The organism is Streptomyces sp. NPDC053069, from assembly GCF_044546895.1.
Taxonomy (GTDB): domain Bacteria; phylum Actinomycetota; class Actinomycetes; order Streptomycetales; family Streptomycetaceae; genus Streptomyces.
Genome location: NZ_JBITZN010000004.1, coordinates 55,494 through 168,959, shown reverse-complemented (window position 1 = coordinate 168,959; position 113,466 = coordinate 55,494). Strand labels below are relative to the sequence as shown.

At 71.1% G+C, this 113,466-nt stretch carries 101 protein-coding genes, 1 tRNA gene, 2 pseudogenes and 1 riboswitch (2 of these 105 running past the window's edge); of the genes and pseudogenes, 57 read left to right on the top strand and 47 right to left on the bottom strand.

The genetic code is table 11. From position 1 onward, the window contains the following. From ACIGXP_RS10615 to ACIGXP_RS10605, 3 genes are all read left to right on the top strand, one after another. Window positions 1–739 carry the 3' portion of a pirin family protein gene (locus ACIGXP_RS10615; protein WP_363219262.1) on the top strand. It extends 233 nt beyond the left edge of the window, so only the last 739 of its 972 coding nucleotides appear in the window; its start codon lies off the left edge, out of view; its stop codon occupies window positions 737–739. A 245-nt stretch (window positions 740–984) separates the two neighbouring features. Then, window positions 985–1,338, top strand: coding sequence for a hypothetical protein (locus ACIGXP_RS10610; protein WP_399766496.1), 354 nt, complete (start codon window positions 985–987; stop codon window positions 1,336–1,338). A gap of 198 nt (window positions 1,339–1,536) precedes the next feature. Then, the gene (locus ACIGXP_RS10605; protein WP_399766494.1) at window positions 1,537–2,655 is read left to right on the top strand and encodes an AI-2E family transporter; all 1,119 of its coding nucleotides are present in this window, start codon (window positions 1,537–1,539) and stop codon (window positions 2,653–2,655) included. Here the strand turns inward: ACIGXP_RS10605 and ACIGXP_RS10600 are convergent. Beyond that, on the bottom strand, window positions 2,553–4,742 hold the full coding sequence (locus tag ACIGXP_RS10600) for a SpoIIE family protein phosphatase (RefSeq protein ID WP_399766491.1): 2,190 nt from the start codon (window positions 4,740–4,742) through the stop codon (window positions 2,553–2,555). The two genes, ACIGXP_RS10605 and ACIGXP_RS10600, sit on opposite strands and share 103 nt — an antisense overlap. A gap of 234 nt (window positions 4,743–4,976) precedes the next feature. Here ACIGXP_RS10600 and aspS point away from each other — a divergent pair, with 234 nt between their 5' ends. Continuing rightward, window positions 4,977–6,740: an aspartate--tRNA ligase gene (gene aspS, locus ACIGXP_RS10595; protein ID WP_399766488.1), complete on the top strand. Its 1,764-nt coding sequence runs from the start codon at window positions 4,977–4,979 to the stop codon at window positions 6,738–6,740. A gap of 14 nt (window positions 6,741–6,754) precedes the next feature. Here aspS and ACIGXP_RS10590 read toward each other — a convergent pair whose 3' ends face one another. After that, complete coding sequence (locus tag ACIGXP_RS10590; protein ID WP_399766486.1) at window positions 6,755–7,462, bottom strand: nucleotidyl transferase AbiEii/AbiGii toxin family protein; 708 nt, start codon at window positions 7,460–7,462, stop codon at window positions 6,755–6,757. A 93-nt stretch (window positions 7,463–7,555) separates the two neighbouring features. Between ACIGXP_RS10590 and ACIGXP_RS10585 the strand changes: the two genes are divergently transcribed. Both ACIGXP_RS10585 and ACIGXP_RS10580 read left to right on the top strand, forming a co-directional pair. Next, a complete protein-coding gene (locus tag ACIGXP_RS10585) occupies window positions 7,556–7,903 on the top strand; it encodes a DoxX family protein (protein WP_399766483.1) in 348 nt (115 codons plus the stop codon). Between the two features lie 262 nt (window positions 7,904–8,165). Beyond that, window positions 8,166–9,527 carry an FG-GAP and VCBS repeat-containing protein gene (locus ACIGXP_RS10580; RefSeq protein WP_399766480.1) on the top strand — a complete coding sequence of 454 codons (1,362 nt, stop codon included), beginning with the start codon at window positions 8,166–8,168 and terminating at the stop codon, window positions 9,525–9,527. A gap of 74 nt (window positions 9,528–9,601) precedes the next feature. Here ACIGXP_RS10580 and metG read toward each other — a convergent pair whose 3' ends face one another. From metG to ACIGXP_RS10550, 6 genes are all read right to left on the bottom strand, one after another. Next, window positions 9,602–11,314 (bottom strand): methionine--tRNA ligase, encoded by a 1,713-nt coding sequence (gene metG, locus ACIGXP_RS10575; protein WP_399766477.1) that lies wholly within the window; start codon window positions 11,312–11,314, stop codon window positions 9,602–9,604. A gap of 132 nt (window positions 11,315–11,446) precedes the next feature. Further along, the gene (locus tag ACIGXP_RS10570) at window positions 11,447–13,198 is read right to left on the bottom strand and encodes a VWA domain-containing protein (RefSeq protein ID WP_399766474.1); all 1,752 of its coding nucleotides are present in this window, start codon (window positions 13,196–13,198) and stop codon (window positions 11,447–11,449) included. Window positions 13,199–13,269: 71 nt separating this feature from the next. Then, window positions 13,270–15,213: an FUSC family protein gene (locus ACIGXP_RS10565; protein WP_363218195.1), complete on the bottom strand. Its 1,944-nt coding sequence runs from the start codon at window positions 15,211–15,213 to the stop codon at window positions 13,270–13,272. 37 nt (window positions 15,214–15,250) lie between these two features. Next, the gene (locus tag ACIGXP_RS10560) at window positions 15,251–16,207 is read right to left on the bottom strand and encodes an endonuclease/exonuclease/phosphatase family protein (protein WP_399766472.1); all 957 of its coding nucleotides are present in this window, start codon (window positions 16,205–16,207) and stop codon (window positions 15,251–15,253) included. Between the two features lie 123 nt (window positions 16,208–16,330). Next, on the bottom strand, window positions 16,331–17,269 hold the full coding sequence (locus ACIGXP_RS10555) for a hypothetical protein (RefSeq protein WP_399766469.1): 939 nt from the start codon (window positions 17,267–17,269) through the stop codon (window positions 16,331–16,333). A 251-nt stretch (window positions 17,270–17,520) separates the two neighbouring features. Next, the gene (locus ACIGXP_RS10550) at window positions 17,521–18,000 is read right to left on the bottom strand and encodes a hypothetical protein (protein ID WP_399766467.1); all 480 of its coding nucleotides are present in this window, start codon (window positions 17,998–18,000) and stop codon (window positions 17,521–17,523) included. Between ACIGXP_RS10550 and ACIGXP_RS10545 the strand changes: the two are divergent. Further along, window positions 17,992–18,957, top strand: a pseudogene (locus tag ACIGXP_RS10545) (PP2C family protein-serine/threonine phosphatase). The gene ACIGXP_RS10550 and the pseudogene ACIGXP_RS10545 sit on opposite strands and share 9 nt — an antisense overlap. Window positions 18,958–19,054: 97 nt before the next feature. Further along, window positions 19,055–20,281 (top strand): hypothetical protein, encoded by a 1,227-nt coding sequence (locus ACIGXP_RS10540; protein WP_399766465.1) that lies wholly within the window; start codon window positions 19,055–19,057, stop codon window positions 20,279–20,281. Window positions 20,282–20,347: 66 nt separating this feature from the next. Here ACIGXP_RS10540 and ACIGXP_RS10535 read toward each other — a convergent pair whose 3' ends face one another. Further along, window positions 20,348–21,589 carry an amidohydrolase gene (locus tag ACIGXP_RS10535; protein WP_399766462.1) on the bottom strand — a complete coding sequence of 414 codons (1,242 nt, stop codon included), beginning with the start codon at window positions 21,587–21,589 and terminating at the stop codon, window positions 20,348–20,350. A gap of 820 nt (window positions 21,590–22,409) precedes the next feature. On the opposite strand from ACIGXP_RS10535, the gene ACIGXP_RS10530 reads away from it, so the two are divergent. Continuing rightward, the gene (locus ACIGXP_RS10530) at window positions 22,410–23,753 is read left to right on the top strand and encodes a tetratricopeptide repeat protein (protein ID WP_399766459.1); all 1,344 of its coding nucleotides are present in this window, start codon (window positions 22,410–22,412) and stop codon (window positions 23,751–23,753) included. A gap of 17 nt (window positions 23,754–23,770) precedes the next feature. Here ACIGXP_RS10530 and ACIGXP_RS10525 read toward each other — a convergent pair whose 3' ends face one another. Both ACIGXP_RS10525 and ACIGXP_RS10520 read right to left on the bottom strand, forming a co-directional pair. After that, complete coding sequence (locus tag ACIGXP_RS10525) at window positions 23,771–25,423, bottom strand: hypothetical protein (RefSeq protein ID WP_399766456.1); 1,653 nt, start codon at window positions 25,421–25,423, stop codon at window positions 23,771–23,773. Between the two features lie 268 nt (window positions 25,424–25,691). After that, the gene (locus ACIGXP_RS10520) at window positions 25,692–26,474 is read right to left on the bottom strand and encodes a hypothetical protein (protein WP_399766453.1); all 783 of its coding nucleotides are present in this window, start codon (window positions 26,472–26,474) and stop codon (window positions 25,692–25,694) included. 326 nt (window positions 26,475–26,800) lie between these two features. On the opposite strand from ACIGXP_RS10520, the gene thrS reads away from it, so the two are divergent. Further along, entirely contained in the window at window positions 26,801–28,015 is a 1,215-nt protein-coding gene (gene thrS / locus ACIGXP_RS10515) for a threonine--tRNA ligase (RefSeq protein WP_399767234.1), read from the top strand. Window positions 28,016–28,097: 82 nt separating this feature from the next. After that, window positions 28,098–29,108, top strand: coding sequence for a nucleoside hydrolase (locus ACIGXP_RS10510; RefSeq protein WP_399766450.1), 1,011 nt, complete (start codon window positions 28,098–28,100; stop codon window positions 29,106–29,108). On the opposite strand, the gene ACIGXP_RS10505 is transcribed toward ACIGXP_RS10510, so the two are convergent. Continuing rightward, window positions 29,105–30,184, bottom strand: a complete 1,080-nt coding sequence (locus tag ACIGXP_RS10505) for a HoxN/HupN/NixA family nickel/cobalt transporter (RefSeq protein WP_399766447.1) — start codon at window positions 30,182–30,184, stop codon at window positions 29,105–29,107. The genes ACIGXP_RS10510 and ACIGXP_RS10505 overlap by 4 nt on opposite strands. A gap of 28 nt (window positions 30,185–30,212) precedes the next feature. Continuing rightward, window positions 30,213–30,403: riboswitch (cobalamin riboswitch) on the bottom strand. Window positions 30,404–30,481: 78 nt separating this feature from the next. On the opposite strand from ACIGXP_RS10505, the gene ACIGXP_RS10500 reads away from it, so the two are divergent. Both ACIGXP_RS10500 and ACIGXP_RS10495 read left to right on the top strand, forming a co-directional pair. Beyond that, window positions 30,482–30,826: an ArsR/SmtB family transcription factor gene (locus tag ACIGXP_RS10500; RefSeq protein WP_399766444.1), complete on the top strand. Its 345-nt coding sequence runs from the start codon at window positions 30,482–30,484 to the stop codon at window positions 30,824–30,826. 93 nt (window positions 30,827–30,919) lie between these two features. Next, complete coding sequence (locus ACIGXP_RS10495) at window positions 30,920–32,587, top strand: glycoside hydrolase family 13 protein (protein ID WP_399766441.1); 1,668 nt, start codon at window positions 30,920–30,922, stop codon at window positions 32,585–32,587. On the opposite strand, the gene ACIGXP_RS10490 is transcribed toward ACIGXP_RS10495, so the two are convergent. Beyond that, on the bottom strand, window positions 32,584–33,300 hold the full coding sequence (locus ACIGXP_RS10490; RefSeq protein ID WP_399767231.1) for a DUF4142 domain-containing protein: 717 nt from the start codon (window positions 33,298–33,300) through the stop codon (window positions 32,584–32,586). The two genes, ACIGXP_RS10495 and ACIGXP_RS10490, sit on opposite strands and share 4 nt — an antisense overlap. A gap of 276 nt (window positions 33,301–33,576) precedes the next feature. Here ACIGXP_RS10490 and ACIGXP_RS10485 point away from each other — a divergent pair, with 276 nt between their 5' ends. After that, entirely contained in the window at window positions 33,577–34,272 is a 696-nt protein-coding gene (locus tag ACIGXP_RS10485) for a DUF6445 family protein (RefSeq protein WP_399766438.1), read from the top strand. 133 nt (window positions 34,273–34,405) lie between these two features. Then, a complete protein-coding gene (locus ACIGXP_RS10480) occupies window positions 34,406–35,083 on the top strand; it encodes an HNH endonuclease family protein (RefSeq protein ID WP_399766436.1) in 678 nt (225 codons plus the stop codon). 109 nt (window positions 35,084–35,192) lie between these two features. Here the strand turns inward: ACIGXP_RS10480 and ACIGXP_RS10475 are convergent, their stop codons facing one another. Beyond that, on the bottom strand, window positions 35,193–35,537 hold the full coding sequence (locus ACIGXP_RS10475) for a cytochrome C oxidase subunit I (RefSeq protein WP_399766433.1): 345 nt from the start codon (window positions 35,535–35,537) through the stop codon (window positions 35,193–35,195). Further along, the gene (gene ctaD / locus ACIGXP_RS10470; protein ID WP_399766431.1) at window positions 35,534–37,249 is read right to left on the bottom strand and encodes a cytochrome c oxidase subunit I; all 1,716 of its coding nucleotides are present in this window, start codon (window positions 37,247–37,249) and stop codon (window positions 35,534–35,536) included. Before ctaD ends, ACIGXP_RS10475 begins: the two co-directional genes overlap by 4 nt. A gap of 308 nt (window positions 37,250–37,557) precedes the next feature. On the opposite strand from ctaD, the gene ACIGXP_RS10465 reads away from it, so the two are divergent. Together ACIGXP_RS10465 and ACIGXP_RS10460 are read left to right on the top strand one after the other, a co-directional pair. Next, window positions 37,558–38,223: an SDR family NAD(P)-dependent oxidoreductase gene (locus tag ACIGXP_RS10465; protein WP_363215177.1), complete on the top strand. Its 666-nt coding sequence runs from the start codon at window positions 37,558–37,560 to the stop codon at window positions 38,221–38,223. An 83-nt stretch (window positions 38,224–38,306) separates the two neighbouring features. Then, on the top strand, window positions 38,307–39,254 hold the full coding sequence (locus ACIGXP_RS10460; protein ID WP_363215176.1) for an MIP family channel protein: 948 nt from the start codon (window positions 38,307–38,309) through the stop codon (window positions 39,252–39,254). Between the two features lie 7 nt (window positions 39,255–39,261). Here the strand turns inward: ACIGXP_RS10460 and ACIGXP_RS10455 are convergent, their stop codons facing one another. Together ACIGXP_RS10455 and ACIGXP_RS10450 are read right to left on the bottom strand one after the other, a co-directional pair. Then, window positions 39,262–39,609 carry a winged helix-turn-helix domain-containing protein gene (locus tag ACIGXP_RS10455; RefSeq protein WP_399766426.1) on the bottom strand — a complete coding sequence of 116 codons (348 nt, stop codon included), beginning with the start codon at window positions 39,607–39,609 and terminating at the stop codon, window positions 39,262–39,264. Continuing rightward, entirely contained in the window at window positions 39,606–40,070 is a 465-nt protein-coding gene (locus tag ACIGXP_RS10450) for a hypothetical protein (RefSeq protein ID WP_363215174.1), read from the bottom strand. The genes ACIGXP_RS10455 and ACIGXP_RS10450 overlap by 4 nt, the downstream gene beginning before the upstream one ends. A gap of 197 nt (window positions 40,071–40,267) precedes the next feature. Here ACIGXP_RS10450 and ACIGXP_RS10445 point away from each other — a divergent pair, with 197 nt between their 5' ends. Beyond that, window positions 40,268–41,134: a GyrI-like domain-containing protein gene (locus ACIGXP_RS10445; RefSeq protein WP_399766423.1), complete on the top strand. Its 867-nt coding sequence runs from the start codon at window positions 40,268–40,270 to the stop codon at window positions 41,132–41,134. A gap of 12 nt (window positions 41,135–41,146) precedes the next feature. Here ACIGXP_RS10445 and ACIGXP_RS10440 read toward each other — a convergent pair whose 3' ends face one another. After that, the gene (locus ACIGXP_RS10440) at window positions 41,147–42,238 is read right to left on the bottom strand and encodes a PucR family transcriptional regulator (protein WP_399766420.1); all 1,092 of its coding nucleotides are present in this window, start codon (window positions 42,236–42,238) and stop codon (window positions 41,147–41,149) included. A 256-nt stretch (window positions 42,239–42,494) separates the two neighbouring features. On the opposite strand from ACIGXP_RS10440, the gene ACIGXP_RS10435 reads away from it, so the two are divergent. Continuing rightward, window positions 42,495–44,651, top strand: coding sequence for a flotillin family protein (locus tag ACIGXP_RS10435; RefSeq protein WP_399766417.1), 2,157 nt, complete (start codon window positions 42,495–42,497; stop codon window positions 44,649–44,651). Between the two features lie 98 nt (window positions 44,652–44,749). Continuing rightward, the gene (locus ACIGXP_RS10430) at window positions 44,750–49,564 is read left to right on the top strand and encodes a DNA repair ATPase (protein WP_399766415.1); all 4,815 of its coding nucleotides are present in this window, start codon (window positions 44,750–44,752) and stop codon (window positions 49,562–49,564) included. A gap of 122 nt (window positions 49,565–49,686) precedes the next feature. Here the strand turns inward: ACIGXP_RS10430 and ACIGXP_RS10425 are convergent, their stop codons facing one another. After that, complete coding sequence (locus tag ACIGXP_RS10425) at window positions 49,687–50,049, bottom strand: hypothetical protein (protein WP_399766412.1); 363 nt, start codon at window positions 50,047–50,049, stop codon at window positions 49,687–49,689. Window positions 50,050–50,204: 155 nt separating this feature from the next. Between ACIGXP_RS10425 and ACIGXP_RS10420 the strand changes: the two genes are divergently transcribed. The 3 genes from ACIGXP_RS10420 to ACIGXP_RS10410 are packed head-to-tail and all read left to right on the top strand — an operon-like array spanning window position 50,205 to window position 56,318. Continuing rightward, window positions 50,205–55,358: a caspase family protein gene (locus tag ACIGXP_RS10420; RefSeq protein ID WP_399766409.1), complete on the top strand. Its 5,154-nt coding sequence runs from the start codon at window positions 50,205–50,207 to the stop codon at window positions 55,356–55,358. A 1-nt stretch (window position 55,359) separates the two neighbouring features. Continuing rightward, on the top strand, window positions 55,360–55,680 hold the full coding sequence (locus tag ACIGXP_RS10415; RefSeq protein ID WP_363215167.1) for a hypothetical protein: 321 nt from the start codon (window positions 55,360–55,362) through the stop codon (window positions 55,678–55,680). Next, window positions 55,677–56,318 carry a hypothetical protein gene (locus ACIGXP_RS10410; protein ID WP_399766407.1) on the top strand — a complete coding sequence of 214 codons (642 nt, stop codon included), beginning with the start codon at window positions 55,677–55,679 and terminating at the stop codon, window positions 56,316–56,318. Before ACIGXP_RS10415 ends, ACIGXP_RS10410 begins: the two co-directional genes overlap by 4 nt. Window positions 56,319–56,340: 22 nt before the next feature. Here ACIGXP_RS10410 and ACIGXP_RS10405 read toward each other — a convergent pair whose 3' ends face one another. Together ACIGXP_RS10405 and ACIGXP_RS10400 are read right to left on the bottom strand one after the other, a co-directional pair. Next, window positions 56,341–56,757: a hypothetical protein gene (locus ACIGXP_RS10405; RefSeq protein ID WP_399766404.1), complete on the bottom strand. Its 417-nt coding sequence runs from the start codon at window positions 56,755–56,757 to the stop codon at window positions 56,341–56,343. A 59-nt stretch (window positions 56,758–56,816) separates the two neighbouring features. After that, a complete protein-coding gene (locus tag ACIGXP_RS10400; protein WP_399766402.1) occupies window positions 56,817–57,953 on the bottom strand; it encodes a hypothetical protein in 1,137 nt (378 codons plus the stop codon). A 147-nt stretch (window positions 57,954–58,100) separates the two neighbouring features. Between ACIGXP_RS10400 and ACIGXP_RS10395 the strand changes: the two genes are divergently transcribed. The 3 genes from ACIGXP_RS10395 to ACIGXP_RS10385 all read left to right on the top strand — a co-directional run bounded on the left by ACIGXP_RS10395 (window position 58,101) and on the right by ACIGXP_RS10385 (window position 61,033). Next, the gene (locus ACIGXP_RS10395; RefSeq protein WP_399766399.1) at window positions 58,101–58,874 is read left to right on the top strand and encodes a VOC family protein; all 774 of its coding nucleotides are present in this window, start codon (window positions 58,101–58,103) and stop codon (window positions 58,872–58,874) included. A 148-nt stretch (window positions 58,875–59,022) separates the two neighbouring features. Beyond that, entirely contained in the window at window positions 59,023–59,781 is a 759-nt protein-coding gene (locus tag ACIGXP_RS10390; RefSeq protein WP_399766396.1) for a GntR family transcriptional regulator, read from the top strand. Between the two features lie 4 nt (window positions 59,782–59,785). Then, on the top strand, window positions 59,786–61,033 hold the full coding sequence (locus ACIGXP_RS10385; RefSeq protein WP_399766393.1) for an MFS transporter: 1,248 nt from the start codon (window positions 59,786–59,788) through the stop codon (window positions 61,031–61,033). Window positions 61,034–61,044: 11 nt separating this feature from the next. Here ACIGXP_RS10385 and ACIGXP_RS10380 read toward each other — a convergent pair whose 3' ends face one another. Beyond that, the gene (locus ACIGXP_RS10380; RefSeq protein ID WP_399767228.1) at window positions 61,045–62,142 is read right to left on the bottom strand and encodes a hypothetical protein; all 1,098 of its coding nucleotides are present in this window, start codon (window positions 62,140–62,142) and stop codon (window positions 61,045–61,047) included. 174 nt (window positions 62,143–62,316) lie between these two features. Here ACIGXP_RS10380 and ACIGXP_RS10375 point away from each other — a divergent pair, with 174 nt between their 5' ends. The 3 genes from ACIGXP_RS10375 to ACIGXP_RS10365 all read left to right on the top strand — a co-directional run bounded on the left by ACIGXP_RS10375 (window position 62,317) and on the right by ACIGXP_RS10365 (window position 65,099). Beyond that, window positions 62,317–62,604, top strand: coding sequence for a hypothetical protein (locus ACIGXP_RS10375; RefSeq protein ID WP_399766390.1), 288 nt, complete (start codon window positions 62,317–62,319; stop codon window positions 62,602–62,604). Window positions 62,605–62,808: 204 nt separating this feature from the next. Continuing rightward, a complete protein-coding gene (gene sigJ / locus ACIGXP_RS10370) occupies window positions 62,809–63,753 on the top strand; it encodes an RNA polymerase sigma factor SigJ (protein WP_363215160.1) in 945 nt (314 codons plus the stop codon). A gap of 143 nt (window positions 63,754–63,896) precedes the next feature. Beyond that, entirely contained in the window at window positions 63,897–65,099 is a 1,203-nt protein-coding gene (locus tag ACIGXP_RS10365; protein WP_399766386.1) for an NAD(P)/FAD-dependent oxidoreductase, read from the top strand. 178 nt (window positions 65,100–65,277) lie between these two features. Here ACIGXP_RS10365 and ACIGXP_RS10360 read toward each other — a convergent pair whose 3' ends face one another. The 3 genes from ACIGXP_RS10360 to ACIGXP_RS10350 form a co-directional block, all read right to left on the bottom strand. Continuing rightward, window positions 65,278–66,141, bottom strand: a complete 864-nt coding sequence (locus ACIGXP_RS10360) for a hypothetical protein (RefSeq protein WP_399766384.1) — start codon at window positions 66,139–66,141, stop codon at window positions 65,278–65,280. A gap of 105 nt (window positions 66,142–66,246) precedes the next feature. Further along, window positions 66,247–66,879, bottom strand: a complete 633-nt coding sequence (locus tag ACIGXP_RS10355) for an RNA polymerase sigma factor (protein ID WP_363215180.1) — start codon at window positions 66,877–66,879, stop codon at window positions 66,247–66,249. A gap of 183 nt (window positions 66,880–67,062) precedes the next feature. Next, complete coding sequence (locus ACIGXP_RS10350; protein ID WP_399766381.1) at window positions 67,063–68,268, bottom strand: S8 family serine peptidase; 1,206 nt, start codon at window positions 68,266–68,268, stop codon at window positions 67,063–67,065. A gap of 301 nt (window positions 68,269–68,569) precedes the next feature. On the opposite strand from ACIGXP_RS10350, the gene ACIGXP_RS10345 reads away from it, so the two are divergent. Together ACIGXP_RS10345 and ACIGXP_RS10340 are read left to right on the top strand one after the other, a co-directional pair. Beyond that, entirely contained in the window at window positions 68,570–69,385 is an 816-nt protein-coding gene (locus ACIGXP_RS10345) for a helix-turn-helix domain-containing protein (RefSeq protein ID WP_363215156.1), read from the top strand. Window positions 69,386–69,525: 140 nt separating this feature from the next. Then, window positions 69,526–69,747 carry a hypothetical protein gene (locus ACIGXP_RS10340; RefSeq protein WP_363215155.1) on the top strand — a complete coding sequence of 74 codons (222 nt, stop codon included), beginning with the start codon at window positions 69,526–69,528 and terminating at the stop codon, window positions 69,745–69,747. Between the two features lie 208 nt (window positions 69,748–69,955). On the opposite strand, the gene ACIGXP_RS10335 is transcribed toward ACIGXP_RS10340, so the two are convergent. The 6 genes from ACIGXP_RS10335 to ACIGXP_RS10310 form a co-directional block, all read right to left on the bottom strand. Then, window positions 69,956–70,354 (bottom strand): hypothetical protein, encoded by a 399-nt coding sequence (locus ACIGXP_RS10335; protein WP_399766377.1) that lies wholly within the window; start codon window positions 70,352–70,354, stop codon window positions 69,956–69,958. A gap of 208 nt (window positions 70,355–70,562) precedes the next feature. Continuing rightward, window positions 70,563–70,859 carry an SCO5918 family protein gene (locus ACIGXP_RS10330; RefSeq protein ID WP_399766374.1) on the bottom strand — a complete coding sequence of 99 codons (297 nt, stop codon included), beginning with the start codon at window positions 70,857–70,859 and terminating at the stop codon, window positions 70,563–70,565. Between the two features lie 99 nt (window positions 70,860–70,958). Next, window positions 70,959–72,530, bottom strand: coding sequence for a DEAD/DEAH box helicase (locus tag ACIGXP_RS10325; RefSeq protein WP_399766371.1), 1,572 nt, complete (start codon window positions 72,528–72,530; stop codon window positions 70,959–70,961). A gap of 242 nt (window positions 72,531–72,772) precedes the next feature. Continuing rightward, complete coding sequence (locus tag ACIGXP_RS10320; RefSeq protein WP_007383480.1) at window positions 72,773–72,976, bottom strand: cold-shock protein; 204 nt, start codon at window positions 72,974–72,976, stop codon at window positions 72,773–72,775. A 230-nt stretch (window positions 72,977–73,206) separates the two neighbouring features. Then, entirely contained in the window at window positions 73,207–73,545 is a 339-nt protein-coding gene (locus ACIGXP_RS10315; RefSeq protein ID WP_363215151.1) for a MerR family transcriptional regulator, read from the bottom strand. 158 nt (window positions 73,546–73,703) lie between these two features. Beyond that, window positions 73,704–74,357 carry a TetR/AcrR family transcriptional regulator gene (locus ACIGXP_RS10310; protein ID WP_399766367.1) on the bottom strand — a complete coding sequence of 218 codons (654 nt, stop codon included), beginning with the start codon at window positions 74,355–74,357 and terminating at the stop codon, window positions 73,704–73,706. Between the two features lie 138 nt (window positions 74,358–74,495). On the opposite strand from ACIGXP_RS10310, the gene ACIGXP_RS10305 reads away from it, so the two are divergent. After that, window positions 74,496–75,068, top strand: a complete 573-nt coding sequence (locus ACIGXP_RS10305; RefSeq protein ID WP_399766364.1) for a dihydrofolate reductase family protein — start codon at window positions 74,496–74,498, stop codon at window positions 75,066–75,068. Between the two features lie 42 nt (window positions 75,069–75,110). Here the strand turns inward: ACIGXP_RS10305 and ACIGXP_RS10300 are convergent, their stop codons facing one another. The 3 genes from ACIGXP_RS10300 to ACIGXP_RS10290 all read right to left on the bottom strand — a co-directional run bounded on the left by ACIGXP_RS10300 (window position 75,111) and on the right by ACIGXP_RS10290 (window position 76,572). Next, entirely contained in the window at window positions 75,111–75,311 is a 201-nt protein-coding gene (locus ACIGXP_RS10300; protein WP_399766361.1) for a hypothetical protein, read from the bottom strand. Window positions 75,312–75,359: 48 nt separating this feature from the next. After that, the gene (locus tag ACIGXP_RS10295) at window positions 75,360–75,581 is read right to left on the bottom strand and encodes a hypothetical protein (RefSeq protein ID WP_363215149.1); all 222 of its coding nucleotides are present in this window, start codon (window positions 75,579–75,581) and stop codon (window positions 75,360–75,362) included. 148 nt (window positions 75,582–75,729) lie between these two features. Beyond that, complete coding sequence (locus tag ACIGXP_RS10290; protein ID WP_399766357.1) at window positions 75,730–76,572, bottom strand: helix-turn-helix domain-containing protein; 843 nt, start codon at window positions 76,570–76,572, stop codon at window positions 75,730–75,732. Window positions 76,573–76,771: 199 nt separating this feature from the next. On the opposite strand from ACIGXP_RS10290, the gene ACIGXP_RS10285 reads away from it, so the two are divergent. Further along, the gene (locus ACIGXP_RS10285) at window positions 76,772–77,011 is read left to right on the top strand and encodes a hypothetical protein (protein ID WP_363215147.1); all 240 of its coding nucleotides are present in this window, start codon (window positions 76,772–76,774) and stop codon (window positions 77,009–77,011) included. Window positions 77,012–77,025: 14 nt separating this feature from the next. On the opposite strand, the gene ACIGXP_RS10280 is transcribed toward ACIGXP_RS10285, so the two are convergent. Next, on the bottom strand, window positions 77,026–77,454 hold the full coding sequence (locus ACIGXP_RS10280) for a VOC family protein (protein ID WP_399766353.1): 429 nt from the start codon (window positions 77,452–77,454) through the stop codon (window positions 77,026–77,028). A 251-nt stretch (window positions 77,455–77,705) separates the two neighbouring features. On the opposite strand from ACIGXP_RS10280, the gene ACIGXP_RS10275 reads away from it, so the two are divergent. The 7 genes from ACIGXP_RS10275 (at window position 77,706) to ACIGXP_RS10245 (ending at window position 86,425) form a co-directional block, all read left to right on the top strand. Then, on the top strand, window positions 77,706–78,932 hold the full coding sequence (locus tag ACIGXP_RS10275) for a hypothetical protein (RefSeq protein ID WP_399766350.1): 1,227 nt from the start codon (window positions 77,706–77,708) through the stop codon (window positions 78,930–78,932). 67 nt (window positions 78,933–78,999) lie between these two features. Then, window positions 79,000–79,806 carry a calcium-binding protein gene (locus ACIGXP_RS10270; protein ID WP_399766347.1) on the top strand — a complete coding sequence of 269 codons (807 nt, stop codon included), beginning with the start codon at window positions 79,000–79,002 and terminating at the stop codon, window positions 79,804–79,806. 470 nt (window positions 79,807–80,276) lie between these two features. Next, window positions 80,277–80,726 carry a hypothetical protein gene (locus ACIGXP_RS10265; RefSeq protein ID WP_363215142.1) on the top strand — a complete coding sequence of 150 codons (450 nt, stop codon included), beginning with the start codon at window positions 80,277–80,279 and terminating at the stop codon, window positions 80,724–80,726. Then, window positions 80,726–82,792: a hypothetical protein gene (locus tag ACIGXP_RS10260; RefSeq protein WP_399766343.1), complete on the top strand. Its 2,067-nt coding sequence runs from the start codon at window positions 80,726–80,728 to the stop codon at window positions 82,790–82,792. Before ACIGXP_RS10265 ends, ACIGXP_RS10260 begins: the two co-directional genes overlap by 1 nt. Beyond that, entirely contained in the window at window positions 82,789–83,367 is a 579-nt protein-coding gene (locus ACIGXP_RS10255) for a hypothetical protein (protein WP_399766340.1), read from the top strand. The genes ACIGXP_RS10260 and ACIGXP_RS10255 overlap by 4 nt, the downstream gene beginning before the upstream one ends. A 162-nt stretch (window positions 83,368–83,529) precedes the next feature. Further along, the gene (locus tag ACIGXP_RS10250) at window positions 83,530–85,041 is read left to right on the top strand and encodes an SDR family oxidoreductase (protein ID WP_399766337.1); all 1,512 of its coding nucleotides are present in this window, start codon (window positions 83,530–83,532) and stop codon (window positions 85,039–85,041) included. A 16-nt stretch (window positions 85,042–85,057) separates the two neighbouring features. Continuing rightward, entirely contained in the window at window positions 85,058–86,425 is a 1,368-nt protein-coding gene (locus ACIGXP_RS10245) for a cryptochrome/photolyase family protein (RefSeq protein WP_399766334.1), read from the top strand. Window positions 86,426–86,470: 45 nt separating this feature from the next. On the opposite strand, the gene ACIGXP_RS10240 is transcribed toward ACIGXP_RS10245, so the two are convergent. From ACIGXP_RS10240 to ACIGXP_RS10230, 3 genes are all read right to left on the bottom strand, one after another. Next, a complete protein-coding gene (locus ACIGXP_RS10240; RefSeq protein ID WP_399766331.1) occupies window positions 86,471–87,166 on the bottom strand; it encodes a hypothetical protein in 696 nt (231 codons plus the stop codon). A 136-nt stretch (window positions 87,167–87,302) separates the two neighbouring features. Next, window positions 87,303–87,860, bottom strand: coding sequence for a hypothetical protein (locus ACIGXP_RS10235; RefSeq protein ID WP_399766328.1), 558 nt, complete (start codon window positions 87,858–87,860; stop codon window positions 87,303–87,305). A 250-nt stretch (window positions 87,861–88,110) separates the two neighbouring features. Next, window positions 88,111–88,656 (bottom strand): RNA polymerase sigma factor, encoded by a 546-nt coding sequence (locus ACIGXP_RS10230; RefSeq protein ID WP_399766325.1) that lies wholly within the window; start codon window positions 88,654–88,656, stop codon window positions 88,111–88,113. A 109-nt stretch (window positions 88,657–88,765) separates the two neighbouring features. Here ACIGXP_RS10230 and ACIGXP_RS10225 point away from each other — a divergent pair, with 109 nt between their 5' ends. Beyond that, on the top strand, window positions 88,766–89,677 hold the full coding sequence (locus tag ACIGXP_RS10225; RefSeq protein WP_399766322.1) for a serine/threonine-protein kinase: 912 nt from the start codon (window positions 88,766–88,768) through the stop codon (window positions 89,675–89,677). Between the two features lie 367 nt (window positions 89,678–90,044). On the opposite strand, the pseudogene ACIGXP_RS10220 reads toward ACIGXP_RS10225, so the two are convergent. Next, window positions 90,045–90,309: pseudogene (locus ACIGXP_RS10220) on the bottom strand (YibE/F family protein); the annotation flags it as partial. A 14-nt stretch (window positions 90,310–90,323) separates the two neighbouring features. On the opposite strand from ACIGXP_RS10220, the gene ACIGXP_RS10215 reads away from it, so the two are divergent. The 4 genes from ACIGXP_RS10215 (at window position 90,324) to ACIGXP_RS10200 (ending at window position 94,551) form a co-directional block, all read left to right on the top strand. Beyond that, the gene (locus ACIGXP_RS10215) at window positions 90,324–90,521 is read left to right on the top strand and encodes a hypothetical protein (protein ID WP_399767253.1); all 198 of its coding nucleotides are present in this window, start codon (window positions 90,324–90,326) and stop codon (window positions 90,519–90,521) included. 138 nt (window positions 90,522–90,659) lie between these two features. Beyond that, window positions 90,660–91,190 carry a SigE family RNA polymerase sigma factor gene (locus ACIGXP_RS10210; RefSeq protein WP_399766319.1) on the top strand — a complete coding sequence of 177 codons (531 nt, stop codon included), beginning with the start codon at window positions 90,660–90,662 and terminating at the stop codon, window positions 91,188–91,190. Next, a complete protein-coding gene (locus ACIGXP_RS10205) occupies window positions 91,187–91,972 on the top strand; it encodes a hypothetical protein (protein WP_399766316.1) in 786 nt (261 codons plus the stop codon). Before ACIGXP_RS10210 ends, ACIGXP_RS10205 begins: the two co-directional genes overlap by 4 nt. 143 nt (window positions 91,973–92,115) lie before the next feature. Next, the gene (locus ACIGXP_RS10200; RefSeq protein WP_399766313.1) at window positions 92,116–94,551 is read left to right on the top strand and encodes a non-reducing end alpha-L-arabinofuranosidase family hydrolase; all 2,436 of its coding nucleotides are present in this window, start codon (window positions 92,116–92,118) and stop codon (window positions 94,549–94,551) included. Window positions 94,552–94,632: 81 nt separating this feature from the next. Here ACIGXP_RS10200 and ACIGXP_RS10195 read toward each other — a convergent pair whose 3' ends face one another. The 4 genes from ACIGXP_RS10195 to ACIGXP_RS10180 form a co-directional block, all read right to left on the bottom strand. Beyond that, entirely contained in the window at window positions 94,633–96,291 is a 1,659-nt protein-coding gene (locus ACIGXP_RS10195) for an RICIN domain-containing protein (protein ID WP_399766310.1), read from the bottom strand. 602 nt (window positions 96,292–96,893) lie between these two features. Next, entirely contained in the window at window positions 96,894–97,316 is a 423-nt protein-coding gene (locus ACIGXP_RS10190; RefSeq protein ID WP_399766307.1) for a PIN domain nuclease, read from the bottom strand. Further along, on the bottom strand, window positions 97,313–97,528 hold the full coding sequence (locus ACIGXP_RS10185) for a type II toxin-antitoxin system VapB family antitoxin (protein WP_351239434.1): 216 nt from the start codon (window positions 97,526–97,528) through the stop codon (window positions 97,313–97,315). Before ACIGXP_RS10185 ends, ACIGXP_RS10190 begins: the two co-directional genes overlap by 4 nt. 108 nt (window positions 97,529–97,636) lie before the next feature. After that, entirely contained in the window at window positions 97,637–98,290 is a 654-nt protein-coding gene (locus tag ACIGXP_RS10180) for a MerR family transcriptional regulator (RefSeq protein ID WP_399766302.1), read from the bottom strand. Between the two features lie 220 nt (window positions 98,291–98,510). Between ACIGXP_RS10180 and ACIGXP_RS10175 the strand changes: the two genes are divergently transcribed. From ACIGXP_RS10175 to ACIGXP_RS10165, 3 genes are all read left to right on the top strand, one after another. Beyond that, a complete protein-coding gene (locus ACIGXP_RS10175) occupies window positions 98,511–99,428 on the top strand; it encodes a hypothetical protein (RefSeq protein ID WP_399767224.1) in 918 nt (305 codons plus the stop codon). Next, a complete protein-coding gene (locus ACIGXP_RS10170; RefSeq protein WP_399766299.1) occupies window positions 99,425–99,889 on the top strand; it encodes an ABA4-like family protein in 465 nt (154 codons plus the stop codon). The genes ACIGXP_RS10175 and ACIGXP_RS10170 overlap by 4 nt, the downstream gene beginning before the upstream one ends. A 735-nt stretch (window positions 99,890–100,624) precedes the next feature. Beyond that, a complete protein-coding gene (locus ACIGXP_RS10165; protein WP_399766296.1) occupies window positions 100,625–100,783 on the top strand; it encodes a hypothetical protein in 159 nt (52 codons plus the stop codon). Window positions 100,784–100,803: 20 nt separating this feature from the next. On the opposite strand, the gene ACIGXP_RS10160 is transcribed toward ACIGXP_RS10165, so the two are convergent. Next, window positions 100,804–101,745, bottom strand: coding sequence for an NADP-dependent oxidoreductase (locus ACIGXP_RS10160; protein ID WP_399766293.1), 942 nt, complete (start codon window positions 101,743–101,745; stop codon window positions 100,804–100,806). 100 nt (window positions 101,746–101,845) lie between these two features. Here ACIGXP_RS10160 and ACIGXP_RS10155 point away from each other — a divergent pair, with 100 nt between their 5' ends. Continuing rightward, the gene (locus ACIGXP_RS10155) at window positions 101,846–102,259 is read left to right on the top strand and encodes a winged helix-turn-helix transcriptional regulator (RefSeq protein ID WP_399766290.1); all 414 of its coding nucleotides are present in this window, start codon (window positions 101,846–101,848) and stop codon (window positions 102,257–102,259) included. A 161-nt stretch (window positions 102,260–102,420) separates the two neighbouring features. Here the strand turns inward: ACIGXP_RS10155 and ACIGXP_RS10150 are convergent. Then, window positions 102,421–102,494: transfer RNA gene (locus tag ACIGXP_RS10150), tRNA-Gly, on the bottom strand. Between the two features lie 575 nt (window positions 102,495–103,069). Between ACIGXP_RS10150 and dcd the strand changes: the two genes are divergently transcribed. Continuing rightward, on the top strand, window positions 103,070–103,645 hold the full coding sequence (gene dcd, locus ACIGXP_RS10145; RefSeq protein WP_351243622.1) for a dCTP deaminase: 576 nt from the start codon (window positions 103,070–103,072) through the stop codon (window positions 103,643–103,645). Between the two features lie 14 nt (window positions 103,646–103,659). Beyond that, the gene (locus ACIGXP_RS10140; protein ID WP_363215129.1) at window positions 103,660–104,157 is read left to right on the top strand and encodes a phosphoribosyltransferase; all 498 of its coding nucleotides are present in this window, start codon (window positions 103,660–103,662) and stop codon (window positions 104,155–104,157) included. A 66-nt stretch (window positions 104,158–104,223) separates the two neighbouring features. Here ACIGXP_RS10140 and ACIGXP_RS10135 read toward each other — a convergent pair whose 3' ends face one another. Next, window positions 104,224–105,297, bottom strand: a complete 1,074-nt coding sequence (locus ACIGXP_RS10135) for a YIP1 family protein (RefSeq protein WP_399766285.1) — start codon at window positions 105,295–105,297, stop codon at window positions 104,224–104,226. A gap of 105 nt (window positions 105,298–105,402) precedes the next feature. Between ACIGXP_RS10135 and ACIGXP_RS10130 the strand changes: the two genes are divergently transcribed. Next, window positions 105,403–105,726, top strand: coding sequence for an antibiotic biosynthesis monooxygenase (locus tag ACIGXP_RS10130; RefSeq protein WP_363215127.1), 324 nt, complete (start codon window positions 105,403–105,405; stop codon window positions 105,724–105,726). Between the two features lie 293 nt (window positions 105,727–106,019). Here the strand turns inward: ACIGXP_RS10130 and ACIGXP_RS10125 are convergent, their stop codons facing one another. Then, a complete protein-coding gene (locus ACIGXP_RS10125) occupies window positions 106,020–108,287 on the bottom strand; it encodes a (Fe-S)-binding protein (protein WP_399766282.1) in 2,268 nt (755 codons plus the stop codon). A 200-nt stretch (window positions 108,288–108,487) separates the two neighbouring features. On the opposite strand from ACIGXP_RS10125, the gene ACIGXP_RS10120 reads away from it, so the two are divergent. From ACIGXP_RS10120 to ACIGXP_RS10100, 5 genes are all read left to right on the top strand, one after another. Continuing rightward, window positions 108,488–109,507 carry an MraY family glycosyltransferase gene (locus ACIGXP_RS10120; protein ID WP_363215124.1) on the top strand — a complete coding sequence of 340 codons (1,020 nt, stop codon included), beginning with the start codon at window positions 108,488–108,490 and terminating at the stop codon, window positions 109,505–109,507. A 94-nt stretch (window positions 109,508–109,601) separates the two neighbouring features. Continuing rightward, window positions 109,602–111,449 carry a molecular chaperone DnaK gene (dnaK, locus tag ACIGXP_RS10115; RefSeq protein ID WP_363215123.1) on the top strand — a complete coding sequence of 616 codons (1,848 nt, stop codon included), beginning with the start codon at window positions 109,602–109,604 and terminating at the stop codon, window positions 111,447–111,449. Next, window positions 111,446–112,117, top strand: coding sequence for a nucleotide exchange factor GrpE (gene grpE / locus ACIGXP_RS10110; protein WP_363215122.1), 672 nt, complete (start codon window positions 111,446–111,448; stop codon window positions 112,115–112,117). The genes dnaK and grpE overlap by 4 nt, the downstream gene beginning before the upstream one ends. A 36-nt stretch (window positions 112,118–112,153) precedes the next feature. Then, window positions 112,154–113,326, top strand: a complete 1,173-nt coding sequence (gene dnaJ, locus ACIGXP_RS10105) for a molecular chaperone DnaJ (protein ID WP_363215121.1) — start codon at window positions 112,154–112,156, stop codon at window positions 113,324–113,326. 5 nt (window positions 113,327–113,331) lie between these two features. After that, a protein-coding gene (locus ACIGXP_RS10100) for a heat shock protein transcriptional repressor HspR (protein WP_363215120.1) crosses the window boundary here: on the top strand, window positions 113,332–113,466 show its beginning. It continues 318 nt past the right edge of the window; the window shows 135 of its 453 coding nt (coding positions 1–135); it begins with the start codon at window positions 113,332–113,334; its stop codon lies beyond the right edge, outside the window.

Below are 113,466 nucleotides of genomic sequence, written 5' to 3'. Positions count from 1 at the left end.
CTGGCACCCGCACCGCGGCTTCGAGACCGTCACCTACATCATCGACGGAGTCTTCGACCACCAGGACTCCAACGGCGGCGGCGGCACCATCACCAATGGGGACACCCAGTGGATGACGGCCGGCTCGGGGCTTCTGCACATCGAGGCGCCGCCGGAGCACCTGGTCATGTCCGGCGGTCTCTTCCACGGCCTCCAGCTGTGGGTGAACCTGCCGGCCAAGGACAAGATGATGCCGCCGCGCTACCAGGACATCCGCGGTGGCAACGTCCAGCTGCTCACCTCCCCGGACGGCGGCGCGCTGCTGCGGGTCATCGCCGGTGAGCTGGACGGCCACGCCGGTCCCGGTATCACGCACACGCCGATCACGATGATCCACGCGACGCTCGCACCCGGTGCGGAGATCACGTTGCCGTGGCGGGAGGACTTCAACGCCCTCGCGTACGTCCTTGCCGGGCGGGGATCCGTGGGCGCGGACCGTCGGCCGGTGCACATGGGGCAGACGGCCGTGTTCGGTACGGGCTCGTCGCTGACGGTGCGGGCCGACGAGAAGCAGGACTCCCACACGCCCGACCTGGAGGTGGTCCTCCTCGGCGGACAGCCGATCCGTGAGCCGATGGCGCACTACGGTCCGTTCGTCATGAACACCAGGGACGAGCTGATGCAGGCCTTCGAGGACTTCCAGAAGGGCCGCCTTGGCACCGTCCCGGCGGTGCACGGCATGACCGAGGGCGGGCTGTAGGCCACGCCGGCCGGCTGAGAGGAAGCCCCGTCCGGATGTCCGGACGGGGCTCTTTCGTGTGCGCGGCGGGAGCTTTTCCGCGCGCAGCGCAAGGAGGCGCGCCGACCCGGATGGGCTAGTTCCGGAAGGCGTTGCGCCGAGCGGGCCCCTAGCGTCGCAACTGCGCGCCTCGTTCCACAGCGCGCACGAGTGGTCGCGCCTGGTGGCCGACACCACGCACACACACCCCAGTTCAGGAGTCACATATGAGCAGCATCCGCAGCGCCCTGGCGTGCACCGCGGCAAGCGTCCTCCTCACCGTCGGCGGGGTCGCGCTGGCCGCCCCCGCCCAGGCCCGGACGGGCCTCGCCCCGCAGAGCACGTCGGTCACGATCCTTGCCGACGACGACACCGGAACCGCCACGAGCACCGACACCAGTACCGCCACGAGCAGCGACACCGGAACCGCCACGAGCAGCGACACCGGCACTGCCACGGACACCGGTACCGGCAACGACAACGGCAATGGCAACGGGAACGGGAACGGGAACGGCAACAACTGCGGTCTCCTCGGCCTCGGTTGCCTCCTCCAGGGTCTCCTCGGTGGTCTCCTCGGCTGAGAACGCTCCCGCAGCACCCGGCCAGCCACCACGTGAGCGGCCGCCCCAAAAGAGGCGGCCGCTCACGTCGTTGGGTCCGCCGGTCCGGCACCTCGACGTCGGCCGACGGCTCGGACGTGTGGGACACCGGTGCCGTCCGCCTCACCCGCCCGGACCGTGCCGCAGGACACCGGCCGGCGGCCGTGGTCCGCTGGAGGCGTGCCGCTGTTGCCCGATCCCGTGCGCCGTCTCGCCGCCTGGTGTGCCGTGCTGCTGCTCGTCGCCGGGGTCGTCTGGGTGGCGGTGCGGTTGTGCGGGGAGTTCCGTACGGCCGTCACACCGGTGCTGCTCGCCCTGCTCGGGACCGCGCTGCTCGGCCCGCTGTACCGGCGGCTCGTGCGGGCCGGGGTGCAGGCGTCGGTGGCGGCCGGGCTCACCTGTGTCGCCGTGGTGGCCGTCGTCGGCGGTGCCGTGTACATCGTCGTCGCCGCGCTCATCGACACCGGCGACCAGATCATCGACTCGCTCAGGAACGCCGCCAAGGGTGTCTCGCAGCGCTTCGGGGCCGCCGGTACCGGGCTCGACGACCTCGCCGTCAACGCGCGCACGCTGCTGCGCAGGTTCGGCGGCACGGCCGCGTCCAACGTCATCAGCGGGGTCAGCGTCGTCGGCGAGAGCATCGCGATGGCCGTGCTCGCCCTGCTGCTCGTCTTTTTCTTCCTGCGCGACTCCCACCGCGCCGTCGTCACCCTCCGGTCCGTCGCGCCCGGCGGCACGGCCGACACGCTGGAGGCCATGGCCCGGCGCGCCTTCGAGGCGGTGGAGGGCTTCATGCGCGGTACGACCGTCATCGCGCTCATCGACGCCCTGTGCATCACCGTCGGCCTGCTGATCCTCCAGGTGCCCGGCGCGCTCGGGCTGGGCGCGCTGGTGTTCGTCGGCGCCTACATCCCCTACCTCGGTGCCTTCATCTCCGGTGCGGTCGCCGTCCTGGTCGCCCTCGCCGACCGCGGGTTCGTCATCGCGTTGTGGGTGCTCGGTGTCGTCCTCGCCGTGCAGGTGCTGGAGGGACATGTGCTGCAGCCGGTCATCCAGAGCCGGACCGTGCAGATGCATCCGGCCGTGGTGATGCTCGCGATCACTGCCGGGGCGTCCGTCGCGGGGATCCTCGGGATGCTGCTCGCGGTCCCGCTGACCGCGGCCGCCTTCGGGGTCGTACAGGAGCTGCGGACGCGTTACGCGGCACCCTCCGACACGTCGTCCTCCGGCCCGTCGTCCTCCGGCGCCTCACCCGAGCCGTCCGCCGACACGTCCCCCGACGCCTCCGCCGACTCGTAGAGCTCGAACCAGATGCTCTTGCCCTCGCCCCGCGGGTCCACGCCCCAGGCGTCCGCGAGGAGTTCGATCAGCATCAGGCCGCGCCCGGAGGAGGCCAGCTCGCCGGGCCGGCGCTTGTGCGGCAGGTCGTCGCCCGCGTCGGTGACCTGCACCCGCAGCCGCCGCGCAGCCGCATCGCCGGTCACCTCGGCGAGCAGCAGCGCGTCGGCGTCGGTGTGGACGAGAACGTTGGTGACCATCTCCGAGACCAGCAGCACCGCCGAGTCGACCTGGTCCGCGCCGGCCCAGTCGTGCAGCAGCTCACGCAGGTGCCGGCGGGCCTCGGCGATCCGGTCCGGCTCGTCCTGCGCCACCGACAGCAGCGTGCGCCGGACCGCGGGCCGTGCCGTCTCCTTGAGCGGCCGGCTCAGCAGCACCAGCGCGATGTCGTCCTCGCGGCGGTCGGCCAGGGGGCCGGTGGTGTGGTGCGAGGACGGCCCGTGCACGCCCTGCACCAGAGCGTCGGCCAGCGATTCCAGCTCGGGCCCGTCGGCCCCCCGGTGGTCCTCCATGATCGTGCGCAGCCGGCGCCAGCCGCTCTCCATGTCGTGCCCACCGGTCTCGATCAGACCGTCGGTGCAGAGCATCAGCGTCTCGCCCGGCTCCAGGGTGAACCGGGTCGTCGGATAGTCCGCGTCCGGGTCGATGCCCAGCGGCAGTCCGCCCGCCGTCGGCCGCATCATCACCGTGCCGTCGGCCATCCGGATCGCCGGATGCGGATGCCCGGCACGGGCGATCTCCAGCGTCCCGCTCGCCGGGTCGGCCTCCACGTACACGCAGGTCGCGAAGCGCAGGTCGGCCATCTGGTGGTCGTCGTGCGTGATGCCGTGCAGGAACCGGGACGCCCGGGAGAGCACGGCGTCCGGGCGGTGGCCCTCGGAGGCGTAGGCCCGCAGGGCGATGCGCAGCTGGCCCATGAGACCCGCGGCCCGTACGTCATGGCCCTGGACGTCGCCCATGGCCAGCGCGAAGCGGCCCGAGGGCAGCGGGATCAGGTCGTACCAGTCGCCGCCGACCTGGAGTCCGCCGCCGGTCGGGATGTACCGGGCGGCCACCTGCATCCCGGGGATCTCCGGGCCGAGCGAGGGCAGCATGGAGCGCTGCAGGCCCTCCGTCAGCTCCCGCTCGGACTCCTCGGCGCCGGCCCGGGACAGCGCCTGGGCGAGCATCCGGGCCACCGTCGTCAGAACCGCGCGTTCGTCGGGTGTGAACGCCACCGGATAGGCGAAGGCCGCCATCCAGGCGCCCATCGTGCGTCCGGCCACCGTCAGCGGGAGGAAGGCCCAGGAGCGACGGCCGAAGGGCTGGGCGAGCGGCCAGGTCGCCGGGTAGCGCTCCTTGTACTCCTCGGGCGAGGACAGATACACCGCGCGGCCGGTCCGGACGACCTGGGCCGCCGGATAGTCGGTGGTCAGCGCCATATGCGAGAAGGGGCCCATGTCGCCGGGCTGGTGCCCGTGCTGGCCGATGATCGTCAGCCGGTCGCCCTCCGCCCCGAACACCACGAGCCCGTCCGGCGAGAAGCCCGGCATCGACAGGCCGCCGACCACCCGCAGCACCTCCGCCGTGGACCGCGCCTCCGCCAGCGCCCGGCCCGCGTCCAGCAGAAATGCCTCGCGTGAGCGCCGCCAGTCCCCGGTGACCGCGCTGCGGGCCGCCGCCGTGCCCGGGGTCGGCTCGGTGACCTCCTGGAGGGTGCCGATCAGCTCGTACGCCCGCCGCTCGGCATCGAAGGAGGGTTTCGACCGGCTGCGGACGACCCGCAGGATGTTCCCCTGCTCGTCCATGATCCGGATGCGCACTTCCGCGAGCGTGCCCTCGTCGACCGCCAGCGGGACCACGCCGGTGATCTCGTTCCAGTCCTCCGGGTGCAGTCGCGCCCGGGTCTGGGCCTCGGTGAGGGTGGTCGCCTCCGCGGGCAGTCCGAGCAGCCGCGCCGCCTCCGCGTCGACGGTGACCAGTCCGGCGGCCGTGTCCCACTGCCACAGCCCGGTCGCGAGGGCGGCGAGGACATCCCCGACGGACGGGAGAGGCTCGCCAGTGCGCATTGCCCTACTTTAGGGAGATCTGATCGAGGGGTGCCACTGTAAGAAGGCCCGATCGGCGGGCGTCACGGTTGGAGGTGCCGCCTAAGTCCGGGAGCCGCCGCCGGGTGGCGGACGGTAATGGTGGGGAGCCGATCTTGGGGTGCCCGGTACCCTTGATGGGTCCGGGCCCCGTGCCCGTTCTCGCGGGGGAGAGCACGCCCCGCAGACCTCACACACGAAGGACGATGAACGACGATGCATCGGTACAGGTCCCACACCTGCGGCCAGCTCCGCGCCTCTGACGTCGGCACCGACGTCCGGCTGAGTGGCTGGCTGCACAATCGGCGCGACCTGGGTGGCATCCTCTTCATCGATCTGCGCGACCACTACGGCATCACGCAGCTGGTCGCCCGCCCCGGCACGCCCGCCTACGAGGCCCTGGACAAGATCTCCAAGGAGTCCACGGTCCGCATCGACGGCCGCGTTGTTTCACGTGGAACCGAGAACGTGAACCCCGATCTGCCGACCGGTGAGATCGAGGTCGAGGTGGCCGAGGTCGAGCTGCTCGGCGCCGCCGCGCCGCTGCCGTTCACCATCAACGCCGAGGACGGGGTCAACGAGGAGCGGCGCCTGGAGTACCGCTTCCTGGACCTGCGCCGCGAGCGCATGCACCGCAACATCATGCTGCGTACGCAGGTCATCTCGGCGATCCGGCACAAGATGGCCGCGATGGGCTTCAACGAGATGGCGACGCCGATCCTGTCGGCCACGTCCCCCGAGGGCGCGCGCGACTTCGTGGTCCCCTCCCGCCTCCACCCCGGCAAGTTCTACGCGCTGCCGCAGGCCCCGCAGCAGTTCAAGCAGCTGCTGATGATCTCCGGCTTCGACCGCTACTTCCAGATCGCGCCCTGCTTCCGCGACGAGGACGCCCGCGCCGACCGCTCGCCCGGCGAGTTCTACCAGCTCGACGTCGAGATGAGCTTCGTCGAGCAGGAGGACGTCTTCCAGCCGATCGAGAAGCTCATGACCGAGCTGTTCGAGGAGTTCGGCGGCGGCCGGCATGTCACCTCCCCCTTCCCGCGGATCCCGTTCCGCGAGGCGATGCTCAAGTACGGCTCCGACAAGCCGGACCTGCGCGCCAAGCTGGAGCTGGTGGACATCACCGACGTCTTCGAGGGCTCGGAGTTCAAGGCCTTCGCCGGCAAGCACGTGCGTGCGCTGCCGGTGCCGGCCGTGCAGGACCAGCCGCGCAAGTTCTTCGACCAGCTCGGCGAGTTCGCGATCTCGCTCGGCGCGAAGGGCCTGGCGTGGGTCCGTGTCGGGGAGGACGGTTCCCTCTCCGGCCCGATCGCGAAGTTCCTCACCGAGGAGAACGTCGCCGAGCTGACCAAGCGCCTGTCGCTGGCCCCCGGCCACGCGGTCTTCTTCGGCGCGGGCGAGTTCGACGAGGTCTCGAAGATCATGGGCGCGGTCCGCGTCGAGGCCGCCAAGCGCGTCGGCCACTTCGAGGAGGGCGTCTTCCGCTTCTGCTGGATCGTCGACTTCCCGATGTACGAGAAGGACGAGGAGACCGGCGCGATCGACTTCTCGCACAACCCCTTCTCCATGCCGCAGGGCGGCCTGGAGGCCCTGGAGACCCAGGACCCGCTGGACATCCTGGGCTGGCAGTACGACATCGTCTGCAACGGTGTCGAGCTGTCCTCCGGCGCGATCCGGAACCACGAGCCGGAGATCATGCTCAAGGCCTTCGAGATCGCGGGCTACGACCGCGAGACCGTCGAGGAGAAGTTCGCCGGCATGCTCCGCGCCTTCCGCTTCGGCGCCCCGCCGCACGGCGGCATCGCCCCGGGCGTGGACCGTATCGTGATGCTCCTCGCGGACGAGCCCAACATCCGCGAGACGATCGCCTTCCCGCTCAACGGCAACGCCCAGGACCTGATGATGGGCGCCCCCACCGAGCTGGAGGAGGCCCGCCTGCGCGAGCTGCACCTGAACATCAGGAAGCCGCAGCCGAAGTAGTACGGCGCCGTTCGTCAGTCCCCCGCATCGGGGCCGGACTCCGTGTCCGGCTCGATGTCGGGGGACGCGCCGTCTTCCAGGAGGCGCTCGGCGATGTCGTCGGACCAGCGCTGGGCCCAGACGCGCAGGGCCACGACCTGTTCCTCCGTCAGCCCGTACCGGAGGAAGTCCACGTCGGAATAGAAGTCCGTGCCCGTCAGCCGGGACTGCAGGGTCGGCAGGTCGAACGGGTCATGGGCGTGCCGGCGGCCCAGTGCCTCCAGGCCGGGCAGCGAGAACCGGGCCGCGGCGGCCCGCGCGTCGATCAGATCGACCGCCGCGCCCCGGTCGTACAGCGCCCGGATCTTCGTACCCACGGCGTCCTCCAGGGAGAGGGCCGGGCCGTACTCGGTCAGCTCCGGCGGCTGCCAGAAGGCCTCCTTGTGCAGGGCCAGGGCGCAGGGTTCGCCGGTCGGCGGGTCGGTGACGGTCAGCTGCGCGGTGAGCGCGGCGACGGCACCCGCCCGCACCTGCCGGCCGCGGGCCTCCAGGGTGGCGCCGACGGCGGCGGCGATCCGGTCCATGCCCTCGGAACTCTCCGTGGCGAAGTCGAGATTGCCGTGCGGACGCCGCACCAGGCCGTGCGCCTGCAGGGCGTATCCACCGGCGAGCACCAGTCCGTACGGGCCGCTCGCGGTGACGACGTCGGCGAGGAGCCGGTGGTGGGGTTCGGGGACGTTCAAGATTTTTCCGGGTTTCTGTCACACGGGTGCGGGCTGGGGGTTCAGAGAGGTGTCCGGAGTTTTCGACCGCTCGATGCTCGATGGGAGCCTCTCATGCGTACCGCCCAGATCATCGTCACCCTGCTCGCCGCGCTGATGGCCGGTTTCTCCGGTGCGGTGCTGCTGCTGCGGGCCCAGTGGATCGTGAAGGCGCTCACCGACTACGCGGTGCCGCAGAGCTGGTGGACCCTGCTCGGCGTGGCCAAGACCGCCGGGGCCGTCGGGCTGGTGGCCGGGCTGTTCGTGCCGGTGATCGGCGTGGCGGCCGGGATCGGGCTGGTGCTCTACTTCCTCGGGGCCGTCGTCACCGTGGCCCGCGCCCGCTGGTACTCCCACATCCCGTTCCCCCTCGTCTACGCGGCCCCCGTCGTCGGCGCGCTCGTCCTCGGGCGCGCCGCCTGAAGAATCCGGGAGGAGTCGTAAGCAGGTTCAGCACCCCCTGAGGACTCCTCCGTGGCAGCTCCCTCCCACTGCCGGTCACTCCGCAAGCGCCGCACCCTCGTCGTGGCCGCCGCCGTCGTGGCCGCCGGCGTCGGTGCCGGTGCGCTCGTGATGAACGCGAACGCCGGGACGACAGGCGACCTGTACAACCGTGCGGGTCTCTGGGGAGTCTCCTCGACGCAGCGATGTGATCAAGAAGAACAGCAGGGGAACGGACGTTTACATGCGCAGAGTTCGTACAGTCGCGGCGCTCGCCACCGCCACGCTCGTCTCGGCGGGCAGTGTGGTGCTCGGCGCCGGCGGCCCCGCCGTCGCGGCCGGCTCCACGGCCACGACGGCCTCCGCCGCGGGGAAGACGGCGGACTTCAACAAGGACGGGTACGGCGACCTGGCCGTGTCCGCGCACGGCTGCGTCGTGGTGATGTACGGCACCGCGACCGGTCTCACCGCCTCCCGGCACCAGACCGTCGGCCACTGCACCGGCCCGAACGAGCCCTGGGGCTTCGGCCTCTCGATGACCACGGGGGACCTGGACGGCGACGGCTACGACGACCTCGTGGCCTTCGATGACGCGACCTCGGCCGTGACGGTCGACTGGGGCGGCCCCACCGGCCTGTCCTCCCGCACACAGCTCGCGGTCAAGGCGAACGTGCCGATCCCGATGGTCGCGGCCGACTTCGACGGCGACGGCAAGGACGACCTGGTCGTCAGCGACTCCTATTGGCACACCGAGCTGCTCCGGGGACCCTTCACCCGGGACGGCGCGAACGCCTCGACCAGCCCCGTCGACAACAAGATCAACTCCGGCCGCCTGGTCGCCGGGGACGTGAACGGTGACCACGTGGCCGATCTGCTGTCCGTGGGCAGGAACGGCGGCGACTCCGCCGACGCCAGCCTGGTGCTCGGCTCCAAGAGCGGCTTCGGCCCCGCCAAGGTCTTCTCCACCAAGGTCAACTCCGGCTCCATCGCCGACGTCGACGGCGACGGATACGGGGACGTGGTTCTCGGTGCCGGGCTGGAGGGCTACCAGCCGGCGGGCGTCGTGGGCGGCTCCATCGTCGTCCGGTACGGCAGCGCCGGCGGGATCAGCACCACCCGCCCTGCGGTGCGCATCAGCCAGGACACCACGGGCGTGCCCGGAGCCGGCGAGAAGTACGACCGGTTCGGCTTCAACGTCGACACCGGGGACGTCAACGGCGACGGCTACGCCGATGTGGCGATCGGTGTGGAGCAGGAGAGCATCTCGGGAGTCAGCACCACGGGTGCGGTGACCGTGCTGCGCGGCTCCGCCAAGGGCCTGACCGCCACCGGCGCGGTGTCCTGGCACCAGAACACCGCCGGTGTGGCGGGTGTCGACGAGGCGTACGACAGGTGGGGGCAGCAGGTCTCCCTCGCCGACATGAACGGCGACGGCCGCAGCGAACTCGTCGTCGGCACGGACTCCGAGAACATCTACGAGGGCAACCTCTGGTACTTCAAGTCGGGCAGCGCCGGCCTGACGACCAGCGGCTCCGTCTCCGTCGGCCCCCGGACGTTCGGGCTCACGCCCGAGCAGCAGTACTTCGCGCGGACCGTGGCCAAGTGAGCGGACGGTAGCGGCACGGGCAAGGCCCCGGCGCACCGTGCGCCGGGGCCTTGCCCGTGTTGTCCGTGCGGGGCTCAGGCGCCCTCGCCGCCGAAGCGCTCCTTGTACGCCGCCAGGTCCTCGTCCGTGAGCTTGGCGAACAGCACCGGCGGGACCGTGAAGGGGGTGCCGGCGGGGACGGCGGTGAGGGACTTCGCCTCGTCGGGGGTGACCCAGACGGCGGTGTCCTGCTGGAGGGAGAAGGCCTGGCGCATGGCGGCGGACGTGGCCGGGATCAGCGGCTCCGAGACCACCGCGTACAGGTGGATCAGGTTCATCGCCGTGCGCAGGGTGAGGGCCGCGGCGTCCTTGTCGGTCTTGATCTGCAGCCAGGGGGCCTTCTCCTCCAGGTAGGAGTTGCCGGCCGACCACAGGGCGCGCAGGGCCGCGGCGGCCTTGCGGAACTGCAGCGCCTCCATGTGCTCCTCGTACTCGGCGAGCAGCCGGGCGATCTCCTCGCCGAGGCGGTTCTCCGCCTCGCCCGCCTCGCCGCCGGCCGGGACCTCGTCGCCGAAGCGCTTCTTCGAGAAGGACAGCACACGGTTGACGAAGTTGCCGAGCGTGTCGGCGAGGTCCTTGTTGACCGTGGCGGTGAAGTGCTCCCAGGTGAAGGACGAGTCGTCCGACTCCGGGGCGTTGGCGATCAGGAAGTAGCGCCAGTAGTCGGCGGGCAGGATGTCCAGGGCCTGGTCGGTGAAGACGCCCCGCTTCTGCGAGGTGGAGAACTTCCCGCCGTAGTACGTCAGCCAGTTGAAGGCCTTGACGTAGTCGACCATCTTCCAGGGCTCGCGGATGCCGAGTTCCGTCGCCGGGAACATCACCGTGTGGAAGGGGACGTTGTCCTTGGCCATGAACTCGGTGTACCGGACGTCGTCCGCCTCGTACCACCAGGACTTCCAGTCCCGGTTCTCCGGGTCCTGGTCGGCCCACTCCTTCGTCGCGCCGATGTACTCGATCGGGGCGTCGAACCAGACGTAGAACACCTTGCCCTCGGCCGCCAGCTCCGGCCAGGTGTCGGCCGGGACCGGGACACCCCAGTCCAGGTCACGGGTGATCGCACGGTCGTGCAGGCCCTCGGTCAGCCACTTGTGGGCGATGGAGGAGGCCAGCTGCGGCCAGTCCTTGTCGTGCCGGGCGACCCACTCGCGGACCTCGTTCTCCAGCTTCGACTGGAGCAGGAAGAGGTGCTTGGTCTCCCTCACTTCGAGATCCGTGCTGCCCGAGATCGCCGAGCGGGGGTTGATCAGATCCGTCGGGTCCAGGACGCGGGTGCAGTTCTCGCACTGGTCGCCGCGGGCCTTGTCGTAGCCGCAGTGCGGGCAGGTGCCCTCGACGTAGCGGTCCGGGAGGAAACGGCCGTCGGTGGGGCTGTACACCTGACGGATGGCCCGCTCCTCGATGAAGCCGTTCTCGTTCAGCTTGCGGGCGAAGTGCTGGGTGATCTCGCGGTTCTCGGGGCTGGAGCTGCGGCCGAAGTAGTCGAACGCGAGCGCGAAGCCGTCGTAGACCGCCTTCTGCGCGTCGTGCGCCTGGGCGCAGAACTCGTCGACCGGCAGGCCCTGCTCCTTGGCGGCCAGCTCGGCCGGGGTGCCGTGCTCGTCGGTCGCGCAGATGTACAGGACGTCGTGGCCGCGCTGGCGGAGGTACCGGGCGTACACGTCGGCCGGGAGCATGGACCCCACCATGTTGCCCAGGTGCTTGATCCCGTTGATGTACGGAAGGGCGCTGGTGATGAGGTGTCGAGCCATCGTGGCTGCTCCCAGGTCGCGTTTTCTGCGGTTTCGAACCTTGAAATCGTAGCCGACAGGGGTGGGCCGCCCGCTTCCCGTTTTGCAGGGCGGGAAGGGGCGGCCCGAGGGGTTGCACGCGGTGACCGTCCGTTACGGGCGCCAGGTGGCGAGTACGCCCTCGTACAGTTCCGTGTCCGTCAGCTCACGGGGGGTGGGGCCCGCGTGGAAGAAGGACGTGTTGCCGGTCTTCAGCTTGCGGGCGTAGTCGAAGGCCTTGTTGTCGTGGTCTCCGAAGGCGACGAAGGAGAAGAAGACGGCGGGGTGTGTCTGCGCCGCCTCGGTGAGGGCCTGGGTCGCGGGGGTCTTCGCGTCCGGGGCGCCGTCGGTCTGGAAGACGACGAGGGCGGGGGTGCCGCTCTCGTGGTTCTTCGTGTAGTGGGTGAGTACGGCTTCCACGGCGGCGTGGTAGCTGGTACGGCCCATGCGGCCGAGGCCGGCGTGGACGTCGTCGATCTTGGTCTCGTGGTCCGGGGTGAGGGTGAGGTCGGTGGTGCCGTCGACCTCCGTGGAGAAGAAGACGACGTGGACCGTGGCCTCGGGGTCCAGGTGGGCGGCGAGGGCGAGCGTCTGGTCGGCGAGGGCCTGGGCGGAACCGTCCTTGTAGTACGGGCGCATGCTCGCGGAGCGGTCCAGCACGAGGTAGAGCTTCGCTCGGGTGCCGGTGAGGTCGGTCTTCCTGAGGGTGGCTGTGGCGGCCCTGTAGGCGGTGGTGAGGGAGGGGGTGCGGGACTTGACCTTGGTGAGGGGGGTGGCGGGGGTCTTCTTGCCGGCCTCGGCGGGTGTGTCCTCCGCCTCGGCTTCGCCTTCGGCGGGGCTGTCGTTCCCACCCGCACCACCCGTGCGGCTCTCGTCGTCGGCTGCCGGTGGCCCCTGTGGGGCACCCTCGCCGTCGGCGGCCCGCGGTTCACCCACCTCCTCGGCCTCTGCCCCGGTACGGCCCTCGGCCTCCGGTCCGCCATCGTGCTCGGCCTGCGGCGCCGCCTGATCCTCAGAGGCCGCGTGCTCCTCCGGCTCCGCCTGGTTCTCCGGCGCGGTCTGCTCCTCAGGGGCCGGCTGGTCCTCAGGGGCCGGCTGGGCCTCAGGCTCGGCCTGCTCCGCGAGCGGCTGCTCGGTCTCGGTCCGCTCCTCGGCCTTCGGTTCGGCGCTGTCCTCGGTCGACTGACCGACCTGCGGCGCAGCCGCCTCCTCAGCGTCCGGCGTCGCGTCGGCCGGCGTCGCGGTCTCGGCCGTCTTCGTGGTCTCCGGCTCGGTGCTTTCCCCGGCGGGGGCCTCCTGGACCGGTGCCTCGGCCCGAGCCTTCTCGTCGGCCTGAGCCGTCTCGTCGGCCGGCGTCGCGGTCTCGGCCGTCTTCGTGGTCTCCCGCTCGGCGCCTTCCTCGGTGGCCGCCTCTTGGACCGGCTGAGCCGGTGCCTCGGCCTTGGCCTCCGCCTTCTCCTCCAGGTCGGCGTTCTCCTCGGCCCCCGCCTTCTCCTCGGCCTCCGCCTTTTGCTCCGTCGGCGTCCCGGTCTCGGGCGTGTGTCCGGGCTCCGGCTCGGTGCTGGGCTCGGTGGGCTGCTGTGCGAGGGGCTGCTCGGGGTTTGCCGGTTCTGAGGGGTGGGGGACCTGGATGCGGTCGAAGGCGGCCGACACCAGGTCGTGTTCGTCGGAGGGCGAGCGGCGGGGCTCGGGGACGGTGGGCGTCGGCTCGTGCCGCTCGGGGGTCGGTGTGGTGGGGGCGGCCTGCGAGGTCGGTGCGGGGGGCGTGGGCTGTTGGGACGGCAGGCGGTCCGCACCCTCTGCCTCGGCGGCGCGTGCCTTGCGTGAGCGGCCGAATGCGTTCCGCAGGAGAGTGAGAATGCCCATGTGCGCAACCCTTCATGAGGTGATGCCCGTCGATCCCTGGCCAGGACGGACACGTAAGGTTAGCGAAGCGGTCAACGGGGGGAAGCGAGCGACCGGGCCGCCGCAACCTCCTGCCGGAGGGGTTCCAGGACACTGTCCGCCGGCCCGGTGAGGTCCGTGCGGACCGGTGTCAGGGTTTCCGCGTCCCGTACCCCCTCGGACAGCTCCCGCAACTGCAGGGAGATCTGGGCGATCTCGGCCGCGGACGGGGGCGGCGCCCCGTGCCTGACGCGGACGCGGGCCGCTGTGGTCGCGTCGACGATACGTTCCACGGCCACGACCAGCGGCCACCACGCGGCGGCGCGTCGGCCGGTCGGCGGCGGTTCCGTCAGGGCCCGCTGGAACTCCGTACGGATCACCGACAGGTCGCGGTAGAGGCGACGGCGCATACGGGCCCTGGCGGAGGGGTCGTCGGCCGGGGCGAAGGCCGCCTCCAGATACGCCGCCGTGTCCGCCACCGCGTCGGCCAGGCGGTCGCCGACCCGCGTGCGCCAGCTCTCCGGCCAGAGCAGGTAGCCGGCGGTCAGGGCGATGGCGCAGCCCAGCAGCGAGTCCGTCAGGCGGGGCAGCAGCAGCGCCGTGCCCTGGTGGTTCAGGATGTCCGACAGGAGGAGGATCACCGGGGTGATCGCCATCGTCTGGTGGCCGTAGCCGCGCGGGGTCAGCGCCGGGATCAGCGGGGCCAGGAGCAGCATCGCCGGGACGTCCCACCAGCCGAGCGGGACCTCGGCCAGCACCACCGCCGCGATCACCAGGCCCGCCACCGTGCCGAGGGCGCGCAGCAGGGCGCGGGAGAAGACCGAGCCGAAGTCGGGCTTCAGGACGAAGGTGATCGTCAGGGCCACCCAGTAGGAGCGGGGCACGGGGATCAACGACACCAGGGCCTGGGCGATGCCGATGCAGACCGCGAGGCGCAGGCCGTAGCGCCAGGAGTTGGCCGACAGTACGACGTTGCGGGCTGCTCTCGCCGTGCGGATGCCCAGCGCCGCGGGGCGGCCCAGGCGGTCGTCGATGCCCCGGGGGTCGACGTCGGGGGCCGTCACCACCTCGGCCGCGTGGCGCAGGGCGTGGTCCACCGCGCGTGCCGTCTCCGACACGGGTTGCGGGAGGTCGAGGGCTATCGGGCCCGTGTAGCCGGTTTCGACGGCCTGCGCCAGGTGGTGGAGCGACTCCGGGACCCGCGGCGGCAGGGGGCGGCCGGCCAGGTGGGCCGCGGGGGCGGCCTCCACCACGGGTGTGATGGCGTTCAACTGGGCGAGCAGGCGGGTGAGTTCGCGGCTGCGGCCGTGCTGGCGGGCGCGCCGGGCCAGGATCAGGTCGTAGGACTGGTTGAGGGACTGGGTGACGGCGCGGCGGGCGTCGTCGTACTCCTCGGTGCGGTCCGTGCCGGCCACGGCAAGGAGTGCGGCGGCCGTGCGGTAGGCGGCCGCCACCGCCGCGCGTTCGGGGACGCCGGAGCGCAACGGCCAGGCCAGCAGGGCCAGGAGGAGGACCAGCAGGCCGCCGCCGGTCATCAGGGCCGGGGCCAGCCACCAGGGGTGGGGCAGGGGCAGCCCCGCTCCGACCACGCAGTTCAGCAGCAGGAGCAGGCCGGAGACCGAGGCCACCGCGCCGATCGTGGAGATCATGCCGGACAGCAGCGCGATGCCGGTGACGGCCGCGACCGCGTACCAGCCGTGGCCGTACACCAGGGTGCCCAGTGTCACGCCGACCGCGCCGAAGAGCTGCGGGACGGCGATGTTGAGGATGCGCATCCGGTAGGCGTCGGCGGTGTCGCCGATGACGCCGGACAGGGCGCCCATGGAGGCGAGGGCGCCGTACGCCGGGTATCCGGTGGCCTGGCCGATCGCGAGGGGGAGGGCCATGGCGACGGCGGCGCGGGCCACGGCGGCCTTGTTGAGGGGAGCCTGCTGGGGGCGGAGGTTCCGGACCAGCCAGTCGGGAGGGGTGAGGCCGATGGGGAACTCGCGCGACATGTCGCCATTATCGCCGGTCCGCTGCCGGCCCCCGGAGTCATCCGCGCTGGTGGAGGGTGAGATCCACGACGAGGGCGCGGTGGTCGGTGCCGGCCACGCGCAGGAAGCGGGCGTCGGTCGCGGTGAAGTCCGGGGAGAGCAGGACGTGGTCGATCTGGGCGCCGATGACGGAGGCGGTGCGCGCGGGCCAGCTGGCGGCGCGGTCGTGTCCGGCGAGGCGGGCGGCGTCGGTCAGACCGGTGTCGAGGATGCGGCGGAAGGCGGCGTGGTCCTGGGTGGCGTTGAAGTCGCCGGCGAGGATGGTGGGCGTGCGGGTGCCGGCCGCTGCGAAGGCGCGCAGCCGGCCCAGTTCGCGGTGCCACAGACCGACCTGGCGGGGCAGCGGCGGCATGGGGTGGGCGAGTTGGAGGCGCACGGCGTGCCCGCGTACGTCGGCGACGGCGCCGGGCATGCCCATCGTGCCGCGCACGCCCGCGGTGGGCCGCAGCGGGAAGCGGCTGAGGACGAGGGAGCCGTGCGAGCCGGCCGCGCGGACCGCCCGCCGGTACGGGTAGCCGGTCCCGAAGTCGTCTTCCAGGGCGGCCTGGCAGGCGTACTCGCACTCCTCGACGAAGACGACGTCCGGACGCAGGCGGCGGATCCATGGGACCAGGGCGGGGGTGCCGCGCCCGAACTCGACGTTGGAGGTCAGCACGCGCAGGGTGGCGAGCGGCGGGCCGTCGGGCTCGGTGACCTTGCCGTACGGCTCCTGGTACCAGGCGAGCAGGCCGAGCACGGCGACCCCGCACACCAGGCCCGGCCACCAGCGGGCGAGCAGTGCGCACAGCAGGGCGAAGCCGGTCGGCACGAGCAGCCAGGGCAGGAAGGCGAGCAGCTGGGGTACGGGGGTGACACCGTCGGTGTCGGCGGCCCGGCAGCCGACCACCGCGCCGACTCCGGCCAGCAGCAGTGCGCAGCACCAGGCGCCGAGCCTGCGTCCGGGGCGTCGGTCCACGGGCCGAGCCTACGGCGGGCCGTCCGCCCGCGCCATGAACTTCCCGGGGCCGGAGAGGACAACTGGGCGCTGTCGTCCACCGGTTGTGGATACCGGACGGGACCTGTGGGTGAATCGCCCAGGTCATCTACAGGTTGTGGACACCGGCGGGGCCGGTGCCGCAGCGGGCGGGTCCGGTGCGGGCCGGTGCCGCGCCGGGTGGACCGGGCGCAGACAGCGGGTCAGCCATGCGGTGAGGGCCACCGTGAGGCCCAGCACGAGCAGGAGCCAGGAGACCGTGCGCAGGGTGCCGGTGAGCGCGTCGTAGACGGCGCCGACGGCCGGGTGGGACACGCCTTCGGGCAGGCCGGCGAGGGTGAGGCTGCGGCCCACGGCCAGGGCCAGGGCGAGCAGTCCGCCGCCCAGGGCCGTGCCCAGCGCGGTCGCGGCGACGGCGCGGCGGCGGTGGACGGCCAGGGCGATTCCGGTGGCGGCGAAGGCGAGGGCCGCCACCGGGAGCCAGAAACCGGTGACTTCGAGCACGTGGAACCCCTTCCGGAGGGAGGCCAGTCGTTCGGCCGGGAGCACGGGGACCGCGATGTGCTCCACCGGGATGCGTGCGGCGAGCGGCACATGGTCCCGGGTCAGCTGACGCTTCACCTGGTCGGTGACGGGAGCGAGGTCGACGGTGACCGGACGCCCGGCCGCGTCGCCGTCACCGTTGTCGCGCAGGGCGCGCAGCACCGCGTCGTGGGTGACCCGGTTACCGGTGTCCCAGGCCAGCTGGAAGGCCTCGGTCTGGGTGAAGGAGCGCACCGCGTCGTGCACGAACGGGCGGACGGAGCCGCGTACCGGCCGGACGTCCAGGTGCTGGTCGACCGCGCGCAGGATGTCGTCACCGACCGTGTCCGCGACGGCCTCGCGCACGTCCGGGTCGGTGGCGAGCGGCGCCATCGTGGCGACGTACCGGCCCGTGTCGGCGAGCCCGTACGCCGCCCAGGCCGCCAGCGCGCCGAACGGCACGAGGAGGCAGGACAGGGCGAGCAGTACGGCCGACAGGGCGCTCCTGAGACGTGGGGGCACGCTTCCAGACAACGGCCCGCAGGGCGCGCACGCGAGCGGAGCGCCTGCGTTCGGGCGACGGCCCCCGCTCTCGATCGCGCTCTCCGGTGGAGGGTTCACCCGAACGGGTGTTTCCTGGGGGAAGAGGTCCTTCCGGTTCGTGCAGCCGGAACGTGACGGGCGGGTGAGGGAAGAGGGGAACAGGGGAGTGCGCGGGCCCCGGCCGACCGGCCGGGGCCCACGCACTCACCGTCACGGTCGGCTCCGCGTGTTCAGCGGACGCGGCGCCCGAACGCGTCCTCGCGGGTGTAGTACCGGTAGAAGAAGGTGGCGAAGGTGCATCCCGCGACGAGCAGCGACATCAGCACGGTCCGCCACACCGAGTGCGGTGTCTGGATGTAGAGGAAACCGAACGCGACACCGGTGAACGCCGTCCACAGCAGCGCGTGCACTTCCCGCGGCATCCGCGGGGCCAGCGTCAGCAGGGCCATGCACACCACCGCGAACACCAGCGCGCTGACCCACCCGAGCAGCAGGTTCCCTCCCGTGATGTCGCCGCCCTGGCGCGCGTCGGCCGCGACCCAGTAGCCGTAGAGGAGGCCCAGCACGACCGGGACGGCGACGTGGGCGATGCGATGGGTACGCGCGTCGAAGACATCGGGCGGACGGGCGCGCACATCGGCCCGTTCCCCGATCTCCGGCCTGCCGCCGGGGCGGGACGTACCGCCGGGCGCGGGTGCCGCTTGAGCCATGAGAGCACTCCTCTCTCCTCGCCCCCGCCTTCCAGGGCACACCGGGCAGCAGGGCCCGGCAAGTCGGCCAGGGGGCGACGGGTGCCCGGATGCGGGCGGTTCTCTCCCGTGTTTCGCTGGGAGATGCGAGAGACATGGAGGCCTGCCCGCCGTGACGGAGATGGACTACGGGGTGCGGCGCCGGCGCGCCTGCACGGCCGGAACGTCCCCTGGATGCCGCCCCTGCTGCTGCTCGTCGGCATCGTGGCCCGACCGGTACCGGGCCATGTGGTGGCTTCGGGGGTGCGGCTGTGCAAGGAGCGTCAGACCCTGCGAATCCAGGACATCGCCGAGACCACCCGGCGTACCGTGCTGCGCCCGCTGCCGCCGCTGCTCGGCACCTTCCGAGAGGCCGGCGACCACGAGAAGGACCTCGCGACCGTCGCCGAACGCCTGGAGACCCGGATGCGGCGGCACCGCTCGCACACCTGTGCACTGGGCAGGGACGACGGCGACCGCTTCGCCACCGCCGTGCTGGTCGGCTTCCCCTAGCACGTCCCCGACGCCGTCGACATGGTCGACTTCGGCCATGAGTCCCCGCCGGCCGTCGGCACGCGGGGGATCCGCGAGCTGCCGAGCGGCGACGGGCTGCCGCTCGGCTTCGGCGACCTGGCGGAAGGGCTGCCGCCCGTGCGCCGGGTGCCGTTGGCCGCCGACGAGACCCTGCTGCTGGTCACCGACGGCGTGACCGAGGCCCGCGACCGGGCGGACGACTTCTATCCGCCGGCCCGGGACATCGCCCGCGCGGTCGCCGCCGACCAGCACGACACCGATCCCCGGCGCCTGGTCCTCCGGGTCCGCGACGGCGTCCTGCGACACAGCGGCGGCCGGCTGGTCGACGACACCACCGTGTCCGCCGTACGGCGGACACGGCAGGCGCAGGGCGAAGACCCCGAACTGGGACGTTTGCGGTCCTGAGGCGCGGGTTTGCAGCCGCAGCGGTTACGGTGCTGGCGGAAGAGCCGATCAGGACCGACAGGGGCTACAGGAGCTCAGGGGCTACAGGGGAGGACCGATGCCCGGAACCGTGCTGCTGCTCGCGGCCTCGCCGGTGGGCCGGGGGCGCCTGGTGGACGCGGCCGGTGTGCTGCCGGTGCTGGCCGCCGTGGCGCCCGCCGTGCTGTCCGGCACCGACACCGCCAACGTGGTCGAACTCGCCGACCCGCTGGAGCCGCAGGCCGTCCTGACCCGGCTGCGCGCCGCCGCGGCCGCGCCCGGGCCGCTGACCGTGTACATCGCCGGCCAGCTGCAGCTGGACCGCCGGCAGCGGCTGCCGCATCTGGCGCTGGCGCGCACCACCGCGGCGACCGTCCGCTACACGGGGCTGCCGTGGCACTGGATCCGGGAGGAGCTGCGGTTGCGCTCCGCTGTGGACACGGGGCTTGTGGTGGACCTGCATGCGGACGGGGAAGCCTGGCAGTACGTCGCCGAGCGGGGGTTGGACTGCGGGCCCAACAGCGCTGTTTACGGTCGTGTAGTGGCGGCGGGCGGGCGGCGGGGGGTGGGCGAGCCGGCGTACATGAAGGCGGTGGCGACGCTGTTGAGGAGCGGTTACCGGCCGCCGCTGGGGCAGTTGCATGAGCAGGCGCTGGCCCGGGTCGGTGACTCCGGTGCGGGCCGGGGGCTGGTGCTCGCCGTCACCGGGGGCCACGCCCCCGGACACCCGTTCTCCCACCTGCCCACCCGCCCCGGCAGCCCGCAAGCCCGGACCACCCCTCCGCCCGGCCCCGACCACAGCCCGGGCCTGCCCGGCCCCGAGCCGAACCACCACGCCGCCCTGGTCCCCGAGCCGAACACCCGCATCGGCATCGACAGCACCCAAGACCCCCACGCCCTCATCAGCGCCGCCGTTCAGGCCGGGCGGCATGCTGATGCCGATGTGCTTGCCGCCCGGCATGAGCAGTTCGCCGTTCGGGATCACGGGCCCGTCTCCGACGAGGCGCTGCACTGGGCCGAAGTCCGCGCGGATCTGGCGATGTTCGCGGGGGACGCGGTGCGCAGTTGCCGGGCCTGGCTGGCGGTCGGCCGTACCCGGCTGAGCGCGGGGCAGGCGGTGGACTCGCCTGCCGTGGAGGCCGCCGTGGACCGGGCCCACCACCAGTGGGGGCGGATCACGGACGCGGTGGCGGCCCGTGAACTCGGCCCTGCCCTCGCCGAGTTGAGGCTACGGGTGCCGGGCCGCAGAAGCGGCGCGCTGGAGAACGTCCAGCAGCATCTGCGCCAGCTTCAGGCAGCTCCGTAGCCCCGCCGGCTCAGCCGCGCCACCGCCTCAGCCCGCCACCGTAGCCCCGCCGCCTCAGATCCGAGCTCACGCCGCCGACAGCATGGCCAGGGCCCCGGAGACGAGGGTGCGGACGCCGGGGACGATCGTGGAGAGGTCGGGTGCGAAGTGCGGGCTGTGGTTGCTCGGCACGGCCGCGAACTTCTCCGGCAGCGTATTGCCGGGGGCCTGCTCCCAGACCTCGGCGGGGGTGGTGGTGACGAACCAGTACGAGTACGGGATCGAGCCGAGTGCCAGCTCGGGGAAGTCCTCGCTGCCCATCGCGGGGCCCGGGTCGAACACCGTGCCCGCGCCGAAGACCTCCGCGTGCACGGCGGCCACGGCGGCGTCGGTGGCCGCGTCGTTCACGGTCACCGGGAAGGTGTTGCCGACGGTCACCTCGGGCTCGCGCGGGCAGCCGGCGGCCAGGCACTCGCCGTGCGCGATGCGCCGGATCGCGGCCAGCATCCGGGTGCGCACCTCCTCCGACTGCGTACGCAGGTTCAGGGAGATGCGGGCCTCGGAGGGGATGATGTTGTGCCGGGTGCCCGCCTCGATGCGGCCCACCGTGAGCACGGCGGGTTCGCGGGCGGCCAACTCCCGGGAGACGACGGTCTGGAGCCGGGTGACCAGGTAGGCGGCCGTCACCACCGGGTCGACCGTCGCCTCGGGGCGCGAGCCGTGCCCGCCCCGGCCGTGCACGACGATGTCCACATCCGTCGCCGCCGACATGATGAGGCCGGGTGCGTGCGGGTACAGGCCCGCCAGGCCGGGCGCGGCATGCTGCCCGAGCAGCACGTCCGGCCGGCCGAACCGCTCGTACAGCCCGTCCGCGACCATGCGCGCCGCGCCCTGCCCGTTCTCCTCGGCGGGCTGGCCGACGAGCAGCAGCGTGCCGTTCCAGGTGTCCCTCCCGGCCGCCAGTGCCGCCGCGGCTCCGGCCAGCCAGGTGACGTGCAGGTCGTGCCCGCAGGCGTGCATCACACCGTCCGCCGTCGAGGCGTACGCCAGCCCGGTCTCCTCCGTGACCGGCAGCGCGTCCATGTCGGCCCGCAGCAGCACGGTCGGGCCGTCGCCGTTGCGCAGCCGGCCCACGACGCCGGTGCCGCCGACCCCCTCAGTCGTCTCGTACCCGGCCTTCGCCAGCCGCGCGGCCAGTGTCCCGGCGGTGCGGTGCTCGCGCAGGGACAGCTCGGGGTGGCGGTGCAGGTCGCGGTAGAGGTCCTCCAGGTCCGTCACCGGGAGGCCGGAGGTCAGGTCCAGGGCGGTGCGGGCGGCGGGGGACGTCACGGGGCCAGCGTATGCGGGCCGGCCGCACGTGAGCTCCCCAAGGGGATCATTTCCGGCCCCGCGGGGACGCCGCCGGTGAACGGCTGCCGTCACTCGCCGTCGTCCAGGCTGTGCACGTGCCTGCGGGGCCGATCCCGCCACCCGGCCGGGAGACGGTCGCGCGGCCCTCCACGGGCGTGGGACACAGCCCGCCGCCGTGCCCGCACCACGCGTCGAGCTCCCCCCGGAGGCCCGGTGCTGACGGCCGCCCTCGGACCCGGTGGGCGCCCTGCGGCGGCACCCCGCCGACCCCACCCGGGCGACGGCGTCGAGTCCCTGGCCCTTTTCGTCCGACGGCACGACCCTGTACGCGGGCAGCCCGCACGTCCCGCGCCGGCGGTACGCCGTCGATCCCGGGCGGGCGGTCGAGCGGGTCGGCGGCCGCGCGGGCACCGGTCCGGCGCCGGAGCCAGTGGCGGACGTACGTGCCGGACGCGCCCTGCCCGGCGGGTCCGCGAGATCAGCCGGAGTCTCCCCGGGGCGCTCCGTCGTCATCTTTGTTCAGCGGCGGGAGCGGCATGCTGGGTCCGGACGCCCGGCGCGGTGTCCGACGCCCGTGCCGGGCCCGCGTTCGCCGCGAGGAGCAGGGTCGCCGTGGCGATCACAGCGGCGGCTATGGCCCTGCGTGCGGTGGTGTTTCCGTAAGGTGCGGATGTACGTCCGGGCACGGCGACCTCGCAACACGACAGCGACGCATTAAGCAGACTTAATCCGCCGTTTAACCTAGGGGCTGCACGGGCCCAACGGCAAGGGCCTCCAGGCGAGTTGGGAGTACGCGGTGATGCGGGAACGGGACGACCCGGCGGTCATCGGGCGGCGCGTACAACAGCTGCGCACCGAGCGCGGGCTGACCCAGCGGCAGCTGGCGGAACCTGCCTACACGCCCGCCTACATCTCCACCCTGGAGGCGGGCCGGGTGCGGGCCTCCGACGAGGCGCTGCGGCACATCGCCGGCCGGCTCGGCGTGGCCTTCGAGGAGCTGGCCGTCGGCCGGCCCGCCCACCTCGCCACCGGCCTGAGGCTGCGGCTCACCGAGGCCCAGCGGGTCCTCGCCGACGGCAGGGCCGAGGAGGCCGCCGTCCAGTACACGGCGCTGTGCGCGGAGGCGGAGACCCACGGGCTGGGCGCCGAGCAGGCCACCGCACTGCTGGGACTCGGCGAATGCGCGCTGGAGACGGGGGAGCTGACGCGGGCGCGGGAGTTCTTCGAACGTGCCGAGGCGCATCTCGCGGACCAGTCCCTCCCGATGCGCGTACCGGCCGTCCGCGGCCGTGCGGTCGCCCACTACCTGGCCGGTGAACTCCGGTACGCCGTCTACCTCCTGGAGTCGGCCCTCGACGAACTGAACCGGAGCGGCCTGCACGACCCCGACGCCCTGCTCCTGCTCTACGCCGGCGTCATCGGCCCGTACATGGACATGGGCGCGCACGCCCGCGCCGCCCAGGCCGCCGAGTTCGCCCTCGCGCTCGCGCCGCGGGCCGCCGACCCCGCGCTGATCGCCCGGATGCACCGCTCGGTGGCCCGCACCCTGATCGCCGAGGGCCGGGTCGCCGAGGCCGACGCCTCCCTCGCCAAGGCCGCCGAGCTCTACCGCCAGCTGCAGCTGCGCACCGAGCTGGCCAACTGCCACTGGATGCGCGGATACGTCTGTGCGCAGAACGGCGAACTGGAGCGCGCCGAAGCGGAGTTGCGTCAGGCGCACACCATGCTCGCGCAGAGCCGGGCCGCCCTCTACCGCAGCCAGGCCGCCGTCGAACTGGCCGACGTACTGCACCGCCGCGGCAAGTCCGCCGAGGCCGCCGGACTCCTCCAGGGCGTCCTCGGCGACTTCTCCTCCGAACGGGGCGCGGTGCACGCCGCCGCGGCCCACCGCCTGCTCGGCATCATCGCCGAGGACGCCCGGGACACCGAGGCCGCCGAGGAGCACTACGTCCGCGCGCTCAGCCTCCTGGAACGCGCGGGCGCCGCCGGCGACCTGGCCGACCTGTGCCGCCTCCTCGGCGACCTGCTCCGCCGCACGGGCCGGGTGGAGGCGGCACTGGACGCGTACCGCACGGGCCTGGGCCACCGCACGGCCCCGGGCACGACGACCCTGGGTCCGGCGCCGGCACAGCCGCCGCTGTGACCCCGGATGCGGGCTCGTCAGCTCACCGGGGTCTCGATGGTCACGGAGTTGTTGCTCTGGACGGGGTCGGGCGTGCTGGTGGTCACGTTCGCCGTGTTGGTCACGGTGGTGTTCCGGTTCGCCCTGACGGTGACCACGATCTGAGTGGTGCTGCTCGCGCTGTTCGCGAGACTGCCGAGGGAACACCGCACACTGTCCGTCGACCCCACCGGCGGCGCCTGGCAGCTTCCCTGGCTGGGCGTGACGCTGACGAACCGGGCGTTGGAGGGGAGGTCGTCCGTCACCACGACGTTGTCGGCGGTGTTCGGCCCGTGGTTGCTCACCGTGAGGGTGTAGGTCAGATTGCGGTTGGGCCGGACAGGCTCCGGGATCGCGCTCTTGGCGATGGCCACGTCGGCGGAGGGCCGGACGATGGCGAGACTGTGCTCGGCGCCTGCGCCGACGGCGGTGACGTTGGTCAGGAACTGGGTGCAGGGCGCGCTTTGACCCGGAGCGCAGACCCGCTGGGGTGTGCTGCGGATGGTGGCATTGCCGCCGTCACCGAGCTGACCGAAGGAGTCGTCCCCCCAGGCGCGGACCGTTCCGTCGTTCAGGAGTGCCAGGTTGTGGTCACCGTCGTGTGCGGAGAGGGACTGCACCGTGCTGAGGCCGATCACCTGGACCGGGGTGTTGCTCCTGACGGTCGTGCCGTTGCCGAGCTGACCGAAGGCGTTGTTTCCCCAGGCACGGACCGTGCCGTCGGTCAGCAGTGCCGCGCTGTGGAGGCGCCCTGCGGAGACGGACTGCACATTGGTGAGGCCGCTCACCTGGACCGGAACGCTGCTGTCGGTGAAGGTGCCGTCGCCGAGCTGGCCGTCGAAGTTGCCGCCCCAGCTGCGGGCGGTGCCGTCGGTCAGCGCCGCCAGACTGTGGAAGCCGCCTGCGGCGACGGACTGGACGTTGGTGAGGCCGGTCACCGTGACGGGGACATTGCTGTTGGTGGTCGTACCGTCGCCGAGCGCACCGCGGATGTTCTCCCCCCAGCTGCGGGCGGTGCCGTTGTTGAGGGACACCAGGCTGTGGGCGGCGCCGGCGGAGATGGACTGCACGCCGCCCACGCTGAGCAGCTGAATCGGGACGTTGCTGTCCGTATTGGTGCCGTTGCCGAGCTGGCCTTCGTCGTTGCCTCCCCAGACGAAGACGCGACCGTCGCGGTTCAGCGCGAGGCTGTGGCGGCCGCCTGCGGAGATGGCGACGATGCCGGTGAGGAACTGGCTGCAGGGAGCGGTCTGGCCGGGCGCACACACCTGCACGGGGGTGGAGCTGTCGGTGGTCGTGCCATTGCCGAGCTGACCGCGGAAATTGCTGCCCCAGGCGAGGACGGTGCCGTCGGAGCGGAGGGCCAGGCTGTGTGCTCCGCCCCCGGAGACGGCGATGACGTGGTCGAGCTGTGAGGAGCAGGAGGCAGAGCCGCAGACGCGGTTCGGGATGGGTTCGTTGTTGGTTACGGTGCCTTGGCCGAGCTGGCCGGACTGGTTGATTCCCCAGGAGACCACGGCGCCGGGTACGTCCGATCTCCCGTTGTCGGCGTGTGCTGTGCTCAGCCATGCCCCCGGGAAGAGCCCCAGCATTGCCGCCGTGCAGACGGCTGCGATGCGTGCTCCCCAGGACGAGCCACGGAGCGTTCTCATAATGACCCTCTCGTGCGGATTCTTGGCCCGTACACTCACGAGCCGCCCTATTCTCGGCGCATCATTTGGGCAAAGATCCGCATCGACACCGCGAATGGCCATTCATGGATCTGCTTGTCACTCGTTGTGCAGGTGGGCCCTGGACTGTCCGGGGGCGTCGCCAACGAGAAATCGCATGACCGACTATCTGAAAACGTGAATTCCTTTTGCAGGACGGCACATTCGGTCTGCTTTTTCTCCAGGCGGTTTCACCTGGGCAGTCCGGGGGTCAGACCTGCGCCCGCCCCTGCCTGCGGACGTCCGCCAGGCGTAGCGCGCCGACCTGGACCGCGGCCTGGGTCACGTCGTTCGCCACGCCGCCCAGGCCGCCGTTGGTGAAGGCGAAGGCGTCCTCGCCGACCCGGACGGCGGCCAGGTCCAGCGAGAGCAGGCTCTCCTGCCCGTCCGGGGACAGGGCGGCGATGCTGATGCGCAGGCCCTGTCGGGTGTCGCCGACCTCCGGCAGCGGGGCGTCGGTGACCTGGACGTCCTCCAGGATCCCCAGTTCCGTGGTGGCGGTGAAGCGCGCGCACTGCGCCGGCATCGTCGCGAGCCACTTCAGCGCCGCGTCGACGTCGGAGGGACGCCGGGCGGCGATCTGGTAGCGCAGCTGCGCGTCGGTGTCGGCGTCGTCCAGACCGATGGCGACGCGGGCGGGACCGCCGAGGAGTTCGTCGGTGTAGAGGGCGTCCAGCAGCGGCTGGCAGTCGCCGGCCTCGGTGGTCGCCTTCAGCAGGCCGTCCCGCCAGGTGGCCGCACCGTCGGTCGGCGTCCAGGGGGCACCGAGGTCGGTCTCGGTGATGAGCGCGGCCTGTGCCTGTTCGTCGGTGAGGGTGGAGCCGTCGGCCCGCGCGGACGGTTTCGGCGCCGGGGCCGGCTTGTCGATCGTCGGGAGGGGCTGGGGCGCGGTCGCCGGGTGCTTCAGACCGAGCGCCGCGCAGCCGCCCAGGCCGAGAAGGCCGGCGACGGTGAGCCAGAGCGGGAGGCCACGGAGGCGTATCGCATCGATCATGTCAGAGGTGCCTCCTGGGCTGCGGCCGACGGGGTGCCTGCTCTCACGGCACCACCGCCCCGCCCGCCTCACCAGCGCTTGGGTCCGTCCGGGTGAGCGGCCCGCCGAAAACGCCTCGACCTGCGGCTTCACTGCCTGCTACGGTCGCCCCCATGCAGCGCGCCCAGCAGTGCCCGAAGAGCACGACGACGCCGGAGACCGTCCCGGCGCGCTGACACCTGACCAGCATCGAAGCCCCGGGGCGAACGCCCCGGGGCTTCTGGTTGTCACGGGGCGTTCGCCTCTCCCGCCTCTCCGACCGAGGAGTGACCCCCGTGAACGACCGTCTGCCCGACCACCGCCGGCTCGGCCGTGAGCTGGACCTGTTCGACACCGACCCGCTGATGGGCGCCGGCCTGCCGTACTGGCTGCCCGACGGCGCGCTCGTACGGCACACCCTGGAGGAGTACATCCGCGAGGCCGAACGCCGCGCCGGGTACCGGCACGTGTACTCGCCCGCGCTCGGCAAACGGGAGCTGTACGAGATCTCCGGGCACTGGGACCACTACAGCGACGACATGTACCCGCCGATGAAACTCGGTGCGGAGGAGGTCGTGCTGCGACCCAGCCTCTGCCCCCACCACGCCCTGATCTATCGTTCCCGTTCCCACAGCTACCGCGAACTGCCGCTCAGGATTGCCGAGTTGGGCGGCATGCACCGCGCCGAACTCTCCGGTGTCCTCGGCGGTCTGACCCGTGTCCGTGCCATCCAGCTCAACGACGCGCACATCTTCTGCACCCTGGACCAGGCGGTGGACGAGGCCCGCGCCGCGCTGGAGCTGATCGCCCGCGCCTACGCCGACCTCGGCATCGAGGCCGTACGGCACCGGCTGTCGCTGCCCGGGGAGGGCGGGAAGTACGTCGCCGATCCGGAACTGTGGCGCCGGGCCACCGAGCTGCTGCGGGAGGTCCTGGACGCGTCCGGCGTGGTGTACGAGGAGGCGGAGGGCGAGGCCGCCTTCTACGGCCCGAAGATCGACGTACAGATCTCCGACCCGGCCGGGCGTGAGTCCACCCTGTCCACCGTGCAGATCGACTTCCACCAGCCGGCCCGCTTCGACCTGCACTACATCGGCGCCGACGGCGCGAAGCACCGCCCGGTGATGGTGCACCGCAGCATCATCGGCAGCGTCGAGCGGGCCGTCGCCCACCTCGTCGAGGCGCACGCCGGCGCCTTCCCGGCCTGGCTGGCCCCCGTCCAGCTGATGGTCCTGCCGGTCGCCGAGGAGCAGGAGGAGCAGGCGGCGGCGGTCGTGCGGCAGGCCCTGCAGCTGGGGCTGCGGGCGGAGCTCGCCGGTCCGGCCGAGGGCACCCTGGGCGCCCGGATCCGGGCGGCCCGCCTGGTGCCGTACCAGGCCGTGATCGGCGCCCGTGAGGCCGGGGCGGGGCTGGCCGCGGTACGCCTGCGGGACGGCCGCCGCCCCGGGGCGCTGCCGGTGCCGGACCTGCTGGCCGCGATCAGCGCCCGGGTGGCCGCACGCGGCACCGCGCTGTGGGACTGATCGCGGTCGGACCCGGCGTCATGGGGCCGATCACCGGGTGCTGATCTAGGGTTTGAGCGTCGGTACGACGAAGGAGCCCGCTGTGACCGGTCAGCCCATCCCCGTGATCATCGACTGCGACACCGGCGTCGACGACGCCCTGGCCCTGCTGCTCGCCGTACGCCACCCCGGCCTGGACCTGCGGGCCGTGACCTGCGTGGCCGGGAACACGGACGTCGACGGTGTGGTCCGCAACACCCTGACCGTGCTGGAGCAGGCGGGCGCCCCGGACATCCCGGTGGGCCGGGGCGCCGAACGCCCGCTGATCGAACCCGCCCGCTCGGCCCGGCATGTGCACGGCTCGGACGGCATGGGCGACCTCGGCCTGCCCGCGCCGACCCGCACCCCCGTCGACCTCGACGCGGTCGCCCTGCTGCGCCGTGAGATCCTCGCCTCCCCCCGCCCGGTCACCCTCATCCCCACCGCACCGCTCACCAACATCGCCCTGCTGCTGCGCACCCACCCCGAGGTGACCCGCAACATCGAGCGGATCGTCTTCATGGGCGGCGCGGTCGCCGTCGGGAACGCCACGCCGGTCGCCGAGTTCAACGTCTGGCACGACCCGGAGGCGGCGGCGATCCTGCTCACCGCCGGGGTGCCGATCACCATGTACGGCCTGGACGTCTTCATGCAGGTCGTCGTCGACGCCCCGGACGTCCACCGGCTGCGCACGAGCAGCGACCCCGGCACCCGGCTGGCCGGCGAACTCCTCGCGCACCGGCCGACCACGCAGGGAGAGGCCCCGGAGGCGGAGGAGGCGGGCGGCCTCGGCGACGCGGGCGCGGTGTGCGCGGTCGCCGACCCGGCCGGCATCACCACCCGGCTCCTGCCCGTCGAGGTCTCCCTGGCCCCGGGCCCGACCCGGGGCCAGACGATCGTCGACCGCCGCCCCCGCCCCGGCGAGTCCGAGATCCACGAGGGCAAGCGCGAACACGCCCTGGTGGACGTGGCGTTGCAGGTCGACGTGGACCGGTACGTGAAGCTGTACCTGGAGACCGTGGAGCGCCAGGGGGTGGCGTTCGGATCATCCCGGCGTCCGAACGACACCCCCTAGTCGGCGGCGGGCTTCGCCGTCCAGCGTTCCTCCACCCGCGCGACGCGCCAGTACGACAGTGCCGCCGCCCACACCACCACGAACAGGCCGACGATGAGATAGCCGACGTTGTCCAGGTCGAGTCCGGCGATCCAGCCCGTGACGCCGTCGTGCAGACCGAACTTCTCGTGCAGGACCCCGACCAGCTCGATCGTGCCGATGACGAAGGCGACCGCGATGGACAGGCCGGTGATGGCGAGGTTGTAGAAGACCTTGCGGACGGGGTTGGAGAACGCCCACTGGTAGGCGAAGTTCATGAAGGTGCCGTCGAGGGTGTCGAACAGGCTCATGCCGGCGGCGAAGAGCAGCGGCAGGCAGAGGACCGCGTACCAGGGCAGGCCGGCGGCGGCGCCCGAACCGGCCATCACCATCAGCGTGACCTCGGTGGCCGTGTCGAAGCCGAGCCCGAAGAGGAAACCGAGCGGGAACATCTGGCCGGGCCGGCTGATCGATTTGGTGAGGCGGCCGAGGATCCGGTTCATGAAACCGCGCGAGTCCAGGTGCTGTTCGAGCTCCCGCTCGTCGTACGCCCCGCCGCGCATCGCGCGGAAGACCCTGAGGATGCCCACCAGAGCGACCAGGTTCAGGGCCGCGATGAGGTAGAGGAACGTGCCGGAGATCGTCGTTCCCAGGAACCCGAGCACCTGGTGGGTCCGCGAGTGCTCGTCCATCACCTTGCCGGCGAGCTGCGTACCGCCGGCGATCAGCACCGCCAGCACGACCACCACGCTGGAGTGCCCCAGCGCGAACCAGAACCCCACCGACACCGGCCGCTTCCCGTCGGCCATCAGCTTGCGTGTGGTGTTGTCGATCGCGGCGATGTGGTCGGCGTCGAACGCGTGCCGCATACCCAGGGTGTAGGCGGTGATGCCGAGGCCGATCCCGAAGACGTCGGTGCCGACCCTGTAGTGCTCGGGCACGACCAGCAGGAAGAGGATCCCGAAGGCGACGACGTGCAGGGCGACGATCACCGTCAGCAGTCCCGCCGTCTTCAGGGTGTCCTCGCGCCGCCAGCGGAAGGAAGCAGCATCGGCCATCGGGTTCACGCTCCAGCACCTCGTGGATCACTTCGTGAGCTGCCGTGGCCGGTCTCCTGGCTTACGGGGTGGTGCGCTCTTCGGTCCCTGCCTTCCCAGCCGTACGACCGACCAGTGGCCCGGCTGCTGCCGGACGGGACCGGAACTCCCCGGTCACAGTGGCGAGGGCCGCGTCGACTTCTCATCGACTTCCCGAGCACCACGGCCCGCCCACCGTACGGGCGGGAGCGGTGCACTGCATAGCTGCGCACCCGTGCAGGTATTCAAGATCACAAAGCCACCTGCGAGGATGACGCCATGCATCTCGTGCCTGCCGACCGAGCCGACCGGCGCACCATCGACGGTCACCGGGTGTGCGAGGCGATCGCCGCCATCGGTGACGCGGACCGGGTGCGCACCTGGGCCGGCCGCTTCTCGCTGCTGGCCGACGCCAACCGGCTCGCCCTGCTCCTCGCCCTGCACCGCACCGGCCCGCTCGCCGTCTCCGACCTTGCCGTGGCCACCGGAATGAACGATCCCGCCGTCTCCCAGGCCCTGCGGCTGCTGCGGGCGGCGGGCGTCGTGGCCGGGGAGAAACAGGGACGGGTGGTGCGCTACCGCGTGGTGGACGCCGAGCTGCGCACGGTGCTGGACCTCTGCTGAGGTGCTCCCCTCGGCCCCCCATGCGAAGGTTCCCTTTCCGGGTCATGTGGACAGATTTGTACTGTCGTCCACCTCCCCCTGAAGGGATCCCGTATGGCCCCTGTGGCAGACCGCTCCCCGGACCTCTCCTCCAAGAACCCCGACTGGTGGCGTCAGGCCGTCATCTACCAGGTCTACCCCCGCAGTTTCGCCGACGCGGACGGCGACGGCCTCGGCGACCTGCGCGGCATCACCCAGCGCCTGAGCCACGTCGCCGGCCTCGGTGCCGACGCCCTGTGGCTGAGCCCCTTCTACCCGTCGGAGCTGGCCGACGGAGGCTACGACGTCGCCGACCACCGGGACGTCGATCCCCGCCTCGGCACCCTGGACGACTTCGACGCCCTGGTGGGCGAGGCCCACCGGCTCGGCCTGAAGGTCGTCGTCGACATCGTCCCGAACCACACCTCGCATCTGCACCCCTGGTTCCAGGAGGCCCTGCGCTCCGCCCCCGGCTCCCCGGCCCGCGGCCGCTATGTCTTCCGCCCCGGCCGGGGCGTGCACGGCGAACTGCCGCCCAGCGACTGGCAGTCCGTGTTCGGCGGCAGCGCATGGAAGCGCGTCCCGGACGGCGAGTGGTACCTCCACCTCTTCGCTCCCGAACAGCCCGACCTCAACTGGGACAACGAGGAGGTCCGCGCCGACTTCCGCTCCACCCTGCGGTTCTGGTCCGACCGGGGCGTCGACGGTTTCCGCATCGACGTCGCCCACGGGCTGGCCAAGGACCTCACTGAGCCGCTGCGGGACATCGGGGACCTCGGTGCCACCGGCGAGGCGGCCCTGCCGCACGTCCCGCCGGGCAGCCACCCGTACTGGGACCGCGACGAGGTTCACGAGATCTACCGCGACTGGCGCAAGATCCTCGACGCCTACAGCCCGCCGCGCACCGCCGTCGCCGAGGCCTGGGTCCCGGGCGCCCGCCGTGCCCTGTACGCCCGCCCCGACGAACTCGACCAGGCCTTCAACTTCGAGTACCTGGAGACCGGCTGGGACGCGGAGGAGCTGCGGCAGGTCATCACCGACTCCCTCGCCACCGCCCGGGCCGCCGGCGCCTCCGCCACCTGGGTGCTGTCCAATCACGATGTCGTACGGCACGCCTCCCGCCTGATGCTGCCGCCCGGCACCGACCCGGCGGCCTGGCTGCTGTCCGGCGGCACGGCGCCCGCGATCGACACCGGGGCGGGCCTGCGCCGGGCCCGCGCCGCGACCCTCCTCATGCTCGCGCTGCCCGGATCCTCGTACCTCTACCAGGGCGAGGAACTCGGTCTGCCGGAGGTCGCCGACCTGCCCGCCGCGGTCCTCCAGGACCCGATCTGGGAGCAGACCGGCCATGTCCGCAAGGGCCGCGACGGCTGCCGGGTGCCGCTGCCGTGGACGCGGAGCGGACCGTCGTACGGCTTCGGGCGCGGCGCGGCCTGGCTGCCGCAGCCGGCGTCCTTCGCGTCGTACGCCGTCGAGGCGCAGACGGGGGCCGAGGGCTCGACCCTGGAGCTGTACCGCACTGCCCTGCGGCTGCGCCGCAAGCTGCTGGAGGGCGAGACGCTGACCTGGACACCGGACGCGCCCGCCGGCGTCCTGGACTTCACCCGCTCGGACACCTGGCGCTGCGTCACGAACCTCACCGCCGACCCGGTGCGGCTGCCGCCCGGGGAGGTGCTGCTGGCCAGTACGCCGCTCGACGGGAACGCGAACCTCCCGCCGGACACGACGGTCTGGCTGGCCTAACCGACGGTCGGGCTCGGGCTCGGTCCCGAGCCCGTGATGCCGTTGATGTCGACGGGTGTGGAGGTGGGGCTCGGGGGCGGGGTGAGGACCACCTCCGGCTGGCCGGCGGCCGGGGGCGGCGGGGTCAGGTCGGAGTCGGGCAGCTTGGGCGGGGTCGTCTGCTGGAACAGGGTCTGGTCGAAGTCGACCAGGCCCGTCTTCTCCATCACCGTCATGTGGTCCAGAACCGTGTTGTTGGCCTGGTCGGCGAGGGCGCGCACCAGCGCGTTCTTGGTGGTCGACCGGATCTTGGAGATGGTGTTGAAGATCGAACCGTGCGTCATCCGCAGGATGTTGGCGAAGTCGCTGTCGAACTTCTTGCCGCTGTCCGCCTTCAGCTGGCTGACGAAGCCCTGCTGCTGGGGACTGGGCAGGTTGGGCAGCGTGATGTTCAGCATCGGCGCGATCTTGCGGCAGGTGATGTCCAGCGCCGCGTGCCCGTCGACCAGGTGCTTGCTGGCCGTGATGACCGCCGGAGTGGTGCCCTTCTGCAGCCCGATCTGGCCCACCGGGTACTCCCACAGACCGGCCGCCCGCACCTTCACCACGAAGTCCCGGTCCTGCTCGGTGAGCGGTCCCCACTGGGTGTTGGCGATGATGCGGTCCTGGGCGGTGGTGACCTTGTTCAGGCCGAGCATGCTCGGATAGGCCAGGGCCACGAGGGTCATGGCCATCGCACCGCCCACGAAGAGGGTTCCCGTCGCGTTCCGCGAAAAGCGCACCGTGCCTCCTGCCCGGTCGTGGATCCGCCCACGGTGACGGCGTGGGGCGGTTCGGACGCACAGCAGTACGTACGGGGAAGCGATTCGTCTCGGTGGTTCGGGTAAAAACTCCCGGACGGCCAGGTCCGGTTGCCGATTGCCATGTGTTGGTGTGCATGACACATGGTTGGTCAAACGTTGACCGGTCTCCGGGAGAAAGCAGCCGAAACACGGTCCTAGATTCGCCGCATGTCCCCGCAGCCCCCGCCCCGCACGCCCGCCTCCCGCACCCCCCTCCCCGTCCTCCCCTACCGCAAGCCCACCAGGGACCGCGACTACTGGGTCCTGGACGACGCCCTGCCCGAGATCGACGCCGTACGGGAGCGGTGCCTGGCCAAGGACGACTGGGTCAAGGGCTACCCGTACACCTCCGAGACCTGGCCCGGCCTGCGCGCCATGCCCGGGCTGGAGCCGCCCGAACTCGCCCATGTCGAGCGTCTGGTGAAGAAGGCCACCGGGGCGAAGGAACTCTGGGTGCAGCAGGCGCCCGGCGGCGGCACGCTGAACCACAACTGCGTCCAGGTGGTCGGCGAGGGTGAGAGCGAGCCCCGCCCGCACACCGACTCCCGCGCCCTGTGCCGGTACGCGGCCGTGCTGTATCTGAATCCCGGCGTCCCCAAGGACTGCGGCACCGCCTTCTACCGCCAGTCACTGCCCGGCGGCCGGCTCGGCGGCAACATCGTCCAGGCCCCGCACAACAACCTCGTCGAGGCCCTGGGAACCCGTTTCGTGCCCGGCGACCACTTCGAGGAAGACGTCCGCGTCCCGCACAAGTACAACCGCCTGCTCCTCTACAGCGCCAACCTGGTGCACAGCGCGACCCGTTACCACGGCACGACGCTGGAGGAGAAACGGATGACGGCGGTGTTCTTCTGGATGGCATGAGGCGTCTGCCCTGACGGGCTTCCCCCATCGGGGGGTCCTTGGCACACCTGTACGGTGAACAGTGGCGTCCATGTGGCTCATTCATTCGAGTCGAATCCCTCGAACGAGGTAGCCGGCGTCAACTCTGCTTGACGTGATCAAGAACCTCAGATGGGCCGCCCTCGCGGTCGCACTCCTTGTCGTGCCCTTCATGGCACCCACTCCGGCCCAGGCGCAGAGCCGTTCCGCCGTGACGTACATCGTCCCGGTCGCGGCGGCGGTTCACGCACTCCCCGTCGCCGCAGAGGTGCGGACCGGGTATCAGCGCACCAGCTTCAAGCACTGGAATGCGGGCAAGAACCCGACCGACGGCTGCAACACGCGAGCCGAGGTGCTTCTCGCGGAGGCGGTCGACCCGCCTCTGGTCCTTCCGGGGTGCAAGCTGTCCGGAGGCCGCTGGTGGTCGTACTACGACGCCAAGTGGATCACCTCGGCCGCCGCCCTGGACGTCGACCACATGGTGCCGCTGGCCGAAGCCTGGGACTCCGGGGCGTCGCAGTGGACGGCGGAGCGGCGCGAGGCCTATGCGAACGACCTGGACGTCCCGGCCTCACTCGTCGCCGTGTCGGCGGCCTCGAACCGCAGCAAGGCCGACCAGGACCCGGCCGAGTGGCTGCCGCCGGCAGTCGACGTCGTGTGCCGGTACGTCTCCGAATGGGTCGGCACCAAACTCCGCTGGGGACTCACCGCGGACGCCGTCGAACTCGAAGCGCTCAACCAGCTCGCGGAGGCGTGCCCCGATACGACCGTGACCTACCAGCCCGCTCCCTGAACCCCGACGGGCCCCGGAACGATCCGGGGCCCCTCGCCCGTGCGAACCCGGAGCGCACCGTGGGGCTCCTCGGCGGGCAGCAGCACCTCCGCCGCTGCACGGGTTCCCGTCACAGCGCCAGCAGCAGGGCCACCAGCGCCGTGCAGCCCGCGCACACCGCCAGCGTGACGCCCACGCAGCGCCGGCGCAGTTCCTGGTAGCGGTGCTCGTACTCAGTGCGCAGGGACGCGCAGCGGGCTGCGATCCGTTCCAGGTCGGTCCGGGCCCGGCGCAGGCTGTCGGCGACGTACCGCCGCTCGATCTCCTCGCGCTGCCCGCTCGTCAGCCACTCCAGGGGCCCGGTGAACTCCCGGGCGCGCTGCTCCGCCTCGGCGATCCGGGCCTGCCAGAGCAGGTAGCCCTCCACCTCGTTGGCCAGGGCGCCGTCGGAGCCCGGCCGGGGCGGACCGGTCATCCCTGGCCCCGGTCGGGCCGTGCCGGGATCGCGGCCGCCTCGTGCTCGCTCATCGCGATGTCGGGGTGGTGCAGGTCGAACGCCGGGGACTCGCTGCGGATCCGCGGCAGGGTGACGAAGTTGTGCCGCGGCGGCGGGCAGGAGGTCGCCCACTCCAGCGAACGCCCGAAGCCCCACGGGTCGTCCACGCCGACCGGCTCCCCGTACCGGGCCGTCTTCCAGACGTTGTAGAGGAACGGCAGCATCGACAGACCGAGCAGGAACGAGCTGATCGTCGAGACCGTGTTCAGGGCGGTGAAGCCGTCGGCCGCCAGGTAGTCGGCGTAGCGGCGCGGCATGCCGTTCGCGCCCAGCCAGTGCTGGACCAGGAAGGTGCCGTGGAAGCCGACGAACAGCGTCCAGAAGCACATCTTGCCGAGCCGCTCGTCGAGCATCTTGCCGGTGAACTTGGGCCACCAGAAGTGGAATCCGGCGAACATGGCGAACACGACCGTGCCGAAGACCACGTAGTGGAAGTGCGCCACCACGAAGTACGAGTCGGAGACGTGGAAGTCCATCGGCGGCGAGGCCAGGATGACACCGGTCAGGCCGCCGAAGAGGAACGTCACCAGGAAGCCCGCGGCCCAGAGCATCGGTGTCTCGAAGGACAGGGACCCCTGCCACATGGTGCCGATCCAGTTGAAGAACTTCACCCCGGTCGGCACGGCGATCAGGAAGGTCATGAAGGCGAAGAAGGGGAGGAGGACGCCTCCCGTGACGTACATGTGGTGGGCCCACACGGTCACGGACAGACCGGCGATCGCGATGGTCGCGGCGACCAGTCCCATGTAACCGAAGATCGGCTTTCGGGCGAAGACCGGGATGATCTCGGTGACGATGCCGAAGAACGGCAGCGCGATGATGTACACCTCGGGATGGCCGAAGAACCAGAACAGGTGCTGCCACAGCAGCACACCGCCGTTGGCCGCGTCGAAGACATGGGCGCCGAACTGGCGGTCCGCCTCCAGGGCGAACAGCGCGGCGGCCAGGACCGGGAAGGCGAGCAGGACCAGGACACCGGTCAGCAGCACGTTCCACACGAAGATCGGCATCCGGAACATGGTCAGGCCCGGGGCGCGCATGCAGATGATCGTGGTGATGAAGTTGACCGAGCCGAGGATGGTGCCGAAGCCGGAGAAGGCCAGACCCATGATCCACATGTCGCCGCCGACGCCCGGTGAGCGGATCGCGTCCGTCAGCGGGGAGTAGGCGAACCAGCCGAAGTCGGCCGCGCCGTCCGGGGTGAGGAAGCCGCCCACCGCGATGACCGAGCCGAACAGGTACAGCCAGTAGGCGAACATGTTCAGCCGGGGGAACGCCACGTCGGGCGCGCCGATCTGCAGCGGCATGATCCAGTTCGTGAAGCCGGCGAACAGCGGGGTGGCGAACATCAGCAGCATCACGGTGCCGTGCATCGTGAACAGCTGGTTGAACTGCTCGTTCGAGATGATCTGCAGGCCCGGACGGGCCAGTTCGGCCCGCATGATCAGCGCCATCACGCCGCCGATCAGGAAGAACGCGAACGACGTCGCCAGATAGAGCGTGCCGATCGTCTTGTGGTCGGTGGTCGTCAGCCACTTCACCACGACACTGCCGGGCCGCCTGCCCCTGACCGGCACCTCGCTCTCGTACGCCTCCTCGGCGGCGCCATGGGGTTCGTTGAGGATGCTCACTGGTCGTCTGTCTCCTGATGCTCGCGGGCCGCGCACGCCATGACATCGGCTACTCGCCATCCTTGCTGCGCGGTGCCGCGCTCGACGCCCTGTGCGGCCGACGCGCGGCCGATCGCGTGACGGATGCACACGGACGGCGCAATCCGGCCGCCCCCGGCCGGCCGTTGTCGCCGCGTTCGAGATGCGTCCCGGGTGATCCGGTTGAAGACTCGGGGATTATGACCTGTCCAGGATGCGCAGGGTCGAGGATCCTTACTCGCCGCATGTTGCGCAGGCACTGATCAAGACTTCCCGAGTGGTGAACACGGATGAGCAGCATCGCCGTCGTGGGGGCCGGGCCGGGGCTCGGAGCCGCTGTCGCGCGGCGGTTCGGGCGGGAGGGGTTCGACGTCGCCCTCTTCGCCCGGAACCGGGAACGGCTCGACGCGCTGGTGCGGGAGCTCGGCGGGAGCGGGATCGGCGCCCGGGGGTTCGTCGCCGACGTGCGCAGGCCGGAGGAGCTGGCCGGGGCACTGGAGCGGGCGGCGGGCGAGGTGGGGACCGTCGAGGTGCTGCAGTACAGCCCGGTGCCGCACCGGGACTTCATGCGGCCCGTGCTGGAGACCGGGCCGCGCGATCTCGTCGGGCCGGTCGAGTTCTCCGTGTACGGGCCCGTCGCGGCCGTGCAGCAGGTGCTGCCGGGGATGCGCCGGCTGGGGCGCGGGACGATCCTCTTCGTCAACGGCGGGACCGCCGTCGTACCGCACACCGAGCGGGCCGGGACGTCGATCGCGTTCGCCGCGGAGACCGCCTACGGCCATCTGCTGCACGAACGGCTGGCGGGGGAGGGGATACACGTCGCGCAGCTGGTGATTCCGGGGGCGATCACTCCGGGGCATGCGCGCAAGGACCCGGCGGTGCTCGCGGAGACGCTGTGGGGCATGCACCGGGACCGGCACGGGTTCCGGCACTTCGCCGACGATCTGGACGGCTGACGGCGTTCGGTCAACCTGCGAGGTGAGGATTTGTAGGCCAATATGGTGATGTTGGCCGTATTGCTCTCTGCAAGGGGGCCTCCATGGCTGTCGAAATCCCTGCGCTCATCAAGCCGTCCCGGCTCAGAGGCCGGGGAGGGCTGCTGGGCGAGTGTCTCGCCGAGTTCCTCGGGACCTTCGTGCTCATCTCCTTCGGCTGCGGTGTGGTCGCGACGGCGGTCGCCGCACTGCCCGGCTCGGGCCGTGCCGCCACCCCCACGACGATCTTCCTCGCGGCCGGCGACTGGCTGCTGATCACCTGGGGCTGGGCCTTCGCCGTCGTCTTCGGCGTCTACGTCGGCGGCGGCGTCAGCGGTGCCCATCTGAACCCGGCGGTGACGCTGGCCATGGCCGTGCGCCGCGGCTTCTCCTGGGCCAAGGTCCTGCCGTACTGGTTCTCGCAGGTCGTCGGCGCGCTCACCGGTGCGGCGCTCGTCTACCTCGTGTACCACCAAGCGATCCACGCCTTCGACGCCGCCGCGACGGGCCCGAAGGTGAACGGGCACACCAACGCCACCTTCTCCATCTTCGCCACCTTCCCGGCGCCGTACTTCCACGGCGGCTACTGGGGTCCGCTGGTCGACCAGATCGTCGGCACGGCCTTCCTGCTCATGCTGATCGCCGCCGTCATCGACCTGCGCAACCAGGCGGTGAAGGCCAACCTGGGGCCGCTGGTCGTGGGCTTCGTCGTGGCCGCCATCGGCATGTCCTACGGCGCCAACGCGGGCTACGCGATCAACCCGGCCCGTGACTTCGGGCCGCGCCTGTTCACCTATGCGGCGGGGTGGAACGGCCTGGCGTTCCCGGGCAGTGTGCCGGGGTCGTTCAGCGCCTACTGGTGGATCCCGATCGTCGGCCCGCTGATCGGCGGTGTCGTCGGCATCCTGGTGTACGACCTCTTCATCGGCGACGTCCTGCTCGTCCGGGCGGAGCTGGCCGAGCTGCCCGAGCCGGGGCGCACCCGCCCGGTGGTCGAGACCGACGAGGAGTGAACGGGGCTCAGCCGCAGCCGCCGCCGTCCGCCTCGGTGGCCGCCCGGCGGGCCGTCGCCGCGATGTCCTCCAGCGCCGCCAGATGGCGGGCGAGCGCCCTGCGGCCGGTGAGCGTGAGTCCGGCCCAGGTGCGCGGGCGCTTGCCGAGGTACCCCTTGCGGATGCTGACGTAGCCCGTCTTCTCCAGCGCGGAGAGGGTCTTGCTCAGCGTGGAGTCGGAGACCTGGCAGTAGTCCCGCAGGACGGCGAACTCCGCCTCGCCGCACGCCGAGAGGTAGGCGGCGAGGGCCAGCCGGGTCGGGTGGTGCAGTTCGCGGTCCAGCGCGGGGGGCGCGCCGCCGGTGGGGCCGGTCATGCGGTGCGGCCCTGCCGGATCCCGCGCAGGACGTAGTCCGTGCCGGAAGCCAGGCCGATGCCGACGAGCCAGCCCGTGGTGCCGTACGGGATCGCGGCCAGCAGGCCGACGGCCACGGGAATGAACGGCACCACCCAGGCCTGCCAGGCCGGACGGCCGGGCCGGCGGTCCCGGTTGAACCAGCGGGTCACTCCGCCGTGGTGCGCGCCGAGCCACAGCAGCACGAGGAAGGCGCCCAGGCACACCACGGCGGCGGCCACCAGCCAGTCCCCCCATCGCGGCCACTGCTCGGCCAGGCCCAGTGCGGTGAAGCCGGCCGCACACGTCAGACCCTGGCCCATCGCGTAACCGAGAGGCCGGCCGCGCTCGCCCGCCTCGCGGGCCGCCGTCCGTGCGGCGCAGGCGGCGGCAAGCGCGGCCCGCGCCTGCCGGGCGTCCATGGGGTCCCCCGTGCTGTCCATGTGTGTCCCTTCGACGGTGGGGCGGGCAGAGGCGGTGGTCGGCCGCCTCTCCTTCATACCCGTAAGCATGGACAGTACTTTCCATAAATGCAAGTACTTTCGGATCGCGTCGAACCCGACCGCGTCGGGCACGGGATGTCGGGTGCGGCAGGGTGGTCCCTTCCTAACGTTGGTGATCGAAAGGGAAGGGGACCGGGATGCTGGAGCGGCTCAACCAGGCCATGGAGCACATCGAGTCGCATCTCGACCGGCCGATCGACGTGGCCGATCTCGCGCGGATGACAGCGATGTCGGAGTACCACTTCCGTCGGCTGTTCTCCGCGCTGGCCGGCGTCCCGCTGTCGGAGTACATCCGCCGCAGACGGCTGACCGTGGCGGGCGCCGAGGTGCTCGCCGGTGAACGGACGCTGCTGGACGTCGCCGTGCGCTACGGCTACGGCTCGGGAGAAGCCTTCGCCCGTGCGTTCCGGGCCGTCCACGGTGTGGGTCCGGGCGAGGCCCGGCGGACCGGTGCGGCTCTGCACTCCCAGCCCCGGATGTCCTTCCGGCTCATCATTGAAGGGAGCAGCAGTATGCGATACAGGATCGTGGACAAGGACGAGTTCCGTGTGGTCGGCAAGAAGGCCCGTGTCCCGCTCGTCCACGAGGGGGTCAACCCGGCGATAGCCGAGTTCGTCCGCGGCATCGGCCCCGAGACGCTGGCGCGTGTCACGGCGCTGTCCGACCAGGAGCCGGCGGGGATCGTCGGCGTGAGCGACCAGCTCGATCCGAGCCGGGCGGAGGGGACCGAACTCGACTACTACCAGGGTGTGGTGACGAGCGCCGAAGCGCCCGAGGACATGGACGTCCTTGCCGTCCCGGCCGGGACGTGGGCCGTCTTCGAGAACTCCGGCCCGTTCCCGCAGGCGCTCCAGCACCTGTGGCGGGACGTGTTCATGCAGTGGTTCCCCTCGAACCCCTACCAGAGCAGGCCGGGACCCGAGATCCTCCAGGTGAGCGTGGCACAGGACGGGACACAGGCGGACGCGAAGCTGTGGATTCCCGTGGAACGGGCCGCCGCCTGAGCGAACCCCGCATCACAGGGGATGGTTGGGCCAGTCCAGCAGGCGGGCGCCGATGACGGCTGTCTGGAGCATGTAGCGGTGGGCGGGGTCGGTCGGGTCGGCGGTGGTGAGTTTGTGGATGCGCTCCAGGCGGTAGGTGAGCGCGCGGACGCTGAGGGACAGGCGGCGGGCGGCCTCGGCGGCCACGCAGCCGGCGTCGAAGTAGGCGCTCAGCGTGTCCAGGAGGGGGACGGCGCCGCCGCGGGCCGAGGCCAGTGGGCCGAGCGTGTGCTCCACCAGGTCGACCAGGGCCTGCCGGTCCCGCGCCAGCACCGGGTAGACGAGCAGGTCGGCGGCGCGCAGCACCGGCCCGGCAAGGTCCAGACGGGCCGCCATCTCCAGCGCGGCGAGGGCCTCCTCGTACGACTGCACGACCCCGCCGGCGCCGTGCTGCGGACGGCCGATGGCGATCCGCGGTGCTGCGCCGGCGGTGCCCGTCGCCGCGTACACCTGCTTGGCGAAGTGGACGAGGATCTCGTCCTCCTCGCCGGGCGCGACACACAGCAGCCGGCCGTTCTTGGTGGTGAGCAGGATGCTGCGGGAGTCGAAGCGGGCGAGTACGGCGGCCTCGACGCGGCGGGCGGCCGGGCCGCCCTCGACGTACGCGGACGGGCCCTCGGCGACGGCCACCGCGTGCGCCTGGGACAGGCGCAGGCCGAACCGCTCGGCGCGCTCGGCCAGGCGGCCCAGGTCGCTGCGGCCGTAGAGCAGGTCGTCGATGAACTCCCGGCGCGCCGCCTCCTCGCGGCGTACGGCGAGCCGCTGGGCGCGTTCGTAGCCCTCGGCGAACGCGTCGATCGCCTGCTCCACGGCGGCCAGGGTGGCCTGGCCGCTCTCGGCCCGACCGGGTACGGCCGGCCAGGCGGCGCGGGTGGCGGCCAGGTGGGCGACGACCAGCGCGCGCAGTCCGTGCCCGGCGTCGGCGGCCTGCTCCCCCAAAGTCCGCCGGGTCTTCAGCTCCTCCCTGGTCAGCCGCCGGCCGGTGACCGCGACCTCGGCCAGCGTCCGGGCGAAACCGTCCAGATAGCGCTCCGGTATGCCGCTTGTGTCGTGCTGCTCCCCCACGCCTGCCCCGCCCCTGTGTTCCCCCGTGTTCCTGACGCGCCGGTGACGGTTTCTTAGCGCCTGTCCGGCATGCAGACACTAGTGAACACTGCCGGAAACCGGCAATGCGCGGACGTATGCCCTGCCGCACCATCTCCTGCGGGGAGCACTACGGAGGGCAGCGGTGCCGGGCACCTGGCGCATGGCGTGCCGGCTGACCGGCCCCGCAGCACCGGGGGGCTCCGTATCCCGTCGTCTGACGCAAGGACGTGTGGTCATGGAAGCGCTCGGCGTGCTCGCCGTCGTATGTCTCTTCACCGTGCTGCTCGCGGTGCTCGCGTTCTCCCGGCTGTACCGCAAGGTGGACCAGAGCCAGGCCCTGATCGTGTCGAAGACGCGGCAGGTCGACGTGTCGTTCACCGGGCAGGTCGTGCTGCCGATCGTGCACAAGGCCGAGGTCATGGACATCTCGGTGAAGACGATCGAGATCAGCCGCTCCGGCCGGGACGGGCTGATCTGCCGGGACAACATCCGCGCCGACATCCGCATCCTGTTCTTCGTGAAGGTCAACAAGACCGTCCCGGACGTCATCAAGGTCGCCCAGACCGTCGGCACCGAGCGCGCCAGCCACCAGGACACGCTGCAGGAGCTGTTCCACGCGAAGTTCTCCGAGGCGCTGAAGACCGTCGGCAAGCAGATGGATTTCACCGACCTGTACACCAAGCGCGAGGAACTGCGGTACCACATCATCGAGTTGATCGGCATCGACCTCAACGGCTACCACCTGGAGGACGCGGCGATCGACTACCTGGAGCAGACCCCGCTGTCCCAGATGGACCCGGCCAACGTCCTCGACGCCGAGGGCATCCGCAAGATCACCGAGCTGACGGCGGTCGAGCACGTCCGCACCAACGAGGCCCGCCGCAACGAGCAGAAGGAGATCACCCGCCAGGACGTCGACGCCCGCGAGGCCATCCTGGAGCTGGAGCGCCGGCAGGCGGACGCCGAGATCAAGCAGAAGCGGGAGATCGAGACCTCCCGGGCGCGCGAGGAGGCCGAGACCGCCCGTGTGGTGGAGGAGGAACGGCTGCGCGCGCAGGCCGCCTTCCTGCGCACCGAGGAGCAGCTGGGGGTCCAGCGCGAGAACCAGGCCCGCGAGATCGCCGTAGCCGCGAAGAACCGCGAGCGGGTCATCGCCGTCGAGAACGAGCGCATCGAGAAGGACCGGCTGCTCGAAGTCATCGCCCGGGAGCGGGAGACCCAGCTGACGAGGATCGCCGCCGAGAAGGAGGTCGAGGCGGAGAAGCGGGACATCGCCGAGGTCGTCCGGGAGCGGGTCGCGGTGGACCGTACGGTCGCCGAGCAGGAGGAGTCCATCAAGAAGCTGCGCGTGGTCGAGGAGGCCGAGCGGGAGCGGCAGGTCCTCGTCATCGCCGCCGAGGCGGAGGCGCAGGAGAAGCTGGTCAAGGACATCAAGGCCGCCGAGGCGGCAGAACAGGCCGCCACCCACCGGGCCGCCGAGGAACTCACCCTCGCCGAGGCCCGGTTGAAGACCGCCGACCTCGACGCCCGGGCCAAGCTGCGGCTCGCCGAGGGCGTCCAGGCCGAGGCCGCCGCCGAGGGGCTGGCCGCCGTACAGGTCCGCGACAAGGAGGCCGAGGTCACCGTGAAGGCCGGGCGCGCGGAGGCCGAGGCCACCGAGGCGCGGCTGCGGGCCGAGGCCGAGGGCACACAGGCCAAGGCGCTGGCGGAGGCCGAGGGGGCGCGGGCGAAGGGGCTCGCGGAGGCCGAGGGGGCGCGGGCGGCTGCGGAGGCCACCGAGGCGCGGCTGAAGGCGGAGGCGGAGGGTGCCCGGGCGAAGGCGCTCGCCGAGGCCACCGGTATCGGCGAGAAGCTGAAGGCCGAGGCGGCCGGCCTGACCGAGAAGGCCGCCGCGATGGCCGCGCTGGACGAGGCCTCGCGCGGGCACGAGGAGTACCGGCTGCGGCTGCAGGCGGAGAAGGAGATCCGGCTGGCCGGGCTGGAGACGCAGCGGCAGGTGGCCGAGGCGCAGGCGACGGTGCTGGCGACCGGGCTGGAGAACGCCGACATCGACATCGTCGGCGGGGAGTCCGTCTTCTTCGACCGGCTGGTGTCCGCCGTGTCGCTCGGCAAGGGGGTGGACGGATTCGTCGACAACTCCCTTACCGCACAGGCCCTGACCAGGCCGTGGCTGGACGGTACGGGCAGTTTCACGGAGGACCTGAGCAGGCTGCTGGGCTCACTCGGCTCGGCGGACGTGCGGAACCTGACGGTGTCGGCCCTGCTGGCGAAGCAGATCAGGGGCGGCGGCCCGCAGGCGGGTCAGCTCCAGAAACTCCTCGACCGGGCAAGCGAACTGGGCCTCGCCGACACGCCGGTGACCGCGCTGAACGGGAGCGGCGCGCAGAGCTGACGCGGGACGGGGGTGGCGCAGCCACGACGCACCCGCACCCGGCCCCGACGCGCAGACCCGAGCCGCCAGCCGCACAGCCACGAAAGGAAACACCCGCAATGGCCACCGCTGAGGCGCCGCAGGTGGACGCCGGTACCTACGAGGTGCTCCGCGAACGGCTCGCCGCGCAGGCCGCCGAACTCACCCGGCGGGCCGAGGCTCTCAACGCCCGCCGGGCCGAGGAGTTCGGCTCGGCGCGGCTGGACCTCGCGCGCACCGCTCGCCTCCGCACCGAGCATGCGTGCGTGCCGAGCGACATCGTGGCCGTGGGGGACGCGCTCCTCTTCGGCGCGACCGGCGCAGTCACCGACGTCCTCACGCTGTACGGCCGCGACGGCGACCGGCCGACTGAGGACGCCGTACCCGGTCTGCTGGACGACCCCGGGTTCGTCAGGGAGTTCGACGCGCTGCACCGTTACTACCGCGAAGCGCGCCTGCTGCGGCTGCGCCGGGTCGACGGCCGGCTGCTGGCGGTGTTCCGTACCGGCGAGAAGGCCGAGGACGTCCGCGTCCTGCGCTGGTCCCTCACCGAGGACGGCCGGGCGGCACAGTTCCTGGACGCGCGCGGCGACCGCGACGACGTCTTCCCGCCGGCCCAGGACGTGACCTGGACGGAGACCACCCGCGAGGATCACGTCCTCGGCCGGGAGCAGCACGTGGCCGTTCCCGGGGGACTGGGGGTGAGCACCGTCGGCGGCACCCTCACCGTACGCACCCCGGACGGTGCGGAGCTGTACGCCGAACCCGTGCAGGAGCCGCTGCAGGCACTCGCGGACGCGGCCGTCGCGCATGCGCGGGTCGGTGCGCTGGTGCTGCTGCGGGTGCGGCCGTACAAGGAGGACGCCGACCGGTACCTGGTGTTCGACACGCTCTCCCGGACCGTCGTCCGGCTCGACGGGATCGGTCAGGCCTGCCGGCGGCTGCCGGAGGAGCAGGGGATCGTCTTCCCCGGCGGGTACTGCCTGGCGGGCGGTACCCACAAGACGTACGAACTCGACGTGCAGGGGCTGGAGTTCGAGCGGGAGGTGCGCGCGCCGAACGGGGAGGACGTGCTGTACGCGTTCCGGTCCCGCACCGAGGGCCGCACACTGCTGCTGTCGTACAACACCCTGCGCAAGGAGGTCGCGACCCCGCTGCCGTGCCGGGGCTGGGCGCTGTTCGCTGACGGCGCGCTCGCCGTGCTGCGCGCCGACGGCGACGAGCCCGCGCACACCCATCCCGTCCAGTGGTGGACCTCGCCGTACGTCTCCGACACCCACGCCGCCGCCCTGCGCACCGGCACCGGCGCGCTGGCCCGGGTCGGCAACGCGGACCTCGTGCGCGGGCTCGCCGACTGCCTGTCCGTGGCCCGGCTGGTCACCGACGGCATCGAGACGGGCGAGGGGTACCGGGCGCTCACCGCCGCCTGCGTACGCGCCGCCGACGCCCATCACTGGCTCAGCGAGCCCGAACTCGGCTCGCTGGCCGAACCGCTGGGTCAGGTCCGGGTCACCGCCGAGCAGGTGCTCGGTGAGTTCGAGACCGTGCGCGAGCTGACCCGGCAGGCCGCAGCCGCCCTCGACGAGGCCGCCGAGCGGATCGCCGCCGTGGTGCGCCGGCTGCGTGGCGAGGCCCCGCGCGAGGCCGCCGCCTGGGTGCGCGGACTGACCGAACTCCGGCAGGCGCAGGGGCACGTGCTCACCCTTCGCGAACTGCGGTACGTCGATGCCGCCCGGCTGGAGGAACTGGCGGGCGCCGCGGAGGAGGACCTGGCCGGGTTCGGGCGGCGCGCGGTGGCGTACCTGGCGCGCGAGGACGCCTTCGCCGGGCAACAGGCGGAGGTCGAGCGGCTCGTCGCCGAGGCGGCCGGGATCGGGACGGTCGCCGCGGCCCGGACCGTCGACGGCCGGCTCGACGAACTGGCCGCCGGGCTGCGCACGGTCACCGAGGTCGTCACCGGCCTCGACATCGCCGACGCCACCGTCCGTACGGCCGTCCTGGAGCGGATCGCCGAGGTGCTGGGCGGCGTCAACCGGGCCCGCGCCACCCTCGACGGCCGCCGCCGCGCCCTCCAGGACAGTGAGGGGCGCGCCGAGTTCGCCGCCGAGACCGCGCTGCTCGCCCAGGCGGTCACCGCCGCGCTCGCCGCGTCCGGCACGCCCGAGGAGTGCGACGACCAGCTCGCGGCCGTCCTCGCCCGGGTGGAGGACCTGGACGGCCGGTTCGCCGAGTTCGACGACTTCCTCGTCGAACTCGCCGGCCGGCGCACCGAGATCTACGAGGCGTTCGCCGCCCGCAAGCAGTCCCTCGCCGACGCCCGCGCCCGCCGCGCCGAACAGCTCGCCGTATCCGCCGGGCGGATCCTGGACACCGTCGGGCGGCGCGCGGCCACGCTCGCCGACACCGACGCGGTCACCACCTACTTCGCCTCCGACCCACTGGTCGCCAAGGTCCGCCGCACCGCCGACGAGCTGCGTGCCCTCGGCGACAGCGTGCGCGCCGAGGAACTCGACGGCCGCCTGAAGTCGGCCCGCCAGGAGGCCGCCCGCGCCCTGCGCGACCGCACCGACCTGTACACCGAGGACGGCCGTACCCTGCTGCTCGGCGGCCACCGCTTCGCCGTCAACACCCAGCCGCTCGACCTCACCCTCGTCCCGCACGGCGACGGCCTGGCCTTCGCGGTCACGGGCACGGACTACCGCGCCCCGGTCACCGACCCGCAGTTCGCGGCGTACCGCGCCCACTGGGACCGCCATCTGCCGTCCGAGTCGCCCGGGGTCTACCGCGCCGAGCACCTCGCCGCCCGGCTGCTCGCCGAGCACGGCCCGGCCGCCCTCGCCGCCGCCGACGACCTGCCCGGCCTGGTCCGCCGGGCGGCGCAGGAGTCGTACGACGAGGGCTACGAGCGCGGCGTCCACGACCACGACGCGACGGTCGTCCTCACCGCCCTGCTGCCCTTGTACGAGGGCGCCGGCACCCTGCGTCACGAGCCCGGCGCCCGCGCCGCCGCCCAGCTGTTCTGGGCGCACGGCACCACCGAGGAGGCCCGTACGGCGTGGGTCCGGCGGGCGGTGTCGCTGGCCCGGGCCCGGGACGCCTTCGGTGCCGTACCGGCCATCGGGGAGCTGGAGCGGGAGCTGGCCGGGGCGATCGAGGCCTGGGACGCACAGGCGCCGGGCGGTCCGGCGGCCGCGTACCTCTTCGAGGAGCTGACCGGCGCCCCGGACGGCTTCGTCCTCGGAGTCGCGGCCCGCACACTGCTGGAGAAGTTCCGCCATGCGGAGGGGAGTTACGGCGGTGAGCTGCAGGACCTGACCGGCCTCGCCGCGCGCCGCCAGGTGGTGCACGCCTGGCTCGGCGCGTACGCCGCCGCCACCGGGACCGAGGCCGGACCGGGCGAACTGGCCGAGGCGGTCGCCGCCGAGCTCTGCCCCGGCCTGCCCCGCTACGACGGCGACGCCCCGCTCACCGCGACGGCGGAGGGCCTGCTGGGCACGCACCCGCGCGTGCGCGGCGGCCGACTGCAGCTGCGCATCGACGAGTTCCTCGCCCGTACGGCCCGCTTCACGGCCGAGGAGGTGCCCGCCTTCCGCGCCTATCAGCGCCGCCGTACGACCCTGGTGACCGCCGAACGCGACCGCCTCCGCCTGGACGAGCACCGCCCCCGCGTCCTGTCGGCGTTCGTCCGCAACCGCCTGGTGGACCAGGTGTACCTCCCCCTGATCGGCGACAGCCTGGCCCGCCAGCTGGGCACCACCGGCGCGACGAAGCGCACCGACACCGGCGGCCTGCTCCTGCTGATCTCCCCGCCCGGCTACGGCAAGACGACGCTCATGGAGTACGTCGCCGACCGGCTCGGTCTGATGCTGGTCAAGGTCAGCGGCCCGGCGCTCGGCCACACCGTCACCTCGCTGGACCCGGCCGACGCGCCGAACGCCACCGCCCGCCGGGAGATCGAGAAGATCAACTTCGCGCTGGCGGCGGGCAACAACACCCTCCTGTACCTGGACGACATCCAGCACACCTCGCCGGAGCTGCTGCAGCAGTTCATCCCGCTGTGCGACGCCACCCGGCGCGTGGACGGCGTGTGGGACGGCGCGCCGCGCACCTACGACCTGCGGGGCAAGCGCTTCGCGGTCTGCATGGCCGGCAACCCCTACACCGAGTCCGGGGAACGCTTCCGCATCCCCGACATGCTCGCCAGCCGTGCGGACGTGCGGAACCTCGGCGACGTCCTCACCGGCAAGGAGGACGTCTTCGCGCTCAGCTTCATCGAGAACGCCCTGACCGCCAACCCGGTGCTCGCCCCGCTCGCCGGCCGCGACCGCGCCGACCTGGACCTGCTGGTCCGGCTGGCCGCGGCCGACCCCACGGCCCGCGCCGACCGGCTGACCCGGCCCATGCCGGCCGCCGAACTGGACGGCGCCCTGGCCGTGGTGCGACATGCGCTGGCGGTCCGCGAGACGGTACTGAAGGTCAACCGGGCCTATATCGACTCCGCCGCGCAGTCGGAGGCGGCCCGCACGGAGCCGCCCTTCCGCCTCCAGGGCTCCTACCGCGACATGAACAAGATCGTCCAGCGGCTGCGGCCGGTCATGAACGACGCCGAACGCGAGGCCGTCGTCGACGACCACTACACCGCCGAGGCCCAGACCCTCACCACGGGTGCCGAGGCCAACCTGCTGAAACTGGCGGAGCTGCGCGGCGCGCTCGACGCCGACCGGGCGGCGCGCTGGGCCGAGGTGAAGAGGGCCCAGGTCCGGGCCCGCACACTCGGCGGCCCCGAGGACGACCCCATGACCCGCGCGGTCGCGGCCCTGGGCCTGCTCGCCGACCGGGTGGCGGCCGTGGAGAGCGCCATCCACCGGGCACGGGCCGGCGGCGAGGAGCGGTGATGCTGTACTTCCTGACGCCCGTGTCCGCCGCGCTCGCCTGCGTCACCCTGAGCACGGCGGTACTGGTCCGCCGGGACCGACGACTGGCGCGCCGCCATGTGGAGGCGAGCGCCGGGGCGCGTTCAGAAGTCGATCTGCGAGTGCTGGAACCCTTCGCCCAGTGCGTACACCGCGACGATCCACATCACCAGCGTGCCGAGGAACGCCCCGGCCGCCGCCCACAGCGCGGCCCGGCGCCGGAGCAGCGCACCGGTGGTGCCGAGGAACACGGCACCGGCGACCGGCCCGCCGACGAGCGACACCCCCCAGTCCACGGCTGACATCACGGTGGCGCGCTGCCCCCGGCAGCCGGCCGGCCCGCTGAAACAGGCGAGCGAGTCCTGGCTGAAGCGGTACCAGCCGTAGAGCAGGGGCAGCAGCAGGAGCGCGGTCCACATGAGCAGCGCGACGACCGGGCCACGGTCGGGCGGGCGCGTGGGGGGCACCGGGGATGGGGATGCTTCGAGGGACGGGTTCACACCGGCATCCTGGCCGTGCGCGGGTATGGGGCGCATCCGTTGTCGTACTCATCCGCTCCGGTCCGCCGTCTGCGATAATCGCGGTTCGCGAACTCTGCTGTTTCCTGGGGGGATTGAGCACGATGAGTTCTGGGCGCCGGAGGGCTCTTCTGATCGCGGTGCCGGCGCATCCGGAACTCGAAAAGATTCCCGAACTCAACGACGCCTACCCCGCCCTGCCGTTCACGGTCACGGACGTCGCGAACCTGCGCGACGCGCTGCTGCGCTCCGGTTACGCGGCGGAGGACGTGACGGTCCTGGACGATGAGGAATCGACCGTCCAGCAGAACATCACCGTGCAGCTCGACACGTTCCTGCACTCCTGCCAGGACGGCGACGTCGGTCTCGTCTACTTCTCGGGACACGGGCTGAGACTCGGCGAGACGGACTTCCTCGTGCCCAGTGACATCTGGGCCAGACAGCGGCCCGGCGGGGAGCGGGTGCTGGACCGGCAGCGCCTCATCGAGGTGGCACCCGACGAGCTGTTGCTGCAGCTGACCTCCGACGCGACGGTGCTGCTGTGCCTGGACGCCTGTCGCAGCAGCGGCAGCGGGGACGCCGGCCTGGGCAGGCTGACGGTCAGCCGGCCCCGGGACAACGTCGTGGTCCTCAGGCCCTGCGCACCCGGCGAGACCGCGCTGGGGCACCTCCAGGGCGGCAGCTTCCTGGCCAGGGCACTGGTGGAGGCGGTGAAGCGGGAATCGGCGGCCCGCACGGTGGGCGAGGTCATCAAATCCGCCCAGCACCACGCTCCGGAGATCGCGCGGCCCTACTCGTACCTCAAGCCGCCGGAGATCCAGGCGCAGTGGCTGGGCAACGACCACTCCGGCGGTTCCCATGCGGACGTCGTCATGTGCGAGGCGATGCCGTTCGCCGGCCCCTGGACGGACGCGGTCCTCTCCTCGGCCCTGTGGGGGCTCACCGAGGGCTCCGACGCCGAGCAGAGCAGGGCCAAGGAACAGCTGGCGGAGGTCGTGACCAAGGTCGTCCGCATCCGCGATCGGCGGTCTGCCGGGACCGACCCGTGGGACGACGACCTCTTCCCGGAGCGGCTGATCAACCGGCTGGACAGCCTGGTCGTCGCCAGCGGGGCCCGGCTCGGCCTGGTGGAGACCGTGGTCCTGCTGGGCGCCCCCTTCCTGCGGGAGGCCGCGCTGGCCTGCGGCCTGGCGGCGCTCCGGGCCGTCCTCGGGGACGGCTCGGAGGACGTGGCCTCCGCCCGGGAACACCCCGCCGACAGCTTCGAGGCCCAGCTCGCGCGCGACATGGGCGACGTACGACGCGCCCACCGGCAGGCCGAGTCCTGGCGCGAGACGCTGCTGCGCCGCGACCGGGCCGAGGACGCGCGCGGCGCGGAGTACTGGCTGCGGCACCGCTTCCTCGCCGACTGGGACCTGCTCTGGGAGAGCGACGAGGACGCCCTGGACAGCCTGCGTACGGCGGTGGACCGCCTGCTGCTGGCGGCGGAGAGTGCCACCGGTGAAACGCTCGGTCCCGATGAGCGGGACACGCTGCGCGGTGCGGTGCTCCAGGTCGTCTCCCAGCTCGGCACGGGCACACCGGCCGAGGCGGCGGCGCCCGACGGAAGCGAGTGGGTGACCGGGCTGTCCCAGGATCTGTGCGGGGAGGAGCGGTGGACCTGGCGGCCACGCGAGCTGGCGACGCTCCTGCACATCGCCGGGCTCCTCGCCGTCGACCCGCGCATGCTCGACGGCGTCCTCATCGACCATCTCGGCCCGCGCGAGCCCACGCAGATCCTGCCGCGGGGAATCGTCGCCGAGATCAGAGCGAACCGGGGCTTCCGCACCGGCCGGGACATGGAGACGGTTGAGGAGGCGGTGGCCGACGTCGTACCGGCCACCCGGTGGCTGCTGGTCTTCAAATGTTCCAGCGCGGCCCTGTACACCGCGCTCGACCGCCTCGCCGCCCGGATCGCAGCGGTGTCCCAGGCGGCCCGCCGTACCCATGGCACCCTGCGCCCGAGCGACCTTCTCTTCGGCCTGCCGCAGGTGGTGAAGACCGACGGCCTGCTGCCGAAGAACCGGGCCTTCGACAAGCCGCCGCCCCGGTTCCAGCTGGCCGAGGACGAGGTCAAGCCGCTCATCATGGGCACCCAGCTGTACGGCGACCGGATGCTCGCGGTGCGTGAGCTGTACCAGAACGCCCTCGACGCCTGCCGGGTACGGCAGGCACGGCGGCGCTACGCGGAACCCGGCCGGTGGGCCGGTTCCGATTCCGAACGGGACCAACTGGCGGGATCCCGGATCGAGTTCACCCAGGGCGCCGACGAAGCCACGGGCCGGACGTACATCCAGTGCCAGGACAACGGCGTCGGGATGACGGCCGAGGAGCTGCGGGACCTGTTCGCCCAGGCCGGCCGCCGCTCCGAACAGTCCTCGGCCCGGATGCGCGAGATGCGCCGGTGGCGCCGCAAGGGCATCACGACCGAGCTGAACAGCCGGTTCGGCATCGGTGTCTTCAGCTACTTCATGCTGGCCGAAGAGGTCGAGGTGATCACGCGGCCGGTGGGCATCCGCGGCGGAGCGACCGCCGCCGACGGCGGCCATCGGGCCAGTGTCACCGCCGGTTCGGGGCTGATGCACCTGCGCCGGGAGGAGAACGAGCTGGAGGGCGGCGGCACCAGGGTCCGGCTGTACCTGCACGACGAGCCCGATGGACACAGCGGGCGACAGCCCTCCGTCGTCCAGGCGCTGCGCGAGTTCCTGTGGTGCAGTCCGGTGGAGGTGACCGCGACCGAGTTCGGGGGCGAGCCGGTGGTCTGGCAGCCGGGGGAGCTGTACGGCGACTCATCCCTGCCGAGCCTGCGCATCCACGCCGCCGAGAACGTCTGGTGGGTGGACGGGGAGGGCATGCTGCTGGCCGACGGGCTGCTCGTCGAGGAGGCCGACCGCCCTTACGGCTACGTGCTGAACCTGCGGGGAAGACACCGGCCGAAGCTGAGCGTGGACCGCAATCGGATCCTCTCGTACGACGACGGGCGGGTGCGGCAGGACGTCGAGGACACCGTGCCGACGTTGGTCCGCTCCGCCTGGCGTCCTTTCCGGCTGGGGTGGCTCTGGAGCCTGGTGCGGAATGAGCCGCTGCTCGGGCAGACAGTCATCGGCCATCTGCTGGAGAGCGACGTGCCGCTGTCGTTTCCGGAAGACCACGAATGGAAGAGGCAGGCCCAGGGCCAAGGCGACCTCACGCTCCGCGATGTCCGATGTTTCCCCAATGATCTCGATGTCATCCACAGGACCAGGCGGCCGGTCAACGGGCTGATGGACCTGTTCACCGCCTGGCGCGAGAGCGTTCTGGGAATGACACGGAACCGGCGTCCGCTGGAAGAGGGCGCGATACTCCCCGAACCCCAGCCGCTCGACGCTCTCGTGTTCAGGTCCTACCCGGACGGCTCCTGGATCGTTGCGCTGCGAGCTGCTGCGGATGCCGGAATGTCACTGCGGGAAGCGACGCGCCAGCTCCGCCGGTACGCCATCGTGGGCGTGTCCGTTCCGGAGACGACGGACGTGCGGGGGCTGGCGGACGTCGTACCGGACCGTTTGATGGCCGACCTCTACCAGATGTGCCGGAGACTGGACGTGAGTGGTCCAGGGGGGCAACGCCTGGCTCGGCTGGCCTTGTTGCGCTTGTCGGAGACCCACGGGGAGACGCTGGGCAGGCTGACCGAGCTGTGCGTGCGTCTGTCGCGTCTCGATCCGTCGATCTCGGTGCCCACGGACCTCCAGGGACTCGGCTCCCACGTCGTGGGAAGCCGGGAACGGACCGCTCTGCTGGACGACGATCCAGGCCCGCCGACCCCGCCCTTCGCGGTCGGCGGCGAGCCTCCGTTCCCCCATCTGGTGAGCCCGTTCGACGTCGCCTGGAGGGTACGCAAGACCGGCCTTCCCGCAACGGAGATCGAGGACGTGGTGCGCCGCTTCGAACCCCTCGGTTACCGGCTCACCGGCCCGAACCTCAAGCACCCCTTGGACCGCGCCCAGTTCCGCGCGATCAGCAGGGACGTGGATGCAGCGTTGCCCCTCCTCGGCCCGGGCGCGATGGGTCTGCCGCATCTGGTGCGGGTGGCCGCCGACCGGGAGGAGACGGTGGGAGACACCGCGCGGTGGATGAGTGGCTGGGCCGGGCAACTGGGTCTTGAGGTGCCGGATCCCGGACCCCTGGCAGCGCTCCGCCCGCCCGCGTGGTGTGGAGAACTTGTCGCCGTGCTCGACTACGAGGAGTCCGGGCCGCGCCCGCTGACCGTGTGGGCGGTGCTGCGCGCGCTCGGTGACCTGGACGAACCGTCGTCGCTGGAGGAGGACGTCGCCATGGTCGATGCCTTGGCGGAAGCGGGACTGGTCGAGCGCGGTGCCGTTGACGCGGCCCGCACGTGGTTGTCCACGCCCCGGTCCCGTCGGCCCCGGGAGATCGCGGACGACATCTGGGCGACGACCGTGCGCGACCGGGCCGATGTGACGAGCATGAGGGCTCCATCCGTCAGGGAGAGGGAGCGCGTCGATCCCGTCTACCTCATGGGCCTCGCGATGTCGTTCGGCGAGCGTCTCGGCACGCTCGCCGGACGACTGAGCAGCGAGGCGGCCGGGTACGGCCTGGAGGTGGCCGAGGTGCCGGAGGAGGTCGCCGACCGGCGGCCGAGCCCTCCCGTTTTCACCGCACTGTGCGTCAGAGGGGCGTGGCGGAAGCATGTCTGGCTGCCCGATCTGATCGCCCTGGCGGACAGAGAGGGCATCGACCTCCCGACGGCCGCCGCCACGGTGAACGCCTACCGCTCCCTGGGCGGCCCCACGATCCCGGTGCCGGACGACTTCGTACCACCGGTCCGGCCGCAGAAGCGGGACGTCGCCGCCGAGTACGCGCTCCTGCAGCCGGACCTGGAGAAGTCGTGGACGCTGACCCCGCTGGCCCTGGTCATCGCGGCCGGCCGGCTCGGCCTTGCGCTGCCGCAGGCGTACCGCAGGCTCCGGCAGTTCGCGGCGATCGGGCTCGACATGCCCTTCCCCGAGCCCACCCTCACCCGCACCCCCGACTGGCGGGACGTCGTCATCCTGACCGCCCGCCTCACCGGCCGGGAACCGGCGCTGTCCGGTGATCTCACCGCGGACCAGGTGCTCCTGGCGTCCGAGGAGACGGACCTGGACGTCGGCGAGGTCCGCGTACGGCTCCGGGACTACGCGCCTCTGTTCGGCTTCCGCCTGCCCCCGGACGAAGGGAACTGACGTGCCGCACGTGCCCAAGGACTACGAGGTCAAGAATCTGCCGGACCAGGAGAGCGGGTTCTCCTGGAACCTGGCCGGTGAGTCGCTCAGCATCTCCGGCGACTGCCCGGAGTGCGCCGGGGAGATGGAGCAGCCGGTCCCGCATGTGATCCCGGGGGCCGTGGCGAAGGGCCTGCCCGCCGGCGGCGCCTCGGCCGACGAGGTTCCCGCGCGGGTCTATATGCAGTGCGCCTGCGAGTACCCCCATCGGGGAGACGACAAGGAGACCGGCGGCTGCGGCGCGGCCTGGACGGCTGTCCGCCCTGCGGGCGGGACTTCGTGACCACCCCCAGGAGATACGCCCCCCAGCAGCTGCGGCGCGCCCATCAGCGGCTCCAGGCGATGACGGAGACCCAGCTGGAGATCGCGCGCGGACAGGCCGAGGGATGGCGGAACTTCCTCACCGCCGCCACCGGCCTGCTGGCCGCGGTGCTGGTCCTCAAGGGCCGTGAGAACGTCGCCGAACTGCCCTCCGGATACCGGCTGACGGTTCTGCCGCTGGTGGCGGCCGGGCTGCTGTCGCTGCTCCTGGCCACCTTCCTCGCGGTGCGGGCCGTCCACGGGAAACCGGGTTTCGAGCTGAAGTACGCGGATGCCGGGAAGCTGCTCGACTGGGAACGGGAGGAGAGGGACCGCATCGCGCGGCTGATCCGCCGTGCCTGCTGGGCGACCCTCCTCGGCGTCCTGGCGACCGCGGCCGGGATCATGGTCACCTGGGTGGCCCCGGGGCCTGACGACCCGGCGTCGACGGTCATGGTCCACACACGGGGGGAATCGGTGTGCGGCGAGCTGCTCGCCGCCGACGGGTCCGGTGTGACGGTCAAGGTGAAGGCCCGGAAGGAAGCGAACGGCGCCGCGACGGTCCGGCACCTCGACTGGCGGCGCGACGCGGTGAGCGTGGCGCCCGTCAGCCAGTGCTGAGCATGCTCGGACTGCCGTACCGTCAGCAGCCGTTGTCCGGGGACAGGGGCACGAACTGCACGCTGGTGTGGTCGTCGGCGGCCATGATCCTGTCGTAGTCGGCGCGGTCGACGCGGTACCAGACGTCGTTGCGCTTGCGGTCGCCGTCGACGGCGTCCAGGCGGACGCACCAGCGCTCCGGGCGCAGCTCCTTGCGGTAGGTCTCGGTGCCGTCCTGGACCTTGCGGCAGGTGCGGTGGGTGCCGGTCGTGCAGTGTTTGACCAGGTGCGGACGGGTGGCCCGGGTGGTCGTGCGGGCCGTGTGGCGGACCGTGTCCTTGAGGCCGTGGACGGGGTCGGGGGCGTCGTCCGACGTGCCGCCGCAGGCGGTGAGCGCGGCCAGCAGGAGCGCCGTCAGCCCGGCCGCGCCCAGACGTGTGCGGAACATCGTGTCGAACATGTGTCTCTCTTCCCCCGGTTGCGGGCAGCGTAGCGCAGCCGACGACGCTGCCCGGCAGGTCAGCCGAGGCAGACCAGGACCAGGCAGAGCCGGTCGGACGAGGTCGAGGTCGGGGACGTCTGCGGCGGCGCGGCGGTGGACGTCGAGGTGCCGCTGCCGCTGCCGCTGCCGCTGCCGCTGCCGCTGCTGCTGTCGGTGGAGGACGACGGCTGTGTCGCCGTACCGGAGCCGCCCGTGCCCGTGCCCGTCCCGGTGCCGCTGCCGGTGCCCGTGCCGGAGGAGGACGGTGCGGTGGTCCGCGGCTGCGGGGCGGCCGGTGCCGCCGGTGCGGCCGGGTGCGGGGCCGCCGCCGCGGTGTGCGGGTGGCCGGCGGACTGTGCCGTGCGGGAGGCGGGCGCGAGGGTCTGCTGCCGGGGGACGCCGACGGCGGCCGTGCGTGCCGCCGGGGTGGCGGGCGTGAGCCGGTGGTGCCTGGTGGTCGCGGGCGGCGCGGGCGTGGACGCCGGGTGGCTGGGCGCGGCCGACGGGTCGTCGGTGAGGCCCATGCTGCGGTGGTCCGGTGCGGTGGCCGCCTGGGCCCGGTCGCCGGAGCCGCGGTCCAGCGAGGCGAGCGTCAGGCCGCCGCCGACCAGCGCGACGGCGGTCGCCACCACGGCCCGGCGCCGGCTCTTCCTCCAGCGGGCCCGCTGCCGGCGCCGCGCGGCGCGTCCCCGCGGGGCGGGCGGCGCGTCCGTGACGTCGGCGGGCGGGGCGTCGGGGGCGTCGGCGGGCGGGGCGTCGGGGGCGTCGGTCACCGGGGCGAGCGGGGCCGGGGCGAACGGCACGTCGGCGCGTGGCGCATCCGTGGCCTCGGCGGACGGCGCGAAGGCGGCCTCGGCGGGCCGCGCGAACGGGACGCCGGTGGCGTCGGCCGGGGCGGACGGGGCGTCGGTACCTGGTGCGAAAGCGGCGCAGGGGAGTGGCGCGTCCGTGGCGGCGGTGGGTCGTGTGTCCGTGGTTTCGGTGGGCCGCGCCGTGGGGGCTGACTCGGCGGCGAACCAGTCGTGGCCGGCGAGCGGTGCCGATGGCTCCTGCCGGCCGGTGTTCGTGCCGAGGCCCTCGGTGCCGGGCGGGGCTATGTCCGGGGCGTACGCACCGCACCCGGGACAGACCAGGGCACCGTTGAGGTGCCGGCGGCACGAGGAGCAGTAGTCCATTTGTGGTCTTCCTGAGTCCAGGGGGAGCGGCGAGCAGCCACGCTAACGAGCCTTTCGAAAGGCTGTGTGCAGCCCGTGTGGCTCTCCTGCGCAGATTCGTGGGTTTCTCCGGGGGCGGCTGCACACCGGACCGGCAGGAGGACACGCATGCTCGGCACAGAGTTCCGCACCGGCTCGCCCATCTGGATCGACCTGGGCAGCCCCGACCCGCGGACGGCCGCGGCCTTCTACGGTGCCGTCTTCGGCTGGGAGTTCACCTCCGCCGGCCCGGAAGCGGGCGGCTACGGCTTCTTCCGGAAGAACGGCGGCACGGTGGCCGCCCTCGGCCCGCTGACCGAGGAGGGGGCGAGCTCCGCCTGGATGACGTACTTCCGTACCGACGACGCCCAGGCCGTCGCCCGGGCCGTGACCGACGCCGGCGGTACGGTGCGCGCCGAGCCCGTGAGCATGGGAGACGCCGCCTTCGCCCAGTTCACCGACCCGCAGGGCGCGCAGTTCGCCGTACTGCAGTCCGCGCAGGGCCTGCAGCGGGCGTCGGAGGACGACACGCTGGTGTGGGTGGAGCTGCACGTCGGCGACCCGGAGGCGGCCATCGGCTTCTACCGCGGGCTGTTCGGCTGGCGCGCCCAGCAGATGCAGGCGCCGGGCATGACGTACCAGGTGCTCAGCATCGGCGAGGGCGACCAGCAGGAGGGTTCCTTCGGCGGCGTGGCCCCGCTGCAGGACGGCCGGGAGGACGCGCGCTGGGTGCCGTACTTCGCCGTGGCCGACGCGGACGCGACCGTCGCCGCGGTGCGCGACAACGGCGGCACGGTGCTGATGCCGGCCGCGAACGTCCCCGGCGTCGGCCGCATCGCCTGGCTGGCCGACCCCGCCCAGGCGGTGTTCGCCGTCCTCAGGCCGGACCCGCGCCAGGCGTGAACTCCCCGACGGGCCGGTGCTCGTGGCGGGTGTGGCGGCGGCGCGGCGGGCCGCGGGCTGACCGAGCGCAGTGCTGCTCCAGTAGCTTTCCGCCGGTGAAGTAGCTTGCGGACTCGTCCGGATCACCTCACCCACCGGAGAGTCGCACATGCCCCGCAAGGCGCCGTATCTCGCCGTGGCCGACGCGCTGCGCGCCCGGGTGCTCGCGGGCGAGTGGGCGATCGGCGGGCGGCTGCCGTCCCGGGCGCGCCTCGCCGAGGAGTACGGCGTCGGGCGCAACGTCGTGCAGCGGGCCGTGGACCGGCTGATCATCGAGGATCTGCTGGAGGGACGCGCGGGCTCCGGCACGTACGTCCGTACCCCGCGCGAGCGCCTGCGGATGGTCCGCTCGTGGCACCGTGAGCACCGGGGCTCCCTCGCCCTCGCCGGCCGTCGGGAGCGGGGCCGGGCCGCCGCCTGGGACGCGCACAGCCTGGTCCGCGTCCCCGCCCCCGAGGCCATCGCCGAGCGGCTCGCCATCGAACCCGGGGACCCGTGCGTCAACACACAGTACGAGTTCCTCGCCGACGGGCAGCCCGTCCAGCTCTCCGACTCCTGGGAGCCGATGGCCGTCACGGAGGGGACACCGGTCGTCCTGCCCGAGAGGGGGCCGCTCGCGGGCCAGGGGGTCGTGGAGCGCATGCGCGCCATCGGCGTGGTCGTCGAGACCGTCGTCGAGGTGCCGCGCCCGGCCCGTGCCGGCCGGACGGAGGCGAATCTGCTCGGGATCGGCGTCGGGGACCTGGTGCTGCGCATCGAACGGACCATCTACGACACCGACGGACGTCCGGTGGAGACCGCCGACATCGTCATTCCGGACGTACGCCGCGAGGTCGTCTACGAGTTCGCCGTCGACGTGAGGTCGTGAGCCGATGCGCCTGCGCCCGCGTGACCCGGACTTCGGGCTGCTGTTCGCCGCCACCGCGCTCGGTCAGCTGGGCGATCGCATCCTCTTCCTGGCGCTGCCGCTGGCCGCCATCGCCGCGCTGCACGCCGACCCGTTCCAGGTCGGAGTGCTGACCGCGCTGACCACGGCGGGTTCGCTGCTGGTGGGGCTGCCGGCCGGGGCCTGGGTGGACCGGATGCGCAAGCGGTCGGTGCTGGTCGCCGCCGACCTCGCGCGGGCACTGGTGCTCATGACCGTACCGACGGCCTGGTGGACCGGTCTGCTGTCGATCCGCGTGCTCTACGCCGTCGCACTCGTCCATGGGGTGCTGACCGTGTTCTTCGACGTCGCGTACGTCAGCTGTCTGCCGCACCTGGTGGGGCGCGGACGGCTCGTCGAGGCGAACGCGAGGCTGTCGGCGGTCCGTTCGGTCACCAGTGTCGGCGGGCCGGCCGTGGCGGGTCCGCTGGCCGGCTGGGCCGGGGCGCCGGCGACGCTCGTGGCGAGTGCGGCCGGGATGGCCGCTTCGGCGTTCCTCGCGAGCCGTATCCGCGAGCGGGAGCCGAAGCCGGGGGCGAGCGGGAGGCGTGAGCGGTCCCGATTGCGCCGGGAGATCACGGAAGGGCTGAGGTTCGTGCTCGGGCAGCCCGTCCTGCGCGCGACCGTGCTCGGCGACGCGCTCTTCAACGTCTTCCTCGTGATGTACCAGACCATGCTGCTTGTCTTCCTGGAACGGGGGTTGGGCCTCGGGCCGTCCGCCGTCGGCCTGGTTCTGTCGGGCATGGGCTGCGGTGCCCTGCTGGGCGCCTTGCTGGCGACCCGCCTGGCGCAGCGGCTCGGGCAGGGCCCCGTGATCTGGCTCGCGCCGCTCGTCACCTGCCCGCTGACCGCCGTGATGCCGGCCGCGCGACCGGGGTGGAGCGTGTGCGCGGCGGCGGCCGGGCTCGCGGCCCTCTCGCTGGGCGGGGTGGTTCGGGTCGTGGCCCAGTCGAGCGTCCAGCAGGCCCTCACCCCGGACCGGCTGCTGGGCAGGATGAGCGCGACGGCCCGGTTCGTGTCCTGGGGCGGCCTGCCGCTCGGCGGAGTCCTGGGCGGGGTCTCGGGCTCGGCGTTCGGAGCGGCGGCCACCTTGTGGCTCGGCGCGGCCGGCATGACGCTGAGCTTCCTGCCGGCCTTCCTGTCCCCACTGCGCACCTTGCGCACCACGCGCCCGGTACGGCTCACGGCCGGGTAGCCGTACGCCGCCTACGACCGGCTGGCCGTCCCGCACGCCGTGTCGCCGCCGCCCCGCTCGCCGGCGTCGATCGGCCCGCTCCGGTCGTACGGGTCGATGGCCGGGCCGGTGCCCGGGCTCGCGCTGCCGGCACCGAACTCGGGGGTGAGGTAGCCGGTGTAGGTGCCGCAGCCGCCGTTGGTGGTGTCCACCTTGTAGGACAGGAGCGAGAACGTACCCGGCTCGGTGATCACCTCGGCCGGGTCGTCCCAGCTCATGACGATCTCCCGGCGCACGATGGTGCGTTCGACGTCGTCGTCGCCTCCCGCCGCGGCGCGCACGACCGGATAGACGAACGTGACGTCGGCCGTCACCTCGACCGCGCCGCGCCTGCCCTTCCGGTACGTGATCCGTCCCCGGGTCTTGACGACGTCCCCGACGAGCCGGACCTTCGTCGTGTCGAACCGGCTGAACAGCAGCAGCGGGTCGTTCTTGCGGCTGGGTGCGCGGAACGCGGTCGCCAGGTAGTCCCGGACGTCCTGCTGACGGGGATTGATCAGCGCGATCGCCTTCCCCGGCCGCTTCCCGCCCAGCACACCGGCATCCAGACCGGACGCGGCGAGGAAGTCCCGGCTCCGGTTCAGCGCCTGCGCGACCTGTGCCTTGCTCATCCAGCCGGTCGCCCGTGCCGCGGGCATGCCGATCCCCGCCGTCCCGTCACCCCAGCGCGCCGCCGGAGATCCCCTGAACGGCTCGGCCCGGGTGGGCCGTTGGTCCGCCGCCTGGCTCGGGGGCGGCTGGTCCGGGCGCCTGGACTCCACGGCGAGCGGCGCACCCGCGCCGCCGCCCCCGCCGCCGAACCATCCGGTCAGCCGCCCCGGGTTCAGCGCCACGACCAGCAGACCGGCCGCGACCAGCAGACCGACCACGTACCGGCCCTTGCCGCCGCGCCGCCGGGCAGGTTCATGGCTCCGCCACGCGACCGGCCGGTCCGGTTCCTCCCGCAGCCGCCGGGCCACCATCCGCGCCCGCGCGGACGGCTCCTTGGGCGCGTCCCCGGTCCCGGCCTCGGCCTCCCGCAGGAAGCGCTCCCACTCCTCGTCCGGTATGGACGCCCCGCCCTTGCCCACGACGAACTCCCGCCCCTCATCCGGGCCGCCCGGCCCCTCCCCGGGGCGGCTCACGGCCCGCATCATCACACGGCCCGGCCCCGCGCTCACGGGCGGCCGGAACAATTCGGGCGTACGGCGCGCTGTTACTGATGCCCAGTGGGCGGAGCCGACCGGTGGAGGAGCGTGAGACCGATGGCGATGGCGCATACGGCGGGCACGGTGCGTACGGCGGGCACGGCGGGACACGACCGGAGCGACAGCCCCCTCGTGACCAGGTGCGGACGCAGGATCGACGTGCGGTGCCTGTGGCTCGGGCAGCCGGAGCGTCCCGTCGGCCGGATCACGCTGGACGTGGGCGAGGACCAGGGCGGCGAGCCGGGAGTCTGGGCGGCGCTCACCCCGGACGAGGCGCGGGACCTGGCCCGCCTGCTGCTTCAGCAGGCGGGAGCGGCCGAACGGCCCGCCGCCGACCTTCCGTAGTCCGGCCGGGCCGAGTGCGGATCGGCCACGCCCCGCCTCACGGCGCGAGGACGATCTTTCCCGTGGTGCGCTTGGCCTCGAGTACGGCGCGTTGCTCACCCGCCGTGCCGCCCGGCCCTGCCGGGCACCCGCCCGCACCGGCGCCCGCGGCGTCCGCTGACGGGGGCGGGCCCGTCGTACGCGACAGGGCCTAGGATCCTCGCCATGGCCCTGACGGTGAACGACGTGGACCGGTTCGAGGCCTCCAGGCCCCGCCTGGAGGCGATCGCCTACCGCCTGCTCGGCTCGGCGAGCGAGGCCGAGGACGCCGTGCAGGACACGTTCCTGCGCTGGCAGGCGGCCGACACCGAGCGCATCGAGGTCCCCGAGGCCTGGCTGACGAAGGTGCTCACCAACCTGTGCCTCAACCAGCTCACCTCGGCCCGCGCCCGGCGCGAGACGTACGTGGGCCAATGGCTCCCCGAGCCGCTGCTCGCCGGTGACCCGATGCTCGGCCCGGCCGACACCGCCGAACAGCGCGAGTCGGTGTCGTACGCGGTCATGGCCGTACTGGAGCGGCTGTCCCCGGTCGAGCGGGCCGTGTACGTCCTCCGGGAGGCCTTCGGCTACCCGCACCGGGAGATCGCCGGGATCCTCGGCCTCACCGAGGCCGCCAGCCAGCAGATCTTCCACCGCGCCAAGAAGCACGTGGCGGACGGCAGGGCCCGTACCGAGATCGACGAGGCCGCCGCCCGGCGGGTCATCGACGAGTTCCTCGCGGCCGCCACCAGCGGCCGGACCGAGCCGCTGGTACGGCTGCTCACCCAGGACGCCGTCTCGATCGGCGACGGCGGCGGGAAGGTCCCGGCCCGCACCAAGGCGTTCGAAGGCGCCCTCGCGGTCGCGAAGTTCATGCGGGGCCTGTTCAAACCCAGCAGGGCCAAGCAAGCCCTGGTCGGCGGCTCGCCCGAGGTCCACGCCACGACCGCCAACGGCGGCCCCGCACTCGTGGCGGTCCTCGACGGCCGGGTCATCGGCGTCATGTGCCTGGAGATCACCCCGGAGGGCATCGCCGCGTTCCGCAACCAGGCCAACCCCGACAAGCTCGAACGCGCGACCCGGCAGTGGGCGGCCACCGACCACGGAGACCCCCTGCTCCGATTCTTCTGACCGCCTTCCGGCCACCTCCGGTGTGCGATGTGAGCTGCTTCACATCCCGTTCCTGTCAGTAAACGGCGGCCCGCCCGGTTCAAGGGGCGAATCCGCTGAAGCGCATCCCCTGGAGCGCATCCGCTGAAGACAGGAGCAGGGACATGCAGCACCGCATCGTCGTCCTCGGAGCCGGATACTCCGGAGCCATCGCCGCCGGGCGCCTCGCCAAGCGGCTGCACCGCGAGGACGTCGCCATCACGCTCGTCAACGCCGAGCCGGACTTCGTCGAGCGCGTCCGGCTGCACCAGCTCGCGGCCGGCCAGGATCTCAGGCCCCGGCCCTTCAGCGAGATGTTCGCGGGCACCGGCGTCGAACTGAGGACGGCGCGGGTCACCGGCGTCGACGTCGACCGCAGGACGGTGACCGTCAACGGCTCCGGCCCGGCTGAGGAGTTGGCGTACGACACCCTCGTGTACGCCCTCGGCAGCGGCTGGGACGACCAGGGCGTCCCCGGCGTCGCCGAGCACGCCCACGAGATCGCCGGTCGCGTCGGCGCACTCCGGCTGCGCGAGCGGCTGGCCGGCCTGGACGCCGGCGCGCCCGTGGTCGTGGTCGGCGGCGGTCTCACCGGTCTTGAGGCGGCGACCGAGATCGCCGAGGCCCGCCCCGACCTCGACGTCGCCCTCGCCGCCCGCGCCGGCCTCGGCGACTGGCTCTCGCCCAAGGGTCGCCGGCACCTGCGGAAGGTCTTCGGCAGGCTCGGCATCACCGTGCACGAACACACCGCCGTCACCGCCGTCGGGAGCGACCGCGTCACCACCGCCGAAGGCGGGACGATCCCCGCCGCGGTCACCGTGTGGACCACAGGGTTCGCCGTCCATCCGATCGCGCGGGCCACCACCCTGGAGGTCGGCGGCACGGGCCGGATCGTGGTCGACCGGACCATGCGCTCGGTCTCGCACCGGGACGTGTACGCCATCGGCGACGCGGCCCTGGTGCAGGGCCCCGGCGACAAGCCGCTGCGGATGTCGTGCGCCTCGGGCGTCCCCACCGCATGGCAGGCCGCCGACGCCATCGCGGCCCGGCTGACCGGCCGAAAGCTCCCGAAGGTGCCGCTGCGCTACTTCAACCAGTGCATCTCGCTGGGTCGCAGGGACGGTCTGATCCAGTACGTCACCGCCGACGACCGCGCCGTCCGGGCGGCCCTGACGGGACGCCTCGCCGCCCGCTACAAGGAACTGGTCTGCAAGGGCGCGGCCTGGGGCGTGGCCCACCCGGTGCTGGGGATCCCGGCCCGGCGCCGCGTGACCCACCGTCCGGTCCAGCCCGCCGCTCCGGCCAAGACCCCGACGCCTTCCGTGTGACCGGCGCATCCGACTGATGCCCGGACCCCGTCCGCCCGGCCCCTCGACGCCGGTTCCGTGCGCGAGCCTCGGCAGATCGGTGTCGAGCGGGAGGGCTGGGGACAGGGCGCCGGCGGCCTGGCGCACCCGTGGACCCGGTCGCCGCGAAGGACGTACGAGGACGTAGGAGTCCGTTGGGCTACGAGTGCTTCCCGCCGCCCTTGCCGGTGCCCTTCCCGCCGCCCGCCTGGCCGGTTCCGCCGCTTGTCCCGCCGTTGCCGGTCCCGTTGTCACCGGACGTGCCGGTACGGGGCGCGCCCTTGCCGGAAGTCCCGTTGCCGGAAGTCCCGTTGCCGGAGGTGCCGGTGTTCCCCGCCGTGCTGTGGCCGGTGTCTGCGGCATCCTTGCCGGGCTTGCCCCTGCCCGCCGGCCCGGCCGATGCACGTGTCAGCTGCTCGGAGCAGTAGGCGGCAACCCTGTTCTCCCCGCCGGCGGCTGCGACGAGCCGCTGCCACGCCCGCGCGTCGAGGGCCTTGCCGCGCTTGTCGACCTGTTCGTAGGCGCGGCAGTGGGCCTCGGTGTCCTTGGCGGACGAAGGGCGGTCCGTCGGTCCGTGGCCGACGGAGGGCGCGGACGAGGCGGCACCGCCCGGCCGGGCCGGGGTGACCGCCGACGGGTGTGCGGGCCCCCGGCCGGTACCGGTGCCGTCCGTGGACGAGCCGGCGGAACCGATGGCCGCGACCGCGACACCGCCCAGGGTGAGGCTGGCGAAGACCACGCCGAACGTCATCCGCACCGGGCGCCGGGCGCGCCGTGCCTCGGGCAGCCGCCAGTCGTCCCGGCGCCGGGTACGCGCCCGGCGGGCGCCCGCGCCGTGGGCGGCGGCCCGGAAGGCGGCCAGGGCCCGCCGCTCGGCCTCGGGGTCGAGGTGGTCCGCGCGGATGACGGTGGCCAGCAACGTTTCCAGCGGGGACTCCGGCCCGTCCCACACGCCGGACACGGCGCCCCCAGGGTGCACACGTCGACGGCCCGGCACTCCGTCGGCGCTCAGCCGTTCACCCATGTGCGTTTCCGTTCCTGTCCGACAGTTTCGATTCGTTCTGCGTAGGGGCCTGATGCCCTTTCGTACGCACACTGTCGACGTCGTGGTTCATTTCGGCGTCGTAGTTCATGTCGACTTCCCCAGCGTGCGGCAGGCCCCATCCGTCACACCCGTCTCCGCCTCGCCGCCGGCGCCCAGTTGACGGGCGAGGCGTTTGAGGCCTCGGTGGGCGGCCGTGCGCACCGCTCCCGGGCGCTTGCCGAGAACGCGCGCGGTGGCGGGCCCGTCCAGGCCGACGACGACCCGCAGGAGCACGGCCTCGGCCTGGTCCCGGGGCAGCGCGCGGACCAGTTCGAGGGCCCGCTCGGTGGAGAGGCTCTCCAGGGCCTGTTCATAGGTGCTGGACGCGGCGGGCAGGTGGAGTACGTCCTGTTCCGTGCCTCCCGCCCGGGGCCGTACCCGTTTGCGGCGCAGGTGGTCCAGGGCACGGTGCCGGGCGATGGTCGCGGTCCAGCCCCGGAAGCCGGCGCCGTCGCCCTTGAAGCGTCCGAGGTCGCGGGCTATCTCCAGCCAGGCCTCGGACGCCACGTCCTCCGCGTCGTCGCCGACGATGCCGTGCAGGTAACCGAGCAGGCCCGGCTGCACCATCCGGTAGGCGACCGCGAAAGCGGTCTCGTCACCGTCCTGGGCCCGCGCGACCGCCGCGCCCAGTTCCCCGTCGTACGCCTGTACGCGCCGGGGTTGCCGTACCTGGCCCAAGACTGTCCTCGTTCGCACCGGTCCGCAGCGATTCCTTGCCGTCCGCCGTGCTCCGGTCGTGTCGACGGCCCCATGGTGACCAGCGTCCGGGCTCGCAGAAATGTCACAACGTCCACGAGCGGACAGCACTTCGCCCCGCCTGACGACCGGCGGGGCGAAGCGGGCGGAGCGGGAGCCTTCGCTCTACTTGGTGAAGGCCGCGGTGCCGTTGGGGGTGCCCAGGCCCGTCGGGCCGTCGTAGCCCTTGCCTGCCTTGCACTGGTAGTCGCTGCACGACCCGTTGGCGCCGTCGGTGACGTCGTTCAGCTTGTCCGGGTGGGCGTACGGGTAGGAGGCCGGAGTGTCACCGGCGCCCGGGTTGCCCGCGAGGGCGTAGACGCCGGCGACGAACGGCGCGGAGGCGCTGGTGCCGCCGTACACGTTCCAGCCGCCGGCCTGGTAGGTGTCGTAGACGGCGAGGCCGGTGGCCGGGTCGGCGACGGCCGCGACGTCGGCGACGCTGCGCTTGGTGCAGCCGGTGTCCTTCTGCCAGGACGGCTTGGTGTCGAACTGCGAGCAGCCCGAGCCCGCCCCCTCACCGCCGGCGGACGTGCCCCAGACGGACTCGGACCAGCCGCGGGTGCTGCTGTCCTTCTTGAGCGAGGTGCCTCCGACGGCGGTGACGTACTGGGAGGCGGCCGGGTACTCGGTGCCGTAGCCGCTGTCGCCGGAGCTGACGGTGATGGCGACGCCGGGGTGCTTGAAGTACTTGTCGTCCGCGGAGGTGTCGGCCGCCTCCTCGTTGCCGCCATAGCTGTTGGAGACGTACTTGGCGCCCTGCTTGACGGCCTGGTTCACGGCCGCGCCGAGGTCGTCCATGCCGGCGGACCTGGCCTCGACGAGCAGGATGTGGCACTGGGGGCAGGCGGCGCTGACCATGTCGACGTCGAGGGAGATCTCGCCGGCCCAACCCTGGTCCGGCGCGGGGTAGTTGGTGCCGCCCTCCTGATCGATCTTCTTGAAGCAGCCGTTGCTCGTGCTGCACTCCGGAAGGCCGTACTGGGACCGGTAGGCCGCCAGGTCCTTCTCGGCGTTCGGGTCGTCGTTCGCGTCGACGATCGCGACGGTGGCGCCCTTGCCGCCGTCCTTCGGCAGGTTGTACGCGGCCTGCAGGTCGGCCGGCCCGAAGCCCTTGGGGGTGTCGTGGCGGCCGAGGGACTTCTGCACCTTCAGGTCGGTGCGCACGACCGCCTGGCACGCCATGGAGCCGGGCTTGCTCGGCTCCGAACAGAGCGGGCGGGTGTGCACCGTGGAGGCGGAGGCCGCGGGAGCTGCGGTGGTCGGCGTCGCGAAGGCTGCCGACTGGGTGGCGACGGCCAGGCCGCCGGTGATCAGGACTGCTGCGGACACCAGCGCGGGCGCGCTGCGGCGTATCGGGTTCCTTCTGCGGTGGGAATGCAATGAACTGCCCTCCGTGGGGGGATGGGCGGCTCCGTGACGGCGGCCGGAAGCACTCGTATGTCACGCACATGACAAGCACTTGGCGGTTGGGGGTGGCCGACGGGAGCCGACTTCCGGGCAAACTGCTGGTGCTGCCACCCCGGTCAGTGGTGGCTACACATGAGGCTATGGACAGTTTGCCGAAGAGAACAGTGCCAGTTGGTAAAACCTTGCTCTCAACTCCCCGTGGGCACAGGTACCTTGTGCAGCCATGGAGCTTGAAGACGGAACCATCAACGACCTGATGTCGCTGGGTCTCGCCCGGTACGAGGCACGGGTCTACCTGACGCTCATCAGGCGTGGTTCTTACACGGCCGCCGAGGTGGCCCGGGAGGCCGACGTGCCGCGCCAGCGCGTCTACGACGTACTGGACGCACTCGTACGACGACAGCTGGCCACCACCCACCCCGGGCGAGTGGCCACGTACTCCGCCGTCACCCCCGAGCTGGCCCTCGCCCGCCTGATGGCGGTGCAACGGGAGTCGGTCGACCGGCTGGAGCGGGTCTCGCAGGGCTTGGCCGGCCTCCTGCAGCCCCTCTGGTTCCAGGGCCGCGAACACACCGACCCGCTGGACTACATCGAGATCCTGCGCGACCCCAAGGCGATCTCCGAACGCTTCGCCGACATCCAGCGGCAGGCGCGGCACGAACTTCTCACCTTCTGCAAGCCGCCGTTCGTCGCTCCCGCCGAGAACACGGAGGGCATGGAGGTGGTCCGCCGGCTGCACCGCGCCGGCGGTACCGTCCGCGCGATCTACCTGGACGCCGCCCTGGAGGACCCCGAGACGGTGGAGCACGTACGGCGCTTCGCCGCGGCGGGCGAGGAGGCCCGTTTCGCCTCCGAACTGCCGCTGAAGCTCGTCATCGCCGACGCCTCCCTCGTCCTGTGCGACATGCCCGACCCGGTGGCCGGCGCGGGCACCACCACCACGCTCTTCATCGAGCACCCCGCCCTGGCGGGCTGTCTGCGGCTGGCCTTCCACACCGTGTGGAAGGACGCCGCGCCGAAGGGGATGCCGAACGCGTGACACGGGTTCCCGGCCGGCCGACGCCGGGGCCCCCGGATGGCGCCGCCGATGAGCGCTGCGGTGAATGTCGCATTAGCCTCCGAAATGAGCGCTAAGTGGATCTTTGTGTTGGCGCGCTCCACTCGACCCCAGGAGGACGAATGCGCAAGCTCTCCAAGGCCGCTGCGGCGGCCGCGGTCATCGCTAGCGTGAGCTTCATAGCCACCGGCACCACCACGACCGCCGCCACTGCCCAAGGCGCGGTCATGCATCGCGGCGGGTGCATCGACGTCCTGGGTGAGGTGGGCATCCTCAACGGCCTGGGAGGCAACTTGCTGAACGGCGAGGGCAATCCAGGCGCCCAGTTCACCGATTGCGGGTAGCCGGTCACCCAGCTCACCGAGTGGGGTCTCGGCGCCCGGGCCGCAGGCCCGCCGCCCGTTCGGCCATCAGTGGCCTGTACTCATGTGAGAAGTGGATGCCAAGGGCCCCGGACCGCGACCGGTCCGGGGCCCTTGCACGGCTCCGGGACCCTTGGAGAGCGAGGACGGGGACACGGACCGCCCAAGCCAACTCGGCTCCGAGCCCGGATCACTTCAGCCCGAGGGCGGCGCGCTGGGCGCCCAGCATGCCCACGCGCATCCTCCGCTCGTCACCGGTCGCGGGTCCGCCGAACCGGTCCTCGCTGCCGGTGCCGAGGTCGGGCAACTCCTCGGCACCGGCCGGCTGGTGACCCTGACCGGTCCGGGAGGCGTCGGCAAGACGCGGCTGTCCGCGGAGGTGGCGGCGACGGCCGGCGACGAGGTGTGCTTCGTGGAACTGGCCGCACTGCGGGACACCGCCGTTCTGCCGCAAGCCCTCCTGGGCGCCCTGGGCCTGCGGGAGAGCGGGCTGCACCTGGCGGCCGGTGCGCAGGGCCCGTTGGACCGCCTGGTCGCCGCGCTGTCCGGCCGGCTGCTGCTGCCCGCGCCGCGCGCCGGGCGTTCGCACCCGACCCGGGGACCGTACGGCGTGTCTGCACCGCACTCGACAACCTGCCGCTGGCCATCGAGCTGGCGGCGACCACGCCGACGCCCGGACACGGTACCGGGAGGCCGCGCAGGCCGCGGTGGACGCGGTCACCGTGGCCGCCACCCTGCCCGAAGCACTGCGCCTGCTGGGCCTCCCCGAGCCGCTGGTCGAGGCGGTGAGCCGGGTGTCACCAGCCCAGCAGGCCCTCATCGGCTCGTGTGTGCGGGGCCGACGGGGCCGACGGGGCCGGGGGTGCGTCGTGGCAGGTGAAGCCGAGCCGGGTCAGTGCCCGGCGCATCTCACCCGATGTGAAGTCGCGACGGCTCTGCTTGGTGATCACTTCGCCGACCTGCATCACGGGGTAGACGTGACGGCCGATCGTCACGGCCAGGCCCGTGACCGGCTCGGGTGTGATGCCACTCATCGACTGCTCGACCTCACTCTTGGTCAGGTCGAAGGGGAAACGGGCGATGACACAGCGCATGGATGACTCCACAGGGTTGGGGAGGAACTCCGGAGGGACCGACAGGGCGACGGCGGTCAGCAGGGGGGCGAGGAGGCCGGAGGAGTCCCGGTGCCTGGCCTAGGTGTTGCTCTTCGGGGCGGCGTGACGGGTCCGGCCGGCGGACCGTCCACTGCCGCCACGGTCGGCGGCCCGGCCACTCCCGCCACGGTCGGCGGCCCGGCCACTCCCGCCACGGGCGGCGGTCCGTCCCCTGCGACCACGGGAGGTGGCTCCCGTGCGCTTGCTTCGTTCGGCTCGGTCGGCTCGTGCGGCTGGTTCGGCGACCGGCGCGCTGAGGGTGACCGGCACGCCGGAGGGCGTACGGGCGCCGGTGATGCGGTGCAGTTCGGCCTCCCCCGGGCGGATCCGCACGGTACGCGGAGTGATGTCGGCGTCGGCCATCAGACGGTCCATCGCGCGCCGCTGGTGCGGCAGCACGAGGGTGACGACGGTGCCGGACTCGCCGGCGCGGGCGGTACGGCCGCCGCGGTGCAGGTAGTCCTTGTGGTCGCCGGGAGGGTCGACGTTCACGACGAGGTCGAGCCCCTCGACGTGGATCCCGCGGGCGGCGACGTTGGTGGCCACCAGGGCCGTGACATGGCCGTCCTTGAACTGGGCAAGGGTCCGGTTGCGCTGTGACTGGGACTTGCCGCCGTGCAGGGCCGAGGCATGCACACCGACGGACAGCAGGTGCTTGGTCAGCCGGTCGACCGCGTGCTTGGTGTCGAGGAACATGATCACCCGACCGTCGCGGGCGGCGATCTCGGTCGCGGCGGTGTGTTTGCCGGCGTCGTCCACGTGCAGCAGATGGTGCTCCATGGTGCTGACGGCCCCCGCGGACGGGTCGACCGAGTGCACCACGGGATCATGCAGGTAACGGCGCACCAGCAGGTCGATGTTGCGGTCCAGGGTGGCCGAGAACAACAACCGCTGACCGCTCGCGGGCACGAGGTCGAGCAGCGCGGTCACCTGCGGCATGAAGCCCATGTCGGCCATCTGGTCGGCTTCGTCCAGAACGGTGACGGCGACCTGGTCCAGTCGGCAGTCGCGCCGTTCGATGAGGTCCTTGAGGCGGCCGGGCGTCGCGACGACGACCTCGGCACCGCCGCGCAGCGCGCTCGCCTGCCGGCCGATCGACATGCCGCCCACCACGGTGGCGAGCCGCAGTCGCAGGGCGCGGGCGTAGGGGGTGAGCGCGTCGGTGACCTGCTGGGCCAGTTCCCGGGTGGGGACGAGGACGAGGGCGAGCGGCTGCCGGGGCTGGGCCCGCTGCCCGTCCAGACGGGCGAGCACCGGCAGACCGAAGGCGAGCGTCTTGCCCGAGCCGGTACGGCCCCGGCCCAGGACGTCCCGGCCGGCCAGCGCGTTCGGCAGCGTGGCCGCCTGGATCGGGAACGGCGCGGTCACGCCCTCGGCGCCGAGCGTGGCCAGCAGACGCGCGGGCATGGCCAGCTCGGCGAACGTCGAGACGGCCGGCAGCGGCTCGGTGAGCGTGACCGGCAGAGCGAACTCCTGTCGGTGCGTGGCGGAGCGTGCTCCCTGGCCGCTCCTTCGCCCGGTGACCGGACGATTGCTCTGCCGGCCCTTCTCCTGCGTACGGGAGCGGCTGCGGCGAGTGGAACTGCCGCCAGTTCCATGGGTGCGGTTCATACAGGAACCTCCTCGATGCGGCGTATCGAGGAATTCCGTCAGCAGTGCGCCGGAGCAGGATTCACAAGAATGAGCCGAATAAATGTGAAAAGCCGGACCGATTTGGGAAAGCGGCGGTCCGGGCAGGCGTCGGCCCGGGCAGCGTCGACCGGGAAAGCAATGAGCTGGGGCCCGCACCCCAAGAGCGCGGGCCCCAGCCTCACGATGCGCGAACCACTGGCTCGCGACGATTCGCGTCAGTGTCAGGCAGGAACGATGTTCTCGGCCTGCGGGCCCTTCTGGCCCTGCGTGACGTCGAAGGTAACCTTCTGGCCTTCCTGAAGCTCGCGGAAGCCGGAGGTGGCGATGTTCGAGTAGTGGGCGAACACGTCAGCGCCGCCACCGTCCTGCTCGATGAAGCCGAAGCCCTTTTCCGCGTTGAACCACTTCACGGTGCCAGATGCCATATTGAATCTCCCTTGGGGGGCAGTGCCGGACCCCGCACTTTGCGGAGCCGAGTCGCCGCGATGATCACCCCTCCGGAAGAACCGGAAAGCTCTGCAAAGAAACAAGTCTCTGGCAACCAAAACTGCAACTGCCTATCACGCTAACACAGGTCGACCGGAACCTTCCAAGTGTTTTCCGCAGTGACCGTGCATTCGATTTCGCTGCGGCCTGGATTTCTGTATCCGCGGGACTAGGTATCCGTGCCTTGCCCGTCCAGCTTCCGGCGCATGTCCCGGTTCAGGCGGAGGGCGTCGTCGAGCTGGTCCTCAAGCGAGACGATGCGGCAGGCGGCCTCGATGGGGGTGCCCTGGTCGACGAGCTCACGGGCACGGGCGGCGATGCGCAACTGGCGGCGCGAGTACCGGCGGTGGCCGCCTTCCGAACGCAGCGGAGTGATCAGCTCGGCTTCGCCGACGGCCCGGAGGAAGGCGGGTGTGGTGCCGAGAACGTCGGCGGCACGCCCCATGGTGTAGGCGGGGTAGTCGTCGTCGTCGAGGTTGCCGGCGACAGGGGCGTTCTCAGCGGGCATGGCACCTTCGTTTCGGGGACGCGGCGAGGGAGCCGGGCGTGCGCGGCACCCGTGCCCGGAAGGAATCATCACCATCTGCGTCGTGCGTCAACCTTAACTCCGGCAGGCACGGACATGTGTCTTCGCCGTGACAGACTTTCCCCCGCCGTACCCGCCGGCTAGACACCCCGTTCGATCATGTCGATGACGTGCCGGCCCGCGGCGCGGGCCTGGGTGGGGTCGAGGCCGCGAAGGGGGCCGTCGATGAGCAGCATGGCGAGGCCGTGGACGGCGGACCAGGCGAGGAACTCGGCGCCGGGGCGGCGGTCCTCGGGCAGCAGACCGGCCTCCACCAGGCCATCGAGGGCAGCACCGAGGATTTCGAACGGTGTCTTCCCGCCGGGCCCCGCCGCGGTGTCGTCGGTCGCGTGGGTCATGTCGCCCGGCACATGGAAGGCGGCGCGGAACAGGCCGGGCTCTTCGCGGGCGAAGCGCAGGTAGCCGGTGCCGACGGCGCGGAAGCGGTCACGGGCGGCGGCCACCGCGTCCTCGGCCGGCGGCAGGGCGGCCTGCTCGGCCTCCATGGTGCGGGCGACTTCGGCCATGGCCGCCTGGGACACCGCGTGCAGGAGCGCGCCTCGGTCGGCGAAGTGCCGGTAGGCGGCATTGGGGACGACCCCGGCCTGCCGGGTGGCCGCACGCAGCACGACGGCTTCCGGACCACCCTCACGGGCGAGTTCGAGGCCGGCCTTGACGAGCGCGTTGCGCAAGTCGCCGTGGCGGTAGGTGTCCCGCTTCGGTTTGCCGCTTCCGGCCGCCGTCATGGCCACCATCCCCTCAATGTGGACAGCATCCACTTAAGCCGTCTAGGCTCCTGCACGTTCGGTCCGGGGTGCGCACTGTCGCGACCTCCGAATGTGGACATCGTACACAAGCCTTGTGACCAGGCGCGAGATACCGAGGAATCCCAGATGCGTACCCTGATCAGCACTGCTTTCGTCTCGCTCGACGGCGTCGTGGAGGCCCCCGGCGGCGAGCCCGGCTACCGGAACTCCGGATGGACCTTCAAGGACGTCCCGTTCCTCCCCGAGGCCTTCGACATCAAGGGACGGGAACAGAAGGAAGCCACGGCCATGCTGCTGGGCCGTGTCAGCTACCAGGCGTTCAGCCCGGTGTGGCCCGGCATGGAGGACTTCGCCGGTTACAAGGTGATGCCCAAGTACGTCGTCTCCACCACTCTCACCGAGAACGACCTGGTGGCGAACTGGGGTGAGACCACGATCCTGCGCTCGCTCGACGAGGTCGCCGCGCTGAAGGAGACCGAGGGCGGCCCGATCATCGTCCACGGCAGCGCGGCCCTGAACCAGAGCCTCTCGGACGCGGGTCTGATCGACCGGTACCACCTGCTCGTCTTCCCGCTCCTGCTCGGCGCCGGCAAGCGTCTGTTCAGTGCCACGGACAAGGACACGCAGAAGCTGAAGCTGGTCGAGCACGAGGTCTACGCCAACGGCCTGCAGAAGAACGTCTTCGACGTCATCCGCTGACCCGGTCGGGCCACGCGGCACGCTCGTGGGCCGCCTGGCAGGTCAAGCGGCCCTGGGCCGCGTCGCGCGTATGCCCGACGCGGACTCCTGTGCGTCCTCGGGCGGCCAGGTCTCGTCATCCCCGAAGTCGGGGGCCTGGAAGGGATTGGTCGTCGGAGGCGGCGATGCTGCCTTGGAGCAGCGGGGTTGCGCTTCCAGGGCGGAGAACAGCGACGTCAGATCGATGAGAGGACTCTCTTTCATGACAGGCTCCTGAAGGGGCCTGGTGTGCCGTGACCGGGCACAGCGGTTCTACAGCTTGGTCATCTTGGCGTACGGGCTCAAGATCCGCATTCGCGCCGAGCCGAAATCCACGAGGGCGGCGATTCCGTCCTCGATGCCGATCACCCGGCCGAGGCCGTACACGTCATGTGTGACCTGGTCGCCCATGGCGAAGTGCTTGGGAGCGGGTGTGACCGGGGCCTTGAAGGGGCTGGTGGGCAGATGACGCTTCGGCGCAGCAGGCTTTGTCATGACTCAGTATGAGCCCATGTGTACCCCCGTTCGCTGTGGCCGTCGGCACAGATCCAGACGAGGGTAACCGCTTCACGCCGCTGACCTGGGCTTTTCGAGAACTGCTGAGATGAAAACCGGCCACAGGGATGAGATGCGCAGGCCCGCGTTAACGGCAGTGGCGCGCCACATACGCGTCCAGCGGCTCCAGCGCGCCCCACGCCTGGTCGAAGCTGTCCGCGAAGTACGCCAGGAAGGCCGGCCCCTCCACGCTGAACCCCGTCAGTTGTTGACGGCCGGCACCGGAGAAGGACAGAAAGGTGACGGAGTCGTCCACGAGGCCGGTGTTGTGCCAGGCACAGGAGGCAGTCCAGGGCATGACGCGCGCCTCGTAGGCGTATATGTCCGTGGTCTCCGCGTGATGTTCGCGCAGCCACTGCAGGTAGGCCGTCCTCGGCGCACCGTCGCGCTCGGGAACACCGATGATGCGCCGGACACTGGCGCCCTCCCCGGAGTGGCCCCTGGCCCACTGCAGCACCGTACTGAAGTACTCGGCCACTTCCGCCGCTCCCCAGTGACCGGGCGGGTGGAGCCGGACGTAGGTGAGCCGGATCTCGCGGCGGGCCGTGCGGATCCGGTCGGCGGCGGCGCGGTAGAAGGAGGTCGGGTCCGGATAGCGCACCATCTCGGCCCGCGTCGCCTCCACCGGCCCCTCGGGTCCCTCCCGCTTGAGCGTGTCCAGTTCCGTCCTGGCCTCACGCCACAGGGCCTGCCACTGGCTCCAGTCCCCGCCCAGCACGGCGACCAGGCGGCGGGTGACCATCTCGCCGGGCAGGCGACGCCCGTTGAGGGCCTCGGAGACCGTCGCCGGACTGCACTGCGCCCGTGCGGCGATCGTCTTTATCTGGAGGTTGCCCGCAGTGATGCGCAGCCGACGCAGCTCCGCTGCGAACCGCCGCACGGGCGGCGGCGCGCCGCGCGGGTGGGCGTCCATGGTTCCCCCAACTGCCATGCCCGGTCCGACGATTCACGATCGTCCCACTGTTTCCGAGCATCCGCCGAACTTCATCGAATCCCATCGAAGAAGGCTGAAATTCTCCGATGCTTCCGAGAAGAACGGACTCCGCCGGAATCCCTGGACCGCGTGGAGTCGTGCCTGGTCGAATGGCCGATATCCCAAGCCGAGGTCAGGACGAGGAAGGTGAGCAAGCATGCCGATCGACCTCAGGATGTCGCTCCGCCGCCACTACGTGACATTTCTTGCCGTGCTCGTGACCGGGATCGTTCTGATCATGGCAGTCAACGGCACCGCGCAGTCCACGGAGGTCTACCTGCACGGCCTTCTGGGCGTGGGAGGCCTCATCGCCGGCTACGTGCTCACACCGCCCGAGCCCTCCCGCCCGGGCGACCCGGATGAGCGGCCCGGCGTGGCGGAGGGCGAGGCCCAGTGAGCAGGATCGAATGCTCAGTCGAGACAGAACTCGTTGCCCTCGATGTCCTGCATCACGATGCAGGAGTCGTGGCCGTCGTACAGCAGCCGCACGCGTACCGCGCCGAGCGCGACCAGTCGTGCGCACTCGGCTTCGAGCGTGGCGAGGCGGTCTTCCCCCACGAGCCCGGTGCCGACCCTCACGCAGAGATGCACCCGGTTCTTGACGACCTTGCCTTCGGGAACGCGCTGGAAGAACAGTCGCGGGCCGACATCTGAGGGATCACTGCAGGCGAACCATGAACCCTGGTCCTCAGGAGGCCGGGAGCGGTCGAAGTCGTCCCACGTGGCGAATCCCTTCGGCGGCGGCGCCACGACGTACCCCAACACCTCGCACCAGAAGCGAGCGACGCGCTCGGGTTCGGCGCAGTCGAAGGTGACTTGGAACTGCTTGATCGATGACACAGGCGCACCGTAACAGGGGCCTTTGTTGCTCATCTCCCGGTCGGGACCTGCCGGATGCTGTGACGTTTGATCATGCACATGCGCTGGTTACGACGAGCGGTCTGTGTGACAGCTGTGCATGAGGCATGGCCATGTGAACGGGGGGATCCAGGATGACACCACGTCCGGCACGTCATCGGCGAGCGCTGAAAAGGCGTGTCCTCACCGGCGCTTCTGTCGCTGGGGCGGCCGGACTCGCGATCACCGCGACCATGGCCGTCAACGCCGAGGCGGCATGGACGTCGGCCTGGAACGTCTCGGCGCCCGGCTGGTTCGCCGCCGACTCACCCCAGGTCTCGATCGACCGCCAGGGCGACGCCCTGCTGGCCTGGACGGCCGGCGACCAGTCGACGACGTACTCCTACCAGCGGGTCCAGACCAGGGTGAAGTTCGCGAACGGCACCACGGGCGCGATCCGCACCCTGTCGCCGGACGGCACCGCGGCGTCCTGGCCGGAGGCCGACTCCGACGACACCGGCGACTCCGCGGTGGTCTGGCAACAGGACAGCCAGGTCGTGGGCCGGCGCGTCTCGGCCTCCGGCAGCGTCGTCGGACCGCTCCAGAAGCTCTCCACGTCGGCGCCCGCGACCACCCCGGTGGTCGCCGTGACGCCGGGCGGTACCGCGCTGGCGGCGTGGACGGAGAGCCGCAACGGAAGCTGGTACGCGGTGGCCCGCCGCCTGTATCTCGACGGAACGCTCGGCGCAGCCCTCACTCTCGGCTCGGGCTCGGCCGAGAAGCCGGCCATCGGCGTCGACCGCAACGGCCGGTTCGTGGTCGCCTGGGCGCGGGGCTCCGATGTCGCGGCCAAGCGGATCACCTCGACAACCGTCTCCTCGACGAAGGTGCTCACCTCGTCCATCGCGTCGTACGGCGGTTTCGGCATGGTGCGGGTGGGCGTCGACCGGGACGGCGACGCGGTCGTCAGCTACCGCTCCGGCGGTGGTGACCGTCCGCAGGTCTGGGCCTCGCGCTGGAGCCGAACCGGCACACTGGGCGCCCCTCTGCGCATCTCGGCCGCCACCGACAACGTGGGCTCCCACCACGCCCTCGCGACGGACCTCGACGGCGACTCGGTGATCGTGTGGACCCGTTACGACAACGGCAAGCTGGAGTTGCTCGGCCGCCGGCTGTCCGCGGGCGGCACCCGCGGCAGTGTCACCGCACTCGGTGCCGGTGACCGGCCCGACCTGGCCCTCGACGACGACGGGGACGGCATGCTCGTCTTCCACACGGTCCTTCCCAAGTCGACGCCTCCGTACAGCTACACCAGGACCAGCGCCCGTCTGATCAGCCGCTCCGGGGTGTTCGGCACCGCGAGGACGCTCACGTCGGACGGCCGGGTGCCCCAGGTCGACGCCCGCCCGAGTTCCCGGTTCACGGTGATCTGGCAGCAGGAGACCTACCCGTACACGATCAAGTCCGTCGTCGGCCCCTGACCGGCTTCGGCTGCCCCGCCGTGCCCCGCCCGGCGGGTTCCCACTCATCCCTTCGAGAAGGAGATGCATGCGCAAGCGCGCTGCCTTTGCCGTCCTCAGTGCCGTCACCGCGCTGGCCGGCTTCGCCGTCCCCGGTGCCCAGGCGGACGAGCCCCAGACCACCGATGTCCAGATGAGCAACGTCACCTTCGACGGTGGCAAGAACATCGTGGTCGGTCTCTACGCCAAGACGGTCACGGTGTCGGGGACCTTCACCCACCCGTCGGGCATCCAGGACGCGGACTTCGTCCTGTGGCGCGGACCGGACGGTGCGAACCCCTACGAGACCTACGACGACCGCATCGTGTCGAACCAGTACCACTACCATGCGGACTGCGTCGCCGTGAGCGCCACCACCTCCACCTGTGAGCAGACGTTCTCCCTCGAACCGGACTGGAGGTACGGCGGCACCGCACTCACCAACGCCCACGCCGGCACCTGGAAGGTCAGTGTGATGGGGGTGGCCAACGACGACAGCTGGACCCAGACGGCGAGCTACACCACGACCCGTCTGCAGCGGCAGTCGAAACTCACCGTGGACGCAGGTCCGGAGCCGGTCGCCCAGGGCAGGACCCTCACCGTCACCGGCAGGCTCACCCGGGCCGACTGGAACAATCTCGACTACTTCGGTTACTCCAACCAGCCGGTCAAGCTCCAGTTCCGCAAGGCCGGTACGACGACCTACACCACCGTGAAGACCGTGTACACCTCCAGCACCGGCGACCTGACGACCACGGTCCCCGCCGCAGAAGACGGCTACTGGCGCTGGAACTTCACAGGCACCTCCACCACCCCGGCCGTCAAGGCGACCGGCGACTTCGTCGACGTGCAATAACCCGAACGGACACGCCTCCCGCTCACGACGGAGTGCCCCGGCCGTTCGACGCCGGGGCACTCCCCGTTCAGTGCTGGTGGTTGACCTGCCGGAGCAGACCGCCAGATCGCCCCGGTGGCGGGCCGGGATCCCCGCGAGGCGGTTCCCCTGGTCCCCCTCCTCGACGGCCTTCTCCCACCAGGGCAGGGCCTGGTCCAGCCGTCCCTGTTTCGTCAGCGACTCTGCGTACGTACGGGCCGCGCCCGGCTGCGACCGGCACTCCCCGCTCGGCCTGGTGATCACGTCGGCCGGCGGGGCATCGGAATGTGACGTACTCGTGTGCCTTCTGTGGAGGGCTGGTCAAGTGTTGTCCGCCTGGGACTCGTGTGATCGGTTCGGTGCGTCGAGTAGGAGAGAGCAACACATCTGCATCTGCGTCGGGCAGCACATTCACATCGTGCCGAACGGACAACCGGGAGAGGTTGGGGGACATGGCCTGGGAGGAATGGGAACAGCTGAAGCACGAGGCAGCGCAGCGGCGGTCGACCAGTATGCGGTTGAACCAGCTGCCGGCCGACGGCGGCGGGGGCGCGCAGCCGGGCGGCGACCTGAAGGTGAACCAGCAGGACCTGGCCGCCATCGGCGACAAGGCATTCGACCTCTGGGACGCGCTCGGCAACCACGGGCGGGACGCCTGGTCCAGCAGCCAGTCCGCCGCCTCCGACCTGAAGGGGCAGGGCTTCAGCCTGGGCGGCGGTCTGGACCACGTGCAGGAGCGTTGGGAACACCAGCTGACCACGCTTCTCGACGCGTGCGCGCACATCTCCAACCACCTCGAGTTCACCAAGCGGGTCCACCGGGGGGACGAGCACTACATCGCGGGTCAGCTGAGCAGCATCGCGACGCTGGACCAGGGCTTCAGCGAGGAGGCCGGTCACTGATGGATCTGGACACGCTGCGGTTCGGCCGCTTCGAGACGCTGGGGACGGCCGTCGCGGACTGGGCAAAGGTCGTCAGCCACCTGGAGACGCTGGAGAAGGACGCGCGCGACGGCTTGAAGGGGGCGGCGGAAAAGGCCGATTGGAAAGGGGTGAACGCCACGGTGACCCGTGAGTTCATCACCAAGACGGCCGACGAGTTCGCCGACGCCCATGCCGAGGCGAGCAGCATCCACAACATTCTCAAGGACACCCATGACGAACTCGTCGGCTACCGCAACCAGCTGAACCAGGCGATCTCCGACGGCCTGAAGAAGAACCTGACGGTGATGGACACCGGCAACGGGTCGTTCACCGTCACCATGAACATCCACCCCGACCGGGCCGCCAAGGGCACATCGGTGCCCGAGCACAGCCAGCAGGACGTGGACCACCTCCGGGACGAGGTCCAGCGGATCCTGAAAGCGGCCACCGAGAGCGACAACTCGGCCGACCAGGCGCTGCGGGTCCTCGTCGACCAGACCGAGTACGGCTTCTCCGGCGCCACCTACCAGGACCGGGATTCCGCCGCCGAACCCGTGGAGGAAGCCGAGAGGCTGGCCAACCTCCTCAAGAGCAAGGGCGACTCGATGTCGCCCGAGGAATTCGACGAGCTCAACCGATCCCTCGCGAAGTACCGCAACGACCCTCTCTTCCAGGAGAAGTTCGCCACGACGCTGGGCCCGCGAGGCACGCTCGACTTCTGGGCCGACCTGTCCGACCCGTCCGACGGCGGCGACCTGCAGCGGGCCCGGCACGACCAGCTGGGCGAGCTGCAGAAGAACCTCGGTCTCGTCCTCGCCGGCGCCACCCGCTCCGATTCCCCCGCGATGCGCCAGTGGGAGGACCAGATGGTCCAGCTCGGCGACGACCGGATCCAGACGCGCGGGACGCAGGTCTACGGCTTCCAGCTGATGAGCAACCTCATGCGCGTCGGGGACTACGACGACCAGTTCCTGAACAAGTACGGCAACGCCCTGGTGGCGACCGAGAAGAAGATGCGCCTGCCGGACCACTACTGGAACGCCGGTGCGCCGCCGATGCCGAAGATGAACTTCATCGGGGACGACTTCGGCCGCGACCCGATGACGGGCCTCATGACGGGGTTGTCCAACAGCCCCAAGGCCGCGACCGACTTCTTCAACACCACCCAGCCCCAGGACAACGCCGAATGGGTACTCAAGCAGCGGCCGGTCTTCGACGACACGCCGCTCGACGACCACGACGGCAACCAGTCCCGTGAGGCGACCGGCAAGGCCCTGCTTGCCGCGGCGACCGGCGTGAACCCCAACGATCCGCACGCCGTCCCCGTCGAGCACACGGCGGACAACCGGCACGTCCTCGACAGATCCCTCAAGTACCTCTCCGAAGCCGGCGACGACATGCCGTCCGAGTTCCGCGACGACATGGCCACCACACTGGTCAACTGGGGCGACGAGGTACACAACACCGCGAGCTCCCTCGCCGACGACCCGAGCGACCCGCGGCAGCTGGACCGCCACCAGCTGCTGGAAGTGGCCAAGCAGGTCTCCCGCGACCAGCACGCCTATGGCATCCTCAACGACGGCCTCAACCGTGAGATGGTGCGCGACATCTACAACGACCATCCCAGCGATCCCAAGGAGACCCTCCTGCGAGCCGGACACACCGTCGGCTTCCTGGAGGAGGCCCGCTACCAGGCGCTGAAGACGGACAAGCACGACCCTTCCTGGGACGCCAAGTGGCTGTACCACGGCTTCGGCGGTGCCGTGAACTTCATTCCCGTCGTGGGCGACGCCGCCCAGCGTGGCGTGGACGCGCTCGCCTACCAGTGGCAGCTGGACGAGCAGAACCGCATCAACGAGGAGGTCGCCCGGCAGAACGGAGAGGTCTTCACCGCCCGCGAGAACCAGTTGCAGAAGCTGGCCGACCTGTGGGCGGACGCCAACCCCGACCACCACGGCAACAACCGCTACACCCTCACGTCGGAGATCAACGGAGCCGCGTTCGACGGAAACTCGCGCGCTCAGGGACTGGCAGGAGATCAGTGACCAAGCAGACCCGGAAGGCACGGCCGCGACTGCGCCGGTCGAGCGGACGCCTGCTCGCCACCGGCGCCCTCGCCTGCGCCGTCCTGCTCTCGTCGACCGCTTGCTCGAAAGGTGGCCGGGACTATGCCGTCCCCGGTGATCTGTGCGGGGTGGCCGTGGACTCCCAGCTGGTCTCGCCATTGCTGCCCGACGGCAAGAAGCTCACCCAGCGCTCCTCCGACGCCGGCGCGACGAGCCGCCGGTGCCGTGTCTCCGTGGACGACAACCTCGTCCTCTACATCTCCAGCGACTTGGTCTCGCCCGACACCGACCCCCTGAAGGTGCAGGACCGCGGTCTGCAGCGGCTCGGCCACCCCGCACCGGCCGACATCGGCGATGCGGCCCGCGTCGCCGACCGGGGGGCCATGGCGGTCGCCGACTGCACCACAGGAGGCGACAAGAAGCGCATCGCCACGCTGATCCAACTCGGGAAGGAGCATCCCGAGGACACCTCGCAGCGCAGGAAGGACCTGACACAGCTCCTGCGCGCGTATCTCCCGAAGGCGATGGCGGACCTGGACTGCCGCAAGGCCTGAGAGACCGAGCCGTGTGACCACCCTCCGGCCCGGGACGGCGAGGTTGCGGTGTTCGTCCGCGGCCCCAAGCATGGGTTCAGGGAAGAGCGACAGGGCGCATCAGAACGCACCGGGGCGCAGGAAACGTCATGGCTCTCATGTCCTCCTGGGAGGTCGACCGGCATGACCGACGACGACCGGCCGCTGCGCTGTCTGGTCACCGGCGCCACCGGTTACATCGGCGGCAGGCTGGTGCCGGAGCTGCTCGCCGCCGGGCATTCCGTGCGCTGCCTGGCCCGCGCCCCCGGCAAGCTGCGGGACCATCCGTGGGCCGGGCGGGCGGAGGCCGTGCGCGGGGACGCAACGGACGAGAGGGCCGTGCGCGCGGCCATGGAGGGCATGGACGTCGCGTACTACCTGGTGCACGCCCTGGGTACCGGTCGGGGCTTCGAGGAGACCGACCGGCGCGCGGCCAGGGTCTTCGGTGAGCAGGCGCGTGCCGCCGGAATCCGCCGGATCGTCTACCTCGGCGGTCTGAGCCCCTCCGGGGTACCCGAGCACGCGCTGTCACCTCATCTGCGGTCCCGCGCCGAAGTGGGCCGCATCCTCCTGGCCTCGGGCGTGCCGACCGCCGTACTGCGGGCGGCCGTGATCATCGGGTCGGGTTCGGCCTCGTTCGAGATGCTGCGACATCTGACCGAGCGGCTGCCCGTGATGGTGACCCCGAGCTGGGTACGCACCCGCATCCAGCCCATCGCCGTCCGCGACGTGCTCCGCTTCCTCGTGGGATGCGCGAGGCTGCCGTACGACGTGAACCGCGCCTTCGACATCGGCGGACCGGACATCGTCACGTACGAGGAGATGATGCGGCGGTACGCCGTCGTCGCCGCGCTGCCGAAACGCCTCATCCTCCCCGTTCCCCTCCTCACCCCCCGGCTGTCCAGCCTCTGGGTCGGTCTGGTCACCCCGGTGCCGGGCGCTCTCGCCCGCCCGCTGGTCGAGTCGCTGAGGCACGAGGTGGTCTGCGCCGAGCGGGACATCGTCCGTTACGTGCCGGACCCGCCGGAGGGACCGGTCGGTCTCGACCGGGCGATCCGGCTGGCTCTGAGGCGCGTGCAGGACGCGGACGTGGCCACCAGGTGGTCCTCCGCCTCGACTCCCCGCGCCCCCAGCGATCCGCTGCCCACCGACCCCGACTGGGCGGGCGGGAGCCTCTACACGGATCACCGCGAGCGTACGGTCGCGGCGTCGCCGCAGGCGCTGTGGCGGGTGGTGGAGGCGATCGGCGGCGAGAACGGCTGGTACTCCTCGCCGCTGGCCTGGTCCTTGCGGGGCTGGCTGGACACCCTGGTGGGCGGTGTCGGACTGCGCCGGGGCCGCCGGGACGCCACCCGGCTGCGGGTCGGCGACAGCCTGGACTTCTGGCGGGTGGAGGAGGTCGAGCCGGGCCGGCTGCTCCGGTTGCGGGCGGAGATGCGGCTGCCGGGCCTGGCCTGGCTGGAGATGACCGTCGACCGGGATCCACAGGGGCGCACGGTGTACCGGCAGCGGGCCCTGTTCCACCCGCACGGCCTGGCCGGGCACGCCTACTGGTGGGGCGTGGCCCCCTTCCACGCCGCGGTCTTCGGCGGCATGGCCCGCAACATCGCCGCCGCGGCCGAATCGGCCGCCCCTGAACCGGCCCGTACTCACTGAGGGAGCTCAAGGAACCGTGCGCGTCTCGGTCGCCCTGTTCACCGCCGACCTGCGGGTGCACGACAACCCGGTCCTCCAGGCCGCCCTGAAGGACGCCGAACGTGTGGTCCCGCTCTTCGTCGTCGACACCGGCATCCGCCGCACCGGCTTCGCCGGACCCAACCGCGCCGCGTTCCTCGCCGACAGCCTGGCTGATCTCGACAGGGCCCTGCGGGCCCGGGGCGGCCGGCTGGTGGTGCGCGTCGGCGACGTGGTCGAGGAGACCTGCCGGGTGGCGGCGGAGACCGGGGCAGCCGTGGTGCACATCGCGGGCGGGGTGAGCCGCTACGCGGCACGGCGCGAGGACCGGCTGCGCACGGAGCTGGCCGGCGACCGACGCGAACTACGAGTCCACGACGCCTCGTTGACGGTCGTACCGCCGGGAGCGCTGACACCGGCGGGCAAGGGCCACTTCGCCGTCTTCACCCCCTACTTCCGCCGATGGGAGAGCTTCTCCGGGCGCGGCGTCCTGCCCGCACCGGACGTCGTACGGCTACCGGACGTGGGCTCGGCCGGCCTTCCTCGCGCGGAGTCCCTCGCGTCGGGCCCCACTTCGCCGAGCCTGCCCGCCGGCGGGGAATCCGAGGCCCGCCGCAGGCTGCGGTCATGGCTGGCGGGCCCGCTGTCCGCATACGACGACCGGCACGACGACCTGGCCGCCGACGCGACCTCCCGGCTCTCCCCCTACCTGCACTTCGGCTGCCTCTCACCCACCGAACTGCTGCACCGGGTCCGCGCCCAGGACGGTCCCGGTGCGCACGCCTTCGTCCGCCAGCTCGCCTGGCGGGACTTCCACCACCAGGTCCTGGCGGCCCGCCCCGACGCCGCCGACCACGACTACCGGCCCCGGCACGACCGCTGGCGCCGCGCCACGAAGGAGTTCGAAGCCTGGCAGGACGGCCGCACGGGCTACCCCGTCGTCGACGCCGCCCTGCGACAGCTCCGCCACGAGGGCTGGATGCCGGGCCGGGCCCGCCTGCTCGCGGCAAGCTTTCTCACCAAGACGCTGTACGTGGACTGGCGGGCGGGGGCCCGCCACTTCCTGGACCTCCTTGTCGACGGCGATGTGGCCAACAACCAGCTCAACTGGCAATGGGTCGCCGGGACCGGCACGGACACCCGCCCGAACCGGCTCCTCAACCCACTCGTCCAGGCACGCCGGTACGACCCCCGCGGGGAGTATGTGCGCCGCTGGCTCCCCGAACTCCGCCACCTCGACGCCACCGCGGTCCACCGCGTCGCTCACCTCGACGCAGCCACCCGGGCGGGCCTGGACTACCCCGCCCCGATCGTGGATCTCGCCGCGGCCGCCGCCCGTTTCAGGGAACGGCGGAGAGCCGACTGACCGGACAAAAACCAACCCCAGGCCGTTGACCTGGGGTTTCGCAGATCAGTCGGCGAGCCGGTTGATGGCACCGGCGGTGATGCCCTCCATGTAGCCGGGGTCGTCGCTGGGCTGACCGGTGAGTTCCACGATGCCGAACCTGTGGCCGCTGCGGATCACCGCGACGCCGCCGGCGACCTTGCCGTCGCCGCTGAAGGCCGGGTACCAACTGCCCTCGCCGGCCTTGGTGGTGATCGTGTGCCCCTTGCCGTAGTACCAGTGACCACGCGGCTCGTCCTGGCAGCCGCGCACCAGCTTGTTCAGCTGCTTCTCGTACGAGGCCGCCGATGTGTCGGTGGTACCGTCCGCGACGGATTCGGTCAGCGAGGTGCCTTTGGTGTCGAAGGTCCAGGTCACGTCGGCATGGGCGGCGGCCTTCCCCTTGGTCAGCTCTCGCATCGTCTCCTCGCCGGAGCATGCCGAGAGAGCTTGCTTCCCGCTCAGGGCCACCGTCGCGCGGACCGGGGCCAGGCCCTGCTGGAAGAAGTCGTCACTCTGCATCAGGCCGGCGGAGCCGAGGCCGGGTTCGGCAGGAGCGGCGGCAGGGGCGGTCGCCGACCGGCTCGCAGAACTCGCGTCCGCGCCGGCGGCGGGAAGCGCGCCGATGCCGACCGCCATCAGGGCGGCACCGACGGAGGCGGCTATTCCCGCGACACGACCGCGACACGCGAACTTCCCGCGGGCTGCCTGGTTGTCGAACATCTCATCTCCTGTCTGGTCACGACGCGGTTGGCGTCGTCGTACATCTGGGAGATGCCGGGGGTACGGGAGATGTTGGATGGCGATCTGCCACGATCGATGTGAGCCATGTCACGTCCTGGTGGGGCGGGGGGAGGTCTCAGAGCCGTGTCACGGCCGCACGGACGATCCGCGTCATCGCAGCCGTGTCCAGGCAGGCATCGATCTCCAGGACCCCGTAGTGCGAGCCGTTGCGGAGTATGGCGACGCCTCCACACGGCTCCTTGCCTCGTGGTGCGGTCCCTGTGGTGTTCAGGTCGCCGCCGTACACACCCATCCAACTGGCGGTGATGTCCGCAGCGACGTCGATCGTGTGCGTCGGCCCGTAGATCCAGTGAGTGGCGGGCTCGCTCTGGCACGGCACTTCCTCCAACAGCAGGCGTTCCGCGTAGTTCTGAGCCAGTGCGCGGCTTCCGGCGTCGTCGGCGACTTCGCGTGAGACCTGATCGTCGATGTTCGCCGCCTCGGTGGGGTCGCCGTGGCCTGTGTCCTTGCTCGTCACCAGCCCGCGGAAGTGCGCGCCGTACGCTCCCAGCGTCTCGCCGAGGGTCTTCTCGCCGGTGCAGGTCGCGTTGGCGTAGTTGCCGTCTCCGACGCGATCCCGCACGTAGATGCGCTTGGAGAGACCAACCTTCCTGAACTCGGCCGCTGTCAGCAAGTGCCGGTTCGTCATGGGTCCGCTCGCGGGCCTCGGCGTCGGAGAGCCGTTGCCCGGTGAGGACGCCGCAGCGCCTGACGTCACCGTCGGGGTGGCCGGAGCAGAGGGCGCGGGCAGGACGAACCGGCCGGTCAACAGGCCGAGCCCGACGGCTACCGCCAGGACGAGGACGATCGTCCGAGCACGCACGGCAGCACCTCCCGGCCCGCGGTCGAGCTGATGCCAGGAGGGAGCGGGAAGCCGGGGCGTCTCAGAGGCCACCGCCGAGGCGGTCCCGCATGAAGCGACGGGCCTGATGGATGCGGTCCTTGACCGTGCCCAAAGGAGCGTCGGTGATCTCGGCTACTTGAAGATAGGTCAGGTCTCCGAGATCGCGGAGCACGAAGGACTCCACCAGGGCCGGGTGCCGCTCCTCCAGTGCGGCCAGCGACTCCATCAGGTCCAGGCGGGTCCCCGCGATGACGCTCGTCGTCCGTGGGTCGACACCGTCGGGAACGACGGCATGACTGTCCTCCGCCCGTCGGCGCATCGAGCGATACGTGGACCTGGCGGCGTTCGAGGCGATCACCGTCACCCAGCCGAGGAACGAGCCTCGCCCGGTGTACTCGTGCAGATGTGTGCTGATGGACAACAGGGCGTCCTGCGCGGCCTCTTCGGCGTCGGCGTGGTGCGGAAGGAACCGGGAGCAGCGGTGCATCACGGTGGGCCGAAGCCGGACGAGGAGGCGGTCCAGGGACGCCCGGTCACCTGCCTGGGCAGACGCCACGAGGTGCGTCAGCTCATCCTCCTCGAGCACCCTGCTGTCCCCCCCGCTATCGTCCGACCTGGACCCCACTGGGTCGCACGGAAGTTCCCCACTACAGCCGGTCACATCCGCCACGTCGCCCCGGGAAAAATGTTGCCACATGCAGAAGCTAGGTCGTTATCTCCTTGAGGACAGGCTGGGAGCCGGTTCGTTCGCCACCGTATGGAAGGCATACGACCCCGAGCTCGACACCGATGTCGCGGTCAAGGTGCTGGCCGACAACTGGGCGTCGAACGCCGATGTACGACAGCGCTTCCTGGCGGAGGCGAGGCTGCTCCGCAGAATCTCCAGCCCACGTGTCGTGCGCGTTCACGACGTCGGCGTCCAGGACGACCGGCCGTACTTCGTCATGGACTACGTCCGGGGCGGCACGCTGGCCGAGAAGACAGGGCACTGCCGGCCCGCGGAGGCGCTCCGGCTCGCGGCCGAGGCCGGGTACGCAGTTCAGGTGCTCCATGACGCGGGCGTCATCCACCGCGACATCAAGCCGTCGAACCTCCTGCTCGACGCCGGCCGCACGCCTGCTGCCGTACTCGTCGCGGACCTCGGCAGCGCGAAACAACTGGCCGACGCGTCGGGGCTGACAGTCACCACCGGCACTCCCGCGTACATGGCGCCCGAACAGGCCTTCCAGACGGGCGGGTTCGACGGTCGGGCCGATGTGTACGCCCTCGGTGTCGTCGCGTTCGAGTTGCTGACCGGACGCAAGCCGTTCGGGTCGGGCGGTCGCACAGCCATGGTGACGCAGCAGGCGTCGACGACGTCGTTGCCGACCCTTCCCGGAGAGCTGGGGGTTCCGGACGGCATCGAAACACTGCTTCGCGCTGCGCTGTCCGTTGAACCTGACGAACGACCGCAGACCGCGCAGGCGTTCGCGGATGCGCTGCTGTCACGGGAGCAGGAGGAGGAGTGGGCGTCGGTCAGGTCTTCGAAGCCGACGCGCCTGATGGTCTGGCTTGCGGCGGTCGTCGTGTACCTGATGACAGCGGTGCTGACCTGGTTGTCCCGCTGACCTTGCGAGTCCCGCGTCCGATACGGAAGGTGCCGCCCGTTCGGCGAGATGCTGTCCGGGGTCAGTTCGCCCGGCGGGGCCCGCGAGCACGGGCTGACCGGTCTTGAGGGCACGCTATGGGCACGCCGTGCGCGAGTAGGCGAAGGGGGCCCTCTTCGCGGCTGACGACTCCCCGAGCCTTGGAAGCGAGCGCCGACCGGAAGGGCGCCGTTGCGCGAGCACACGGAGGAGGGGTTCAGTGTTGGCCGGACAACCGGCGAAACTGCCCTTGGCGGCCAGTGCGCCAATCCCCGCTCGATGCGCGCTCGTCTTGTTTGCGGCTGGTCGAGACCCCTGCCGCCCGCTCAACTGCCGTGGGGTTCCGCCTGCTCTGCGCGAGGGAGAAGAGCAGTAGCGGAAGCGCGGCGCCGGCGTTGGCGAGGACGAGGGTGTAGACCACGGAGGCGATGTGGTCGCGGCCGATGCGGATGCCCGCCCGGTAAAGCGCGCGCGCCGGCCCATTGCCGGGTTGGCGTCGTGCAGCTCCCAGACAGTGAGACCAGTGTGCCGTGTACCGCCACCGAGGTACGGGCGGACAGGCCGTGGCACATGTAGAGGGCGATCGGCATGGTGGCGCTCGGCCCGATCATCGCCGTACTGCAGGTCCTTGGGTGCGGTGGGCTCGTCGGCGGCCACGCGGCGGCTGTCCCGCACCGACTGCAACTACTTCCTGTCCGCCGATGGCACCGGCTGCGGCGGGGCGCTCAGGATCACCGACATCTACGGGGAGCAGCTGACCGCCGACGGCATCGCCGTGCGGCCGGACGTCGCGCAGCCGACCGGCGTCCAGTTCGCCCGGCATTGACCAGCCTGCCGGTCGGCCTTCACCGGCACGCAACCGAGCACGACCGCCGTTCGGATCCCGGGCTGGGCACTGTTAGGCTGCGCCCCCATTGTTAAACGCGCAACTAACGCGCACATCATTGCCAGGAGAGGGCGGGGGATGCTCCTCGATGACGCGTCCGCGGAGTTCCACGAATTCTTCGAACGCCACTATGCCGAACTCGCCCGTCTGGCACACCTCCTGACCGGCGAGACCGACGCGGCGGACGACCTCGCGGCGGATGCCCTGGTCGCCCTGTGGCAGCGCTGGGACCGGTTGCGGCAGGCCGACCATCCGCTCGCCTATGCCCGTGGTGTGGTGGCCAACCTGGCGCGGGGACGGATCCGCAGCGCGGTGCGCGAGCGACTCCGGATCACGCTGTTCTGGTCCCGCATCCCCGAGAAGGCGGAGGGGCCGGACATGGCGGCCGTGCTGGACGTCCGTGCGGCGCTCGCCCGGCTGCCGTTCCGCAAGCGCGCCTGCGTGGTGCTGCGGCACGCCTTCGACCTGTCGGAGAAGGACACGGCGGCAGCGCTGGGCATATCGGTCGGTACGGTGAAGAGCCAGACCTCGAAGGGAATGGCCGAGCTGGAAAGGATTCTTGGCGCGCGAGCGGTCGGGGACCTGGTGGCAGGGAGGAGGAACCGGTGAACGAGGAGATCGCCCGTCGGCTGCGTGAGGCCGCCGAGGGCCACCGGCCCGACCGTGCGAGGATGCTGGCCCGGGTGCAACGCGGCATGGCCGGCCCCGCCGTCCGTCACCGCGCCAGGCCGTTCGCGAGGTCCGGGACGAGGGTCGCGCTCGCTGGGCTCGCCGCCACCGGCATCCTGGCGACCGGCGGCCTCGCCGTCGCCGCCATCGTCGCGCACTCGTCGCCGTCGCCCACCGTGACCGCGCCTGCCACCCCGTCCCCGACCGCCGGCTCCCCGCACTCGGCATCGGCCCGCCCCACTCCTGTCGCGCCGGCCCCGGCCACCACCTCGGGCAGCTCACGCCCGACTCCGTCGGCCACCAGTCCATCGCCGACCGCCGGCAAGAGCCAGAACGGGGCGCTGTGGACGGCCGGCTCGGTGGACCCGCACAGCACCGTCTACTGGGCGCAGAGCAACCTCGTCCTCAAGACGACCCGGCCGCTCACCTCGCTCACGGTCGAGATGCGGATCGTGCAGACCGGCGGGGTGAAGAACACCGGCACCTGGCAGACCCTGCCGAGTGGTGACTTCACCGTCACCGCCCAGGAGGCCGGCGGCACCCTGGTCTACCGCTGGGTCCTCAAGCCGGGCCTGACCGTACCGGCCGGGAGCCATGAGTTTGCCGCCCAGTTCAACCACGCCACCGGCGTGCGCAGTGCCGCGGGCGACGGCTACCGCGTCGACGCGCAGGGTTCGGGCGGCTCCGCGTCGGCCCGGGGAGGGTTCGTCCCGATCCGGTGAACGCCGCTGTGCGGCACGGGGACTCGTCCCCTTGCCGCACAGCCTCGATGGGATTTCTTCCCTCGATCGCGGCAACCTTTGTGTGCATGGCGGCAACTGACGGGTAACCAGGGCCGGATCAAGGCCCGTTGTGCCAGAAGGACATGCCGTTGTCAGATCAGAACCGCTCTCATCGCCGCCGTCCGGCTACCCGCCGCGTGCTCGCCGCCGCCGTGGTCCTCGCCGCCGCGGGTGCCGCCGTACCCCTGGTCGCCCAGGCCGCCCACACGCCGAAGGCCCGCACGCCGACCCTGGCCGGTGCAGCGGCCGGCAGCGGCCGCTACTTCGGTACGGCCGTGTCCTCGGGCAGACTCGGGGACTCGACGTACTCCACGATTCTCGACCGGGAATTCAACATGATCACCCCGGAGAACGAGATGAAGTGGGACACCACCGAACCGTCCCGCGGCACCTTCAACTTCGGCCCGGCCGACTCGATCGTCGGCCACGCCGCCGCGCACGGGCAGCGGATGCGCGGCCACACCCTGGTCTGGCACTCCCAACTGCCCGGCTGGGTCAGGTCCATCACCGACGCCAACACCCTGCGCAGCGTGATGGACAACCACATCACCACCGAGATGACCCACTACAAGGGCAAGATCTACGCCTGGGACGTGGTCAACGAGGCGTTCGCCGACGGCGGCAGCGGTCAGCACCGCAGCTCGGTCTTCCAGGACGTGCTGGGCAACGGCTTCATCGAGGAGGCGTTCCGCACGGCCCGGGCCGCCGACCCCTCGGCCAAGCTCTGCTACAACGACTACAACATCGAGAACTGGACCGACGCCAAGACGCAGGGCGTCTACGCGATGGTCAAGGACTTCAAGTCCCGCGGTGTGCCCATCGATTGCGTCGGCTTCCAGAGCCACTTCGGCGCAGGCGGCCCGCCGGCCGGCTACCAGACCACTCTGTCCAAGTTCGCCGCGCTCGGCGTGGACGTCCAGATCACCGAGCTCGACATCGCCCAGGCGTCATCGACGGCGTACGCAGGCGCCGTCCAGGCGTGCATGAACGTCGCCCGCTGCACGGGCATCACGGTGTGGGGGATCAGGGACAGCGACTCGTGGCGCACCGGTGAGAATCCGCTGCTGTTCGACAGCAGCGGCAACAAGAAGCCCGCCTACAACGCGGTACTCACCGCCCTGGGCGGCAGCAGCGGCGGCACGCCGGGCAGGGGCATCACCTCCGGCACCGTCTACACGCTCTCCGACGTGGCCGCCGGACGCGTTCTCGACGAGCCCGCGGGATACAACGGCAACGGCACCCCGCTCCAGGTGTGGGACGCCAGTGGTGCCTCCAATCAGCAGTGGCGGGCCGGCCGGAACAGTGACGGCTCCTACACGCTGACCAACGTCGCCAGCGGCCGGGTCCTGGAGGAGCCGGGCAACCAGACGAGCAACGGGACGAGGATGCAGGTCTGGGACTCGGGCGGCGGCGCCAACCAGCACTGGCGGGCCGACCGCAACAGTGACGGCTCCTACACGCTGACCAACGTCGCCAGCGGCCGTGCGCTGGAGATCCCCGGCGGTCGGACCGCCAACGGCACTCCCGTCCAGATCTGGGACTCCAACGGCGGCGCCCACCAGCACTGGAACCTCAGGACTTCGACGCCCGCGCCGGCGGGCGGCACGTGTGCGCTTCCGTCGACATACCGGTGGACGTCGACGGGTGCGCTGGCGCAACCGGCGAACGGGTGGGACGCGGTGAAGGACTTCACCGACGTGGTGTACAACGGCAAGCACCTGGTCTACGCGTCGAGCGTGTCGGGATCGTCGTACGGCTCGATGATGTTCAAGCCCTTCACGAACTGGTCGGACATGGCGTCGGCCGGCCAGACCGGGATGAGCCAGTCCACGGTGGCGCCCACGCTGCTCTACTTCGCGCCCAAGAAGATCTGGGTGCTGGCGTCCCAGTGGGGCGCGTCGGCCTTCGTCTACCGCACGTCCAGCGACCCCACCAACCCCAACGGCTGGTCCGCGCCGCAGCCGCTGTTCACCGGCAGCATCCCCAAGACTGAATCTCCCACCGGCCCGATCGACCAGACACTGATCGCCGACGACCAGAACATGTACCTGTTCTTCGCCGGTGACAACGGCAAGATCTACCGGGCGAGCATGCCGATCGGGAACTTCCCGGGCAACTTCGGCGCGTCGTACACGACGGTCATGAGCGACACCGAGAAGAACCTGTTCGAGGCGCCGCAGGTCTACAAGGTCCAGGGGCAGAACCAGTACCTCATGATCGTTGAGGCTCGGGGTGCGAATGAGCAGCGCTACTTCCGCTCCTTCACGGCCTCCAGCCTGAGCGGTTCGTGGACCCCGCAGGCCGCCGGCGAGAGCAACCCCTTCGCGGGCAAGGCCAACAGCGGTGCCACCTGGACCAACGACATCAGCCACGGCGACCTGGTCCGCACCAACCCCGACCAGACCATGACCATCGACCCCTGCCACCTGCAGTTCCTCTACCAGGGCAAGTCCCCCACCGCGACCGGCCCCTACGACCGACTGCCGTGGCGGCCGGGCGTCCTCACCCTGCAGCGCTGATCCGCACCTCCACCCGCTGAGCCCGGCGAAGACGACGAATGCGCCCCCATCGGAGAGATGGGGGCGCATTCGTGCCTTCGCCTACTTGAGCGCTGTACCGCCCGAGTTGTGATAGCCGATCGTCTTGCGGATCAGGTTTCCGCCGTCGGACTCGGCCGTTGTCTGTTCCTGCTGCCCTGGACCGAAGAGCAGGCCGGCGACATGGGCGTTCGCGACCTGGTCCATGTGCGCGAAGAACCAGTCCACCTTGTCGTCCTTGTAATGGTTGAGGGTGTTGTTCTGCGCCATGTTGCCCACGGGGATCTGCCACAGGACCACCGGCTTGCCCACGGACTCGGCCATCGTCTTGTAGAACCTCAGCGAGTCAGCGGCCTTCTGGTCGGTCCAGAAGGTGTCACGGCCGCCGTGGGCCGGCTGTGCGTACCAGCCTGCGTCGCGGTCCGACACGTCGGTGACCAGGAAGTCGGCGTTCTGTGCCCCGAGGGTCGCGTAGTCCTTGACACATCCCTGGGTGTTGTTCTGCCAGTCCCAGCAGGTGAGGTGGAGGCCCACGGCGGTGTTCGGCGCGTACTTGTGCGCCATGGAGATCAGGCAGCGGGAGAGTCCGGCGGCGCTGTTCTCCTGGGATCCGCAATCCGTCGGATTCGCGGCCGAGACCTGCGCGGCAACCTTGTGCGGATCGCCGAGCGACCGGACGTAGCCCCAGAAGTCGGGTTCGAGGTCGATCATGTCGTGCGAGGTGCCGATCTTCTGGAGGAAGAAACGGTAGTCGTTCATGTACCGGGTGAGCAGGTCAAGCCGGTTGATGGCCACGACCTCGCCCGGACCGTCGCCCTGGCCTGCCGCATCCCCGAGGTCGCGCAACGAGTACCAGGTCCAGAGCATCTTCTGCGGGCGCGGGCTGCCCTTGTACGTCGCGTGGGCCGCCACGGTGTCCCGCCAGGTCACGTAAGTGCCGGGCGCCGTGGTGCTGCCGTTCCAGCAGCCCCACCAGCTCGACCACGCGGCCTGGCAGAGCGATGCCGAGTAGTAGGCCGACGAGGGCGCGGGCTGGCTGTGCACATAGGCGTACCGCACGTCGAACGGCGCGGCGGCCGCCGAGGCGTCAGACATCGAGCCGCCGATGAGCACCGTGCTACTGCCCATGAAACGCGTCGTCGAGCTGCCGCCACCGGCCGCGGGAGACGGCGCTGACGACGGCTGCGTGCCGACACTCCCGGCCGGGACGAGCTGCCACTGCTGATCGGCGCCGCCCCGGTCGCGGTTCTGGACGACGTCGCCCCCGTCGGCCTTGGCGGCGTTGCGGACATCGACAGCCATGCCACTGAAGCGATTGATCAAACGCACGTAGCCGTCCGGCGACTTGGCCAGTTTGAACTGCTGGTTGGTGCCGTTCAGGTCTTTCCACTGCACGATGGCGGAGCCGACGGTCTTCGACCAGCCGAGGTCGTCCAGCACCTTGCCGGAGTTCCGGTTCTGCAGCCGGTAGTACCCGTCACCCGCGTCGATGAACCGCCACTGCTGGTTGGCCCCGCCGTGGCGCGCCCACTGCACCACCGCCGCGCCGTCGTTCGTGGCGAAGCCGCGGTCGTCCAGCACCTTGCCGCTGTTGCGGTTGACCAGCACGTACCACTTCTTCAGATCCAGGGTTTGCTGCGCCGAAGCCTGGCTGACCACGACAGCCGAGCCGGCCACGACCACCATGACGAGGCCCGCCCAGAAACCCCGACGCGCGAGCAACCGACGGTCACGATGCTTCGGGCGACCGCCGCGGGCGTGGCCGTCGGCGCGGCGGCCGCCGGCGCGGGATGCCACCGATGACGTGGGTGGGCCGGGGACATGTCTGTGCTCTCGTCCAAGGGACATGCCTGTGCTCTCTTTCAGCCGTTGCATCTGACCGGACCACTTGGCCGGACAACGCTGAGTGGTCCGAGAGGCCGAAAAGGTTGCCGCGAAGAGCCACAGATTTCTTTTCCGCCCGGGTGCGCTAGTGGCGCAGCCCCCGCCCGCCGGTCTGGACAACAAATAACCCCGGGTCAATGACCTGGGGGTTCATGTTGGAGCGGGTGACGAGAACCGAACTCGCGCTCTCAGCTTGGGAAGCGACGGCGCTTGGGCGGGCCTTATGGCTTTGACGTGCACAGATGGCTTCTGCTCGGGCGGTCGTACGGGCTGGATCGCACCGCTGTCAGCCGTGGTTGTCCGCTCCTACGGGCACGCTGTGGGCACGAGTGCGAAGAGTCGATGGTTCAGAGCGCGTGCACAGAGTTTGGGCGAAGCCCGCTTCACGCTGCAAGGCTGATGGTCGCGGCTTCCTCGGAACGGCCGACGCTCGCCCTAGGTCATTTGCCGGCTTGGGGGCCGTACCACTGGAGCGCCTGGCCGGTGACGGCGGCGATGCACTCGAAGTCACGGTCGCGGTGCAGCAGAGTGAGTCCCTGCAATTCGGCCGTGGCGGCCACCACGAGGTCGACGGCTCCGGCGCTGCGATGCTGTCCGCGCTGGGTGAGGATCTCCTGGACCCGCCATGCGCGGTCGTAGGCGCGATCGTCGACCGGCACCCAGCCGAAGAGCAGACGCATGTCTTCGATGCCTTGTGCGCGGTCGGCATCGGAACGTGCGCTGTAGAAGAACTCCAGCTCGGTGATGGGACAGGTGGCGATGAGCCCGGCGGCTGCCGCCTGGTCCCATCCGTACTGCTCGGCGTCGCCGCGCAGCATGCGGGCGAGTGCACTGGTGTCGATCAGGTACTGCGCGGCGTTCACCGGCGGTAGTTCCCCTTGTCCTCGAAGAGGTCGAGGTCGAAGGCGCCCTCTTCGGCCGACGCCCGCAGGCGGGTGAGTGCCAGGGCGCGCCGCCGGTTCTCCAGCACCTCGCGCAGGGCGGTGTTCACCGTCTCCTTCTTGGTGCTGGTACCGAGGGCCTTGGCCACGTCCGCCAACAGCTGATCGTCGAGGTCGATCACTGTCCGACTCATGTTGCACCTCCTGGGATATAAATGATAGCGCTCATTATATCTTCTCTGGTGTATGGACATCCGGTCCGGAGCACCTTCGCGCGGGCACAGCCCGGTGGAAAGCCCGTTTCAGCTCGGCTTCCGCTCCTGCGGCACCTCCGTGCCGTACAGCTTGGCCGAGGCGTTCACATGGGCCAGCCTCCGCAGCGCGCTGAACACCGCCTCGCCCAGTACGGTCCCGACCACCACGGCCTCCACCATGTCCTCGACCGCCACCCGTTGGTCCACGTAACGGAGGTCGGCGCGGGCGACCTGCTCGGCGGCGTCGGCGTAGTCGTCGAGCACTTCGGCAAACGCCCCGTGGCCCAACCGCTCCAGGGCGGCGAGGACCTTGGCCAGGTCGGTGGCGGCGGGGTTCGACTCGTGCGTGCGCCAGCCGCGCCGGGAGATGAGGTCGGCGACGACGGCCCGTGCGGCCGCCGACTCGGCGTCGTCGTGCTCGATGTCCCCGCTGCCGAGGTGGTCCGCGGCAGCGCCGAGGACTTTGTGCAGGGGGCGCTCCGGGTCGTCGAGGGCCGCCAGTACGTCCGCGATTTCGGCCACCTTCATGCCGCCGACCTCCAGCAGGGCTCGAATCAGCTGCAGCCGACGCTCATGCGCCTCGCTGTAGGTCGCCTGGTTCGGGCTGGTCAGCTCGCCCGGAGGCAGCAGGCCCTCACGGACGTAGTACTTGATCGTCGGCACCGGCACCCCGGTCTTGCGGCTCAACTCGCCAATGCGCACAGCCGGTTCACTCCTCGACCTTCGCCCTGAGGCCGGGCCGGCCCTTGCCGACCCGGCCCCCATCATAGATAGTTGCGCTATCGGATAGCGGATAGTGCCGCTATCCGCTTAGGGGGTAGCCATGTCTCTTTCACATCCACCTTCCCGGCCTGCGCCGTTGTGGTCACCGTCGGCGCCATGGCGGTCATGGCATCGGCCGCTGGTGCTGTTCGCGGCAGCGATGGCGCTGATGGCGGTCATATCCGCGGTGGGACTCGCCATGGACGACCGTGTCCTGGTGGGTGCGCCGATCTGGTTCAAGCCGTTCAAGTTCTCGGTCTCGTTCGTGGCGTACTGCCTCTCTCTGGCCTGGATGCTGTCGCTTCTGCCCAGCGGACGACGCGTGGGCTGGTGGGCGGGGACGGTCGTCGCGCTGGCGAGCCTCATCGAGATGGTGATCATCACCGGGCAGGTGGTGCGCGGGAAACGCAGCCACTTCAACCACGAAACACCCTTCGACGAGGCGCTGTTCAACGCGATGGGCGTCACAGTCGCCATCCTCTGGCTCGGCACACTCGCCGTCGCCGTGCTGCTGCTCCGCGCCCGAATCGCCGACCGCGCGTCCGCCTGGGCGATGCGCTCCGGCATCATCCTGGCGCTGGCCGGGGCCGGCGTCGGCTTCCTGATGAGCCGACCCGCGCCGGGGCAGACGCGCGGCGTCTCGAAGGTGGTCGGCGCGCACAGCGTGGGCGTGCCGGACGGCGGTCCGTCGATGCCGCTGACCGGCTGGTCGACGACGGGAGGCGATCTACGGATCCCGCACTTCGTCGGCATGCATGCGCTGCAGTTCCTGCCGCTGCTGGTCACGGTGCTGACCGCCCTCGCGCCACGCTTCACTCGACTTGCCGACGACCGGATACGGCTGCGCCTGGTGCTGCTCGCCTCGGGAACGTACGCCGCCACCTTCGCGCTGATTCTCTGGCAGGCGTTGCGGGGCCAGCCACTGATCCACCCGGACGGCGCCACGCTGAGGGTGGCCGCACTGATCCTGTCGGCCGGCGTTCTCGGGACCTACGCATCCCTGAGGGCTCCGACTCCCTCGCCGGTCAGGGCACATGGCTCGGACGGCGCCTCAACTCCCAAGGAACTCGTGCCATGACCGGATTCCTCTTCGAGTTCTCCTTCTGGCTCGCCGCACCCGTATGGCTGCTCATGATCTTCGCGCCCGGGTGGGGGCCGACCGCCCGCATCGCCGGGTCACCGTGGACCGTGGTGCCCGTGCTGCTGGTCTATCTCGCACTGGCGGTCCCGGTGTTCCCCGAGCTCTGGGCTGCGGTCCGCAGCCCGGATCTGGACACGTTCCGCGATCTGACGGCCCTCGCGGACGGCGCGGGGGCCATCTGGTCACAGGTCATCGCCTGGGATCTGCTGATCGGCCAATGGATGTACCGGGAGGCCAGGCGGCTGGGGATGTCCGCCCTGCTGATGGGGCCGCTGCTGGTCCTCACGATCTTGCTGTCACCGTTCGGACTGTTGCTCTTCCTGGGGCTGCGCGCCGCAAGGTCATGGCGTACGCCCCGCGAAGACCTCGCGGCCACCGTGACCGTCGGCGCCACGTAGTCGGCGCTGGGGATCCATGGGTGCCAGCCGTAACAGGTCGCAGCGGCAAACAACCCGCGGTCGGTGACACAAACAAACCCCAGGCCGCTGACCTGGGGTTTCATCATGGAGCGGGTGACGAGAATCGAACTCGCGCTCTCAGCTTGGGAAGCGACGGCGCTTGCGCGGGCGCTACATCTCTGACCTGGCCAGACGTCATCGCCTTGGAGCCGTCGTGCGGGTCGGTTGGCACCGCTGTTGACCGTGGTTTTCCGCTGTCAAGGGCACGTTATGGGCACGGCGTCCTGGCTCGGCGGGCCAGCGCGTGAGCGCGGTGGCCGAAGCGCCGGGATCGGCTCGCTCTGCATCCCGGGCCAGAAGCTCCGTCGCGAGTGCGCACAGCGTTGTCCGACCTGGCCGAGTCCCTGGCAGAAAATCCCTTACCCAGGCCGGCCAACTGCGCGCCGCGCTGACGGCCGACGACGCCGGTCTCCGAGCCACCCGGGTCGTCGCCGAACTCCACGAGTACAGCGTTGACTTCGCGTGTCCGGGATCGGCAGGAGGTCGCCCAGCCGACCCCCATCATGCTCACCGCCCGCCCGGGCACGGACAGCCAGAGCAAGCGTGAACTGCTCTCCGCCATAGGCCACCAGCGGCTCACGCGATGCGCGTTGGCTGAGGCCCGCCACTGGTTCCGAGGAAGCAGAATGGCATGCCACCGGCGGCCTGCACCATGCGCCGCGATCACCGACGACGGTGGGGAACGCCGCCCTCGCCATGGTGTCCAAGCTCGTCGAATACGCCCAGGGCCGCCGGTGCGCGATCAGCGGCGCCAACCTCGTCCCTCTGGCGCGTGCAGGCGCCCGTTTCGAAAGCGGCGTCCTGACCGAGCGGTGGGAGGACGCCGCTGCCTGATCACACCTCAGGCGGTCCTTTCAGACCGTGATCGCAAGCTTGCCCTGCACGCCGCCGGCAGCCAGCACCTCGTGCGCCTCGGGCAACCTCTCCAGCGGGAACACCTGCTGCAGGTGCACCCGAAGCCTCCCCGCCTCGACCAGTTCGGTCAGTGCCTCCAGGCCGGCCGGGTCCGGTTCCACGCCGACCGCTGCGAACCGTACGCCGGACTGCTTCGCCAGCTGCGGCAGGGTGGTGCTGAGCCGCTCCACCGCCGTCACCAGTACGCCGCCCTGCCGCAGCACGCCGAAGGAACGCTCGGCGTTCCCGCCGCCCAGGGTCTCCAACACCACGTCAACCGGCGTGTCCCGGAGTACCTCGGTGTAGTCCTGGGCCTGGTAGTCGATCAGCTGGTCCGCACCCAAGCCGCGCAGGAAGTCGTGCTTGGCCGCGCTCGCCGTCCCGATCACCTCTGCGCCGAGGTGCTTGGCCAGCTGCACCGCGACGTGCCCGAGCCCGCCGCCCGCACCGTGGATCAGTACCCGTTGTCCCGGCCGCAGCTGCGCGATCTCCACCAGTGCGTGCCAGGCGGTCAGACCGACCAGCGGCAGCGCCGCGGCCTCCTCGTGGCTGATCCCTGCGGGCTTGCGAGCCAACTGCCGTGCGGGGGCGACCAGGTACTCGGCGTTCGCCCCGGCCGCGGCCGGGAAGTACGGCATCCCGTATACCTCGTCGCCGACCTTGAACCGGTGCACACCCGGATCGACCTGCTCCACCACCCCGGAGACGTCCCAGCCCAGGACGAAAGGCGGCTCGCCCAGCAACGGGAAGGCGCCGGAGCGGACGAACAATTCCACGGGGTTGACGCTGGTCGCCCTGACTCGGACGAGCACCTGCGTCGGTCCAGGTGCCGGCTTGGGCATATCGTCGACGAGCTCCAGCACCTCTGGGCCGCCGAAGGTCTTCTGGGTGATCGCGCGCATCGTCATGCACTCCTGTTCAGAGAGTCGTTCGGGATGCCCCTATCCTGGGCAGGGCAGTACCTGTTGAACAGAAGGCACTTCAAAGGTATATAGGTACCTCATGGGTACTACTGACAACCTGCGCTTCTATGGCGGCGCGGATGCTTATCTGGCCGCCTGTCCCTCGCGCCAGATCCTGGACGTACTCGCCAACAAGTGGACCATGCTGGTCATGGGCGCACTGTCCGGCGGCCCGATGCGCTTTGGCGAACTGCGACGCCGCCTGGACGGCATCACCCAGAAGATGCTCACCCAGACCCTGCGTACCCTGGAGCGGGACGGCCTGGTCACCCGCACGGTCTACCCGACCATTCCACCCAAGGTCGAATACGCGGCCACCGAGCTGGGCGAGAGCGTCACCGCGCTGATGCACGCGATCCGGACCTGGTCCGAGGAAAACATCAATGCCGTTCTGGACGCCCGCGACGCCTACGACGCACGGGCGGCCCAGGAAGTACAGCCGGTCATGGCCTGATCGTCGTGCCGATCCATCAGCCATCAGACGAGGTTCGGCGGCGCGCACCACGACGAGAAGCCCACGGGTAGCCGACAGCGGCCTCATGGCGCTGCTGTGTTCCGCGGGCAGCCCACCGGTCCAGACAAAAACCCCCGGGTCTCTGACCTGGGGGTTTCACATGGAGCGGGTGACGAGAATCGAACTCGCGCTCTCAGCTTGGGAAGCTGATGTTCTACCATTAAACTACACCCGCGTAAGTTCGGACATGATCCTCGCGGATCCGGTGTCCGGACCTTGCTCACTGTACATCATCGCGGACCCCTGGTGCCGAGGCCCTGGGGTCTGAGTCTTTTTCAGGGGTGGATCCGGCTGCGGCCGGGCCGAGTTGGGGCGTACGGTGGGGGCCTCGGGGAGGGTCCGGGTGGGGCCGGAGTGCCGCCTGGAGAGTCGTCTCTTTGATCCCGTAATGTGGCTTTTGTCGTCAGGGCGGTAAGCCCGACGAGGCTCTTGGGGAAGGGACTTAAGGGACTTGATGGAACGCACCGTCGTCCGCTGCGCGGACGGGCACGTCTTCAGCACCGCTTCGTTCCCGATGCAGCAGGCCGACCGGCTCGGCCCTCGCCGGCTCATGAGGTGTCCCCGGTGCGCCCGGCTCCGCAGTGTGGTGCCGGTCACCCTGGAGAGGCAGCGGTAGAAACAGCGGTAGAGGCCGTCATCGAAGCAGTGGCAGTGAATCGCGGCAGCGATCGTCAGTAGTCGCGTCGTAACTCAGGCGCGCGGAGTCGTCACGATTGTCACGGCTCCGCGCGCCTTGCGTATCCTCGCTACGTGCTTCTCTCAGACAAGGACATCCGGGCCGAGATCGACGCCGGACGGGTACGGATCGATCCCTACGACGAATCCATGGTGCAGCCGTCGAGCATCGACGTGCGGCTGGACCGGTACTTCCGGGTGTTCGAGAACCACCGCTACCCGCACATCGACCCCTCCGTCGAGCAGCCCGATCTGACGCGGCTCGTGGAGCCGGAGGGGGACGAGCCGTTCATCCTGCACCCCGGGGAGTTCGTGCTCGCCTCCACGTACGAGGTCATCTCGCTGCCTGATGATCTTGCCTCGCGGCTGGAGGGGAAGAGCTCGCTCGGGCGGCTGGGGCTGGTCACGCACTCCACCGCCGGGTTCATCGACCCCGGCTTCAGCGGGCACGTGACGCTCGAACTGTCCAATCTCGCCACGCTGCCGATCAAGCTCTGGCCCGGGATGAAGATCGGCCAGCTGTGCATGTTCCGGCTGACCTCGCCCGCCGAGTTCCCCTACGGCAGCGAGCGCTACGGCTCCCGGTACCAGGGGCAGCGCGGGCCGACCGCCTCGCGGTCCTACGTCAATTTCCATCGGACCCAGGTGTGAGGGCAGCCACAGGCATGAGTGATGTTCGGGAGAATCTGACCTACGAGCGCTTCGGCGCCGCCATCCGCGAGCTCGCGCAGACCATCGCCGACGACGGGTACGAACCGGACATCGTGCTCAGCATCGCGCGGGGCGGTGTGTTCGTCGCCGGCGGGCTCGCCTATGCCCTGGACTGCAAGAACATCCATCTCGTAAACGTGGAGTTCTACACCGGGGTGGGGACGACCCTGGAGATGCCGGTCATGCTCGCGCCCGTCCCCAACGTGATCGACTTCTCTGACAAGAAGGTGCTGATCACCGACGACGTCGCCGACACCGGCAAGACGCTGAAGCTCGTGCGCGACTTCTGCCTCGACACCGTCGCCGAGGTGCGCTCCGCGGTGATCTATGAGAAGTCCCACTCCCTCGTGAAGTGCGAGTACGTCTGGAAGCGGACCGATGAGTGGATCAACTTCCCGTGGAGCGTCGAGCCGCCCGTCGTGCAGCGGGCCGGACAGGTGCTCGACGCCTGAGCACACCAGGCACATGAAGGGCCCCCGGCGCCGCGGCGCCGGGGGCCCTCTCGCATGCCCGGGGGACTAGAACGTGCCGAGCTTCACGATCGACAGCAGCGCGATCAGCTGGATCGCCGACGCGCCCAGCGCCTTCGGCCAGGGCAGGTCGTGCGAGCGGGAGACCATCAGCGTCAGCAGGGCGCCCGCGCCGATCCAGGTGGCCCAGCCGAGGACCTGGACGAAGCCGGCGTCGCCGCCGAAGAACATGGCGAAGACCAGGCGGGGCGCATCCGTGAGGGCCGTGATCAGCATGGACAGACCGACCGTCGGCTGCCAGGCGCCGTCGCCGCCGAGCTGGCGGGCCAGCGTGTGCGTGACCACGCCCAGGATGAACAGGCCGAGCACCATCACGACCGCCGTTATCAGCACGATCGGCACCGCGTTGGAGAGCGTGGCGCTGATCGCGTCCTTGCGGGCGCCGTCGAAGCCGAAGACGGCCAGCAGGCCGTAGAGGAAGGTGGTGATGAGGGCCGGGGTCCACATCGTGTAGTCCCGCATGCGCAGGAAGGTCTGGTCGGGGGAGAGGATGATCCCCTTCAGCAGGTCCTTCCAGTGCAGGGGCGGGCCGAGCGGGGCGGCGGGTGCGGCGGCCGAACCGGCGTGGTAGGTCGCGCCCTGGGTGTAGTCGGCGGCCTCGTCGATCGAGAACGCCTGGGTGTGGCCCGGGTTGTTGGCCGCGTACGGGTCGTGGCCGGAAGCGCCGCCGCCCGGGTAACCGCCGTCGTCCCCGAAGTACTCCGGCCCGTCGTCGGCCGGGCCCGGGTGTCCGTACGCCTGTCCCTGCCGGCCGTACGGCTGCCCCTGCTGCGGGTACGACGGCTGCTGCCCCTGCTGCGGGTACGGCCGCTGCGGCGTCTGCGGGTAGCCGTACGAGGGCCCCGAGGGCTGCCCGTACGACGGCCCCGCGGGCTGCCCCTGCTGCGGTCCGGGCCGGCCGTACGACGGTCCCTGCGGCGCCTGCTGTCCTTGGGGGGTGCGGTTGTCCCGGCCCCCGCGTCCGATCCTGAATCCAGCCACGTCATCGAACGTACCTGGTCCCGGAGAGTGACGTGCCCGGCCCGGGCTTCCGGGCCCGGCTTTGCGGCCGACCTGTGACATCCCCTAAGGGACCGTCAGCGATTCGACCAGGGAGTCTTCAGGGTTTCCCCCGGGGACCCCTCGGCCGGTGAGGCGGAGCGGGGAGCGTTGGTCCAGGATGGGGCCATGAGCGTAGTGAAGATCAATGTGCTGACCGTGCCCGCCGAGCAGCGGGAGGTGCTGGAGAAGCGGTTCGCGTCCCGCGCCCACGCCGTGGAGAACTCCGACGGCTTCGAGTGGTTCGAGCTGCTGCGGCCCGTCGAGGGCACCGACACCTACCTCGTGTACACGCGCTGGCGGGACGAGGAGTCGTTCCAGGCGTGGATGGAGGGCCCGATGAAGGCCGCGCATCAGGGCGGCACGGAGGGGGAGCGGCCGAAGCCGGCGGCCTCCGGTTCCACGCTGTGGTCCTTCGAGGTGGTGCAGCAGGCGGGGCCGAAGAGCGAGTAGCCGCCGCGCCGGGCGCCCCGTTGCCGACGGTCCCTGTGCGGACGGGCCAATGCCTTTTGCGCGGTCGAGGCCGCGATGCCGAACTCGGCGGACATCTCGGCAACGGACGGCACGCGGGTTCCCGGAGGGGGACGGACACCGGCGGCATTCACCGGACATCCGGTGCGCCCGCGCGCACATCAGCAGGACAAGGCAGCGGCCGGATCTGTGACAGCCGGGCAGGGGACCACGGAAACGACGGCGCCCCCTGCCTGTGCGAAGCAGGGGGCGCCGTACGCGGGAGAGCCGGGGGGTTACTTCACCGGCTCGGGCTCCGGCTCGCTCTCGGTCTCCGGCTCGCCCGCCGGGTCGACCGGCGTCCTGACCGAGTCGAGCAGCAGCTGGGCGACGTCCACGACCTGGATGGACTCCTTCGCCTTGCCCTCGTTCTTCTTGCCGTTGACCGAGTCGGTCAGCATGACGAGACAGAACGGGCAGGCGGTGGAGACGATGTCCGGGTTGAGGGAGAGGGCCTCGTCGACGCGCTCGTTGTTGATGCGCTTGCCGATCCGCTCCTCCATCCACATCCGGGCACCGCCGGCGCCGCAGCAGAAGCCGCGCTCCTTGTGGCGGTGCATCTCCTCGTTCCTGAGGCCCGGGACCTTGCCGATGATCTCGCGCGGAGGCGTGTAGATCTTGTTGTGGCGGCCCAGGTAGCACGGGTCGTGGTAGGTGATGATGCCCTCGACCGGGGTGACCGGGATCAGCTTGCCCTCGTCCACCAGGTGCTGCAGCAGCTGGGTGTGGTGGATGACCTCGTAGTCGCCGCCGAGCTGCGGGTACTCGTTGCCGAGCGTGTTGAGGCAGTGCGGGCAGGTCGCGACGATCTTCTTCGCCGACTTGGGCTTCTTCGTCGCGGGGTCCTCGTCGTCCTCGCCGAACGCCATGTTCAGCGCGGCCACGTTCTCCATGCCGAGCTCCTGGAACAGGGGCTCGTTGCCGAGGCGGCGGGCGGAGTCACCGGTGCACTTCTCGTCGCCGCCCATGATCGCGAACTTCACGCCCGCGATGTGCAGCAGCTCGGCGAAGGCCTTCGTGGTCTTCTTGGCGCGGTCCTCCAGGGCGCCGGCGCAGCCGACCCAGTACAGGTACTCGACCTCGGACAGGTCCTCGATGTCCTTGCCGACGACCGGGACCTCGAAGTCGACCTCCTTGGTCCACTCCAGGCGCTGCTTCTTCGCCAGGCCCCAGGGGTTGCCCTTCTTCTCCAGGTTCTTGAGCATCGTGCCCGCCTCGGACGGGAACGCGGACTCGATCATCACCTGGTAGCGGCGCATGTCGACGATGTGGTCGACGTGCTCGATGTCCACCGGGCACTGCTCGACGCAGGCGCCGCAGGTGGTGCAGGACCACAGGACGTCCGGGTCGATGACGCCGTTCTCCTCGGCGGTGCCGATCAGCGGGCGCTCGGCCTCGGCGAGGGCGGCCGCGGGGACGTCCTTCAGCTGCTCCTCGGAGGCCTTCTCCTCGCCCTCCATCGTCTTGCCGCCGCCGGCCAGCAGGTACGGCGCCTTGGCGTGCGCGTGGTCCCGCAGGGACATGATCAGCAGCTTCGGGGAGAGCGGCTTGCCGGTGTTCCAGGCGGGGCACTGCGACTGGCAGCGGCCGCACTCGGTGCAGGTGGAGAAGTCCAGCAGGCCCTTCCAGGAGAACTGCTCGACCTGGGAGACACCGAAGACGTCGTCCTCGCCGGGGTCGGTGAAGTCGATCGGCTTGCCGCCGGAGGTCATCGGAAGCAGGGCGCCGAGGGAGGTCTCGCCGGTGGCGTTGCGCTTGAAGTAGATGTTCGGGAACGCCAGGAAGCGGTGCCAGGCCACACCCATGTCGGTCTTCAGGGCGACCGTGATCATCCAGATGAAGGAGGTCGCGATCTTCAGGCCGGCGAAGAAGTAGGTGAGGTTCTGGAGCGTGGAGACGTCCATGCCCTTCAGCCACGACACGACCGGGTACGAGAGGAAGAAGGAGGCCTCGTAGCCGTCGACGTGGTGCTGGGCGCCCTCCAGGGCGTGCAGCATGAAGATGCAGACGCCGACGATGAGGATGACGGCCTCGACGAAGTACGCCTGGCCGAAGTTGGAACCGGCGAAGCGGGACTTGCGGCCCGGCTTGCGCGGGTGGCTCAGCTGGCGGATGCCGATCAGCACCAGGATGCCGACCACCGTCATGGTGCCGATGAACTCGACGTAGATGTTGTACGGCGCCCATTCGCCGATGACCGGCAGGATCCAGTCCGCCTGGAACAGCTGTCCGATCGCGTTGACGATCGTCAGCAGCAGGGTGAAGAAGCCCACTGCCACGAACCAGTGCGCCACACCGACGACACCCCAGCGGTTCATCCGGGTGTGGCCGAGGAACTCCCTGACCACGGTGAGGACGCGTTGTGCGGGGTCGTTGGTCCGCGTGCCGGCCGGTACCGACTGGCCCAGCCTCATGAAGTTGTAGATCTGGAGGAGGGCGCGGCCGAACAGTGCCACGCCGACCACGATCAGGACCAGCGACACGATGATCGCGGCGAGTTGCATTGGGGCTCCTGAGGCGGCCTCGAACTGACTGGGCGACTTAAACGGGCGACATTACTAAGCGGTAACTTATGCAGTCCGTTTGAGATTACCCCCATCTTCCTGCGGGATGCAGCCGGGCGCGGGGTGATGCGCATCATCCCACGGGTCATCGGATCGTGTTATTCGTACCGAATTGCTACATTCGCCCCTACCTTAGAGCCGTGCTCTACGGGATCGCCGCCGCCACCGCCGCCCTGCTCCTCGCCGCCGTCCTCGCGGCGCTGCTCAGGGTCCCCGCGCTGCGGGCGGGCATCGTCGACCGGCGCCGGCAGCGGCGGCTGCCGCTGCTCGGCGGGCTCGCCGTGGTGGTCGTCACCTGCCTGGTCACCTGGATGGGGCAGTGGACCCGGGTCGCCCCGCTCGGTGACGGGGTCGTCCGCCTGCTGGTCGCCGCCTGCTCGGTCGCCGCGCTGGGGCTGGTCGCGGACGTGTGGCGGCTGCGCGCGCGGGTGCTCGTCGCCGGTACGACCGTGGCGGCGGCCTGCGTGGTGCCGTACGACGCGACGGGCGTGCCGGGCGGGCTGCTCGCGCTGGTGTGGATCGTCGTCGCCTCGCTGGCCTTCAAGGGGCTCGACCACGCGGACGGGCTGGCCGGCACCGTCGGGGTCGTCACCGCCTTCGGGGCCGGGGCCTGTGCCGCCGCCGAGCTGATGGACGGGCTCGCCGTCCTGCTGAGCGTGTTCGCCGCGGCCCTCACCGGCTTCCTGATGCACAACTGGCACCCCGCCCGGATCGGGCTCGGCGCCTGCGGCTCGCTGTTCACCGGGTTCCTGCTGTCGTCGTCCCTCGTCTTCACGCGCGCGGGGTACGACCTGGCGCCGAGCGCGGCGGTGATGTTCTGCCTCGGTGCGGTGGCGATCGCCGACGCCGTCCTCGTGGTCCTCGCCCGGGGGCTGGCCCGGCGCCCGCTGCTGCGGCGCGGCCCGGACCATCTCGCGCACCGGATGCGGCCGCTCGGGCTGACCCCGCCGGGCTCGGTCGTGCTGCTGGGTGCCGGCTCCTTCTCCTCGGTGCTCGTCGGGGTGCTCGTGCACACCGGATGGACCGGGGAGGGCGCCGTGCTCTGGGTGGCCGGAGCGGCGCTGCTGGTGGTGCTCGTCCTCCTTCGCATGCCTGTCCAGTCGCCGCGGCGCACGGAATCGACGCAGGTCAGCGGCCAGTTGCGTGTAAGGAACGGATAAGACTTGAGCCTTGGCGACTCAGGTCTGTTGACCCAGCGGTGGCCGTCATGCACACTTGAGTCCGTTGCACTCAAGTCAGCTGGAGGAATCAACCATGGCACGTGCGGTCGGCATCGACCTGGGCACGACTAACTCCGTCGTCAGCGTTCTGGAGGGCGGCGAGCCCACCGTCATCACCAACGCCGAGGGCGCCAGGACCACGCCGTCCGTCGTCGCCTTCGCCAAGAACGGTGAGGTGCTCGTCGGCGAGGTCGCCAAGCGCCAGGCGGTCACGAACGTGGACCGGACCATCCGCTCGGTGAAGCGCCACATGGGTACCGACTGGAAGATCCAGCTCGACGGCAAGGACTTCAACCCGCAGCAGATCTCCGCGTTCATCCTGCAGAAGCTGAAGCGGGACGCCGAGGCCTACCTGGGCGAGAAGGTGACCGACGCGGTCATCACCGTCCCGGCCTACTTCAACGACTCCGAGCGTCAGGCGACCAAGGAGGCCGGTGAGATCGCCGGTCTGAACGTCCTGCGCATCGTCAACGAGCCGACCGCCGCCGCGCTGGCCTACGGCCTCGACAAGGACGACCAGACGATCCTCGTCTTCGACCTCGGTGGCGGCACCTTCGACGTGTCCCTCCTGGAGATCGGCGACGGCGTCGTCGAGGTGAAGGCCACCAACGGTGACAACCACCTCGGTGGTGACGACTGGGACCAGCGCGTCGTCGACTACCTGGTCAAGCAGTTCCAGTCCGGCCACGGCGTGGACCTGTCCAAGGACAAGATGGCCCTGCAGCGTCTGCGCGAGGCCGCCGAGAAGGCCAAGATCGAGCTGTCCTCCTCCACCGAGACCTCGATCAACCTTCCCTACATCACCGCGTCCGCCGAGGGCCCGCTGCACCTGGACGAGAAGCTCACCCGGGCTCAGTTCCAGCAGCTGACGGCCGACCTGCTGGAGCGCTGCAAGACGCCGTTCCACAACGTCATCAAGGACGCCGGCATCTCCATCAACGAGATCGACCACGTCGTCCTCGTCGGTGGCTCCACCCGTATGCCCGCCGTCGCCGAGCTCGTCAAGGAGCTGACCGGCGGCAAGGAGGCCAACAAGGGCGTCAACCCGGACGAGGTCGTCGCCATCGGCGCCTCGCTCCAGGCCGGTGTCCTCAAGGGCGAGGTCAAGGACGTCCTGCTGCTCGACGTCACCCCGCTGTCCCTCGGTATCGAGACCAAGGGCGGCATCATGACCAAGCTGATCGAGCGCAACACCACGATCCCGACCAAGCGCTCGGAGATCTTCACCACGGCCGAGGACAACCAGCCGTCGGTGCAGATCCAGGTCTACCAGGGCGAGCGCGAGATCGCGGCGTACAACAAGAAGCTCGGCATGTTCGAGCTGACCGGTCTGCCCCCGGCGCCCCGTGGCGTCCCGCAGATCGAGGTGTCCTTCGACATCGACGCCAACGGCATCATGCACGTCACGGCCAAGGACCTGGGCACGGGCAAGGAGCAGAAGATGACCGTCACCGGCGGCTCCTCGCTGCCGAAGGACGAGGTCGACCGCATGCGCCAGGAGGCCGAGCAGTACGCGGAGGAGGACCACCGCCGCCGCGAGGCCGCCGAGACCCGCAACCAGGGCGAGCAGCTCGTCTACCAGACCGAGAAGTTCCTCAAGGACAACGAGGACAAGGTCCCCGGCGAGATCAAGACCGAGGTGGAGTCCGCCGTCGCCGAGCTGAAGGAGAAGCTCAAGGGCGAGGACACCGCCGAGATCCGCACCGCCACCGAGAAGGTCGCTGCCGTCTCGCAGAAGCTGGGCCAGGCCATGTACGCCGACGCCCAGGCCGCGCAGGGCGCCGGCGGTCCGGAGGGCGCCGCCCAGGGCGGCAAGCCCGCTGACGACGACGTCGTGGACGCCGAGATCGTGGACGACGAGCGCAAGGACGGTGCCGCGTGACGGAGGAGACCCCGGGCTTTGAAGAGAAGCCCGACGTCCCCTCCGGCGCCACCCCCGACGACGCCGAGTCGAAGGCCGCCCCCCAGGAGGGGGCGGCCCCGGCCGGGGACGGAACTGCAGACGCGGGCCTGGTGGCCCAGCTGGACCAGGTGCGCACGGCGCTCGGTGAGCGCACGGCGGACCTCCAGCGCCTCCAGGCCGAGTACCAGAACTACCGCCGCCGGGTCGAGCGGGACCGCATCGCGGTCAAGGAGATCGCCATCGCGAACCTCCTGACCGAGCTGCTGCCCGTGCTCGACGACATCGGCCGCGCGCGGGAACACGGTGAACTGGTCGGCGGCTTCAAGTCGGTGGCCGAGTCGCTGGAGACCGTCGCGGCGAAGATGGGGCTGCAGCAGTTCGGCAAGGAGGGCGAGCCCTTCGACCCGACGATCCACGAGGCGCTGATGCACTCCTACGCGCCGGACGTCACCGAGACGACCTGCGTGGCGATCCTGCAGCCCGGGTATCGCATCGGCGAGCGCACCATCCGCCCCGCGCGGGTGGCCGTCGCCGAGCCGCAGCCCGGCGCACAGACCGTCAAGGCCGAGGGCGCCGAGGAGAACACCGAGGCGAAGCAGGCCGGCTCCGCCGACGACAAGGAGAACGGTGGCCCGGACGAGGGCTGACGTGATCACCGCAGACAGGAAGGAGGGACGTCGAGGATGAGCACCAAGGACTTCATCGAGAAGGACTACTACAAGGTCCTCGGCGTCCCCAAGGACGCCACCGAGGCCGAGATCAAGAAGGCGTACCGGAAGCTCGCCCGCGAGTTCCACCCGGACGCCAACAAGGGCAACACCAAGGCCGAGGAGCGCTTCAAGGAGATCTCCGAGGCGAACGACATCCTCGGCGACCCCAAGAAGCGCAAGGAGTACGACGAGGCGCGCGCCCTGTTCGGCAACGGCGGCTTCCGCCCCGGGCCGGGCGCCGGCGGCTCCTTCAACTTCGACCTGGGCGACCTCTTCGGAGGTGGCGCCCAGGGCGGGGGTGCCGGCGGCTTCGGCGGCGGACTCGGTGACGTCTTCGGGGGCCTGTTCAACCGCGGCGGGGCCACGGGCGCACGCACCCAGCCCCGGCGCGGCCAGGACATCGACACCGAGGTCACGCTGAGCTTCACGGAGGCCATCGAGGGCGCCACGGTGCCGCTCAGGATGTCCTCCCAGGCGCCCTGCAAGGCCTGTGCCGGCACCGGCGACAAGAACGGCACACCGCGCATGTGCCCGACCTGCGTCGGCACCGGGCAGGTCTCCCGGGGCTCCGGCGGCGGCTTCTCGCTCACCGATCCCTGCCCCGACTGCAAGGGCCGCGGCCTGGTCGCCGAGAACCCGTGCATCGAGTGCAAGGGCAGCGGCCGCGCCAAGTCCTCGCGCACGATGCAGGTCCGCATCCCGGCCGGCGTGACCGACGGGCAGCGCATCCGGCTGCGCGGCAAGGGCGCGCCCGGCGAGCGGGGCGGACCGGCGGGCGACCTGTACGTGGTCGTGCACGTCGGCGAGCACCCGGTGTTCGGGCGCAAGGGCGACAACCTCACGGTGACCGTCCCGGTGACCTTCACCGAGGCCGCGCTCGGCGGCGAGGTGAGGGTGCCGACCCTCGGCGGCCCGGCCGTCACCCTGAAACTGCCGCCCGGCACGCCCAACGGCCGCACCATGCGCGCCCGCGGCAAGGGCGCGGTCCGCAAGGACGGCACCCGCGGCGACCTTCTGGTCACCGTCGAGGTGCGTGTCCCCAAGGACCTGTCGGGGAAGGCTCGTGACGCACTGGAGGCGTATCGCGAGGCGACCGCGGGTGAGGATCCGCGGGCGGAGCTGTTCGAGGCCGCGAAGGGAGACTGAGAGAGATGGACGGCCGTCGACGTAACCCGTATGAACTGACCGAGGAGACCCCGGTCTACGTCATCTCGGTGGCGGCCCAGCTCTCCGGACTCCACCCGCAGACGCTGCGCCAGTACGACCGCCTCGGCCTGGTCTCCCCG

Coding starts and splice junctions, on each gene's coding strand:
- ACIGXP_RS10520 (WP_399766453.1), bottom strand. CDS start 26,474: ATGATCGATGCGATACGCCTCCGTGGCCTCCCGCTCTGGCTCACCGTC.
- ACIGXP_RS10525 (WP_399766456.1), bottom strand. CDS start 25,423: ATGAGAACGCTCCGTGGCTCGTCCTGGGGAGCACGCATCGCAGCCGTC.
- ACIGXP_RS10475 (WP_399766433.1), bottom strand. CDS start 35,537: ATGACCGGTCCGCCCCGGCCGGGCTCCGACGGCGCCCTGGCCAACGAG.
- ACIGXP_RS10540 (WP_399766465.1), top strand. CDS start 19,055: ATGCCCGGAACCGTGCTGCTGCTCGCGGCCTCGCCGGTGGGCCGGGGG.
- ACIGXP_RS10450 (WP_363215174.1), bottom strand. CDS start 40,070: ATGGACAGCACGGGGGACCCCATGGACGCCCGGCAGGCGCGGGCCGCG.
- ACIGXP_RS10500 (WP_399766444.1), top strand. CDS start 30,482: ATGCATCTCGTGCCTGCCGACCGAGCCGACCGGCGCACCATCGACGGT.
- ACIGXP_RS10305 (WP_399766364.1), top strand. CDS start 74,496: ATGCGTACCCTGATCAGCACTGCTTTCGTCTCGCTCGACGGCGTCGTG.
- ACIGXP_RS10585 (WP_399766483.1), top strand. CDS start 7,556: ATGCGTACCGCCCAGATCATCGTCACCCTGCTCGCCGCGCTGATGGCC.
- ACIGXP_RS10200 (WP_399766313.1), top strand. CDS start 92,116: ATGCCGTTGTCAGATCAGAACCGCTCTCATCGCCGCCGTCCGGCTACC.
- ACIGXP_RS10290 (WP_399766357.1), bottom strand. CDS start 76,572: ATGGCAGTTGGGGGAACCATGGACGCCCACCCGCGCGGCGCGCCGCCG.
- ACIGXP_RS10330 (WP_399766374.1), bottom strand. CDS start 70,859: ATGCGCTGTGTCATCGCCCGTTTCCCCTTCGACCTGACCAAGAGTGAG.
- ACIGXP_RS10390 (WP_399766396.1), top strand. CDS start 59,023: ATGCCCCGCAAGGCGCCGTATCTCGCCGTGGCCGACGCGCTGCGCGCC.
- ACIGXP_RS10315 (WP_363215151.1), bottom strand. CDS start 73,545: ATGCCCGCTGAGAACGCCCCTGTCGCCGGCAACCTCGACGACGACGAC.
- ACIGXP_RS10490 (WP_399767231.1), bottom strand. CDS start 33,300: ATGGCCATGACCCTCGTGGCCCTGGCCTATCCGAGCATGCTCGGCCTG.
- ACIGXP_RS10210 (WP_399766319.1), top strand. CDS start 90,660: ATGCTCCTCGATGACGCGTCCGCGGAGTTCCACGAATTCTTCGAACGC.
- ACIGXP_RS10465 (WP_363215177.1), top strand. CDS start 37,558: ATGAGCAGCATCGCCGTCGTGGGGGCCGGGCCGGGGCTCGGAGCCGCT.
- dnaJ (WP_363215121.1), top strand. CDS start 112,154: ATGAGCACCAAGGACTTCATCGAGAAGGACTACTACAAGGTCCTCGGC.
- ACIGXP_RS10140 (WP_363215129.1), top strand. CDS start 103,660: ATGAGTGATGTTCGGGAGAATCTGACCTACGAGCGCTTCGGCGCCGCC.
- ACIGXP_RS10175 (WP_399767224.1), top strand. CDS start 98,511: ATGGCGCTGATGGCGGTCATATCCGCGGTGGGACTCGCCATGGACGAC.
- aspS (WP_399766488.1), top strand. CDS start 4,977: ATGCATCGGTACAGGTCCCACACCTGCGGCCAGCTCCGCGCCTCTGAC.
- ACIGXP_RS10570 (WP_399766474.1), bottom strand. CDS start 13,198: ATGGGCATTCTCACTCTCCTGCGGAACGCATTCGGCCGCTCACGCAAG.
- ACIGXP_RS10240 (WP_399766331.1), bottom strand. CDS start 87,166: ATGTTCGACAACCAGGCAGCCCGCGGGAAGTTCGCGTGTCGCGGTCGT.
- ACIGXP_RS10360 (WP_399766384.1), bottom strand. CDS start 66,141: ATGGGTGAACGGCTGAGCGCCGACGGAGTGCCGGGCCGTCGACGTGTG.
- ACIGXP_RS10580 (WP_399766480.1), top strand. CDS start 8,166: ATGCGCAGAGTTCGTACAGTCGCGGCGCTCGCCACCGCCACGCTCGTC.
- ACIGXP_RS10310 (WP_399766367.1), bottom strand. CDS start 74,357: ATGGTGGCCATGACGGCGGCCGGAAGCGGCAAACCGAAGCGGGACACC.
- ACIGXP_RS10530 (WP_399766459.1), top strand. CDS start 22,410: ATGCGGGAACGGGACGACCCGGCGGTCATCGGGCGGCGCGTACAACAG.
- ACIGXP_RS10300 (WP_399766361.1), bottom strand. CDS start 75,311: ATGAAAGAGAGTCCTCTCATCGATCTGACGTCGCTGTTCTCCGCCCTG.
- ACIGXP_RS10610 (WP_399766496.1), top strand. CDS start 985: ATGAGCAGCATCCGCAGCGCCCTGGCGTGCACCGCGGCAAGCGTCCTC.
- ACIGXP_RS10285 (WP_363215147.1), top strand. CDS start 76,772: ATGCCGATCGACCTCAGGATGTCGCTCCGCCGCCACTACGTGACATTT.
- dnaK (WP_363215123.1), top strand. CDS start 109,602: ATGGCACGTGCGGTCGGCATCGACCTGGGCACGACTAACTCCGTCGTC.
- ACIGXP_RS10505 (WP_399766447.1), bottom strand. CDS start 30,184: ATGGCCGATGCTGCTTCCTTCCGCTGGCGGCGCGAGGACACCCTGAAG.
- ACIGXP_RS10395 (WP_399766399.1), top strand. CDS start 58,101: ATGCTCGGCACAGAGTTCCGCACCGGCTCGCCCATCTGGATCGACCTG.
- ACIGXP_RS10400 (WP_399766402.1), bottom strand. CDS start 57,953: ATGGACTACTGCTCCTCGTGCCGCCGGCACCTCAACGGTGCCCTGGTC.
- ACIGXP_RS10420 (WP_399766409.1), top strand. CDS start 50,205: ATGAGTTCTGGGCGCCGGAGGGCTCTTCTGATCGCGGTGCCGGCGCAT.
- ACIGXP_RS10600 (WP_399766491.1), bottom strand. CDS start 4,742: ATGCGCACTGGCGAGCCTCTCCCGTCCGTCGGGGATGTCCTCGCCGCC.
- ACIGXP_RS10565 (WP_363218195.1), bottom strand. CDS start 15,213: ATGTCGCGCGAGTTCCCCATCGGCCTCACCCCTCCCGACTGGCTGGTC.
- ACIGXP_RS10260 (WP_399766343.1), top strand. CDS start 80,726: ATGGATCTGGACACGCTGCGGTTCGGCCGCTTCGAGACGCTGGGGACG.
- ACIGXP_RS10485 (WP_399766438.1), top strand. CDS start 33,577: ATGTCCCCGCAGCCCCCGCCCCGCACGCCCGCCTCCCGCACCCCCCTC.
- ACIGXP_RS10365 (WP_399766386.1), top strand. CDS start 63,897: ATGCAGCACCGCATCGTCGTCCTCGGAGCCGGATACTCCGGAGCCATC.
- ACIGXP_RS10325 (WP_399766371.1), bottom strand. CDS start 72,530: ATGAACCGCACCCATGGAACTGGCGGCAGTTCCACTCGCCGCAGCCGC.
- ACIGXP_RS10345 (WP_363215156.1), top strand. CDS start 68,570: ATGGAGCTTGAAGACGGAACCATCAACGACCTGATGTCGCTGGGTCTC.
- ACIGXP_RS10295 (WP_363215149.1), bottom strand. CDS start 75,581: ATGACAAAGCCTGCTGCGCCGAAGCGTCATCTGCCCACCAGCCCCTTC.
- ACIGXP_RS10460 (WP_363215176.1), top strand. CDS start 38,307: ATGGCTGTCGAAATCCCTGCGCTCATCAAGCCGTCCCGGCTCAGAGGC.
- metG (WP_399766477.1), bottom strand. CDS start 11,314: ATGGCTCGACACCTCATCACCAGCGCCCTTCCGTACATCAACGGGATC.
- ACIGXP_RS10135 (WP_399766285.1), bottom strand. CDS start 105,297: ATGTCACAGGTCGGCCGCAAAGCCGGGCCCGGAAGCCCGGGCCGGGCA.
- ACIGXP_RS10430 (WP_399766415.1), top strand. CDS start 44,750: ATGGCCACCGCTGAGGCGCCGCAGGTGGACGCCGGTACCTACGAGGTG.
- ACIGXP_RS10455 (WP_399766426.1), bottom strand. CDS start 39,609: ATGACCGGCCCCACCGGCGGCGCGCCCCCCGCGCTGGACCGCGAACTG.
- ACIGXP_RS10340 (WP_363215155.1), top strand. CDS start 69,526: ATGCGCAAGCTCTCCAAGGCCGCTGCGGCGGCCGCGGTCATCGCTAGC.
- ACIGXP_RS10495 (WP_399766441.1), top strand. CDS start 30,920: ATGGCCCCTGTGGCAGACCGCTCCCCGGACCTCTCCTCCAAGAACCCC.
- ACIGXP_RS10185 (WP_351239434.1), bottom strand. CDS start 97,528: ATGAGTCGGACAGTGATCGACCTCGACGATCAGCTGTTGGCGGACGTG.
- sigJ (WP_363215160.1), top strand. CDS start 62,809: ATGGCCCTGACGGTGAACGACGTGGACCGGTTCGAGGCCTCCAGGCCC.
- ACIGXP_RS10405 (WP_399766404.1), bottom strand. CDS start 56,757: ATGTTCGACACGATGTTCCGCACACGTCTGGGCGCGGCCGGGCTGACG.
- ACIGXP_RS10225 (WP_399766322.1), top strand. CDS start 88,766: ATGCAGAAGCTAGGTCGTTATCTCCTTGAGGACAGGCTGGGAGCCGGT.
- ACIGXP_RS10125 (WP_399766282.1), bottom strand. CDS start 108,287: ATGCAACTCGCCGCGATCATCGTGTCGCTGGTCCTGATCGTGGTCGGC.
- ACIGXP_RS10385 (WP_399766393.1), top strand. CDS start 59,786: ATGCGCCTGCGCCCGCGTGACCCGGACTTCGGGCTGCTGTTCGCCGCC.
- ACIGXP_RS10170 (WP_399766299.1), top strand. CDS start 99,425: ATGACCGGATTCCTCTTCGAGTTCTCCTTCTGGCTCGCCGCACCCGTA.
- ACIGXP_RS10445 (WP_399766423.1), top strand. CDS start 40,268: ATGCTGGAGCGGCTCAACCAGGCCATGGAGCACATCGAGTCGCATCTC.
- ACIGXP_RS10375 (WP_399766390.1), top strand. CDS start 62,317: ATGGCGATGGCGCATACGGCGGGCACGGTGCGTACGGCGGGCACGGCG.
- ACIGXP_RS10265 (WP_363215142.1), top strand. CDS start 80,277: ATGGCCTGGGAGGAATGGGAACAGCTGAAGCACGAGGCAGCGCAGCGG.
- ACIGXP_RS10435 (WP_399766417.1), top strand. CDS start 42,495: ATGGAAGCGCTCGGCGTGCTCGCCGTCGTATGTCTCTTCACCGTGCTG.
- ACIGXP_RS10130 (WP_363215127.1), top strand. CDS start 105,403: ATGAGCGTAGTGAAGATCAATGTGCTGACCGTGCCCGCCGAGCAGCGG.
- ACIGXP_RS10270 (WP_399766347.1), top strand. CDS start 79,000: ATGCGCAAGCGCGCTGCCTTTGCCGTCCTCAGTGCCGTCACCGCGCTG.
- ACIGXP_RS10160 (WP_399766293.1), bottom strand. CDS start 101,745: ATGCGCGCGATCACCCAGAAGACCTTCGGCGGCCCAGAGGTGCTGGAG.
- ACIGXP_RS10550 (WP_399766467.1), bottom strand. CDS start 18,000: ATGGCTCAAGCGGCACCCGCGCCCGGCGGTACGTCCCGCCCCGGCGGC.
- ACIGXP_RS10320 (WP_007383480.1), bottom strand. CDS start 72,976: ATGGCATCTGGCACCGTGAAGTGGTTCAACGCGGAAAAGGGCTTCGGC.
- ACIGXP_RS10275 (WP_399766350.1), top strand. CDS start 77,706: ATGGCCGTCAACGCCGAGGCGGCATGGACGTCGGCCTGGAACGTCTCG.
- ACIGXP_RS10250 (WP_399766337.1), top strand. CDS start 83,530: ATGACCGACGACGACCGGCCGCTGCGCTGTCTGGTCACCGGCGCCACC.
- ACIGXP_RS10155 (WP_399766290.1), top strand. CDS start 101,846: ATGGGTACTACTGACAACCTGCGCTTCTATGGCGGCGCGGATGCTTAT.